The 115,343-nt window shown below is 30.9% G+C and carries 117 protein-coding genes, 2 pseudogenes and 2 riboswitches (2 of these 121 cut by a window edge); of the genes and pseudogenes, 68 read left to right on the plus strand and 51 right to left on the minus strand.

All coding sequences use genetic code 11. The features are described 5' to 3' along the window. The 7 genes from HXZ74_RS00625 to HXZ74_RS00655 all read left to right on the plus strand — a co-directional run. On the plus strand, positions 1–254 hold the final stretch of the coding sequence (locus HXZ74_RS00625; protein WP_115000757.1) for a DMT family transporter. Its footprint begins 622 nt before the window's first position; only the last 254 of its 876 coding nucleotides appear in the window; its start codon lies off the left edge, out of view; it ends in the stop codon at positions 252–254. 84 nt (positions 255–338) lie between these two features. Beyond that, a complete protein-coding gene (locus tag HXZ74_RS00630) occupies positions 339–1,352 on the plus strand; it encodes a beta-ketoacyl-ACP synthase III (protein WP_038331461.1) in 1,014 nt (337 codons plus the stop codon). 538 nt (positions 1,353–1,890) lie between these two features. After that, entirely contained in the window at positions 1,891–2,265 is a 375-nt protein-coding gene (locus tag HXZ74_RS00635; protein WP_286473391.1) for a hypothetical protein, read from the plus strand. A gap of 39 nt (positions 2,266–2,304) precedes the next feature. Then, the gene (locus HXZ74_RS00640; RefSeq protein WP_280046234.1) at positions 2,305–2,667 is read left to right on the plus strand and encodes a hypothetical protein; all 363 of its coding nucleotides are present in this window, start codon (positions 2,305–2,307) and stop codon (positions 2,665–2,667) included. Positions 2,668–2,929: 262 nt separating this feature from the next. Next, on the plus strand, positions 2,930–3,367 hold the full coding sequence (locus tag HXZ74_RS00645) for a hypothetical protein (protein ID WP_286473392.1): 438 nt from the start codon (positions 2,930–2,932) through the stop codon (positions 3,365–3,367). Between the two features lie 459 nt (positions 3,368–3,826). After that, positions 3,827–5,227: a dihydrolipoyl dehydrogenase gene (gene lpdA / locus HXZ74_RS00650; protein ID WP_038331480.1), complete on the plus strand. Its 1,401-nt coding sequence runs from the start codon at positions 3,827–3,829 to the stop codon at positions 5,225–5,227. A gap of 80 nt (positions 5,228–5,307) precedes the next feature. Further along, positions 5,308–6,222, plus strand: a complete 915-nt coding sequence (locus HXZ74_RS00655) for a tetratricopeptide repeat protein (protein ID WP_286473393.1) — start codon at positions 5,308–5,310, stop codon at positions 6,220–6,222. Positions 6,223–6,228: 6 nt separating this feature from the next. On the opposite strand, the gene HXZ74_RS00660 is transcribed toward HXZ74_RS00655, so the two are convergent. After that, positions 6,229–6,963 (minus strand): Rossmann-fold NAD(P)-binding domain-containing protein, encoded by a 735-nt coding sequence (locus HXZ74_RS00660; protein ID WP_286473394.1) that lies wholly within the window; start codon positions 6,961–6,963, stop codon positions 6,229–6,231. Between the two features lie 71 nt (positions 6,964–7,034). Here HXZ74_RS00660 and HXZ74_RS00665 point away from each other — a divergent pair, with 71 nt between their 5' ends. Together HXZ74_RS00665 and HXZ74_RS00670 are read left to right on the plus strand one after the other, a co-directional pair. Continuing rightward, complete coding sequence (locus HXZ74_RS00665) at positions 7,035–7,733, plus strand: pseudouridine synthase (RefSeq protein WP_180904559.1); 699 nt, start codon at positions 7,035–7,037, stop codon at positions 7,731–7,733. Between the two features lie 113 nt (positions 7,734–7,846). Next, a complete protein-coding gene (locus HXZ74_RS00670; protein WP_115000743.1) occupies positions 7,847–8,440 on the plus strand; it encodes a hypothetical protein in 594 nt (197 codons plus the stop codon). Positions 8,441–8,475: 35 nt separating this feature from the next. On the opposite strand, the gene HXZ74_RS00675 is transcribed toward HXZ74_RS00670, so the two are convergent. The 6 genes from HXZ74_RS00675 to HXZ74_RS00700 form a co-directional block, all read right to left on the minus strand. Next, positions 8,476–9,600: a DUF6438 domain-containing protein gene (locus tag HXZ74_RS00675; protein WP_115000741.1), complete on the minus strand. Its 1,125-nt coding sequence runs from the start codon at positions 9,598–9,600 to the stop codon at positions 8,476–8,478. A gap of 74 nt (positions 9,601–9,674) precedes the next feature. Further along, positions 9,675–10,382, minus strand: coding sequence for a ZIP family metal transporter (locus tag HXZ74_RS00680; RefSeq protein ID WP_115000739.1), 708 nt, complete (start codon positions 10,380–10,382; stop codon positions 9,675–9,677). Beyond that, positions 10,379–11,107, minus strand: a complete 729-nt coding sequence (locus HXZ74_RS00685) for a class I SAM-dependent methyltransferase (protein ID WP_286473395.1) — start codon at positions 11,105–11,107, stop codon at positions 10,379–10,381. Before HXZ74_RS00685 ends, HXZ74_RS00680 begins: the two co-directional genes overlap by 4 nt. 5 nt (positions 11,108–11,112) lie before the next feature. Continuing rightward, positions 11,113–11,493, minus strand: coding sequence for a Fur family transcriptional regulator (locus tag HXZ74_RS00690; protein ID WP_115000737.1), 381 nt, complete (start codon positions 11,491–11,493; stop codon positions 11,113–11,115). A gap of 167 nt (positions 11,494–11,660) precedes the next feature. Next, entirely contained in the window at positions 11,661–13,442 is a 1,782-nt protein-coding gene (locus HXZ74_RS00695; protein ID WP_286473396.1) for an aminopeptidase P family protein, read from the minus strand. 82 nt (positions 13,443–13,524) lie between these two features. Continuing rightward, a complete protein-coding gene (locus HXZ74_RS00700) occupies positions 13,525–13,998 on the minus strand; it encodes a DUF4265 domain-containing protein (protein ID WP_286473397.1) in 474 nt (157 codons plus the stop codon). 98 nt (positions 13,999–14,096) lie between these two features. Here HXZ74_RS00700 and HXZ74_RS00705 point away from each other — a divergent pair, with 98 nt between their 5' ends. From HXZ74_RS00705 to rimO, 4 genes are all read left to right on the plus strand, one after another. Next, positions 14,097–15,254, plus strand: a complete 1,158-nt coding sequence (locus HXZ74_RS00705) for a THUMP domain-containing class I SAM-dependent RNA methyltransferase (RefSeq protein WP_286473671.1) — start codon at positions 14,097–14,099, stop codon at positions 15,252–15,254. Positions 15,255–15,259: 5 nt separating this feature from the next. Next, entirely contained in the window at positions 15,260–15,694 is a 435-nt protein-coding gene (locus HXZ74_RS00710; protein ID WP_286473398.1) for a DUF2750 domain-containing protein, read from the plus strand. Positions 15,695–15,700: 6 nt separating this feature from the next. Continuing rightward, complete coding sequence (locus HXZ74_RS00715; protein ID WP_286473400.1) at positions 15,701–16,738, plus strand: glycosyltransferase family 2 protein; 1,038 nt, start codon at positions 15,701–15,703, stop codon at positions 16,736–16,738. 357 nt (positions 16,739–17,095) lie between these two features. After that, positions 17,096–18,400, plus strand: a complete 1,305-nt coding sequence (gene rimO, locus HXZ74_RS00720) for a 30S ribosomal protein S12 methylthiotransferase RimO (protein WP_115000726.1) — start codon at positions 17,096–17,098, stop codon at positions 18,398–18,400. Positions 18,401–18,453: 53 nt separating this feature from the next. Here the strand turns inward: rimO and HXZ74_RS00725 are convergent, their stop codons facing one another. The 4 genes from HXZ74_RS00725 to HXZ74_RS00740 form a co-directional block, all read right to left on the minus strand. Continuing rightward, a complete protein-coding gene (locus HXZ74_RS00725; RefSeq protein WP_257468234.1) occupies positions 18,454–18,585 on the minus strand; it encodes a hypothetical protein in 132 nt (43 codons plus the stop codon). Positions 18,586–18,670: 85 nt separating this feature from the next. Further along, positions 18,671–20,956: a GH92 family glycosyl hydrolase gene (locus HXZ74_RS00730; RefSeq protein ID WP_286473401.1), complete on the minus strand. Its 2,286-nt coding sequence runs from the start codon at positions 20,954–20,956 to the stop codon at positions 18,671–18,673. Between the two features lie 89 nt (positions 20,957–21,045). Continuing rightward, positions 21,046–21,702 (minus strand): 3-oxoacid CoA-transferase subunit B, encoded by a 657-nt coding sequence (locus HXZ74_RS00735; RefSeq protein ID WP_219035112.1) that lies wholly within the window; start codon positions 21,700–21,702, stop codon positions 21,046–21,048. A 6-nt stretch (positions 21,703–21,708) separates the two neighbouring features. Then, the gene (locus HXZ74_RS00740; protein WP_038331757.1) at positions 21,709–22,422 is read right to left on the minus strand and encodes a CoA transferase subunit A; all 714 of its coding nucleotides are present in this window, start codon (positions 22,420–22,422) and stop codon (positions 21,709–21,711) included. A gap of 152 nt (positions 22,423–22,574) precedes the next feature. Here HXZ74_RS00740 and HXZ74_RS00745 point away from each other — a divergent pair, with 152 nt between their 5' ends. The 7 genes from HXZ74_RS00745 (at position 22,575) to HXZ74_RS00775 (ending at position 27,762) form a co-directional block, all read left to right on the plus strand. Continuing rightward, the gene (locus HXZ74_RS00745) at positions 22,575–23,210 is read left to right on the plus strand and encodes a hypothetical protein (RefSeq protein WP_286473402.1); all 636 of its coding nucleotides are present in this window, start codon (positions 22,575–22,577) and stop codon (positions 23,208–23,210) included. A gap of 20 nt (positions 23,211–23,230) precedes the next feature. Further along, complete coding sequence (locus HXZ74_RS00750) at positions 23,231–24,019, plus strand: dioxygenase family protein (RefSeq protein ID WP_286473404.1); 789 nt, start codon at positions 23,231–23,233, stop codon at positions 24,017–24,019. Next, positions 24,006–24,518 carry a hypothetical protein gene (locus tag HXZ74_RS00755; protein WP_038331522.1) on the plus strand — a complete coding sequence of 171 codons (513 nt, stop codon included), beginning with the start codon at positions 24,006–24,008 and terminating at the stop codon, positions 24,516–24,518. The genes HXZ74_RS00750 and HXZ74_RS00755 overlap by 14 nt, the downstream gene beginning before the upstream one ends. Further along, positions 24,511–25,551, plus strand: coding sequence for a sensor histidine kinase (locus HXZ74_RS00760; protein WP_052217523.1), 1,041 nt, complete (start codon positions 24,511–24,513; stop codon positions 25,549–25,551). The genes HXZ74_RS00755 and HXZ74_RS00760 overlap by 8 nt, the downstream gene beginning before the upstream one ends. Continuing rightward, complete coding sequence (locus HXZ74_RS00765; RefSeq protein WP_038331524.1) at positions 25,544–26,230, plus strand: LytR/AlgR family response regulator transcription factor; 687 nt, start codon at positions 25,544–25,546, stop codon at positions 26,228–26,230. Before HXZ74_RS00760 ends, HXZ74_RS00765 begins: the two co-directional genes overlap by 8 nt. 87 nt (positions 26,231–26,317) lie before the next feature. Further along, entirely contained in the window at positions 26,318–27,154 is an 837-nt protein-coding gene (locus HXZ74_RS00770) for a UbiA prenyltransferase family protein (protein ID WP_286473405.1), read from the plus strand. Further along, positions 27,154–27,762 (plus strand): class I SAM-dependent methyltransferase, encoded by a 609-nt coding sequence (locus HXZ74_RS00775; RefSeq protein ID WP_280061358.1) that lies wholly within the window; start codon positions 27,154–27,156, stop codon positions 27,760–27,762. Before HXZ74_RS00770 ends, HXZ74_RS00775 begins: the two co-directional genes overlap by 1 nt. Before the next feature lie 34 nt (positions 27,763–27,796). Here the strand turns inward: HXZ74_RS00775 and HXZ74_RS00780 are convergent, their stop codons facing one another. From HXZ74_RS00780 to HXZ74_RS00795, 4 genes are all read right to left on the minus strand, one after another. After that, positions 27,797–28,552 carry an acyl-CoA desaturase gene (locus HXZ74_RS00780; protein WP_038331764.1) on the minus strand — a complete coding sequence of 252 codons (756 nt, stop codon included), beginning with the start codon at positions 28,550–28,552 and terminating at the stop codon, positions 27,797–27,799. A 203-nt stretch (positions 28,553–28,755) separates the two neighbouring features. After that, positions 28,756–29,841, minus strand: a complete 1,086-nt coding sequence (locus HXZ74_RS00785; RefSeq protein ID WP_280061359.1) for an NAD(P)-binding domain-containing protein — start codon at positions 29,839–29,841, stop codon at positions 28,756–28,758. A gap of 49 nt (positions 29,842–29,890) precedes the next feature. Continuing rightward, positions 29,891–30,754 (minus strand): hypothetical protein, encoded by an 864-nt coding sequence (locus tag HXZ74_RS00790; RefSeq protein WP_280061360.1) that lies wholly within the window; start codon positions 30,752–30,754, stop codon positions 29,891–29,893. Next, entirely contained in the window at positions 30,755–31,396 is a 642-nt protein-coding gene (locus HXZ74_RS00795) for a hypothetical protein (protein WP_347881103.1), read from the minus strand. A gap of 391 nt (positions 31,397–31,787) precedes the next feature. Between HXZ74_RS00795 and HXZ74_RS00800 the strand changes: the two genes are divergently transcribed. Continuing rightward, positions 31,788–32,243 (plus strand): DUF4442 domain-containing protein, encoded by a 456-nt coding sequence (locus HXZ74_RS00800; RefSeq protein WP_286473406.1) that lies wholly within the window; start codon positions 31,788–31,790, stop codon positions 32,241–32,243. A gap of 17 nt (positions 32,244–32,260) precedes the next feature. Here HXZ74_RS00800 and HXZ74_RS00805 read toward each other — a convergent pair whose 3' ends face one another. Beyond that, the gene (locus HXZ74_RS00805; RefSeq protein WP_286473407.1) at positions 32,261–33,742 is read right to left on the minus strand and encodes an aminotransferase-like domain-containing protein; all 1,482 of its coding nucleotides are present in this window, start codon (positions 33,740–33,742) and stop codon (positions 32,261–32,263) included. An 87-nt stretch (positions 33,743–33,829) separates the two neighbouring features. On the opposite strand from HXZ74_RS00805, the gene HXZ74_RS00810 reads away from it, so the two are divergent. Both HXZ74_RS00810 and lplA read left to right on the plus strand, forming a co-directional pair. Next, positions 33,830–35,689 carry a TonB-dependent receptor plug domain-containing protein gene (locus HXZ74_RS00810; RefSeq protein ID WP_286473408.1) on the plus strand — a complete coding sequence of 620 codons (1,860 nt, stop codon included), beginning with the start codon at positions 33,830–33,832 and terminating at the stop codon, positions 35,687–35,689. A gap of 126 nt (positions 35,690–35,815) precedes the next feature. Next, a complete protein-coding gene (gene lplA, locus HXZ74_RS00815; RefSeq protein ID WP_286473409.1) occupies positions 35,816–36,802 on the plus strand; it encodes a lipoate--protein ligase in 987 nt (328 codons plus the stop codon). Positions 36,803–36,840: 38 nt separating this feature from the next. On the opposite strand, the gene HXZ74_RS00820 is transcribed toward lplA, so the two are convergent. Then, positions 36,841–37,758 carry a hypothetical protein gene (locus HXZ74_RS00820; RefSeq protein ID WP_038331591.1) on the minus strand — a complete coding sequence of 306 codons (918 nt, stop codon included), beginning with the start codon at positions 37,756–37,758 and terminating at the stop codon, positions 36,841–36,843. A 279-nt stretch (positions 37,759–38,037) separates the two neighbouring features. On the opposite strand from HXZ74_RS00820, the gene HXZ74_RS00825 reads away from it, so the two are divergent. Together HXZ74_RS00825 and HXZ74_RS00830 are read left to right on the plus strand one after the other, a co-directional pair. Then, positions 38,038–39,069 carry a pirin family protein gene (locus HXZ74_RS00825; RefSeq protein WP_038331594.1) on the plus strand — a complete coding sequence of 344 codons (1,032 nt, stop codon included), beginning with the start codon at positions 38,038–38,040 and terminating at the stop codon, positions 39,067–39,069. A gap of 119 nt (positions 39,070–39,188) precedes the next feature. After that, a complete protein-coding gene (locus HXZ74_RS00830; RefSeq protein ID WP_280061368.1) occupies positions 39,189–39,716 on the plus strand; it encodes an SRPBCC family protein in 528 nt (175 codons plus the stop codon). 60 nt (positions 39,717–39,776) lie between these two features. Here HXZ74_RS00830 and HXZ74_RS00835 read toward each other — a convergent pair whose 3' ends face one another. The 3 genes from HXZ74_RS00835 to HXZ74_RS00845 are packed head-to-tail and all read right to left on the minus strand — an operon-like array spanning position 39,777 to position 42,037. Continuing rightward, on the minus strand, positions 39,777–40,571 hold the full coding sequence (locus HXZ74_RS00835) for a hypothetical protein (protein WP_286473412.1): 795 nt from the start codon (positions 40,569–40,571) through the stop codon (positions 39,777–39,779). A gap of 19 nt (positions 40,572–40,590) precedes the next feature. Next, the gene (locus HXZ74_RS00840) at positions 40,591–41,412 is read right to left on the minus strand and encodes a hypothetical protein (RefSeq protein ID WP_147280000.1); all 822 of its coding nucleotides are present in this window, start codon (positions 41,410–41,412) and stop codon (positions 40,591–40,593) included. 25 nt (positions 41,413–41,437) lie between these two features. After that, positions 41,438–42,037, minus strand: coding sequence for a hypothetical protein (locus HXZ74_RS00845; RefSeq protein WP_115000685.1), 600 nt, complete (start codon positions 42,035–42,037; stop codon positions 41,438–41,440). A 65-nt stretch (positions 42,038–42,102) separates the two neighbouring features. Between HXZ74_RS00845 and HXZ74_RS00850 the strand changes: the two genes are divergently transcribed. Both HXZ74_RS00850 and HXZ74_RS00855 read left to right on the plus strand, forming a co-directional pair. After that, positions 42,103–42,390, plus strand: a complete 288-nt coding sequence (locus HXZ74_RS00850) for a hypothetical protein (protein ID WP_115000681.1) — start codon at positions 42,103–42,105, stop codon at positions 42,388–42,390. 290 nt (positions 42,391–42,680) lie between these two features. Beyond that, positions 42,681–43,127 carry a hypothetical protein gene (locus HXZ74_RS00855; protein WP_038331602.1) on the plus strand — a complete coding sequence of 149 codons (447 nt, stop codon included), beginning with the start codon at positions 42,681–42,683 and terminating at the stop codon, positions 43,125–43,127. Between the two features lie 71 nt (positions 43,128–43,198). Here the strand turns inward: HXZ74_RS00855 and HXZ74_RS00860 are convergent. The 5 genes and pseudogenes from HXZ74_RS00860 to HXZ74_RS00880 form a co-directional block, all read right to left on the minus strand. Further along, positions 43,199–44,395, minus strand: a pseudogene (locus HXZ74_RS00860) (IS256 family transposase). A 128-nt stretch (positions 44,396–44,523) separates the two neighbouring features. Further along, complete coding sequence (locus tag HXZ74_RS00865; protein ID WP_353619251.1) at positions 44,524–45,435, minus strand: alpha/beta hydrolase family protein; 912 nt, start codon at positions 45,433–45,435, stop codon at positions 44,524–44,526. A gap of 10 nt (positions 45,436–45,445) precedes the next feature. Beyond that, positions 45,446–46,042: a hypothetical protein gene (locus tag HXZ74_RS00870; protein WP_286473414.1), complete on the minus strand. Its 597-nt coding sequence runs from the start codon at positions 46,040–46,042 to the stop codon at positions 45,446–45,448. Continuing rightward, on the minus strand, positions 46,023–46,502 hold the full coding sequence (locus HXZ74_RS00875; RefSeq protein ID WP_286473416.1) for a PH domain-containing protein: 480 nt from the start codon (positions 46,500–46,502) through the stop codon (positions 46,023–46,025). The genes HXZ74_RS00870 and HXZ74_RS00875 overlap by 20 nt, the downstream gene beginning before the upstream one ends. Beyond that, on the minus strand, positions 46,495–46,767 hold the full coding sequence (locus HXZ74_RS00880) for a DUF2089 family protein (protein WP_038331614.1): 273 nt from the start codon (positions 46,765–46,767) through the stop codon (positions 46,495–46,497). The genes HXZ74_RS00875 and HXZ74_RS00880 overlap by 8 nt, the downstream gene beginning before the upstream one ends. 125 nt (positions 46,768–46,892) lie before the next feature. Here HXZ74_RS00880 and HXZ74_RS00885 point away from each other — a divergent pair, with 125 nt between their 5' ends. Then, on the plus strand, positions 46,893–47,435 hold the full coding sequence (locus HXZ74_RS00885) for a lipocalin family protein (RefSeq protein WP_286473417.1): 543 nt from the start codon (positions 46,893–46,895) through the stop codon (positions 47,433–47,435). 58 nt (positions 47,436–47,493) lie between these two features. Here HXZ74_RS00885 and HXZ74_RS00890 read toward each other — a convergent pair whose 3' ends face one another. Together HXZ74_RS00890 and HXZ74_RS00895 are read right to left on the minus strand one after the other, a co-directional pair. Then, a complete protein-coding gene (locus tag HXZ74_RS00890; protein WP_244958045.1) occupies positions 47,494–48,864 on the minus strand; it encodes a peptidylprolyl isomerase in 1,371 nt (456 codons plus the stop codon). 136 nt (positions 48,865–49,000) lie between these two features. Beyond that, positions 49,001–49,867, minus strand: coding sequence for a hydroxymethylglutaryl-CoA lyase-like TIM-barrel protein (locus tag HXZ74_RS00895; protein WP_115000675.1), 867 nt, complete (start codon positions 49,865–49,867; stop codon positions 49,001–49,003). Between the two features lie 64 nt (positions 49,868–49,931). Here HXZ74_RS00895 and pepT point away from each other — a divergent pair, with 64 nt between their 5' ends. Beyond that, on the plus strand, positions 49,932–51,173 hold the full coding sequence (pepT, locus tag HXZ74_RS00900; protein ID WP_280061375.1) for a peptidase T: 1,242 nt from the start codon (positions 49,932–49,934) through the stop codon (positions 51,171–51,173). An 87-nt stretch (positions 51,174–51,260) separates the two neighbouring features. Continuing rightward, a complete protein-coding gene (locus HXZ74_RS00905; protein WP_280061376.1) occupies positions 51,261–51,929 on the plus strand; it encodes a head GIN domain-containing protein in 669 nt (222 codons plus the stop codon). A gap of 32 nt (positions 51,930–51,961) precedes the next feature. Here the strand turns inward: HXZ74_RS00905 and HXZ74_RS00910 are convergent, their stop codons facing one another. The 3 genes from HXZ74_RS00910 to HXZ74_RS00920 are packed head-to-tail and all read right to left on the minus strand — an operon-like array spanning position 51,962 to position 54,007. Continuing rightward, positions 51,962–52,498, minus strand: coding sequence for a DUF3810 family protein (locus HXZ74_RS00910; RefSeq protein WP_286473418.1), 537 nt, complete (start codon positions 52,496–52,498; stop codon positions 51,962–51,964). A 5-nt stretch (positions 52,499–52,503) separates the two neighbouring features. Next, a complete protein-coding gene (locus HXZ74_RS00915) occupies positions 52,504–53,052 on the minus strand; it encodes a DUF3810 family protein (RefSeq protein WP_286473419.1) in 549 nt (182 codons plus the stop codon). Further along, complete coding sequence (locus HXZ74_RS00920) at positions 53,033–54,007, minus strand: bile acid:sodium symporter family protein (protein ID WP_280061378.1); 975 nt, start codon at positions 54,005–54,007, stop codon at positions 53,033–53,035. Before HXZ74_RS00920 ends, HXZ74_RS00915 begins: the two co-directional genes overlap by 20 nt. A gap of 155 nt (positions 54,008–54,162) precedes the next feature. Between HXZ74_RS00920 and HXZ74_RS00925 the strand changes: the two genes are divergently transcribed. Both HXZ74_RS00925 and uvrA read left to right on the plus strand, forming a co-directional pair. After that, positions 54,163–54,501, plus strand: coding sequence for a hypothetical protein (locus tag HXZ74_RS00925; protein WP_280061379.1), 339 nt, complete (start codon positions 54,163–54,165; stop codon positions 54,499–54,501). Positions 54,502–54,653: 152 nt separating this feature from the next. Beyond that, on the plus strand, positions 54,654–57,458 hold the full coding sequence (gene uvrA / locus HXZ74_RS00930) for an excinuclease ABC subunit UvrA (RefSeq protein WP_280061380.1): 2,805 nt from the start codon (positions 54,654–54,656) through the stop codon (positions 57,456–57,458). Between the two features lie 206 nt (positions 57,459–57,664). Here uvrA and HXZ74_RS00935 read toward each other — a convergent pair whose 3' ends face one another. Beyond that, positions 57,665–58,246, minus strand: coding sequence for a DUF6642 family protein (locus HXZ74_RS00935; RefSeq protein ID WP_115000667.1), 582 nt, complete (start codon positions 58,244–58,246; stop codon positions 57,665–57,667). Between the two features lie 107 nt (positions 58,247–58,353). Here HXZ74_RS00935 and HXZ74_RS00940 point away from each other — a divergent pair, with 107 nt between their 5' ends. Together HXZ74_RS00940 and HXZ74_RS00945 are read left to right on the plus strand one after the other, a co-directional pair. Then, positions 58,354–59,007: a class I SAM-dependent methyltransferase gene (locus HXZ74_RS00940; protein WP_038331641.1), complete on the plus strand. Its 654-nt coding sequence runs from the start codon at positions 58,354–58,356 to the stop codon at positions 59,005–59,007. Positions 59,008–59,112: 105 nt separating this feature from the next. Then, positions 59,113–60,879 carry an AMP-dependent synthetase/ligase gene (locus HXZ74_RS00945; RefSeq protein ID WP_280061381.1) on the plus strand — a complete coding sequence of 589 codons (1,767 nt, stop codon included), beginning with the start codon at positions 59,113–59,115 and terminating at the stop codon, positions 60,877–60,879. A 36-nt stretch (positions 60,880–60,915) separates the two neighbouring features. On the opposite strand, the gene HXZ74_RS00950 is transcribed toward HXZ74_RS00945, so the two are convergent. After that, positions 60,916–61,302: a hypothetical protein gene (locus tag HXZ74_RS00950; RefSeq protein ID WP_286473420.1), complete on the minus strand. Its 387-nt coding sequence runs from the start codon at positions 61,300–61,302 to the stop codon at positions 60,916–60,918. A 121-nt stretch (positions 61,303–61,423) separates the two neighbouring features. On the opposite strand from HXZ74_RS00950, the gene HXZ74_RS00955 reads away from it, so the two are divergent. The 12 genes from HXZ74_RS00955 (at position 61,424) to HXZ74_RS01010 (ending at position 69,983) form a co-directional block, all read left to right on the plus strand. Then, positions 61,424–63,187, plus strand: a complete 1,764-nt coding sequence (locus tag HXZ74_RS00955) for an AMP-dependent synthetase/ligase (RefSeq protein WP_115000661.1) — start codon at positions 61,424–61,426, stop codon at positions 63,185–63,187. A 77-nt stretch (positions 63,188–63,264) separates the two neighbouring features. Then, a complete protein-coding gene (locus HXZ74_RS00960) occupies positions 63,265–63,735 on the plus strand; it encodes a hypothetical protein (RefSeq protein WP_286473421.1) in 471 nt (156 codons plus the stop codon). Between the two features lie 46 nt (positions 63,736–63,781). Then, positions 63,782–64,315 carry an STM3941 family protein gene (locus tag HXZ74_RS00965; protein WP_286473422.1) on the plus strand — a complete coding sequence of 178 codons (534 nt, stop codon included), beginning with the start codon at positions 63,782–63,784 and terminating at the stop codon, positions 64,313–64,315. A 27-nt stretch (positions 64,316–64,342) separates the two neighbouring features. Next, a complete protein-coding gene (locus HXZ74_RS00970) occupies positions 64,343–65,650 on the plus strand; it encodes a DEAD/DEAH box helicase (RefSeq protein WP_180906721.1) in 1,308 nt (435 codons plus the stop codon). Positions 65,651–65,662: 12 nt separating this feature from the next. Then, positions 65,663–65,959: a Dabb family protein gene (locus tag HXZ74_RS00975; RefSeq protein ID WP_286473424.1), complete on the plus strand. Its 297-nt coding sequence runs from the start codon at positions 65,663–65,665 to the stop codon at positions 65,957–65,959. Positions 65,960–66,080: 121 nt separating this feature from the next. After that, positions 66,081–66,335, plus strand: a complete 255-nt coding sequence (locus HXZ74_RS00980) for a type II toxin-antitoxin system Phd/YefM family antitoxin (protein ID WP_286473425.1) — start codon at positions 66,081–66,083, stop codon at positions 66,333–66,335. Continuing rightward, complete coding sequence (locus tag HXZ74_RS00985; RefSeq protein WP_286473426.1) at positions 66,336–66,593, plus strand: Txe/YoeB family addiction module toxin; 258 nt, start codon at positions 66,336–66,338, stop codon at positions 66,591–66,593. Between the two features lie 136 nt (positions 66,594–66,729). Continuing rightward, complete coding sequence (map, locus tag HXZ74_RS00990; protein ID WP_115000652.1) at positions 66,730–67,491, plus strand: type I methionyl aminopeptidase; 762 nt, start codon at positions 66,730–66,732, stop codon at positions 67,489–67,491. Positions 67,492–67,497: 6 nt separating this feature from the next. Then, complete coding sequence (locus HXZ74_RS00995; protein WP_038331664.1) at positions 67,498–67,797, plus strand: hypothetical protein; 300 nt, start codon at positions 67,498–67,500, stop codon at positions 67,795–67,797. A 212-nt stretch (positions 67,798–68,009) separates the two neighbouring features. Continuing rightward, positions 68,010–68,582 carry a YceI family protein gene (locus HXZ74_RS01000; protein ID WP_115000651.1) on the plus strand — a complete coding sequence of 191 codons (573 nt, stop codon included), beginning with the start codon at positions 68,010–68,012 and terminating at the stop codon, positions 68,580–68,582. Positions 68,583–68,608: 26 nt separating this feature from the next. Then, complete coding sequence (gene ygiD / locus HXZ74_RS01005; RefSeq protein ID WP_115000650.1) at positions 68,609–69,427, plus strand: 4,5-DOPA-extradiol-dioxygenase; 819 nt, start codon at positions 68,609–68,611, stop codon at positions 69,425–69,427. Positions 69,428–69,464: 37 nt separating this feature from the next. After that, entirely contained in the window at positions 69,465–69,983 is a 519-nt protein-coding gene (locus tag HXZ74_RS01010) for a YceI family protein (protein WP_115000649.1), read from the plus strand. A 52-nt stretch (positions 69,984–70,035) separates the two neighbouring features. Here HXZ74_RS01010 and HXZ74_RS01015 read toward each other — a convergent pair whose 3' ends face one another. Both HXZ74_RS01015 and HXZ74_RS01020 read right to left on the minus strand, forming a co-directional pair. After that, positions 70,036–71,499, minus strand: coding sequence for an alanine/glycine:cation symporter family protein (locus tag HXZ74_RS01015; protein WP_280050954.1), 1,464 nt, complete (start codon positions 71,497–71,499; stop codon positions 70,036–70,038). Between the two features lie 235 nt (positions 71,500–71,734). Further along, entirely contained in the window at positions 71,735–74,077 is a 2,343-nt protein-coding gene (locus HXZ74_RS01020; RefSeq protein ID WP_280048912.1) for an ATP-dependent helicase, read from the minus strand. Positions 74,078–74,273: 196 nt separating this feature from the next. Between HXZ74_RS01020 and HXZ74_RS01025 the strand changes: the two genes are divergently transcribed. Beyond that, positions 74,274–74,726 (plus strand): Fur family transcriptional regulator, encoded by a 453-nt coding sequence (locus HXZ74_RS01025; RefSeq protein WP_038331681.1) that lies wholly within the window; start codon positions 74,274–74,276, stop codon positions 74,724–74,726. Positions 74,727–74,786: 60 nt separating this feature from the next. Here HXZ74_RS01025 and HXZ74_RS01030 read toward each other — a convergent pair. Beyond that, positions 74,787–75,706: pseudogene (locus HXZ74_RS01030) on the minus strand (Dyp-type peroxidase). Between the two features lie 244 nt (positions 75,707–75,950). Here HXZ74_RS01030 and HXZ74_RS01035 point away from each other — a divergent pair. Genes HXZ74_RS01035 through HXZ74_RS01045 form a run of 3 tightly spaced genes read left to right on the plus strand, consistent with a single transcriptional unit; the run spans position 75,951 to position 79,410 of the window. Beyond that, positions 75,951–77,624, plus strand: coding sequence for an OstA-like protein (locus HXZ74_RS01035; RefSeq protein ID WP_286473427.1), 1,674 nt, complete (start codon positions 75,951–75,953; stop codon positions 77,622–77,624). Between the two features lie 39 nt (positions 77,625–77,663). After that, positions 77,664–78,221, plus strand: a complete 558-nt coding sequence (locus HXZ74_RS01040) for a hypothetical protein (protein WP_286473428.1) — start codon at positions 77,664–77,666, stop codon at positions 78,219–78,221. Position 78,222: 1 nt separating this feature from the next. Beyond that, entirely contained in the window at positions 78,223–79,410 is a 1,188-nt protein-coding gene (locus HXZ74_RS01045; RefSeq protein WP_280061388.1) for an aspartate aminotransferase family protein, read from the plus strand. 46 nt (positions 79,411–79,456) lie between these two features. Here the strand turns inward: HXZ74_RS01045 and HXZ74_RS01050 are convergent, their stop codons facing one another. After that, positions 79,457–80,224 (minus strand): methyltransferase domain-containing protein, encoded by a 768-nt coding sequence (locus HXZ74_RS01050; RefSeq protein WP_280048910.1) that lies wholly within the window; start codon positions 80,222–80,224, stop codon positions 79,457–79,459. 98 nt (positions 80,225–80,322) lie between these two features. Between HXZ74_RS01050 and HXZ74_RS01055 the strand changes: the two genes are divergently transcribed. The 3 genes from HXZ74_RS01055 to HXZ74_RS01065 all read left to right on the plus strand — a co-directional run bounded on the left by HXZ74_RS01055 (position 80,323) and on the right by HXZ74_RS01065 (position 83,358). Then, on the plus strand, positions 80,323–81,258 hold the full coding sequence (locus HXZ74_RS01055) for a helix-turn-helix domain-containing protein (RefSeq protein ID WP_347881104.1): 936 nt from the start codon (positions 80,323–80,325) through the stop codon (positions 81,256–81,258). Positions 81,259–81,345: 87 nt separating this feature from the next. Next, the gene (locus tag HXZ74_RS01060; protein ID WP_115000641.1) at positions 81,346–82,560 is read left to right on the plus strand and encodes an MFS transporter; all 1,215 of its coding nucleotides are present in this window, start codon (positions 81,346–81,348) and stop codon (positions 82,558–82,560) included. Positions 82,561–82,722: 162 nt separating this feature from the next. Beyond that, on the plus strand, positions 82,723–83,358 hold the full coding sequence (locus HXZ74_RS01065) for a tetratricopeptide repeat protein (protein ID WP_115000640.1): 636 nt from the start codon (positions 82,723–82,725) through the stop codon (positions 83,356–83,358). A gap of 106 nt (positions 83,359–83,464) precedes the next feature. On the opposite strand, the gene metF is transcribed toward HXZ74_RS01065, so the two are convergent. From metF to HXZ74_RS01080, 3 genes are all read right to left on the minus strand, one after another. Next, positions 83,465–84,421, minus strand: a complete 957-nt coding sequence (gene metF / locus HXZ74_RS01070; protein WP_115000637.1) for a methylenetetrahydrofolate reductase [NAD(P)H] — start codon at positions 84,419–84,421, stop codon at positions 83,465–83,467. A 359-nt stretch (positions 84,422–84,780) separates the two neighbouring features. Next, positions 84,781–87,444, minus strand: a complete 2,664-nt coding sequence (gene metH, locus HXZ74_RS01075) for a methionine synthase (protein ID WP_286473430.1) — start codon at positions 87,442–87,444, stop codon at positions 84,781–84,783. Then, complete coding sequence (locus HXZ74_RS01080) at positions 87,432–88,430, minus strand: homocysteine S-methyltransferase family protein (protein WP_286473433.1); 999 nt, start codon at positions 88,428–88,430, stop codon at positions 87,432–87,434. The genes metH and HXZ74_RS01080 overlap by 13 nt, the downstream gene beginning before the upstream one ends. A 45-nt stretch (positions 88,431–88,475) precedes the next feature. Beyond that, positions 88,476–88,574: riboswitch (SAM riboswitch) on the minus strand. Between the two features lie 445 nt (positions 88,575–89,019). Beyond that, positions 89,020–89,118: riboswitch (SAM riboswitch) on the plus strand. Positions 89,119–89,243: 125 nt separating this feature from the next. Between HXZ74_RS01080 and HXZ74_RS01085 the strand changes: the two genes are divergently transcribed. Next, a complete protein-coding gene (locus tag HXZ74_RS01085) occupies positions 89,244–90,425 on the plus strand; it encodes a homoserine dehydrogenase (RefSeq protein ID WP_038331702.1) in 1,182 nt (393 codons plus the stop codon). Between the two features lie 58 nt (positions 90,426–90,483). On the opposite strand, the gene HXZ74_RS01090 is transcribed toward HXZ74_RS01085, so the two are convergent. Together HXZ74_RS01090 and HXZ74_RS01095 are read right to left on the minus strand one after the other, a co-directional pair. Further along, entirely contained in the window at positions 90,484–90,930 is a 447-nt protein-coding gene (locus HXZ74_RS01090) for a thioredoxin fold domain-containing protein (protein ID WP_286473434.1), read from the minus strand. Next, entirely contained in the window at positions 90,930–92,984 is a 2,055-nt protein-coding gene (locus HXZ74_RS01095) for a TonB-dependent receptor plug domain-containing protein (RefSeq protein ID WP_286473436.1), read from the minus strand. Before HXZ74_RS01095 ends, HXZ74_RS01090 begins: the two co-directional genes overlap by 1 nt. A gap of 106 nt (positions 92,985–93,090) precedes the next feature. Here HXZ74_RS01095 and HXZ74_RS01100 point away from each other — a divergent pair, with 106 nt between their 5' ends. The 3 genes from HXZ74_RS01100 to HXZ74_RS01110 are packed head-to-tail and all read left to right on the plus strand — an operon-like array spanning position 93,091 to position 95,340. After that, on the plus strand, positions 93,091–93,747 hold the full coding sequence (locus HXZ74_RS01100) for a metal-dependent transcriptional regulator (RefSeq protein ID WP_286473437.1): 657 nt from the start codon (positions 93,091–93,093) through the stop codon (positions 93,745–93,747). Next, entirely contained in the window at positions 93,747–94,568 is an 822-nt protein-coding gene (locus tag HXZ74_RS01105; RefSeq protein WP_286473439.1) for an LIC_10190 family membrane protein, read from the plus strand. The genes HXZ74_RS01100 and HXZ74_RS01105 overlap by 1 nt, the downstream gene beginning before the upstream one ends. A gap of 58 nt (positions 94,569–94,626) precedes the next feature. Continuing rightward, entirely contained in the window at positions 94,627–95,340 is a 714-nt protein-coding gene (locus tag HXZ74_RS01110) for a DUF8201 family protein (RefSeq protein ID WP_286473440.1), read from the plus strand. A gap of 12 nt (positions 95,341–95,352) precedes the next feature. Here HXZ74_RS01110 and HXZ74_RS01115 read toward each other — a convergent pair whose 3' ends face one another. After that, positions 95,353–95,799 carry a DUF1573 domain-containing protein gene (locus HXZ74_RS01115; protein WP_257468262.1) on the minus strand — a complete coding sequence of 149 codons (447 nt, stop codon included), beginning with the start codon at positions 95,797–95,799 and terminating at the stop codon, positions 95,353–95,355. Positions 95,800–95,889: 90 nt separating this feature from the next. Between HXZ74_RS01115 and HXZ74_RS01120 the strand changes: the two genes are divergently transcribed. The 3 genes from HXZ74_RS01120 (at position 95,890) to HXZ74_RS01130 (ending at position 100,061) form a co-directional block, all read left to right on the plus strand. After that, positions 95,890–98,511, plus strand: a complete 2,622-nt coding sequence (locus HXZ74_RS01120; protein WP_286473442.1) for a valine--tRNA ligase — start codon at positions 95,890–95,892, stop codon at positions 98,509–98,511. A gap of 96 nt (positions 98,512–98,607) precedes the next feature. Next, positions 98,608–99,339 (plus strand): alpha/beta hydrolase, encoded by a 732-nt coding sequence (locus HXZ74_RS01125; RefSeq protein WP_115000630.1) that lies wholly within the window; start codon positions 98,608–98,610, stop codon positions 99,337–99,339. A gap of 83 nt (positions 99,340–99,422) precedes the next feature. Beyond that, a complete protein-coding gene (locus HXZ74_RS01130) occupies positions 99,423–100,061 on the plus strand; it encodes a LysE family transporter (protein ID WP_038334451.1) in 639 nt (212 codons plus the stop codon). A gap of 4 nt (positions 100,062–100,065) precedes the next feature. On the opposite strand, the gene HXZ74_RS01135 is transcribed toward HXZ74_RS01130, so the two are convergent. After that, the gene (locus tag HXZ74_RS01135) at positions 100,066–100,500 is read right to left on the minus strand and encodes a hypothetical protein (RefSeq protein WP_038334450.1); all 435 of its coding nucleotides are present in this window, start codon (positions 100,498–100,500) and stop codon (positions 100,066–100,068) included. A 63-nt stretch (positions 100,501–100,563) separates the two neighbouring features. Here HXZ74_RS01135 and HXZ74_RS01140 point away from each other — a divergent pair, with 63 nt between their 5' ends. The 4 genes from HXZ74_RS01140 to HXZ74_RS01155 all read left to right on the plus strand — a co-directional run bounded on the left by HXZ74_RS01140 (position 100,564) and on the right by HXZ74_RS01155 (position 105,937). Next, on the plus strand, positions 100,564–101,973 hold the full coding sequence (locus HXZ74_RS01140) for an aldehyde dehydrogenase family protein (protein WP_286473445.1): 1,410 nt from the start codon (positions 100,564–100,566) through the stop codon (positions 101,971–101,973). Between the two features lie 77 nt (positions 101,974–102,050). Next, positions 102,051–102,458 carry an RrF2 family transcriptional regulator gene (locus HXZ74_RS01145; protein WP_038334449.1) on the plus strand — a complete coding sequence of 136 codons (408 nt, stop codon included), beginning with the start codon at positions 102,051–102,053 and terminating at the stop codon, positions 102,456–102,458. A 111-nt stretch (positions 102,459–102,569) separates the two neighbouring features. Then, complete coding sequence (gene tilS, locus HXZ74_RS01150) at positions 102,570–103,877, plus strand: tRNA lysidine(34) synthetase TilS (RefSeq protein ID WP_115000629.1); 1,308 nt, start codon at positions 102,570–102,572, stop codon at positions 103,875–103,877. Continuing rightward, complete coding sequence (locus HXZ74_RS01155; protein WP_286473447.1) at positions 103,871–105,937, plus strand: protein-disulfide reductase DsbD family protein; 2,067 nt, start codon at positions 103,871–103,873, stop codon at positions 105,935–105,937. Before tilS ends, HXZ74_RS01155 begins: the two co-directional genes overlap by 7 nt. A gap of 241 nt (positions 105,938–106,178) precedes the next feature. Here the strand turns inward: HXZ74_RS01155 and HXZ74_RS01160 are convergent, their stop codons facing one another. The 3 genes from HXZ74_RS01160 to HXZ74_RS01170 all read right to left on the minus strand — a co-directional run bounded on the left by HXZ74_RS01160 (position 106,179) and on the right by HXZ74_RS01170 (position 108,487). Further along, positions 106,179–106,442, minus strand: a complete 264-nt coding sequence (locus HXZ74_RS01160) for a hypothetical protein (protein ID WP_280061400.1) — start codon at positions 106,440–106,442, stop codon at positions 106,179–106,181. Next, a complete protein-coding gene (locus HXZ74_RS01165; RefSeq protein WP_286473448.1) occupies positions 106,430–107,524 on the minus strand; it encodes a hypothetical protein in 1,095 nt (364 codons plus the stop codon). Before HXZ74_RS01165 ends, HXZ74_RS01160 begins: the two co-directional genes overlap by 13 nt. A 123-nt stretch (positions 107,525–107,647) precedes the next feature. Further along, positions 107,648–108,487, minus strand: coding sequence for an aldo/keto reductase (locus HXZ74_RS01170; protein WP_286473449.1), 840 nt, complete (start codon positions 108,485–108,487; stop codon positions 107,648–107,650). Positions 108,488–108,655: 168 nt separating this feature from the next. On the opposite strand from HXZ74_RS01170, the gene HXZ74_RS01175 reads away from it, so the two are divergent. The 4 genes from HXZ74_RS01175 to HXZ74_RS01185 are packed head-to-tail and all read left to right on the plus strand — an operon-like array spanning position 108,656 to position 110,362. Next, complete coding sequence (locus HXZ74_RS01175; protein ID WP_286473452.1) at positions 108,656–108,958, plus strand: hypothetical protein; 303 nt, start codon at positions 108,656–108,658, stop codon at positions 108,956–108,958. A 6-nt stretch (positions 108,959–108,964) separates the two neighbouring features. After that, positions 108,965–109,450, plus strand: a complete 486-nt coding sequence (locus HXZ74_RS01180; protein ID WP_286473454.1) for a DUF1493 family protein — start codon at positions 108,965–108,967, stop codon at positions 109,448–109,450. A 49-nt stretch (positions 109,451–109,499) separates the two neighbouring features. After that, positions 109,500–110,207 (plus strand): WYL domain-containing protein, encoded by a 708-nt coding sequence (locus HXZ74_RS17220; protein WP_502875794.1) that lies wholly within the window; start codon positions 109,500–109,502, stop codon positions 110,205–110,207. Further along, positions 110,093–110,362 (plus strand): WCX domain-containing protein, encoded by a 270-nt coding sequence (locus HXZ74_RS01185; RefSeq protein ID WP_502875796.1) that lies wholly within the window; start codon positions 110,093–110,095, stop codon positions 110,360–110,362. Before HXZ74_RS17220 ends, HXZ74_RS01185 begins: the two co-directional genes overlap by 115 nt. 2 nt (positions 110,363–110,364) lie before the next feature. Here the strand turns inward: HXZ74_RS01185 and HXZ74_RS01190 are convergent, their stop codons facing one another. From HXZ74_RS01190 to HXZ74_RS01210, 5 genes are all read right to left on the minus strand, one after another. Further along, a complete protein-coding gene (locus HXZ74_RS01190) occupies positions 110,365–110,682 on the minus strand; it encodes a hypothetical protein (RefSeq protein WP_115000617.1) in 318 nt (105 codons plus the stop codon). 12 nt (positions 110,683–110,694) lie between these two features. Next, on the minus strand, positions 110,695–111,744 hold the full coding sequence (locus tag HXZ74_RS01195; RefSeq protein ID WP_286473455.1) for a hypothetical protein: 1,050 nt from the start codon (positions 111,742–111,744) through the stop codon (positions 110,695–110,697). A 136-nt stretch (positions 111,745–111,880) separates the two neighbouring features. Beyond that, on the minus strand, positions 111,881–112,780 hold the full coding sequence (locus HXZ74_RS01200; RefSeq protein WP_115000614.1) for a hypothetical protein: 900 nt from the start codon (positions 112,778–112,780) through the stop codon (positions 111,881–111,883). 124 nt (positions 112,781–112,904) lie between these two features. Continuing rightward, positions 112,905–114,056 carry an FAD-dependent monooxygenase gene (locus HXZ74_RS01205; RefSeq protein ID WP_286473456.1) on the minus strand — a complete coding sequence of 384 codons (1,152 nt, stop codon included), beginning with the start codon at positions 114,054–114,056 and terminating at the stop codon, positions 112,905–112,907. 96 nt (positions 114,057–114,152) lie between these two features. Then, positions 114,153–115,343: the 3' portion of a dipeptidase gene (locus HXZ74_RS01210; protein WP_286473457.1), read on the minus strand. It continues 192 nt past the right edge of the window; the window shows 1,191 of its 1,383 coding nt (coding positions 193–1,383); its start codon lies beyond the right edge, outside the window; the stop codon is at positions 114,153–114,155.

Raw genomic sequence — 115,343 nt, forward strand, 5'->3', positions numbered from 1 at the left:
ACTTAGGATGGCTGACGTTGCTTGGCGTCATTTTTACAGCTTTTGCACAAATAGAATCAGTTGATTTACTGAAACATGTAAGTGCTTTTACGTTGATGCTGAACGTAAATTTAGAACCAGTTTATGGCATCATTTTGGCAAGTCTTATTTTTGGAGATTCAGAACATATGAATCCTATATTTTATATTGCTACAGGGGTAATGGTACTTTCTATCATTATGAACGGAATATTAAAAACAAGATTTTCTAAATAATTTATTGTCAAAAAGACGCATTTGTTTTAAAGAATGCTTATCATTTAATATCTTTGCTTCAATTGAAAAGTAAACCATAATCACATGATACACTCTATTATTACAGGTGTTGGGCATTATGTTCCCGAAAGAGTTGTTACAAACTTTGATTTAGCTGAGGTGATGGACACCAATGACGAATGGATTCAGGAACGTACAGGGATTGTCGAAAGAAGACATATCGAGCCAGGTTCTAAGATTTCGTCTACAGATTTGGGTGTTATTGCGGCTAAAAATGCGTTAGAAGATGCAGGAATCACTGCTCAAGATATCGATTTTATCTTATTTGCTACTTTATCTCCCGATTACTATTTCCCTGGAAATGGTGTGTTGGTACAAAAAGAGTTAGGTTGTCGTACGATTGGGGCAATGGATATTCGTAATCAATGTTCTGGTTTTGTGTATGCGTTATCAACTGCTGATGCTTTTATCAAGGCTGGTGTTTACAAAAATATTTTGGTGATTGGAGCAGAAGTTCATTCATTCGGATTGGATATGTCGGATGAAGGTCGTGGTGTTTCAGTAATTTTTGGAGATGGAGCAGGAGCGGTAATTGTTTCGGCATCGGAAGAAGAAGGACGTGGAATTTTATCGACGAATTTACATTCTGAAGGAGAATTTGCTGAAGAATTAGCAGTTACTTTCCCAGGAACAAAAACAGGTTGGTCGGATGAATTATTGAAAGAAGGAAACACTTTAACTAAAAAAGAAATTTATCCATATATGAATGGAAACTATGTTTTCAAACATGCGGTAACTCGTTTTCCTGAATCAATTATCGAAGCTTTATCGGCTGCAAATAAAAAGCCAGAAGATTTAGATTTATTTATTCCACATCAAGCGAATTTGCGTATTTCTCAATTTGTACAAAAACAATTGGGATTACCTGATGAGAAAGTCTACAACAACATTATGCGTTATGGAAATACAACAGCAGCCTCTATTCCGATTGCATTGAGTGAGGCAAAGCAAGAAGGTAAAATCAAAAAAGGAGACTTAGTAATGATGACTGCTTTTGGAGCTGGATTTACATGGGGTTCTGTGTTGATGAACTGGTAAACATAAGTTAGAAATTAGATTTACGAATTTAGAATATATGAAAAACCCTTCACTGAAAAGTGAAGGGTTTTTTGGTTATATTCATAAAGTTAGCAATAGAAACAACATCATTTACAAAAACGCCATTTTGTGTCCGCATTTGTCCGCTTCTGTCCACATTTGTCCACTTTTGTCCGGTTGTTTTTTATTCAATAATAGTATTGTAGTAAAATAAAAACCTCGCTAAACCTCTATTTATCATAGGTAGATAAGATTCGTCTTTTTGGTCGATTTTTAGCTTGTTCGACCATCGTTCGACCATTGTTCGACGAATCTTCGGAAAAACGGCATTCTCGTCGAAGAACGGTGGAAGAAAACACGAGCGAAAGTGGGAGATAATTTATAGAATTGTAGTTATTACAATAATGGGTATTGATTGTTATTTTTTGGTATATTTGATTGTTAACTATAGTTTTATGAAAGAATTGGAGGGATTTACGAAACTTTTTTGGTAGAATCTATTTCAAAAATAGATTGTAAAGAATGCATAAAGTAAAATATGAATCAGAATTTAATTAATAGATATCAAATAAGATTCGAAAATAAAGTTTTCGATTTTGAAACAGGTAAAGAAATTCATAAATCGATAAGTACCAATAATGGAGAGTTAACCACTTTTTTAAATGACTGGACGGCTCCAAAAATTAATGAATTACTATTACCAGATTTTGATGAAGCGATGGCTAATCCAGGTGAAAAAATAATAAATGGTAGTGAAACAATAAATATTCATATATATAATAATGTTGTAGAATTTTATAATTCAGATTATGATTTTGTTTCGGAGTTGCCTACCCAAGATTTCAAAGAAATCGTGATTTGTTGGAGAGATTTTTTGTTAACTTCACCACTTAATGTTACTAAAATGTCTTAGCATTATGAATAAAAATAGTCATTTTATAGCAAGATAATTATGATAAAAATAGATTTATATACAAAATATTATTTAGGTGAATTGGAAACAACACTAATAGAAAAAAATAGTTCAAATCAAATATTATTTGAAGTTATCTTATATGATTATCATTTTAATAAAATACTCTCACTAATACCTTTAGGACAATATGATTCAGATAGTGTTATGTATAATTATTTCAATAAAAGTGGATGGTATGATAAAAATTGGGAATGTGAGAGGGTACAAGAATTTTTAGATCAACTTAATACTATTAGTAATTTAGTTTCAAATGATTTTTTAGAATCATTTAATGCAGTAAAAAAAATTTGCGAATCTGTAATTAGTCACAATAATCGTCTTTATATTGAATTGTTGTAGTAATCCATAAGAGGCTGTCTTAAAAGACAGTCTCTTATGGATTATAAGTAACACCAAACTTTTTGATAATTTTATAGCTGATTCAGATTGGTTTAAATGAATTTCATCCATGTACTTTGGAGCTCAATAACTTGCTCCACTTGAAGATAAAGAAGGGTATTTCCCTCTCGGTAGATTACAACAACCTTCTAAATCAAATGAAAAATAAACTAATTTAGATGAGATAGTAGAGTATTATATATAATTTATTAAAATTATAAACATGGATAATTTATTTTTAGAAAAATTAAATGATTTAAAAAAAGAAACAGTTTTTGAAAATGAAAAATCTGTTGCTAACATACTTTTATTTAAACATTATTTGCAAACAATGTATAAATGGTATTTAGAACTTTCATTAGAATGGGACTATAAAATAACTAAAAGAAAAGAAGGTCATAATCTTATTGAAATCATTAAACCTGGACTATCAAATAAAATGATTGATATTGATTTTTTTAGAGTTAATTTACTGAATGATACTAGTTTTAATACCGACAAGTATAGGGAATTTGATTACTTATTTGTTTATTTATTTATTTATTTATTTATTTATTGGGATATTTTTGAAAATGAATATTTTTCGCAATATAAACATTTGCCAAATCCTTATTTATCAGTTATAAAGATTTTGTTAAGAGGGGGGGCATGTTTTTTATAACAATACATATTATAATGTTTCTGATATTGATATTCGGAAAAGTCCTAACACATTAAATTTTATTTTACCATCATTAGATGATGATTTCTTAGATTATATCGATTCAAAATGTAAATTAGTTGGTAGTGATGGAATTCCTAACCAAGAAAGAGTAAACGAACTTTGGGAAGAGTTTCAACAAATAAAATAAGAATAATAAACCTCAGATTTTGTCTGAGATTTTTGTTTTATAGAAAAACATGATAGAAACATCAAGGGGAATATTGAGATTTTAATTGAATAGAAAAATTTATAAGTTTTTTAAAAAAAATTAAGAACTTAAAACTATAATAATTGTATCACTACTATTCCACAATTTCCTAACAAAATTCATTACAATTTTATAACGAAAATCTATTCGATATTGGTTATATTTGTAGAGTTTAAATTAATTATAATAATAAATCAAAATAAAACTATATGAGTTCTTATGATGTAGCCGTAATTGGTGCTGGACCTGGAGGATATGTTGCAGCTATTCGCGCAGCGCAATTAGGATTTAAAACAGCAATTATCGAGAAAGAAAGTTTAGGTGGTACATGTCTTAATGTAGGATGTATTCCGTCAAAAGCTTTATTAGATTCTTCTCACCACTATTACGATGCTGTAAATCACTTTAAAGAGCACGGAATCGAAATCGATGCTCCAAAAGTAAACTTCACTCAAATGATTGCTCGCAAGGTAGGTGTTGTAGATACTAACGTAGCTGGTATCAAATACTTAATGAGTAAAAATAATATTGATGTTTTAGAAGGAACAGGTGCTTTTAAAGACGCAACTCATATCGTTGTAACTGCTAAAGACGGTTCTACTCAAGAAATTGAAGCTAAAAATACAATTATCGCAACAGGATCAGTTTCATCTGAATTACCATTTGCGCCAACAGATAAAACTCGTATTATCACTTCTACAGAAGCATTAGCTTTAACAGAAGTTCCAAAACACTTAATCGTTATCGGTGGTGGTGTTATCGGATTAGAGTTAGGATCTGTTTACTTACGTTTAGGTTCTCAAGTAACAGTTGTAGAATATGCAGACCGCGTTATTCCAGGAATGGACGGTGCTTTGTCTAAAGAATTGACAAAAGTATTGAAAAAACAAGGAATGAAATTCCACACTTCTACAGGTGTAACTTCTGTTGTAAATAACGGAAACGATGTTACATTAAAAGCAACTTCTAAAAAAGGAGAAGAAATTGAAATTAACGGAGATTACGCTTTAGTAGCTGTTGGTCGTCGTGCTTTCACAGGATCTTTAGGTTTAGAAAACGTAGGAGTAGAGGTCGACGAAAGAGGTCGTATCAAAACAAACGATCACTTACAAACGAATGTTTCTAACATTTATGCTATCGGTGACGTTGTTGCTGGTGCAATGTTAGCACACAAAGCAGAAGAAGAAGGTGTTTTAGTTGCTGAGCAATTAGCAGGTCAAAAACCTCATATCAACTATAACTTAATTCCTGGTGTTGTTTATACTTGGCCAGAAGTTGCAGGAGTTGGTAAAACAGAAGAGCAATTAAAAGAAGAAGGAGTAGAATACAAAGTTGGTTCTTTCCCATTCAAAGCTTTAGGACGTGCTCGTGCATCTATGGATACAGATGGTTTTGCTAAAATTTTAGCTGATAAAAACACAGATGAAATCTTAGGAATGCATATTATTGGTGCTCGTGCTGCAGATTTAATTGCAGAAGGAGTTGTAGCAATGGAATTCCGTGCATCTGCAGAGGATTTAACAAGAATGTCTCATGCTCACCCAACATTTTCAGAAGCGATCAAAGAAGCTGCTTTAGCTGCTACAGACAATCGCCCAATTCACGCTTAATCAATAGATTTAAGATAAATTCTAAAAAGCTGTTCGTAAGAGCAGCTTTTTTTGTTATTTTTAAGCATTAATTCCAAAAAATGAAATATTTAAAAAGTCTATTTGTTCTGATTTCTCTTACTGCTTCTACATTTTCTTTAGCTTGTTTAAATGGAGAGAGTAAAATACTTTCTACAGATTCTTATATTTATGAAGATAGAGAAGGTAATATTCCGCATGGACACACGTTTTATACAGAGAATTTGGATAATGATTTAAAGAAAATTGATAGTTTGTTTGCTGTAAAACCTGACGCTGATTTACTTAGTGATAAAGGTTTGATTTTGATTTTGCAAAGAAAATATCAACAAGCGATAGATTTGTATTTAGAAGTTGAGAAAAAATATCCAAACAGATATTCTACAGCTTCTAATATTGGAACTGCATACGAATTGATTGGTGATAATGAAAATGCTTTAAAATGGATTTCGAAAGCTTTGGTTTTAAATCCAGATTCGCATAATAAATCGGAATGGATTCATCAAAATATTCTAAAAATTAAGTTGAAACAATTACAATTATCAAGTGAAAGTTTGATTAATAGAGATTTTGGAAATGAAGATTTTCCAGTTTCAACATTAAGTAAAGAAGATTTGAATAGTCTAAAAAATCAGCTTTATTTTCAATTGAATGAAAGACGTTCCTTTATTCAACCAAAAGATGAAATAATGGCTCAATTATTATTTGATTATGGTAATATTCTTTTATTATTAGGAGAGAAGGAAGCAAAAGATGTTTATGAAATAGCCAAACAATACGGATTTTCAAACGAATTAATTGACAGAAGAATAGAGGAATCAAAATCAATAAAATCTTATTCATCATCTAATAGTAATGAAGAAAGTTCGTTAAAAAAATTCTTTCAGAAAAATTGGGATACAATATTAATTACTGTTTTATCAATAATAATTTTCTTTTTTGTGTTTAAAGCAAAAGAACGAAAGAGAAGAAATTAGTTTTCCTTAAAAATAAATAGGATTTGGATAAATGAATTCATAATTAAATTCATCTTGTATTTTTTGACTTGAAATTATTTTTCCTTCTCGATTTGTAGCGGAAATAATTTTCTTGTTTAATTGATATTCTAACACTTCTTCTTTGGTAGGATGTTCTGGTGTAACGACATTATAAATGGATGAATTTTTATTTGAATTAATCAATTTTTCAATCACTTGGCAAATATCTAGATAATGTATATGATTCACCATTTGAGATAGATTTTGACTATTTAAATCTATATATTTAGAAAGAAATCTATCGTCTCCCATTAATCCGCCTAAGCGTAAAATAATCAATTGATTAAATTTTTCTTTTAATTGATTTTCAATTGAATAAAAAGGATTATTTAAATAAATAGTTTCAATTGAATTTTCAGAAATAATTTCATTATTTTCAGGATAAATAGCTGTTGAACTAAGTAAAATAAGTTGATTGTTATAATCTCCTAAAAACTCAATCAAGTGCTGAAATTGTTGTTGTAAATCATCTAAATTATTTCTTCTTCCAAATGGAATTGTCACAATAACAAAGTCATAATCCGTTGAGATTTTCTCAGATTTATAATTATCAAAATCGATTGAAAAACAATTTTCTGCATCCGAAATTCGTTTCGTAGTTTCAATCAAAAATTGCTTTTCTAAATACTTTTCTAATCTCGATCCCAACCAGCCTTTTCCAATAATTAATCCTTTTTTCATTCAATTTTATTAAACAATAAATATAAGACTGTTCTATTTTCTAACCGAAAATAACTTTCTATTTTTGCCAAATGTTAGAAATTCTTTATCAAGACGAATATATTATTGCCATTAACAAACCGAGCGGATTGTTGGTTCACAAATCTTTTTATGCGCGTGATGCGTCTGTTTTTGCAGTTCAGGAATTACGTAATCAAATCGGTGGGCAACATGTTTATCCTATTCATCGTTTGGATCGTAAAACGTCAGGAGTTTTGCTTTTTGCTTTAGATAAAGAAAGTTTAAAAATTATGAATGATCGATTTGCAACACGCGAAGTTGAAAAAAAGTACTTGGCTATTTTGCGTGGTTGGGCTCCCGAAGAAATGACGATAGATTATGATTTGACGAATGATGATGGTGTAAAGCAAAATGCAATTACCTATTTTCATCGTTTGCAAATTGCCGAAATTGATTTAGAGTATAACAATCATCCGACTTCACGTTATTGTTTGGTGGAAGCAATTCCCGAAACTGGTCGTATGCATCAATTACGCAAGCATTTTCGTCATATTTTTCATCCAATTTTGGGAAGTCGTCCGCATGGTTGTAATAAGCAAAATAAATTGTGGTTGGAGAATTTTGGATTGAAAGGAATGATGCTTCACGCGCATCAATTGGTATTTAATCATCCAATGACAAATGAACAACTCGTTTTGAATGCTAAGATAAATGAAGAATTTTCTAAAGTTGGAGATATTCTTGGTTTGGATTTAGAAAAATATAAATAATCTTAATTAATGTTTTTCAATTTATCATTTATATAAAATTTAAAATTCAGACGTTAAATAATTGAAATTGAGAATAATATTTCGTAAAATTGTAAGACCAAAAACTCTTGCTTATGAAACATTATTTTTACTCATTTTTTACTTTATTTCTTTTATTTAATTGTTCAGAAAATAAACCTGAAATCAAAAAGCTTACTCAACAAGAATTAACAGAAACAACAGAATTTAAAGAAGCTTCACCCGAAAAAAAACAATTATTTTCTGAACTTAAAGCTTTTCAGAAAGATTTACAAAGTAAACAAGCGCAAAAAATTCCAGATTATTTGGATTGTCCAAAACGTATCGAAGAATTAGATTTGAATACCAAAAATACTGCGATTAGGACAGATGTTGAAGCAAATTCGTTTCGATTATCGACAAATTTAGTCACAGATAATTTTGATTTGATTTACAATGAATTAGATTTGAATATTATAAATGAAGCAATAAAATCTATCCCAGAAACGGATTTATTGGCAAATGATAATGTTTCAACCAATGTAAAACTTGGCGAATGCGATTATCATACTTCAATTTTGATGAAAAACAAAGAAGTTGAATTTGATATTAAATCAGCAACACCAAATTCTGAATGTAAGAAAGATCAAAAATGGAAATTTGTTTCGAATGGAGAAATTTTAGTTTTAGATCATCGAAAAATGTTATAATAAACAAAAAAGAAGTTCAATTTTGAACTTCTTTTTTATTTATATGTTAAATCATTATTTTCTAAAAAATTATATCCTAAATCATAATATTGGATAGGAGAGTCTTTAAATTTTATTTGAAATTGTTGACCATCTGTTTCAATTGTTTGTAATGATTTAGGAGAAATTTCTTCATACTTAGAATCCCAAAATTTAGATATAAATTTATTTATTTTGAACGTTTTTTGTTTAAACTGAAATGGTTTTGAAGGATGTTTCATTAATTCTGTCCATAAATAAAATGACTGGTAATCTCTAAATTCTTCTAAATTAACTTCTTTAGCATTTGTAAATGGATTTATAATAGAAAAATAATCTTTATAATGATATGGTTTTTTATCCTCAATATAATAATGCATAGCACGCAAAATGTCTAATAATTGTTTCACTTTTGGAGGACCATCATTTATATAAAATGAAATTCTTTTAGTGATTTTATTATTTTTTATAAAAACAATTTCTTCAAAATTTCCATCAGTTGTATTATTTGAATATTGATCATCTGTTTGATAAAGGTCTATCTGATTTAACTTGTTTTTAAAATAATTGAAATATTCTTTATTAATTTGTCCAGCATAAACTCCGTTTATTTGCGTAAATTTTTCTCCAGCATAAATTATATCACCATTAGATTCTAACCTATAATTATATATTGGACAAGAACCATAACAGCCACTACTTGTAACAATAATAGCATCAAAAACATTGTTGAATTGCTGCTTTACTTTGTCGCGAACTAACATAAAATGCGCAAAGTAAATGGTATCTTTTGATAATTTTTCAACTTTACCAAATTCAATATTTTTTTTACTCGCAGTATTATACCAAGAAACTACAGAATTTTTAATTTTAAAGTTAGTCTTGTAACCCAAATATTCAAAATCATTTGTTTTTTCATTATAAATTGAAAAATGATTCGAGTCATAAATAGTATCTGATGAGAATTTATATATGTTATTTATATTGAAAAAGATTGATGGTAATTCGTTTGGGTCATTATTTGTTTTGTCATAAAATTCTTTTGACCAATCGCCTTGTAAATGTTCCTTTATTTCTTTATCAAACGAATTTTTACAACTAATAATACTTATTAGAAAAATGAAGAATATAATTAATCGCATATTTTGATGTTAATTATCTAAATATAAACGATTAAAATGAAAAAAAGCAACTTTAATAAGTTGCTTTTATATTTTTAATGTGAATGTACATGCATAGAAACGGTGAGATAAGCGAGAATAAACCCTACTAAGATAGAACCGAATTTTTTCAGATTAAATTTGTGCCCTTCATTACTTTCGAACAAAATTACGGTTGAAATATGTAAAAATATTCCCGAAACAATTGCGCTCATTTCCAAAGAATAATTAGAAATAATCGTATGTTTTCCTAAGAAATATCCCATTGGAGCAGCTAATGCAAACAAAGTCATAAACAGAAAACGTTTTGCGTTAGATTCTGTATGTTGACATAATGCGCTAAATAAAATCATCGAAACTGGAATATTATGAACAAAAATTGCCCACATAAAATTGTGAGATTCTGCATTTGCAACAGGGATTCCTTCGATAATTGAATGCAAAAACAATCCGCCAAAAATTCCGAAAGGAAATTGCTCTTTTTTGTGCAAATGAATATGTCCGTGCTCAACGCCTTTACTGATCGTTTCTAAAATATATTGCACAACAACGCCTAATAAAACAAACAATCCGATCGAATGATGATTATGATTTTCAGAAGGATGTCCATAAACTTGAGGCAAAATTTCTAAAACGGTCATCGCCAAGAAATATGCACCACTAAAGGTTAGTAGCAGTTTTGAGTTGTGTTTATTTTTGAGTAATATTCGAGAAAATAAAACTCCAATTAACACACTTGAAATTAAGATTAGACTTTCTTTCATTTGTTTAAAACTATAATTAATCGGTCAGAAGTTTGTTCATCAAAAGCATCGAGATTATAATTTCCAAATACTTTATCTAAAATAAAACCTTCTGTTTCGTATATTTTTTTGAAATCGTTGAAATAAATTAAACGAACAAACTCTTCAAAATGAAATGTTTCGCCTTTATCTGTGAAATCAATTTCTTTTTTGATAAAACCATTTTCGACAGATTTTGTGATTTTGAATAAAATTCCATCAATCAGTTTTTGTTCATAAGGAATCATTGTCGAAACTACTTTTTCTGCATTCAAATAATCTAAAACAAAGATTCCGTGCGATTTGATTTGTTGTTTTACAGCTTCAAAAACTTTAAAATTATCTTCATAATTCTCAAAATAACCAAAACTTGTAAAAAGATTGAAAACTGCATCAAATTCGTTTGGATGATAGACTTCGCGCATATCATGTTTTTCAAATTTTAAATATTCATTTTCAAATTGTTTGGCGTATTTGATACTTTCTTCAGATAAATCTATACCTAAAACATCAAAACCTAATTTATTTAATGTAATAGCGTGTCGTCCCTTTCCACAAGCTAAATCTAACACTTTTGCTTGTTGTGGAAGCTGTAAATATTTCGTGATTTTTTGAATAAAATCTTCAGCTTCTGTAAGACTTCTGTTCTTGTATAAAATATGATAATATGGCGAGTTAAACCATTTTACAAACCATTGTAAATCCATTGTTGTTATTTTTGGCAATTTGGGCAAGTTCCTGTGATGACGCAATTGCAATCTTGCATCGAAAATCCTTCGGGTAAATTAATTTTTATTTCTTCTTTCAAGCAAATAAGTTGATTGCAAGTCGTGCAACGAAAATGAAAATGATCGTGGTGATGCTGTGTATGCTCACAACACGTCTTGCACATCGCAAAATAATTTACGCCATCATCTCCCACAACTTTATGCATCATTCCGTCTTCGCAAAAATTATTCAGAATACGATAAATCGTTGCTCTGTCCATTTTTCCTTGCAACTGCGTTTCAATTTGTTCCTGATTTAATGCAGTCGTACACGAATTGAACAAATCAATAACCGCTTGTTTGGTTGGTGTATTTCGTCTTTTCATTTCTTAATGCAAATATGTTGCAATAATACAAATTTTATGGGAAATAAAAAATCCTATTCGAATGTGAATAGGATTTTTTTGTAAAGCTGAATTTATTTCAGCTTCTATATTTTTATTTCTAATTCTGAAACAAGTTCAGAATGAATTTTTGTTGAAATAAAATTGATTTATTTAGAAATAGCTTCGCACTTTTCTTTCAACCAAGCTGTTTCTTTTTCGTCTAAGAATGGAGAAATTTTCTCGAAAACAAATTGATGATAGTTATTTAACCATGTAATTTCTTCGTTTGTCATTAAATTAACATCAATCAAATTTTTCTCAATTGGGAAAACTGTAATAATCTCAAACTTCAAGAAATCACCAAATTGAGTAGACATCGCAGGTTGAACAATCATTAGATTCTCAATTCTAATTCCGTATTCGCCATCACGATACAAACCAGGTTCGTTAGAAAGCACCATTCCAGCTTTTAGTGGAGTTAAATTCTCTTCTAAACGAATACTTTGTGGCCCTTCGTGTACACATAAGAAATGACCAACTCCGTGTCCAGTTCCGTGCCCATAATTGAAACCGTTTTCCCAAAGCGCTTTACGCGACAAAACATCTAACAAAGAACCACGAGAATTAACAGGAAAAATAGCTTCCGATAAACCAATATTTCCTTTAAGAACTAAGGTATAATCTGTTTTTTGTTGCGCCGTTGGTTCTCCTAACATCAATGTGCGCGTAATATCTGTTGTTCCTTCCAAAAACTGAGCTCCAGAATCGATTAACAACATTTCTTTGCGACCTAATATATAAGCAGTTTCAGGCGAAGCAGAGTAGTGGTTCATTGCGCCGTGATCAGCATATCCACAAATAGTCCCGAAACTTGCACCTTTACAATTTTCCTGTTGTAAACGGAAAAATTTTAATTGTTCATCAACTGTAACTTCATTAATATTATTGTCGATATTTTCTTCTAACCACATGAAAAACTTCGTCAACGCAACACCATCTTTTACCATTGCATTTCTGAAACCTTCTTGCTCGATTTCATTTTTAACCGATTTTAGATTTGTAACAGGAGAAGAAACTAAATTAATAGTTGAAGAAGTAGAAATTGCTTCGTATAAAGATTGATTGATTCGATTTCCATCTATCAAAACATGCGATTTTTCGTTCTGATTTTTTAAATAATCATAAATCGCTATATAAGGTTGAATTGTAATTCCTTCATTAGCTAAAGCAGTTTTTGTTTCTGTAGTTACTTTCACTTCATCTATAAATAAATACGCATTTTCTGTATCTACAGCAGCATACGAAATTGTCAATGGATTATAGTTAACATCATTTCCACGAATGTTAAATAACCACGCAATTTCGTCCAACGAATTCATGATATATACATTGGTATTTGCTTTTTTCATTTCATTGCGTACTTCCGAAATTTTTTCTGAAGCAGATTTTCCAGCAAATTTTACATCATAAATATAGAATGGATTTTCTGGTAAAGCAGGACGATCTTGCCAAGCTAAATCAATTAAATCAATATTTTTTACTGAAAGTTGATTGAATGAAAACTCATTAAAATTTTCTGCAAAAGCATTGTGCGCAAACATCTGGGGATTAAGTCCTACAACTTCTCCTTCTTTTAATTGAGAAATAATCCATTCGTTGATAGAAGGAGTTTCTGGCATTCTCATTTTCATCAATTCAAAAGTCGTGTCTTTTAATTGATCTTCTGCCTGAATAAAATATCTTGAATCTGTCCAAACAGCCGCTTTTTCTAACGTAACAACTGCAGTTCCAGCCGAACCATTGAAACCTGAAATCCAAGTACGTTCTTTCCAACGATTTGGTAAATATTCGCTTCCGTGTGGATCTGTTCCCGGAATAATTGTTGCGCTAATACCATTTTGTTTCATAACCTCTCTCAAAGCTGAAAGACGATCTGTGATTTTTTCCATTTTATATCGAATTCTAAAAAATTAAACTTTAATAGCCGAAAGGTACGAAGAATGTCGATGAAGGAAAATATTATTAAGATTATTATCTGGTTTCATCACGGTGTTTTTCTGATAAAACAGGTTCTGCAAAAGCAATAAATTCATTTTCTTGTAATTCGGTTAATTTATCAAAAACAGATTTATAATTAATTTTTAAAGGAATTTCTAGAACAAAATATTTTTCATTTAGCGCTTCACTTTCGCAACCAAAATTTCTAAAAATATTTCTGATATTATCTCTATTAATTTCATCATTCATTATTATAACTTGAACTGTCGAATTTCCAGAAAATTCAATTACTTTTCTAAAGGTTAAACATTCTTCATCGTTATCATATTCAGCAAATACTATATCGTCACTTGAAAAACATGGTCCATAAAATGGAATATTGTCTATTTTATATAATCCTTTTTCTTTGTCTATGGTTTCTGTCCAGAGTGTTTCAACTATTTCTTCTTCTAAAACATTACTATAATATCTAACCAATATTTTTTCATATTTAGTTTCATGATCCATGAAATATTTTTTGTTAAGGTATAAATTAGTTTAGAATTTCGAAAAACAATTATTCCTTTCTCAATTTCCTTTATTTCCCGTACTTTTGTAAAAATTTTATTTCCTTGGAAAATTTCAGAATGATTGCGAAAACCTTTTTTGGTTTCGAAGAAATATTAGCGCAAGAATTAAAAGCGTTGGGTGCGGCAGATGTTAAAATTCAAAACCGAATGGTTGAATTTAATGGCGATTTAGGTTTCATGTACAAAGCAAATTACAGCTTGCGTACGGCACTTCGTATACAGAAGCCAATTCTTTCGTTTTCTGCGAAAAATGATCATCAATTGTACGAGAAATTCAAGAAATTCCATTGGGAAAATTATCTGAATGTTGATAAAACTTTTATGATTGATCCAACTGTACATTCAGATTATTTTACACATTCGCATTATGCAGCGCTTAAAGTGAAAGATGCTATTGTAGATCGATTCAAAGAAAAAAATGGTCGTCGTCCAAGTATCGATAAAGATTTTCCAGATGTACGTTTCAACTTACATATTTCGCATGATAAAATTACGTTGTCGTTAGATTCTTCGGGAGAATCTTTGCACAAACGTGGTTATCGTGAAGAAACTGGTCCAGCTCCAATTAATGAGGTTTTAGCAGTAGGTTTGTTGTTGCAAGCGGGTTATGATGGAAAAGGAAATTACCTTGATCCGATGTGTGGTTCGGGAACAATGTTGATTGAAGCGGCGATGATTGCAAATAATATTCCGCCACAAATTCATCGTAAGCATTTTGCTTTTCAGAATTGGCCAGATTATGACGAAACATTGTTCACACAAATTCGTAATACGCGTCTAAATCGAATCAAAGAATCTGAATATAAGATTGTTGGATACGAAATTTCTCCAATGATGGTAAAAATTGCGCAGATGAATATAAAATCTGCGGATTTAGAAGATTTCATCGAAATTCGTCACCAAGATTTCTTTACATCTAAAAAGGAATTATTCCCAGTTTTGTTGGTGTTCAATCCTCCTTATGATGAGCGTATTGAAAACAATAACCAAGAATTTTATAAACAAATTGGAGACACGTTAAAATCGAGTTATCCAAATACATTGGTGTGGTTTATCACATCAGATTTACAAGCCAAAAAATATGTCGGTTTACGTCCTTCGAAAAAAGTAAAAGTATTTAACGGTAAGTTAGAATGCGACTTTTTACAATACGAAATGTACGAAGGAAGTAAAAAAACTAAAAATCAAAATTAAGAGAAGTGAGTCAATTTATAAAAGAAATCTGTCAAGATCAAAAAGTATATCTTTTAACTTCTGAGGAAGGTTTTGCTATTTCGTATTCGGAAGAGTTTGAGTACGAAGATGGCTCTAATTTAGAAGTAATTTGCTTTTGGTCGAATACAGATTTAGCTGAAAAAGCGAAACAAAATCAATGGGCAAATCATAAAATTGATTCGATTGATTTGAATACTTTTTTAGAAGAATGGTTATTCGGAATGATTGAAGAAGTTTCTTTGGTTGGAATTAATTTTGACGAAACTTCGAAAGGAGAAGAGCAAAGTCCATTGGATACTATTTTGGCAATTGTTCATGAATTGAATCAATCAAAATCAACTTTCAAATTGAATCATTTTAAGAGTTTAGATGAAATTCAGAAAGTGACATTAGAGTTGAAAGAATCATTCAATCAATAATATATTTTGGGAAAAGAAGATTTGCAACTTTCGATAATTATTGCCGTTTACGAACGTCAAGATGAATTGACAGAATTATTGTCAAGTTTAGCGAAACAAACGGATAAGTTATTCGAAATTATTATTGTAGACGATGGTTCTAAAAATAAATTGGATACAGTTTGTACTAAATTTGAAACTCAATTAGATCTTCATTATTATTACAAAACAAATTCAGGTCCAGGAAAATCGAGAAATTTTGGAATGAAAAAAGCGAATGGAAATTATTTCATTTTTTTAGATTCTGATACGATTATTCCTTCGACTTATATTGCATCGGTTAAAAAAGAATTAACAACCAATTTTGTTGATGCTTTTGGTGGTCCAGATGATGCAGATGATTCGTTTACAGATTTGCAAAAAGCAATTACTTTTTCGATGACTTCATTTTTGACAACAGGAGGAATCAGAGGAGGAAAAAAGCAAATTGGTAAATTTCAGCCGCGAAGTTTTAATATGGGAATTTCTCGTAAAGCGTATGAAAAAACAGGTGGTTTTGCGGATTTACGCGTTGGAGAAGATCCAGATTTATCAATGCGTTTGTGGGAAAATGGTTTTGAAACGAGATTATTTCAAGATTCTAAAGTGATTCATAAACGTAGAACTTCGTTAAAGAAATTTGCGAAACAAGTCTATCAATTTGGAGTTGCGCGCCCAATTCTTAATCAACGTCATCCAAATTATATAAAACCAACTTTTTGGTTTCCGAGTTTATTTTTTATCGGAACTTTAGTTGCGTTTTTATTTTTATTGTTGAGTTTTATTCTTCCGAAACATCAATTTATTCTACAAATTCCGTTTGTTTTGTGGCTAATTTATATGTTTTTGATTTTTATTTTCTCTACAATTCGTTTCAAATCTGCGGTTGTAGGTTTATTATCAATTCAAACAACTTTAATTCAATTTTTCAATTATGGTTACGGATTTTTAGAAAGTCAATTCAGGTTGAATATTCTCAAACAAAATCCTAAAAAGGCATTTCCGAGTCATTATCATATCGATTAAATATAAAAAATAAAGGTCAAGATTTCTCTTGACCTTCTTAATTTCAAAGCATTGCTTTGACATCTAACTTAAAATACTAATAAGCTCAAATTTAACATTTATTGTTGAAATTAAACTATAAATAATTTGTTATATTTTGTTAATCAATTAGTTAAAATTAATTTTAATAATTATTATTAATGATAATAAAGTAATAGTTGATTAATTTTCTAAAATAGTTAGTTGTAAAGAAATCTATTCTATTTAAAGTTATTTGAGTTTAAAATTTTTTATTTTAACTATTTATACTTGTTCCATTCAATCTTTTCGGTTAGTTCTCTCAAATATTTCGTAATTTTGCAGACTTAAATTAGAGTAATGCGTACAAAATCGACTGGAAAAAAGAAAATTAATGTAATTACGTTAGGATGTTCTAAAAATGTATACGATTCTGAGGTGTTAATGGGACAGCTGAAAGCCAATGGGAAAGAGGTTGTACATGAGCAATCTGGAGAAATTGTGGTGATTAATACTTGTGGTTTCATTGATAATGCAAAAGAGGAAAGTGTTGATACAATTTTAGATTACGTGCAACGTAAGGAAGATGGTTTGGTGGAAAAAGTTTTCGTGACAGGATGTTTGTCAGAGCGATACAAACCAGATTTAATTGAGCAAATTCCAAATGTTGACCAATATTTTGGTACGCGCGAGTTACCATTGTTGTTAAAAGCTTTAGGAGCAGATTATAAGCACGAATTGGTTGGAGAGCGTTTAACAACAACTCCTCGTCATTATGCTTATCTTAAAATTGCAGAAGGTTGTGATCGTCCTTGTTCTTTCTGTGCAATTCCTTTGATGCGTGGAGGAAATGTTTCTCGTCCAATCGAAGATTTAGTTACAGAAGCTACTAAATTGGCGAAAAATGGAACGAAAGAATTGATTTTGATTGCGCAAGATTTAACGTATTATGGATTAGATATTTATAAAAAACGTGAATTAGCGACTTTATTAAAAGAATTAGTGAAAATTGAAGGAATCGAATGGATTCGTTTGCATTACGCATTTCCAGCTGGTTTCCCAGAAGATGTTTTGGATGTAATTCGTGAAGAACCAAAAGTTTGTAATTATATCGATATTCCGTTACAACATATTTCAACAAAATTATTAAAATCAATGCGTCGTGGAACAACACACGAAAAAACGAATGCTTTGTTAGCTGCAATGCGTACAAAAGTTCCAGATATGGCGATTCGTACAACGTTAATTTGCGGTTATCCAGGTGAAACGGAAGAGGATTTCCAAGAAATGAAAGCGTGGGTACAAGAGCAAAAATTTGATCGTTTGGGATGTTTTACTTATTCTCATGAAGAAAATACACATGCTTATAATTTGGAAGATGATGTTCCTGAAGAAGTGAAACAACAACGTGTTGAAGAAATTATGGAAATTCAATCTCAGATTTCGTACGATTTGAATCAAGAAAAAATTGGAAAACAATTCAGAGTAATGATTGATCGCAAAGAAGGTGAGAATTTTATTGGACGTACAGAATATGACTCGCCAGACGTTGATAACGAAGTTTTGATTTCAGCAATTGATACCTATTTACCAGTTGGTGATTTTGTAAATGTAGAGATTATAGAAGCTTACGAATTCGATTTAATTGGAAAAGTAATTGATTAATCAATTTTAGATATAACAAAAAACCACTTCGCGAGAAGTGGTTTTTTTTATATTTAATTTTTTGCGTTATTGCGACGTTTTTTCTTTAAACGATTCGTTTGAACTAATTGTTTATGTTTTGGATCTTTTAATTTATCCACTAAAACTTGTAAATGATTTTCTTCTTTTTTTGCCTTTTTAGCCATTTTTCTTGGTTTTAAATTTGATTTAAATTAATCATTATTCCTCAAGTAGTCAAACTTATTTGTTTAATTATAAAATATTTAACGTTTACTTTTTAGGTTTTTCACTCATGTAGAACGTGATTTTTCCGCCATTCACAATATCAAAATGATTCAAATTAAAAGATGAATAAGTTTTTCCGTTCAATTCTATTTTTTGGATGTAAACATTCTTCTTCGATTGATTTTTAACGTCAATTTCAAATTGTTTTCCATTTTCTAAATTCAATATAGCGTGATCAATCAACGGACTTCCAATTGCGTAATCTGTCGATCCTTGCTGAACAGGATAAAAACCTAAAGCACTAAAAATATACCACGCACTCATTTGTCCTGTATCATCATTTCCGCCCAAACCATCAGGCGTTGGCTTGTATTGCATATCCAAAATCATTCTGATTTTTTCTTGAGTCTTCCACGCTTGTCCCGCCCAATTATATAAATATGCAACATGGTGTGCCGGCTCATTTCCATGAACATAACCTCCGATTATACCTTCACGCGTAATATCTTCTGTATCTGCAAAATATTCGTCAGGTAAATGCATCGTAAATAATTCGTCCAATTTCGCTCCAAATTTCTTTTTCCCACCCATTGCTTCAATTAATCCATTTGGATTTTGAGGAACAAAAAAGCTAAAATTCCACGAATTTCCTTCAATAAAACCTTGTCCATGTGTATTTAATGGATCAAATTCTTTCTTGAAACTTCCATCCGCTAAACGAGGACGCATAAATCCAACCGAAGAATCGTAATTGTTTTTCCAATTTTCAGAACGCTTCATAAATGTTTCGTATACATCCATTCGATTCAATTTTTTAGCCGCTTGCGCAATCGACCAATCATCGAAAGCATATTCTAACGTATTCGAAATTGATGTACCATTTTTTTCTGCCGGAATATAACCTTTGTCGATATAATCGCCAATTCCTTCGTAATCGCGCTTATTTGCTGTCGCAACACAAGCATTTAACGCCGCATTAGCATCTCCATTATAAATTCCTTTTACAATTGCATCTGCGATTACTGTAACCGAATGATAACCGCTCATACACCAGTTTTCGTTGGCATAATGCGACCAAATTGGCAACATTTTGATTGGATTTTGCTCATAATGTTTCATCATCGATTTTACCATATCATTGTTGCGTTTTGGCTGAATGATATTGAACAACGGATGCAATGCACGATAGGTATCCCAAAGCGAAAAAGTGGTGTAATTTGTAAAATCTTTGGCTTGATGAATTTCTTGATCCAAACCTTTGTATTGCCCATTCACATCCATATAAGTTGTCGGATTGATGAAGGTATGATACATCGCTGTGTAGAAATTTATTTTATCATTTTCTGAAGATTTAATCTGAATTCGATTTAATTCTTTGTTCCAATTTTCTTTTGCTTCATTACGCACTTGTTCAAAATTCCAATGTGGAATTTCTGTTGTCAAATTTTCTAACGCATTGGTTTGACTGACTGGAGAAATCGCAAATTTAATCTTTACTTTTTCATCTTTTTCTGTATCAAAATCAAAATACATTTTGATCTTTTTTCCTTCAATTAAAGGAAAATTCTGCGTTTCGTTCCATTTACGCCAAAAGCCTTTATAATCAACTTGTCCGTCTTCATTTTTTTGTCCATAATTTTTGAATGGTTTTGAAAAAGTCATCGCAAAATAAACTGTTCTATTTCTTGCCCAACCACGTGTTTGTCTATAACCTGTAATCAATGTATCATTCACCACGCGAACATATGTCCACGTATTTTTGTCATCGTAATTATAAATTCCAGCATTCAAATCCAAAATAATATGTGAATCAACCGATTTTGGAAAGGTATATTGATGAAAACCAACGCGCGTAGAAGCGGTCATTTCTGCCCAAATATTGTAATCATCTAATTTCACTTTGTAATATCCCGCTTCGGCAGTTTCATTTTGATGCGAAAATCGAGAACGATAACCGCTATCAGGATTTTGAGCTGTTCCGGGATTCAGTTTTAATTTTCCAACGGTAGGCATAATCAAAAAATCACCCAAATCAGAATGTCCTGTTCCATTAAAATGTGTATGACTAAATCCAGTTATTGTTTTATCTTCAAAACGGTAACCCGCACAATAATCATAAACTTTTGGATTGTATTTGTGATTGACAGCATAAGGAATAGAATCCGTTTCGGGGCTTAATTGTACAGCGCCAAAAGGAACAGTTGCGCCAGGGAAAGTGTGTCCCATTTTTTCTGTTCCAATCATGGGATTGACATATTTTACTAAATTCTGTTGCTGCGCAAAAGCAAGAGAATTGAGTGAAAGTAGAGCGATTACTAATTTTGTTTGCATCGATTTTTAAGTATTAATTTGAATAAAGTTAAACAAATCGAGCATAAAAAAAGGAAAGCTTTTTAACTTTCCTTTCGAATCTTTATTTTTTATAAAATCATTTCGGGAATTTCTCCTTCAATAATTAATTTTCCTTCAGTTGCATTTTTGATGTCTTCCACAGAAATTCCTGGTGCTCGCTCTAATAATTTGAAACCACCTTCTGGTAAAACTTCTAAAACAGCTAATTCAGTAACAATTTTTTTGACACATTTTATTCCTGTTAAAGGAAGTGTACATTCTTTTAGAAGTTTAGATTCTCCTGCTTTGTTCACATGTTGCATGGCTACAATAATATTATCAGCCGAAGCTACTAAATCCATTGCACCGCCCATTCCTTTTACCATTTTTCCAGGAATTTTCCAGTTGGCAATGTCTCCATTCTCCGAAACTTCCATTGCGCCAAGAATTGTTAAATTGATTTTTCGTGCGCGAATCATTCCGAAACTCATCGTCGAATCAAAGAAAGCTGAACCTGGTAAAGTTGTAATCGTTTGTTTACCCGCATTGATAAAATCAGGATCTTCTTCACCATCGATAGGGAAAGGTCCCATTCCTAATAATCCATTTTCTGATTGTAAAACAACATTTACATTTTCGGGAATATAATTAGCAACCAACGTTGGAATTCCGATACCTAAATTCACATAAAATCCGTCTTGTACTTCTTTTGCAATACGTTTTGCAATACCATTTTTATCTAACATTTTCTTTTATGATTTAGGTTGAACAGTTCTATTTTCGATACGTTTCTCGTATTTCGCACCTTGAATAATTCGATTGACATAAACGCCAGGCGTATGAATTTGATTTGGATCTAATTCTCCAATTTCTACCAATTCTTCCACTTCGGCAATCGTAATTTTTCCACACATAGCAGCTGGATGATTGAAATTTGCTGTTGCACCACGGAAAACTAAATTCCCCGCTGTATCACCTTTCCACGCTTTTACAATTGCAAAATCAGGCTCGAAAGCATATTCTAACAAATATTCTTTTTCGATTCCGTGAAAGGTAAATTTTCTGATTTCTTTTCCTTCAGCGACTTCAGTTCCAACTCCAGCAGGCGTAAAAATTGCAGGCATTCCATAACCAGCAGCCATTAAGCGAGTAGCTAAAGTTCCTTGCGGAATCAATTCAACCTCTAATTCACCTGAAAGCATTTGACGTTCAAATTCTGCATTTTCTCCAACATAAGAAGAAATCATTTTTTTGATTTGTCGTCCTTGTAATAATAATCCTAAACCAAAATCGTCTACACCTGCATTGTTACTAATACACGTAAGGTTATTGATTTTTTTGTCTACCAATCCTTGAATCAAGTTTTCAGGAATTCCAGAAAGTCCAAAGCCTCCAACAGCAAGCGTCATTCCGCTTTCTACGCCTTGTAGCGCTTCTTCGATGCTGTTTACTTTTTTGTTTATCATTTTTGTTGTGTTTGATCAAATATAATTCTAATGTTAAAGATAAATAAAAACCATTCATATTTCAATTAACCTACAAAAATCTTAGGTTAACCTCTTAAATTTAGATAACAAAATATCGATATATACTTTTGTTTAGAAGATTATATGAGGACATGATAAAGTTGTGCAAGGCTGAGAATCGAAATTTATTTGAAAATAAATTTATTAGGATAAATGCTTTAAATGATACAAATCCGATTTTGGATTTTGCTTTTATTGATGATGTTGCGTTAAGCGGAATGGGTACTTATCAAAAAGTAATTAAAGAAAGTGGTTATATTATTTTAATGCCTTTATTGAATAATATTCGCTTGAATATGAATGGTTTTAATTGGAAAATTGAAGTCAATCAATCATTTGTTTATTACTTAGAAAAAGGAACTATAATAGAAATAGAAGGCGATTTGAGCCACGATTTTTCTTATTTCTATGCGTTATTCATCGTAAAAGAAAAACAGCAAATTGCTAAAATGATTGTTCCAATTGATTTTGAACGAGAGAATAGATTAGAGAAAATTATTCGCCATGATTTGTTTAATGTTTTTTTAGGAAAATTTGATTTGAGAAGAGAATCAGAAATACCAATGAAAAAAGTTGAAAGAAATTGGTTAATTATTTCGTTAACAGGAATTTTTGAGATTCATAATCGTTTAATCGAATCCAGAGATTTATTGGAAATTAAGTCAGATGAACACGTAGAATTTGAATCGTTGAGCGAAAATTCTTTGTTAATGGTGATTGATTACTAATACTAAAAATACATTACAAAATGGAAAGAAAAGATTTTATAAAAAATAGTTTAGGATTATTAGGAGCAAGTTTAATTGTTCCAAAAGTGTTGATGAGTTGCAAAGACTCTAATGTTGTAAATGATTGTGAAGTATGGGCCTCTGAAACAGAAGGTCCATTTCCTACAAAAAAGCCAGAAGATTTTTTATCTAAAAATATAAAAGGCGATCGAACAGGAGTAGAGGCGACAATCAAAATTAATGTAACCAATGTTGATGAAAGCTGTCAACCTTTAATAGGCGCGATTGTTGATATTTGGCATTGTGATAAAGATGGAAATTATTCGCAATATGGCGGAATGCGTATGCAACCAACCGATTATAAATCGTATAAATTTTTGAGAGGTAGACAAGTAACCGATGAAAATGGAAATGTTGAATTCAATTCTATTTTCCCAGGTTGGTACGAAAGTCGTGCAACGCATATCCATGTGCACATTTACAATGCAAATGGCGTTTCGATAAAAGTAACGCAAATTGCTTTTCCAGAAGGTGAAAATTCTGTTGTAGAAATTGTAAATTCAGCCAAAAAATATGGTTATACAAAAGGTTTGACAGGTTATACGTACAATGCGAATGACAATGTCTTTTCGGATGATACAGACGGAAATCAATTGGCAAAAGTGAGCGGAAGTTTAGAAAAAGGATATACAATTGAAGCAAATATTGTAATTTCTACAGAAAATATAGAGGAAGCAAAAGAGCCAATGGGCGGAGGGCTAGGAATGCCACCACCTTTTGATAGAAAACCAAAAGATGAAAACAATTAAAAAAGTTCAGTTTGCTTATCGTTTAGTGATTGATGCTTCGACAACGTCAATTTGGGAGAAATATGTTTTTGATGCGACGTACAAAGAGTATTATTTGCAAGAACAACTTTTTCAGCAAGAAACGTATAAGGTAGAAACTTTTCGAGAATTGTTGCGTCAAAATAAAAAAGCAACGCAATTGCATTATTTGGTGGGAATGGCGGCGATCCCATATATCGAACAATTGGAAGGAAATTTGTATCAAATCACAGATAATTTGAACAAAATCTACCTTAATTTTGTAGATTTCGAGTTGGATGTTATAAATTCTTCTAATCAAAATCATGCAAATCACAAGGTTGCGCTTACATTTTACACCAAACAATATTTCTATTTTGGAGAAGTGAACAATCATTATTTAATTTCTTCGGATGAAGAATTAAACGTAAATATTAAAACGTTGATGATTCCAAATAGACAGCATTTTTCTATTGTTTCAATTGAATTAGAAGATGAATAAAGTAAAAATTACAAAGAGAGAAATCGTTATTTTCAGCATAGTTTCAATCATTTTTATGTTGATTCCGTTTATAGCTGCGCCAAATTTTTCGAGCGATCAATCTATTTTCAAAACTGGTTTTTTCAAGCGAATGCTTTTCGAAAATATCTTGTTGTTAGTGTTCTTTTTGGTGAATTATTTCGTGTTAATTCCAAAATTATATTTTCAGAAACGTTATTTTTTCTACATCGTTATTCTCATCATTTTCTTTTTTGTGGTGTATAAAGTTCCAGAATTTGCGTTTCATTTTAACAAAGTTCCACCAAAAATTCCGCCTTTTAATCGTTTTGAGTCTCGAAAACCGCCTCGTAATTTTATGATGTGGAGCCCGAAAATTATTATGTTTTCGATGATGGCGATTGTTTCGCTTTTTATTCGACAAAATAAACGTTTTCAGGAAATGAAAAATGAAAAACAATTGTCTGAAATTGCTTATTTAAGAGCACAAATCAATCCACATTTTTTGTTCAATACGTTGAATAATATTTATGCTTTAACGCTTCAAAAGTCAGATTCTGCTTCGGATGCGGTGATGAAATTATCCAAAATGATGCGATTTGTAGTTTCAGATTCTTCCAAAGATTTTGTGCCTTTGCAACAAGATTTAGATTATATAAAGAATTATATTGAGTTGCAAAAATTGAGATTAACGAACAAAGAATCTGTTATTTTTGAGGTCGAAGGAAATTCTGCAGATTTAAGAATTTCGCCATTAATTTTAATTAATTTTATCGAAAATGCATTTAAATATGGTGTGATTGATGAAGCTTCGGAACCTGTCATTATTTCGATAAAAGTTGAGCAACAAACACTATTTTTGAACGTAGAAAATACCATTTCGAAAGAGGTAACTCCTGAAACTGAAAAAAGTGAAATTGGTTTGAAGAATACGAAAAAGAGGTTAGATTATTTTTATACAAATCATTATAAATTAACTATTAATAATGATTTATCTAAATTTATTGTTGAACTAAAAATTTTCTTGAATGATTAAAGTAATTGCGATAGATGACGAGCCTTTAGCATTAATGGTAATCGAAAATTATTGTTCGAGAAATGAACATGTCGAGTTAGTGAAAACATTCTCAAATTTGAAAGATGCACAGAAATATATCAATCAATTTCCAATCGATTTGATGTTTTTGGATATTCAGATTTCGCGTACGAATGGAATGGAATTTTACAAAAATTTAGAAAAGAAAATTCCTGTTATTTTTACTACGGCTTTTGCAGAATATGCGGTTGATGGTTTTAATGTTGCGGCGATAGATTATTTGTTGAAACCGATAGATTACGATAGATTTGAAGAAGCAGTGAATAAAGCAGTGTTGATTTTGGTGGATAAAAAACTGAATGAAGACAAAGATTTTTTGACGATTAGAGCCGATTATAAATTGAATAAAATTGCCTACGATGAAATTGATTTTATTGAAGGTTTGGACGATTATGTAAAAATTCATCTCGCAAACGGAAAACGAATTACTGCTCGAATATCGATGAAATCTATCTTAGAAAAACTGCCCGATCAACTTTTTGTCCGAGTTCATCGATCTTATATCGTTTCGATAAAAAAAGTGAAATCAATTCAAAATAAAGTCTTATATTTGAAAGACGAAGAAATTCCGATTGGTGAAACGTATAAAAATGTCATTCTAGAATTTTTCAAAATTTAAGAGGTTAAGAAAATGGAAAAAAAAGTGATTAGTCGATTTATCGTAAACATTTTTTTTTCCAATTTTTTTTTAATTCTACTTTCTATCGTGCTCAATATAGAGACGAATATCAAAATTGGTTTACCGTTTAATTCAATTGCGTATTACGCTTTTATTAGCACCATTACCGTATTGTTTTATTTGTATGCCTACAGAATTCCAAAATCTTTAAAATCATCAAGTAATCCAAGAACTCAGTTTTACATTACTCATCGTAAATCTGTTTGTATTTATACCGCTATTTTAGCCGTAATCGCTTTAGTTTCTGGAATTATTTTAGCACTAAATTGTTTACCGAATTACGAAATATTAACTTGGAAATGGTTGGCTGTCTTATTTTTTACAGCAATTTTATCTTTTGGCTATTATGATTTCAAATTAGGTATTTCGTTGCGTAAAACGATGTTGTTAAAGCCATTTTTAATTGGCTGGACTTGGGCAATTACAACCGTTTTTTTACCTGTTTTATTTTTGATGTTGAAGAATGAAACGCATTATGTGATTGATGCAAAATTCTATTTTCTATTTTCTCAAACCTTTATGTATTGCGTTGTGAATGCGATTTTGTTTGATTTGAAAGATTATGAAGATGATAGTAACCGAAACTTAAAAACCTTTGTTGTAAAATATGGTTATCATTTTACGTTGAACCGCATTATTTTACCTTTAATATTTCTAGGATTTTTGAGTTTTGTAATCTTCGGAATATGGTATGGATTGCCGCTTCACCGCATTTTGTTTATGTTAATTCCGATTGTTTGTTTAGCTATTTTTGCCTTTAAACTCAATCGTCCAAAAGCCATTTTATATTATTTAATTGCAATCGATGGAATGATTTTATTGAAAGCAATTTGTGGAATTTTAAGCGTAATTTTATTCGAATAATGAACTACAATTTTATCGCGCCATATTATCATTCGTTGAGCCAGTTGATTTTTTTGAATCGTCAACATCAGGCTCATTTTGTGATTTTGAAACATTTGAAAGAGAATGATAAAATCTTGTGGGTTGGAGGAGGAGCAGGAAAATTTATCGCTGAAATAGAAAAATTAAATCTAAAATTGGACATAGATTATGTTGATTTTTCTTCGAAAATGATTGATTTAGCCCAAAAAGAAAAGACGTCGAATTTAAACATCAATTTTATTGTTGCAGATATTTTTGATTTCGAAACGGATAAAAAATATGATGTGGTGATGACAACTTTTTTGTTTGATCATTTTAATCAACCTAAAGCAGAAGAATTATTTAACCAATTAAATTCGTATTTGAAAATAGGAGGATTGTGGTTTTATGTTGATTTTGTACAAAATCAGAAAGGTTGGCAAAAAAGTGTAACGAATGTGATGTTGAGCTTCTTTAGAATTGTTATTGGTTTGGATATTTCTCAGTTACCTAAAATGAAACAAAGTTTTATGTTGTATTTGAAAATCGTCGAACATAAATTCTTTTTCAAGAAATATATAGAAAGTATTGTTTATCAAAAGAAATAAAAAAAGCGATTCAATAATTTGAATCGCTTTCATTTTACATATAATCGGTGTCTAATTTACCTTTTTTGAACTGAATAATATTCAGTTTATTCATTGCCCAAATGCATGGATACATTGGATCGAATTCCCATTTCTTAACCGCGAAATTAGGACGTCCACCAAATTTATGGTGATTGTTATGTAAACATTCTCCCCACATTAACCAGTCAATCGGCATTAAGTTTGTCGAAGTATCTCCAACATCGTAATTGCGATAACCTAATTTGTGTGAAAACCAGTTGATGATTACACCATGTAGAGGGCTCATTAAAACTTGCATCGGGATGAATACAAAATACGTCCATAGTGGTGCATCAACAGCAACATAAATTAATATGTAAATGATTACCCAAGCTAAACGTACAGCATTATTTCCTGCAAATCTATCCCAAGAACGCCAAGAAGGAACGCCTTTTTTGAATTTTTCTAAAACTTGTGTTTTATCGTGATCGATTTCATTGTAAACAATACGAGTTCTCCACATCATCGCAAAGAAATTTGGATCATATTGTGGCGAATGTGGATCTTTTTCTGTGTCGGCATACGCGTGGTGATGTCTGTGCATAACCCCGTATGTGTAGGGACTTAGATAAGATGAACCTTGAAAAATCCACGCTAAAACGTGAAAGATTTTTTCCCAAGCTCTTGACATCGTAAACATTGCATGTGATGCATATCGGTGATGAAAAAAAGTTTGGAAAAATAAAGAAGCATACCAATGTATAACAAAGATAATGATTACTGCTGTCATTACTAATTTTAAATTTTTACAAATATAATCGTTAGGATTGTGAATTCCACTAATTAAAATCATAGAACTCATAAAATTATTGATTATTTATAATGAAAAAAGTTAATTTTAATCTGCTCTAATCAAATAAATTATCCATTTAATATTAGATTTTTATATGTAATTATTTAATACTAAATACGTTGATTAAATAAATGTTAAAGTTATAAACCTAAATAAACAATTATTTCTCTTGCAACAGCTGCGCCGGCTCTATTTGCACCAATTGTAGAGGCAGATGGACCGTATCCCGTTAAATGAATTCTTGGATCTTTAGCAACTTGTGTAGCTAATTTTCCACTCATTTCGATTCCGCCTTTCTCATTTTGTAAATGAAGAGGATCAAGATGATCCAAACTATGTCGAAAACCAGTATTCCAGAAGATTACATCAGCATTTAATACCGTTCCGTCGTTCCATTTAACGCCTGTTTCTATAATTTCATCAAACATTGGTTTGCGATCTAAAACATCTGTATGTAACAAACTTTCGATTGCAGGCGTGATAGGTAAACCGGTAACAGACACCACCGATTGAGTAGGTAATCCTTCTCTCACGCGTTTATCTACCATTGCTACGGCTTCTCGTCCTAATTCTTCGGTGAATTTGTTATCTCTAAAATCGGGCGGTCTTCTTGTTACCCAAGTTGTTTCGGTAACTTTTGAGATTTCGCCTAATAATTGAACGGCAGAAATTCCACCTCCCACAATAATCACATGTTGCCCAATAAATTCTTTGGCATTTTTATATTGATTGGTATGCAATTGTCTTCCTTCAAACTTTTCGATTCCAGGATAATGAGGAATATTAGGAGTTTTCCAGGTTCCTGTTGCATTTACAATTCCTCTCGCACTAAATTGAACACCATTTGTTCGGATAAGAAATCGACCATTATTTTCTTCTACTTTATCAACGCGCAATGGTCTAATGATGGGAAAATCATATTCTTTTTCATACTTTTCGTAATAAGCAGGAACAGCTTTATTTGCTTGCAATTCCTTGTCTTGTATATGCACAGCTTCGGCAAAAGTCAAGCCTGGTAAATCATTAATTCCGTTCACCGTACTCAATGTCAACGAATCCCATCTATGTTGCCAAGCGCCGCCAGCATGTGGTTCGTCATCTAAAATCACAAAACCTTTTCCAGGTTTTATTCCTCTTTTTTTGAGATGATAAGCTGCAGACAAACCAGCTTGTCCAGCTCCAATCACAACGATATCAACTTTGTAAAATATTTCTGAATGATTCATTTTATAAAGCTAATTAAAACTATTTGTAAATTTATGTGAAGAAATCGTTTTATTTGGGTTTCTTCCGAATGCGATATATAAATTGCGAAACTTTACATCCCCAAAGTTTTAGGGTTTGAATTGCTTGTAAATGATTATCTTTTTCTTTTACAATTAATTGATCGGTAAACGAAGAAATAAATTGAGCCCAATAATTGTGTTTAGCATCATTCAATAAAAAATAGAAACCAGCATCGCCAAATTGTTTTCCGCTCGAATCTAAAATCAATTCATTTTCAAGACCAACAGTTGGTTTCATAATAACTGTTGCATTGCCTTTTGGTAGAGGAAAAACAGCTTTGATACAGGTTTTACCAGAAGGAAGTGTACACGTTCCGTAAATACCAGAATAAATCACTTTGCCTGAATTTTTGAATTTTCTCAACCAAATGGTATAAATAACTTTGTTGCTTTGCGGATGATTTAGCGTAATGATTTCATTTATTAAATCTTCGGATTGTGCAATATTTTTTGTTGGAATATTTAATTGATTAATCCGTTGACTAAATAAACGATTGACCAAATAACCAAAAAAAGAAAAATAAGGATTCCATTTTACATTGAATTCTAAATTATAATCTGAGGTAGCTTCATAAAAATCAATCACCTTTTTTGATAGATTTTCGAGCTGATCATCAGTTAAATTCAATTCATGAATAGAAGTTAATAAGCCTTTTGAAGTTGAATTTCGAGTAATAATAAAATTCTCTTTTTTCGCTAATTGATATATAAAATCTTCACCAATTCCGTTCAATTCACCGAAAGGAGCAATCAACCACGAATAATCGTTTTGATTAATTTTTCTTCCCCAAAGAATTACCCATTGTTGTGTAAACCAATCCTGAAATTTTTGCATTGTAAAAGCTAAATTCATCTAAATATTTTCATTATTAGGAAGAAAAGAATTGCAATTATTCCATTGTCCATGTTCAGAAATTGGTTTAAAACGAAGTGTTGTAAATTCAAAATGAAAATCCTTTCGATTACGCTCTTTCATTGCGTTAGCATGTCTTTTTGGGTCAGGCATTTTGCTATGTCCATTCACCATATACGTCATTTCTGATTGAGATTTCCAAATCGAAAATGTCGAAATAATATTGGGATATCGAATAGAAGCCAACGAAAGTGTAGTGCCTTTGTGATCTCGAACTAATTTCTCGACAGGTCTTCCCCAGCGTAGAAAACGAGGAATCTCTGTGTATTTCATTCGTGCAATTGTTACCGCAACAACAGGCTCATTTTTTCTGTTTTCCTCCATTTCTTCTGTCGGAATTTGAAAACCAGAAATATTTCCCCATTGTCTCAAAAAATCTAATCGAACATGCCATCCTTTCGCTAAAAGTTTTCCGTGAGAATTATTTTTTAAAAAGTTTTCTAAAGATTTTTCATCTTCCCATTGCGCAAATACAACAATAGTTTGATTAAAAATCCTCGTTTTTGAAAAAATAGGAGAACCTAATTTCATTGCAGACATCGTTTCAGCATATATTAATCCAATAATCTTATTTGTTTTCAAAGGAAAAAGCATCAATTTAAAGGCTTGAAAATAGCTAAGCTTTGCGATATGATAAGAGAAAACATTCATCTATGCAAAATACTATTTTAAAAATGAAAAGGATAAACTAAAACAAACTATTTTTTAGAATTGTACTATGTAAAATATAAAAAGTATTTGGTTTGAGGGGAAGTTTACAGATTAATGATTTTAGATGTGAAAAGAAAGGTAAGTCTAAGTCTGAGATTAAGCGATGTCTAAATCAAAAGAAAATTGAAATTCTCTGTTACGCTGAAAAATGAAGTTTTATACTATTTTCTATTTTAGATGAACATTCAACTATAATTATAGAAAATAAGTCAAATAAAACGTTTACATTTATTTCTATTAACCCTTTTGATCAATTAATAAGATGAACAAAGAACTTTTTAAAAATATATTGACAACTCAAATTCCGATTGCATGGATTGCGGGTGTTCGTTTGGAGTCGTGGGAAGAAAATAAAGTTTCGACACGAGTAAAATATGGATTCCTTAACCAAAATCCATTCAAAAGTATGTTTTGGGCAGTGCAAGGAATGGCGGCAGAATTTTCTTCTGGTTTTATGGCAAATGCTAAGATTTCGAAATCGGGAGAAGATGTTTCGATGTTGGTTTTGGGAATGCAATCGAAGTATTTGAAGAAAGCTGTTGGTAAAATTGTATTTACTTGCGAAGATGGAGAAAAAATAGATGAGGTTATAAAAGAAGCGATCGAAACCAAGAAAGGTGTATCGCTAAATGTGACAAGTAGAGGCGTAGACGAGGAAGGAGATGTTGTTTCAGAATTTGAATTTACGTGGACATTCAAGTTGAGAGATAAAAAATAAAATATAAAAGCTGAAATTTATTCAGCTTTTTTTGTGATTTCTTGTTTCAAAATTGAAACCACTTCATCTATTTCTTCAAAATTTAGATGTGCAAATCCAAGGCGAATTCCAGTTTGATGTTGGGTTTGATATAAAATTGTTTGCGGAATAAACAATTCATTTTTTGCGCAATTTCGTTTTAATTCCATCAAATTTATAGGTTGATTAAAATTAATCCAAACCGCTAAACCTCCATTTGGATTCGTAAAACTGATCAAATCATTTAATTCAGTTTTTAATTTTTGACAAAAATAATCGCGTCGCTCTCGATAAGTTTTACGATGTTTTTTTAGAATTCGATTAATTTCGCCTTCGCTAATCATTTCACCTAAAACTTGCTCGATAAATGGATCAACTTGCTGATCAAGAATAGACAAGTGTTTCTTCGCTTCGAGAATTAGATTTTTTGGTGCTACAATAAATCCAATTCGATAACCTGGAGCAAGATAATGGCCAAATTTTCCGGTGTAAATAACCATTCCATTTTGATCTGAACTTGCCAACGGTAAAATAGGATGATTGCTGTAATGGAAATCAAAATCGTAATCATCTTCCACAATTGCAAACCCAAATTCCTGCGAAAGTTGTAGTAATTCTACTCTCCTTTGTGAACTTAGTGTAACCGTTGTCGGATAATGATGATGTGGCGTAACATATACAATTCGTATCGGCAATTGCTCGCACAATCTTCTTAAATCATCCGTGTCAATTCCAAATTCATCCGTTTTTATTTGTTTGATTTTAGCAAATTGCGTCTGAAAAATCATGTTACTTTTATAATAACTTAAATTTGAAACTGCAACAACATCATTTTGTTTTAGCAGAATTTCAGCAATCAAAAAAAGTGAAATTTCCGAACTTCTCGTCACCAGAATATTCTCTTTAGAAATATGTAAACCTCGTGTCAAATTGAGATAATTTGCTAAATTTTTTAAAAAATAATCATTTTTAGGCTGATTTACTTTTGAAATTGAAGTTTTTCGTTTTAAAATAGCTGAATATAATTTAGCTGGAAGTTTTAGTTCTGCTAACCGATGATCGATTGTTCCATCAGTTAAATATAAGCGTTGATTGAAACTTTCGTACGGATTATCCAAAAGTATCGATTGTTCGAATTGAAAACCCGTTTTATCAGGATACAAATTGATTGAAAATTGCTTTGGAACAATGGTTTTCTGAAACTTTTGAGAAGATTGACTCAGTACATAACTTCCTTTATTTGGAACGATTTCTATCCAACCTTGGGCTTCAAGTTCTTGAAAACTATTGACAATTGTATTGCGGTGAAGCGTTAAAATCTCACTTAATTGCCTCGTTCCTAGTAGTTTTGTTCCACTTGGAATATAGCCTAATTGTATTGCTTTAGCCAGTTGATTCGCTAATTGAAGATAAATCGATGTATCCGAATTGCGTTCGATTTCGATAAAACTTTTGTATGGTATTTCAGCCGGACTATTCATTATTTATAAACTGGTATATTCTGATAGGTCGGAAAGGTACTACTTTCGCATCAGATTTAACTCAATTAATTAAATAATTAGTCAAAAATGAAGAAGATTACTATGGTATTGTGTTTAGCTGCACAAAGTATTTTTGCACAAAATGCGAATGATACCATTGCGATAGGAGAAGTATCTATATTAGATAACCGTCTGAATACGCCACTTTCTAAAGAAAATAGAAACATTTATGTGTTAAGTAAATCAGAAATAAACAAATTACCTGCACGTTCTTTACAGGATGTGTTGCAGTATGCATCTGGAATAGACTTGCGTCAACGAGGACCGTTTGGAACGCAAGCTGATATTTCAATGGATGGCGGAAGTTTTGAACAAACATTGATTTTGTTGAATGGTGTAAAAATTATGGATCATCAAACAGCTCATAATGCGCTAAATCTTCCCATTCCATTAGAAGCGATCGACAGAATTGAAGTGGTACGTGGTCCGGCTGCTCGTGTTTATGGAAATAATAGTTTGACAGGTGTCATTAATATTGTCACGCGTCAACCAAAGAAAACGGGCGTTTATGCGAATACCTATTTTGGAACAAATTTTAAGAAAGATAGCGAAGATACGGGCGATACCTACGCAAGTAGAGGTGTGCAGCTTGGTGCAAATTTGGCAAAAGAAACGCATCAACATCAGTTGTATGTGAGCCATGATTGGGGAAATGGGTACCGATACAATACGGCTTACGAGAACAATAAATTGTATTATCAAGGGAACTTTCAGTTTGATGATGCCAATAGTTTAGTTGTTTCGTATGGTTATGTGAAAAATAGTTTCGGAGCTAATGGTTTTTATGCATCTCCGGGTGATAAAAATTCGAAAGAATTGGTTGAAACAACATTAGTTAACATTCAATCAAAACATCTATTATCGGATCGAATTACCTTAGCGCCACGAGTGAGTTATCGTTACAATTTTGATGATTATCGCTATTATAAAAACGATTTGAGTAAAGCTCGTTCTCTGCATTATTCAAATTCTATTTCGGGAGAAGTTAACTCGACGTATCAATTGAATAAAGGGCAGATTGGAGTAGGAGTTGAGTATCGAAATGAGCAAATTTCATCCACAAGTATCAAAAATCATACACGCGATAATGTTGGCTTTTATGCGGAATATAAGACGGATATTACACCAAAATTGAATGTAAATGTCGGAACATATGTTAACTATAATTCGCAATATGGTTGGCAAGCTTTCCCGGGAATTGATGCGAGTTATGCAGTTAATTCGAACTTGAAATTGATGGTAAATGCAGGAACAAGTCAACGAATTCCTTCGTTTACAGATTTATATTTAGATCAGCGACCAGGAAATATTGGGAATGCAAATGTTGAATCTGAGAAGGCTTTTCAAACTGAAATTGGATTCAAATATAACAAGAGAAATTGGACGTTTAATGCCTATTATTTTTATCGTTCGATCACAGATTTTATCGATTGGGTACGTTTAACATCTAATGAGCCATGGCAAGCACAAAATTTTGGAGATTTGAAAACACACGGATTTAATACGAAGGTTTCGTACTTAGCAAATCTTTCTGCGAATCAAAATTTGAAGTTTTCTTTGAGCTATTCTTATCTTGATCCTGAGTTTAAAAATGTGGATGATCAATACAATTCTAAATATAAGATAGAAAGCTTAAAACATCAGTTAATCAATACAATAGATTTTACAATCGGAAGAACTACTTTAAGTGTTGCGAATCGTTACAATACACGTCAATCGTATAAATCTTATTGGATTACTGATGCAAGAATTAATCATTCATTCAAAAATAATTTGAGTATTTATTTTGATGCGCAAAACATTTTTAACACAACATATAACGAAGCTGGAGCAATTCCGTTACCAACAACTTGGATGAGTTTAGGAATTAAGTTTACTGGAATTTAAATGATGACAAACATTTAACATTCTCTTTAATAGTTTATATTATAAATGCGGTGAGACAACTTTTTTAGGAAAGTTGTCTCTTTTTGATTCCATAAATTTCTTCCTAACTTTGCAAAAATAATTTGTATGATTATCATCGATTCGCCATCTCACGATGCGTATTTCAATATAGCTTTAGAAGAATATTTATTGTACCATTATCCAACGGAAGATATTTTTTTGTTGTATATCAATGCGCCGTCAATTATTGTTGGGAAATTTCAGAATACATTGGCCGAAATTAACTTGGATTATGTAACTGAAAATAACATCAAAGTTGTTCGTCGTATGTCGGGTGGTGGAGCTGTTTATCACGATTTAGGGAATCTAAATTTTTCTTTCCATACTTTATTGGGACAGAATGATTTTATGGATTTTTCGACTTTTACAGAACCTGTTGTCAAATTGTTAAACGATTTGAATGTTCCTGCAAAATTGGAAGGAAGAAATGATTTGTTGGTTGATGGTAAAAAGTTTAGTGGAAATGCAAAATTGGCTCGTAATGGAAAAATGATTCAACATGGAACGATCCTTTTTAATTCGGATATGTCTGTTTTAGGCGATGCGTTAAAAATTAATCCCTTAAAATATGTGGATAAAGCCATTAAATCCAATCGTGCGCGAGTAATTAATTTGATTGAATATTTTCCAAATGAAATGACGACGGATGAGTTGAAAGCTTTGTTGATTGATGAAATGTTAGCAACAAATGAAGGAGCAACAATTTATCATTTAACAACCGAAGATTTGAATGGTGTAGCGAAATTGATTGAAGAAAAATACCAAACATGGGATTGGAATTTTGGTTTTTCACCGAAATATAATTTCAAAAATGCGAAGAAAATTCCAGCAGGTTTTATCGAAGTTCATTTGGATGTTGAGCGAGGCGGAACAATAGAAAAAGCTAAAATATTTGGCGATTTCTTTGCTTCAGAACCGATAGAAGTATTAGAAAATAAACTAATTGGTGTAAAACATAATGACGAAGAGATTGCAAAAGTTCTGAATTCTGTTGATGTAACAGATTATTTTGGAAAGGTTACAATAGACGAGATTTTAGAATTATTTCGATAAAATGATAAGCCAAATTTCTTAGGAAGTTTGGCTTTTTTTTATAGAACTTCAATCAATAATCGGGTTCTATCGTACGAAGATTCCCAAAATCGTTTAATTTTCGTTTCTAAATTATTTTTCTTCGTCAAAGCCTCATCGTAAGTGTCTTCTGTAAAGAAATTTACATCTCCAGATTGAATAGAAATGGAGAAATTTTCAATTTGTTGCTCAAAATAACCTTCATTTTTTAAGTCTTTTAGAATATCTAAAAGGAGTAAATCCATCGCTTTGGAAGGTGTTTGATTCAAATTAATTGGTTGTTGATATTTGGCTGAATTAATACTCCATAAATGATCATAATCGATGTTTTCGGTATCAATAACGCTTTTGAAATCGTTAAAACTTCCTCCATAAACCACATAATCATTATTTGGAACAGCTGAAATAATAATCGAAAATAAGCTATCGTCATTTTGTTCAGCTTCATTAATTAGTGCATTCAAACTATCTATTAATGCAGTTGTAATTTCAGTTTTATGTTCTAACAAGACTTTAAACGCAGTTTCAATGTTTTGTAGCGCATCAAAATCTGGTAAATCGAACGTTGAAATGGCTTCATGTAACATCTGTTCAAAAGTGGTTTTAAGATCAATCAAAAGGTCATCTTCTAACAAATAAAGTTGTTGAGTTTCGATATTTGCAACAATTAAATTCTCAGCATATTCATCACCAATTGCAATGAAATTAGTATGACCAAGTTCTTGAATGAGTTCATTTTGCTCCACAAATTCATCTTCCTCATTAAAAATTGCCCAAAAAACATTTTCATTAAATCCGAAATTTTTGAGATATTCTTTGAAAAAATCGGGAATTTTAGAATTCAACTGATTTTCTAATTCATTGATTTCTGATTTTTCGAGTCCTAAATCATCTTCAAAATAGCCTTGTTTTTTAATTTTTTTGATTATTTTTTTCATCGTTTATAGTGTTGCTTCTGCTTTTTTTTGAATACTTTTTTCATTAGTCTTTTTTAAAGAATGTTGAATAAATATCCGAAATAATCCAATAATATTTATCCCTGATAATAGCTAATTTTTAGATGCATGAAATAATTATTAATGCCAAATTGACATCTTATTACATTGATTTGTAGAGGATTTGCCTTTAACTTGTTTTGTAAGAACTGTCATATCAATGGGTTAATTGGTGATTTGGTTCGTATTTTGAATATGTATTTGTACATTAAATCAATACATATGAAAGTTAAAAATATAAATAAAGTTGTAGGCCCAATGCCAATTCGTGATCCATTTATATTAGGTGCATATCATTACGATTTGTATCCAAAAGGAAATGGAAAAATGGGGGTTGATGCCGAATTATTAAAAGGTAAAAACATTGGTCAAGATTTTGACAGAAATGCAGATTGGCGAATGTATCATGGTGAAACAATTCCAGGTTTTCCACATCATCCGCATAGAGGTTTTGAAATTGCAACCATTGTAGAAGAAGGTTTTGCTGATCATTTTGATTCGAAAGGTTCAAAAGGTCGTTATGGAAATGGCGATGTGCAATTGATGAGTGCTGGTTCTGGCGTTTTGCATGGCGAAATGTTTCCGTTGTTGAATGATGAAACGGATAATCCATTCCGATTATTTCAGATATGGTTGAATATGCATTCGTCAGATAAATTAACAGAACCAACATATAAAATGCTTTGGAGTGAAACGATTCCACAGAAAGATGTGAAAGACGAGGAGGGAAGAAACGTGAATGTTCGAGTGATTTTGGGTGATTATGCAGGTGTAAAATCGCAGGATCCTTTGGCACATTCGTGGGCGCGAGATCCAAAACATCATGTCGGAATTGCTTTATTGAATATGGATCCAAACTCTTCGTTTACATTGCCTGCAGTTTCTGAAACGATGAACAGATTTGTGTTTTTTTATGATGGAGTAGATGTTATCTCGATTGATAATTACAAAATTCAGCAAAGACATTTAGCAGACTTGAATGGAAATGAAGAAATTATCATTCAAAATGGAAATTCGCAAGCTAAAGTTTTGATTTTAGAAGGTGAACCAATTAATGAGTCTGTAGCGGCTTATGGTCCTTTTGTAATGAATACGGAGCAAGAAATTCGTGATGCTTTTGCAGAATATCAAAAAACACAATTCGGAGGTTGGCCTTGGGGTGACAAAGAAACCGATATCGTAAATCCGAAAGAAGCGGGACGTTTTGCAAGTTATAATTTTGGAAAAGAGTTGGATGAACCAGATTTGAAATAAGTTTTTAAAAAAATGATGAGGTCAGAAGAAATTCTGACCTTTTTTGTTGCTCGAAGTAGAGAATTTTATAGTTTCTAATCAAAATAAAATATAAATTAGTAGTAAATAAATTACACTTTATGAAACTATTAAAACGACTACTTTGGATTGTTGTGGGACTACTTGTTGTATTGACTATTACGATGTTTGCGATTGGAAAAAAATATCATTTTGAAACATCAAGAGTATTGAATGTGCCTATCGAAAAGGTGTATGAACAAGCAAGTTCTTCAAAGAAATTTAACGAATGGAATCCTTGGATGGATTTAGACCCTAATTTGAAATTAACTTATTCTGGTACGCAAGGACAGCCTGGAGATGAGTATTGCTGGGAAGGAAATGACGATGTTGGACAAGGTTGTCATGTGATTACAGATTTGGTTCCGAATCAAAAAATTGCAACTAAAATGATGTTCAAAAAGCCTTTCGAAAGTGATGCTACTTCTGATATCGTGTTAACAAAAGAAGGAAATAGAACAAAAATTACGTGGAGTATGGATTGTGAATTGGATTACCCAATGAATTTGATGAAACTGATGATGGATTCGCAAATGGAAAAATCTTATGGAAAAGGTCTTGATAAATTGAAAAAATTAGTTGAAGATTAATAATAAAAAAGCGAATTTAACTTTGTTAAATTCGCTTTTTTATATTGTTTTATTCAAATATTAGTTTGTTGGAATAGCGTATAAATAATTCTCGTAATTACGTGTTTCAAAGACATAATTTCCAGTAGTTCCATTTTTTAAACTATAGATATTTTCTATTAGTAAATAAATTGGTTCTTCTTTTGTTACTTCTATAATTGTTGAACCTGTGATAAAATTATAATAATGTGTATCTTGACTTTTTATCATATTACCACCAAAATTATTATCTACAACAGGACTTGTATATGTGAAGTAGGTGTGTGTAAGAGCAGTTTGCGAACTCGAAAGAAATAATTTTAACCAATAAGGTTTTGTATTTGCAGCTGCGTCATCATTTCTTAGTCGAATTGTTAATCCAACACTAATTAACCATTTACCAGGTTTTAGGGTAATAGATCCCTGCGAATATTTATAACCACCAGATTGATCAGAATTAATTGTTTGATTTGCTACAAATGTACCATTTTTCATGTATTGGAAAACTGGCAAATCTCTCCATGTACCAACACCATCTTTGTCACTTACTAAAACTTTGTCTTTCCCTTGTGTTCCATCTATAATTTGTATAGCACCAGCTGTAGTAGAGTTAATTTCTAATTTAGCTGAGGGTGATATAGTTCCTATTCCAACATTACCTACAGAATTAATATATACATCATCAGTATAACCAGTAGGAGAACTACTACCTAAGTTGGTGTCTTTTTTAGGGTCGATATGTAATATTTCTTTAGGAGTACTTGTTCCTATACCCACTTGTCCATATGAAGAAATACTTGTAAAAAGTATACTATATAATAAAAAATTCTTTTTCATTTGTTTAAGATTAAGTTGATTATTTAAGATCTAACGGAACTGCATAAAAATAATTCTCCCAATTATCAGCTTTGAAATTCCAATAATTATTTGGTTTATTTTCAGCAACAACCCAAATTACAACTGTTTTTGAACCATCTTTAGGTTCTAAAACTTCAATAATAGATGATCCACTTATAAGATTGGCATTTCCGACACTAGCTGTTTTGTTAGGAATCATTAAACCAGCATAACCAGTATTAATACCTCCATGTCCAAGAAAATTAAATTTTGTCATAGTTCTGCCTGTATTCGTGTCAGACAAATAAATGTGTAGCCAATGAGGAGTGTTGAAATTCATTTTGAAAGTTGCTCCAAAATTCACCATCCAAACTCCTGGTGTTAATTCTATTTTTAAGTTTAAACTCTTTACATTTGCATTGGAACCATTGTAATCAGATGATAATATGCCATCAGATTTAGACCACGTTCCTAATTCTATGGGTTTAATACTTCCTTGCACAAACCATGTCCCAACTCCATTGGCATCACTTTGCAAAAAAGCATTTGCTTGTTGGTTTCCATCTACAATTTTTATTGCATTAGGATTTATAGTATTATCAGTAGTCGTAATAATTTCTAATTTTTTACTTGGAGTTACAGTTCCAATTCCCATTTGTCCTGTAGAAGTTACAACAACGTCATCTAATATAGTTTTATTATCGTTAGTAGAAGTATTTTTTGCGGCATCCACATGAAATACCTGTTTAGGATCTGAAGTTCCTATACCAACTCTACCATCTTGTGCAAATGCCATAGTAGAAATAATTATGGAATTTAAAAAGAGTAAGATCTTTTTCATAATGTATATTTTTTAATTAGGTTGATTAATTAATTGGAATTGCATAAAAATAATTTTCTGGAGATTGTGTTTCAAAATCCCATTGCGCAATATTTTCTAAAAATAAAAAAATGTTAATTGGATTGGTTGAAGTTACTTCTATAATAGAAGTACCCGATAAGAATCCCCTTCCGTCCACACTACCATCTCCAAATACAACACCCGCATAACCTGTTGCATAACCTGCTGGGCCTAAGTTTGTAAATCCATTAGATGTAACACCAGTATTAGAACTAGATAATTTTGCATGAATCCAAAAAGCATCTGCTAATTCAACTTGAGTTTTTAGTCGAATTCCCATACTTACAATCCATTTACCTTTTGTTAAACCTGTTAGTGTAAGGTTGCTATAACTTGATCCTTTAGGTTCATAGTAACCAATATTATCACCAGTTGTTGATAATGGTATGTTATTAGAAATTTTAATATTAGTACCATCATATTTCCAAGCAATAGCAGATTTAAAAGAGTTAGGTATTTTCCATGTAGCCAAACCATTAGCATCGCTCATGAGATATTTTCCTTCACCTTGATTTCCATCTTTTATTAAAATAGCTTGGTTAGAAGTACCATCATTTACAACCAATTTAGTTTGTGGTTGATTTGTACCAATTCCTACATTTCCTGTAGTTGATTGTACAATAAAGTCATTTGCCTACAGTTTATGTACATGGTTTAAGCGATGATGTTGTACCAGCTTACAATGCACCACACAGAAGTTGTTTGGATAATCAACCAGGGTTTTTTCCTTTAAATGGTTCTGCTACTTTAGAAGATTTGAATAGAAAATATAGTCAGGCATCTTTTGCTATTTTCTCTAATTCAGGAAAACATGAATGGTCTGGATTAAGAAAACAATATTTAGACGAAGTTTTCAATTTTATTAATCAATCAATAATTGGAAATAAAAAAGTAAATAATCGAATAATTGTTGACTAATAAAAATATAAGTACATGATAAATTATTTAATGATTATAAATATAAAACAAACAAAGAGCAAAATTTCTTCTGCTCTTTGTTAAATAACCTAACCAACTTTATACTATGAAAAATCTGTATAATCTTTAAACTCCTTTGTTACGAATCACAAATAAGAATTGTAAATTTAGAAATACAATTATTGTTTTAAATTGATGTAGATCAAGAAATAACAATCAAAGAGATAATTTTTAATAAGCTAATTATGTATAAATTAATAAAATGTTTCGTTTTAATTTTTGCAATTCTAATGTTGAACTCTTGCGAGAAAAAAGAACTCAAAACTAATCTTAAAACTTCTTCAAAAAATGAAATTGTTGTTGATAAACTTTCGGTTGCCGAATCAGATTATGGAGTAGGTTGCGTGACCGAATATTATAAAAAAGGAAGTAAAATGAAAGACGAAATCTATTTACAAACAAGTTCTAAAGACGAGTTGACTTGGGTAAATTATATTTCAATCAATGGAAAAAGAGAAGTTTTTTCTTCTAAAAATGACGATACCAAATCTACTGAAAACGAAAATGGATATACGCTGCGTTTAGAAAATGATGATTACATTATCGAAATTCATGCAAAAATTGGAGAACAAAATATTGAATCTGATTCAGCTTTAGCTAATGGAACAATGAAAATTACTCGAAAATCTGATCAACAAACAAAAACAGTTGACTTTGAAGGAGGAACTGCTTGTTAATTTTTAAATAAAAAGGACTGTCTCTTAAAGTGTGTAAGTTCAAAAATTAAGCTTGGGTTAGGTTCTACTTTTTAGAGTCTAACCCTTTCTTGATATAGGATTAAAAATTGATCAATAATAACTCCCCAGTTTCTTACTGGCATAGACCATTTTTTAGTTGCTTATCTCACAGCCAAATATACGGATTTCATAACAGCTTCATCTGTAGGGAAGGATAATTTATTTTTAGTGTACTTCCTTATTTTACCGTTTAAATTCTCAATTAGATTGGTGGTGTATATGATTTTCCTAATATCTACGGGGAATTCAAAGAAAACCGTAAGGTCTTCCCAGTTGTTTTTCCAGCTTTGGATGGCATAAGAATATTTATGTTCCCACTTAGAAGCAAAATCATTTAAAGCAGCTTCAGCAGCCTGTTTAGTTGGCGCGTTGTAGATTTCTTTCATATCAGCAGTAAACTGTTTCTTATCTTTCCAAACAACGTATTTACAAGCATTTCGAATCTGATGTACTACACATATTTGTGTTTTAGATTCAGGAAAAACGGTACGTATGGTATCGGTAAAACCATTTAAGTTATCGGTTGCTGTAATCAAGATATCTTCAGTTCCTCTAGCCTTCATATCGGTTAAAACACTCATCCAAAAGGATGATGACTCATTTTTACCTAACCATAATCCTAAAACTTCTTTGCGTCCATCGCGTTTTAAGCCTACTGCGATATAAATGGTTTTATTAATTACTTTGGAACCTTCTCTAACCTTAAAAACAATTCCGTCCATCCAAACGATTAGATAAACAGGTTCTAATGGGCGATTTTGCCAAGCTACGATATCAGAAGTTATAGCATCAGTTATACGTGAAATGGTCGATTGAGAAACGTCAAAATTGTAGACTTCTCTGATCTGTTCTTCAATATCAGAAACGGACATTCCCTTGGCGTAAAGCGACACAATGACGTTTTCTAAGCCTTCAACCATGCTTTTTCGTTTAGGTATCAGCATCGGATTAAAACTAGCATCACGATCTCTAGGAACCTTTATTTCTTCTTCGCCATAACTCGTTTTTATCTTTTTACTAGAATAACCATTACGCACATTTTCTTGCTTGCGTAAATCATGCTTATCGTAATCCAGGTGAGCATCTAACTCACCTTCTAACATTTTTTCAATTCCTCGCTTTTGTAAGTCTTTGAGAAAGTTTTGGAGTTCATCGCCAGTTTTAAAATGTTTGAAAAAATCATCCGGAAATAGGTCTTTTGTTTCCATAAATATGTAAATATTAAATGTATAAAAAAAATTCTGCTCGATTTTAACCCAAGCAGAATTTTATACTTACACAGTTTTTGGTACAGTGTCAAATAAAAAGACAAAGCTAATTGCTTTGTCTTTTATGGTTATTTTTTGAAGATAAAATTAGAAATGACTTCGACTAATTCTGTATTTATTGGAAGTTCTGGGTTATTGTAAGAAGATAAATCTTCTTTTGATGTTACGTTTTTTAAAACGTGATTCATCACTTTGATAATAACAGCAGATTTAGGAGAAAGGTTTTTAGCATTGTCCGTATCAACTTGTATATCCATATCACCTTGAATCACTAAAAAAGGAATAGTTAATTTATTGATTTCATTTACAGGATTATATTTAATCCAAGAAATTAAATATGGTTGTACACTTTTACGAAATAATGCTGATAAATTAGGATTAATATTATTTACAGTATTTCCATTCTTCAAAGAATCTATAATAACATACGATTCAGTTTTTAATTTTTCAGGAAGTTGAGTTAATTGTTTCTTAAGTATTTGGTCGATAGGTTCTCCAGCGCCAGAAACTGAGATGAATTTGTCGACATTTTTTGTTGAAGCAAGCATTCCAATTAATGAACCTTCGCTATGTCCAGCTATTGAAATAGAACTAAATCTTTTATCTTTTTTTATGAAAGTTACCCAATTACTTGCGTCTTCAACGTAATCATCAAATGTAAGTTTAGATTCGTCCAAATTAGCAATAGAACTTTCTCCAATTCCTCTTTTGTCATAGCGAATAGATGCAATTCCTTTTTCAGCTAAACTATGAGCTAAATATTTCAATGAATTATTAATCATCATATTATTGTTTCCATTTCTATCCGTTGGTCCAGAGCCAGAAATTAATAAAACAATTGGTATTTTAGATTTTGCGTTTTGAGGTAAACATAATGTTCCAAATAATTTAACTTGGTTTTCATTAAGTTGAATATCTGATTCTTTGAAATCATTTTTTGATTGACCAAAAACTGTAGAACAAATAAGTATAAGACAAATAAAACTTTTTTCATATTTTTTGTGGTATTAATAATGATAATATTGAGGTTGAAATAATAATGAATAACAAGACAGCAATGAAAGCAAAAACTTGTTTGATGCTTTTCATGTTTGTAACCGTTTTGAAACCAATGTACAGGTAGTAAAACATTACGCACAAGAAAAATATCGCGATGAAAGCTACAATTACAATGACAATCATTGTAGAAGCTTCGTGCAAAACTTCGAGATTATTCGTTGTAATTCCTTTCAAAACCTTGTCCATACTTTTGTTTACAATTGGAATAAAATCGGTGATGAATACAATGTAATAAGCAATTCTTGAGATTAAAACGACGTTTACAATGTCTATAATTCGCGTTCTGTTATTGATGATTTTTCCTAAAATGTAAAATAGAAGGATTGCAATTGCTAAATTTCTTGTGTTCTGATACAACAAATCGAGATAAGAATAAGAAATTCCGTTTTTCTTGATGCTTAAAAAATCAGGGAAAAAAGATTCCGTTATTTTAGCGATGTATGTGAAAAAGAAATGCGAAAATAGCCCAATAATGAACAGTATTTTTTCATCGAAATATGCAAATGGATTAAGGAGTTTCTTTATCATTTTTTAGTGTATTTATAGTGTTAACAAATTCATCAGGTTCGTCGCAGCTTACCAAATATTTTACATTTTCTAATTCTATCGCAAAAAGTTTTGTACGATTTTTTATATTGCATCGATAATTATCCATAGATCTCCCTATCAATCCCATAAATCCTCTGCATCCAACAATTATCAAATTATTTTGAGATTTTCTTGTAATAATTTTTACTTCATTTATTGGAATAGTACTCGTTTTAATTTTTGAAATAAGATAAATATTATTCAAATCAACTTTAATTTTATTTAAAGAGATTAAATAATAATACGCAAACAATGGATAAATAATGATTGTGTAAATTACCGCAACATATACTTGTGTTTCTTTAAACAATATTCCTCCAATTAAGATTAATAATACAATTAAAATTGTAGTTGTAACCTTGAAAAAAGGTGACATCGATACTGGAAATTCTTTATTCATCAGACATTGTTTTTATTTTATTAATCAAATCATCTACTTTATTTCGCATCGTTGGATAGCTGACTTCAAATTCTTTTGCCATGTCTTTTAAACTTCCTGAGTTGACAAAGAATTGCATAATAAATGCTTGTTCTTCATTTGTAAGTTTCAGAAATAAAGGAAGTTCATAGTTTCCTACAACTTGTGTTTCGCAATGGTTGCAAATTAATTTTTCGACCGCTAATTCTTCGGCACAGCTGGGGCATATAACAGGAAGTTTTTTCATTGAATTAAATAATATTAAAATTAGTTTTAATAAATTTAAATAAAACTTTAATTAATTCAAAATGTGAAATCATATTTTTTCAACTTTAATATTATTGATACATTTGCAACCTAAGTTTTAGTAAAATGAATTTTAAGAAATTAGCCCTTGCAGCATTGGCGTTAGGGACAACAGCATATATCGTTAATCACAATAAGAAAAATGTAAAATACAAACCTGCTCAAAATTTTGATTTGGGTGGATTTTTAGGACGTTGGTACGAAATAGCACGTTTAGAAAATAAAGCGCAAAAAGGACAAACAAATGTGACGCATCGTTTTAATTTGAACGAAGAAAATGGACAATTGGAAGTGATTGTGCGTGGATATAATGCGAAGAAAAAAGGGTGGGAAAAGATTGAAGGAATTGCAACGCAAGACATCGAAAATGTTGGGTTGTTCTCAACAACGTTTTTACCAATTTTAGCAAAAAAATTATATGTAATCGATTTTGATAAAGATTACAATAATGTATTAGTCGCAAGTGAAGATTATAAAAAATTATGGATTTTATCGCGTAAGAAAGAGATTTCGGATAAGGTAAAAGATAGATTTTCTGATTCGGCAAAGAAAGTAGGGTTTGATCCAAGTAAATTAATTTGGCCTTCTCAAGTTCCGATTGCGAAATAAGATTATTTATTTTTAGACATAAAAAAACCTCGAGAAATTCTCGAGGTTTTTTGTTCTATTATTTTTGGTTTTTCTTTTCCCAATCGATCGGGAAATTACAACTTTGGTATTCTTTTCCAATTTTAATGTAAGCATCACCAACTTGACGTTTTACCCAATCCATCAACAATGTACGTTCTTTATCTTGAACTGCAAATTTTTGAATTCTATAGTAATCATCTTGGTAATTGATTTTATGCTCTGGATAAAATTTATTGATTTTTAAGATTCTTAAAGCTTTTCTGTTATCAAAATCATCTTCGAAAACTTGAGAAATATCTCCTTCATTCAATGTTGCAATCGCTGTAAACATTGGTAGAGGTAAAGCCATTTTCTCGAAACGATCGTCACCAGAATTTTGGTTCATGATATTTCCTGAGTTAAATTTTGTGTATTTATCATCAGAAAATCTTAATGCAGCATCTTTAAATGTCATTTTTCCGTCGTTAATTAAAACTCGAATCGAATCTAATTTATTATAAGCCTTTTTTATTTCTTCTTCCGTTGGTTTCAACGTAATCAAGATATGACGCAAATCTAATTCTTGTCCACGACGTTTTTCTAACTTAATAATATGATATCCAAAATCAGTTTTGAATGGATCAGAAATTTCACCTTCTTGTAAGTTAAACGCAACCGCATCAAACTCTTTTACCATTTTACCACGAGAAACTTTTTTGTATTCACCTCCGTTACTTGCGGAACCTGGATCTTCTGAATATAAAATTGCTTTCGTTGCAAAAGAGGCACCTTCTTCAATTTCTTTTTTGATTTCTTTTAATTGATCGATAATCTTTTGTTGATTTTCTTGTGAAACTTCAGGATAAGTTACAATATGGCTAATCGAAACTTCGTCTTTCACGTCTGGTAATTCACCTTGGTGTTTTTCGAAAAACATACGAACTTCTTCTGGTGTTGCATCAGCACCTTTTACAACCATTTCTCTTTTGTTACGCGCATAAATATTATCTTCAACGATATATTTAGTTTCGTTTTTCATTTCCGCCATTGTACGGAATCCGAAATAGTCTAAAATTTGTTTTTCTCCTCCAGCTTGAGCAATCCAACCTTCGATTTGGCTATTTAATTGACGAGTTACCTCATCTTGTGTCACTTTGATTAAAGTATCTTGTTTTGCACGATCAACCAACATTTTGTCTAACATAATGTCGTTTAGGAAATCACATTTATCTTCGACTTGCATCCCTTGTTGTTTTGACATTAAATAATCTCGATCTACATCAGACTCTAAAACAATCTGATCTCCGACAACAGCAGCTATACCATCTACTTTAGCAAGACGTTTTGGTGTTGGTTTTGCTGTTTGTGCAAAAGTATTTACCGTAAATAATGCTGCAATTAGCAACATCATACTCGATTTAAATTTCATATACTTTAATTTCATTTTAATATTCTAAGCTCGATAAAAAAACTTACCGATGAGCAAATTTAACTTTTTTTGTTAAAGTCCAACATATTTTAATTTCCTTTAACAAAAGAATTGATTTTTTAGTTTATTGTTAAGATTAAACTAAGCCAAATGTACGCAAAGAAACATTCCAAGCAGATTCGAAATCAAAAAGATTCAAACCATGTTTTTCTTTATGCTCATTTGCGAAACTAATTAGCTTCTCGGTTGGCATATTTCCGACCATATCACTTTTTGACATTGGACAACCGCCCAAACCTTTTATAGCACCATCAAAACGACGACAACCATTATCATAAGCAGCTTGTACTTTAGAATGCCATTCGGTATAAACGGTATGAAAATGTGCACCAAATTCAATTTCTGGATAATGAGGAATCAAATTTTGAAACAAATCAACAATTGTTTTTTCGTCTGCAACGCCAATTGTATCTGATAAATTGATTGAAGAAATTCCGATATCAGCCATTTTTTTCGACCATTCTTTTACGATTTCTTCATTCCAAGTTTCTCCATAAGGATTTCCAAACGCCATCGATAAATAAATTAACATATGTTTACCATTATCATTTGCAATTTGGTTGATTTCTTTCACCATTTCAAATGCTTCTTCACGACTTTTATTCGTGTTGAATTGCTGAAAATTCTCTGAAATAGAAAAAGGAAATCCAATAATATCAACTTTTTCGTGTTCAGCAGCTTTTATTGCGCCACTTTTATTGGCAACAACAACAGACAATTTCGATTTTGAATTGGTTTTATCAATATTATCTAAAACTTCTTTCGTATCCGCCATCTGTGGAATCGCTTTTGGCGAAACAAAACTTCCACAATCTATCGCTTCAAAACCAACAGTCAATAAACGATTTAAGTAATCAATTTTCTTGTCAGTTGGTATAAAATCTTTGCGTCCTTGCATCGCATCACGTGGACATTCAATAATTTTAAAAGTTAGCTCACTCATTTTTTTGGTTTATTTGCGCCTTAAAGGTAGATAATTTAGTAATTTTGACAAAAATTAAAACGCAATGCAAACAGAATGGAGAGAAAAGTTGGTAACACGCTTTTTGAAATATGTTAAAACTTACACTGAAAGTGAGGCTTTTTTAGATAAATTTCCAAGTACAGATCGTCAATGGGATTTAGCAAATTATTTGGTTGAGGAGTTAAAACAAATCGGTTTAGAAGACGTTTCTATTGATGAAAATGGTTATGTTTTCGGATATGTTCCTTCTACAGTTGATCATGAAGTGCCTACAATTGGGTTTGTTTCTCATATGGATACATCGCCAGATTTTTCTGGAGAAAATGTACAACCTCAAATTTGGGAAAATTATGATGGTGAAGATATCAAATTGAACGAATCAATGATTTTATCACCAAACGAATTCCCTGAATTAGCTCAATATAAAGGTCAAACTATCATTACAACTGATGGTACAACATTATTAGGTGCTGATGATAAAGCTGGTGTTGCAGAAATTGTAACAGCTGCTGAGTATTTGATTGCTCATCCAGAAATTAAACACGGACGTATCGCTATTGGATTTACACCTGACGAAGAAGTTGGTCGTGGAGCAGATTTCTTTAATGTAGAGAAATTTGGTGCAGAATGGGGTTACACAATGGATGGTTCTGAAATTGGAGAATTAGAGTACGAAAACTTTAATGCTGCATCTGGAATTGTTACAATCAAAGGTAAATCTGTTCACCCAGGTTATGCAAAAGATAAGATGATTAATGCATCTAATATTGCGATGGAGTTTGCTGCACAATTACCAAACGACGAAGTTCCTGAATTAACTGATGGTCGTGAAGGATTCTTCCATTTAGCTAAAATCACAGGAAATGTATCTGAAGCAAAAATGGTGTACATTATCCGTGATCACGATATGGAGCAATATGAAGCGCGTAAAGCTTTATTCTTACAAATTGCTGCTGATATTCAAGAGCGCTTTGATCATGAAGTAATTACAGCAGAAGTTTCTGATCAATATTTTAATATGATTGAAAAAGTAAAAGAGAAATTTCAATCAGTTGAAATCGCAGAACAAGCTTTGAAAGACTGTGGAGTTACACCAAATATCAAACCAATTCGTGGTGGTACAGACGGTGCTCGTTTATCTTTTATGGGATTACCTTGTCCTAATATCTTTGCTGGAGGTCACAATTTCCACGGACCTTACGAATATGTACCAGTAGAATCTATGGAAAAAGCAACAGAAATTATTGTACGTATTGCAGAATTAACAGCTGAAGGAGCGAAATAATTCTTACAATATATCTTAAAAATAACTTAAGTTTTCTTTTTTGGTTTAAATTTTGTGTAATTTCAAATCAAATTAGAAAACTTTTTTATGAAAAATATCGTATTGTCAGCAGCCGCTATATTTTGTTCAACTTTTGCATTTGCGCAAGAAGAGATAAATGTTGGAGATTTTAATATCTTAAAAGTTTATGATAAAATTCCGGTTGAATTAATTTCTTCAAATGAAAACTTAGTAAAAATAGATGGAGTTAATGCAAGTGATGTTCAAGTTGAGAATAATAAAGGTGAACTGAAATTGAAAATGACAGGAACCAAATTGATGCAAGGAGGAGAAGCAACGGTTAAGGTTTATTACAAATCGTTATACGAAATTCAGGCAAGTCAAGGTTCTCGCATTTATTCTGATGATGTCGTAAAATCGCAAGCATTGTATTTGACGTCTAACGAAGGTTCATCTATCAAATTACCAATCGAAACATCAAAATTAGAAGTCAAAATAAATTCTGGTGCAGAAGTAATTTTAACTGGTGATACAGAATTTCAGACTGTAATTGCAAATTCTGGAGGAAAATATTATTCGAAAACATTAAATTCTGATACAGCAAGTTTAACAACAAATGCTGGTGGTGTAATAGAAGCGAGAGCAGAGAAATCTGTAGAAGCAAAAACTAGAGCAGGTGGAGTGATTGATATTTATGGTAATCCAACGCAGCGTAATCAGAAAAAATTAGCTGGCGGAAAAATTAATTTTAAATAATTAAAACTTTAACAATAATAGAAAAGCAACGATTAATTCGTTGCTTTTTTTGTTTGATACAACAAGTAAATCAATTCGACATATTTGCTATAACTTATCGTTCCTTCTTGATTATTTGCCTTCAAAAACTGATTATTTAATTCAGAAAAAGTATCGCTCGTAGCGCCTTCATATTTCAAATAATGTTTTAATTCGGCTTTTCTGTCTTGCTTTATTTTAGAATGCATATTATCCAATTCCATTTTCACAAAATACGGATCAGATTTGTAAATAGCGCCTAACAGTGTGTAAATACTTTTGTAATAAACAGAATAATTAATTTCAGGATTTTTAGATTTTGTGCCTAAATAATAAGCCAAAAAATTAGCTTCACTTTCTGATGCAAATCCCATTTGATGCCCATATTCGTGAAAAAGCGTAGCAGGTTGTTTCAAATTTGTATTGTATCGGTTCAGATTTGCTTCTACCGTAAAAGGATTATAGTATCCCAAAATTCCCATATAATTTTGCATTTCCGAAATCCAAGATAATTTGTAATGTGTATCATTTAATAATCGATAATTTTTCAACCATTTTACTTTTTTACTTGAGATTGTAAAGCAAAAAACTCTTGGTTATACTCTTCTAAATCTGATTTGAATTTTATCGTGGTTGTCGAATCATTGTGTTCGATTAAATTTCTTGTTGATATTGCTTTATCAAGTTCGTAGCAATAGATTTCTTTCAGAATTTTAGGTTGAATAACGATTTCTTCTTTGTCAATTGTTAACGTTTCTTTTTTGTACATCACGCCCCAAGCAAATGTGTAAATAAAGTAAATACAGTTTGCAAAAATCATAATGCAATAAATTGAATGCGAGATTTTTTCTTTTGATTTAAAAAAACTTCGAATCAATTTAAAAATCAATACAAAACCGATTATTCCAATGATTAAATAAAATAATTCTCCAACAGGAAAATGAACTGAATTCGTGATTTTTGCAATAAATCCTGAAATTGGAAATGTAAGATGATTCACGATAAAATCATCAACGCTTTCTATTGAAAATAGTATCGAAAATAAAATAATTTGAAATAGAAAAATAAGAATACTTCGATAAGTTTTATTCAACTTCTTTAGCATATTGATTGGCGATATAACTGATATAAATTAACTGAAAAGTGTGGTAAAGCATAATCGGAATCAAATAAATACCGATATCTCCCGTAAAAATAACTGCTGCAATTACCGAGCCATGAACCAATGATTTTTTAGTCGAACAAAATTGAATGGTGATGTCATCTTCTCGATTAAAATTCATTTTCTTCGCAACCCATTTTGAAAGATTAAAAAAGAAAAAGAATAACGCAACTACAATTATGAAAACTGCCAACAACGGAAGAACGCCTAATTTTGAGAATAATCCATCCAAAAAAGTATGACTAAAACTGTTGTAAACAATAAGTACAATGGTTAGTTTATCCAAATTCCCGAATTGTTTTTTATATTTATTGTAAAAAAACCCTAAATAAGGTTGTAAAAGTGCGCCGACAAAAACAGGTAAAATAATTTTAAGAACCAAATCCAAAAAAGTGGCTAATAAATCAAATTCACCATTACTTTTTGATAAAAACAAACTCATCCAAAGCGGTGTAACAACAATACCTATTAGTCCAGAAATACTTGCATTAAAAATAGCGCTTGGTATGTTTCCTTTCGCAATCGAAACCATTACAACTGACGAAGAAACGGTACTTGGTAATGCGGCTAAATAAAATATTGCGACATAAAGTGTAAAATAAATTGGGTAACTTTTTACTAACGGATAAAAACACAATACTAATAATGGGAAAAATATAAATGTAATAGATTGAATCAAGACATGCATTTTCCAGTTTGCTAAATCCTTGAATACTTCTTTCCAATTAAGTTTTAATCCATAAAAAAAGAAAACTAAAATAACGCCAATATCTATTATTGTATTCAGATTGAAATCCTTGTAAGACCACAAACTAATATCAGGAAAAAAATAGGCGACAACAATGGCTACGAATAAAAATAGGATAAATGGGTCGGGTAATTTGTTTAAAATTTTCAAAATCAATAAAATTTAAACAAAAATAATAAATATGATGATAAACATTTACTAAATATTTAAGAGTTTGATTTAAAGACAAAACTACATAAGGTTAAGTATTTGTAAATTGAATAACTTTTTTTTATATTTGTACTTACAAACCTAAAATCTATCTTATGAATACATGCCTCCAATGTAACCAAACACTATTTGGTCGAAAAGACAAAAAGTTCTGTAACGATTTTTGTCGAAATTCTTATAATAATAATCTTAATCGCGATAAAGTTGAAATTGTTCGTAATATTAATAACAGATTAAGAAAGAATAATCGTATATTGAAAACCTTATTAGATGAAGGCGCTCGTTCGGTAAATAAAAACGAATTGAGTTTGAGAAACTTTGATTTTAAATACATTACAAATGTAGATGAATCAAAAAACGGCACGATTTTTTATGTGTACGATGTTGGATATCAAGAGTTAAACGAAGAAAATTATTTATTATTTCAGGAATAAATTTTTATTTTTTTATTGAAAAAAGCGCGTCAACATGTTGATGCGCTTTTATATTTACACCTAATCTATTATCTTTTATACCTTATAATTTTATGACGAATTTTTGTGGTAATTAAGTTTAACTTTCTAAAATAACTTAACTTTACGCCACGATGAAAAAAGATATCAATCAACTTGATCCGAAAGAATTTATTCTGATTAAAGGTGCAAAATTGCACAACTTAAAAAACATTGATTTAGCGATTCCAAAAAATAAATTGGTCGTGATTACTGGGATGTCTGGTTCTGGGAAATCTACTTTGGCTTTTGATACGTTGTATGCGGAAGGTCAGCGTCGTTATGTCGAAAGTTTGTCGTCTTATGCACGTCAGTTTTTAGGGAAATTAGATAAACCTCAAGTTGATTATATCAAAGGAATTGCTCCTGCAATCGCGATTCAGCAAAAAGTAAATTCAACAAATCCACGTTCTACAGTTGGGACAACAACAGAAGTTTATGATTATCTAAAGTTGTTGTACGCACGAATTGGAAAAACATATTCGCCGATTACAGGAGAATTAGTTCAAAAAGATTCGGTAACGGATGCAATTGATTATTTACAAACTTTTGCGGCTGAAACTAAATTTATTCTTCAAATAAAATTGGTTGTGCCAGAGGAACGTTCGTTTGCAGAGCATTTGAATATTCTTCAACAACAAGGGTTTACACGTTTGAGTGTGGATGGAAATCAAGTAAAAATTGAAGACTTAATTTCATTTAATTTTGAGCCTCAACCCGAAAATGACGTTCATCTTGTCATTGATCGTATCGCTTTGCCAACAGAGGATGAAGAATCTTTTTATCATCGTTTGGCAGATTCTATCGAGACGGCTTTTTTCGAAGGAAAAGGAGAAATAGCGATTGTAAATGTAGAAGATAATTCGGTAAAATATTTTTCTAATAAATTCGAATCAGATGGTCTGATTTTCAATGAACCAACGATTCATTTCTTTAGTTTCAATAATCCTTATGGAGCTTGTCCAACTTGCGAAGGTTATGGGAAAGTAATTGGAGTTGAGGAAAACCTTGTCGTTCCAAATAAATCGTTGTCAATCTATGAAGATGCAGTTGTAGCTTGGAAAGGTGAGAAAATGGGCGAGTGGAAAAATCATTTTATCAAACTTTCTCAAAAAGTAGATTTTCCAATTCATAAACCATATTTTGAATTATCAGAAGAGCAAAAAGACTATTTGTGGCACGGAGATAATGATTGGGAAGGATTGGATGGTTTCTTCAAAATGGTTGAGGAGAATACATACAAAATTCAATATCGTGTAATGTTGTCTCGTTATAGAGGAAAAACAACTTGTCCGACTTGTAAAGGAAAGCGTTTGCGTAAGGAAACTAATTACGTGAAAATTGCGGATAAATCGATTAATGATTTGGTTGATTTACCTTTGAATGAGTTGAATGATTTCTTCACAAGTATTACATTTAACGAATATGATCAGCAAATTGCGGGTCGAATTATATACGAAATTAAGTCGCGTTTAACGTTTTTGTTAGATGTTGGTTTAGAATATTTAACGCTAAATCGAGCTTCGAATACCTTATCTGGAGGAGAATCACAACGTATCAATTTAGCAACTTCTTTGGGAAGTAGTTTGGTTGGTTCGATGTATGTGTTAGACGAGCCTTCGATTGGTTTACATTCGCGAGATACAGCCAAATTTATTACGATTTTACATCGTTTACGCGATTTAGGAAATACAGTGATTGTAGTAGAACATGATGAAGACATTATGAAAGCTGCCGATTATATCATCGATATTGGTCCAGAAGCGGGAACAAATGGAGGTGAAGTAGTTTTTGAAGGAACCTATGATGAATTATTAAAAGGTGATACATTAACATCTAAATATTTGAACGGAAAATTAGAAATTGAAGTTCCTAAAAAACGTCTAAAATCTCCTAATTATCTGAAAATTATTGGAGCAAGAGAAAATAATCTAAAAAATATTGATGTTAAATTTCCTCTGAACGAATTAACTGTGATTACAGGTGTTTCAGGTTCAGGAAAATCGACGTTAATGAAAGATATTTTAGCACCAGCTGTTCAACGTCATTTCGAGATTTTTGGAAATAAAATTGGTGATTTTGATGAGTTAGTTGGAGATCTAAAACAATTGGAAGGTATTGAGTTAATCGATCAAAATCCGATTGGAAAATCTTCGCGTTCTAATCCTGTAACTTACGTAAAAGCTTACGACGATATTCGAAATTTATTTGCTAATCAAAAAGCGAGTAAAGTGATGGGATTTCAACCAAAACATTTTTCGTTTAACGTAGATGGCGGTCGTTGTGATACGTGCAAAGGAGAAGGAACGATTACCATCGAAATGCAGTTTATGGCTGATGTAGAGCTGATTTGTGAAGATTGTCACGGAGAACGTTTCAAGAAAGAAATCTTAGAAGTTAAGTTTGAAGGAAAATCGATTTCAGATGTTTTAAATCTAACAATTGATGAAGCAATTGACTTTTTTGCAACGCATCAACAAAATAAAATTGTCGAAAAACTAAAACCATTGCAAGATGTTGGTTTGGGGTATGTAAAACTTGGGCAATCGTCAAATACACTTTCTGGTGGAGAGGCGCAGCGTGTGAAGTTGGCTTTTTTCTTGACGAAAGGAGAAACAACAAACAAAACCTTGTTTATTTTCGATGAGCCTTCTACTGGTCTACATTTCCAAGATATTCAGAAATTGATTAAAGCGTTACGTGCTTTGATTGATTTGGGACATTCGGTTTTTGTAATCGAGCATAATATGGATATTATCAAAGTAGCCGATTGGGTAATTGATCTTGGTCCAGAAGGAGGAAAAAAAGGTGGTTATTTAGTTGCTGAAGGAACACCAGAAGATTTTGTCAAAGCAAAAGAATCCTATACTGCACAATTCTTGAAAGATAAATTGAAATAATAATAAAATTAAAAAAATGATATAGCATTTATCTTAAAATATATAAATGAATTGTTTAAGTTTATATTAATGTAATTTTATACATTATTTTTAAGAATTAAATCTTGCAGTTTCTATCTCTATAATTTTAAATTGTATATAAGTGCGCACTTTTCATTTTAACTATAGGATTATATCTCCAAGTTTTTTGTGTAGTTAATTTAGTTTTAATGATACAATCTAAAACCTAATTTCAGGCATATATTTGCATGTTTATCAAACAACGCATGTACAAGCTCTTCTTCGTCATCAATTTCTTTCGCTAAACAAAAATAATATTGATCCAAAATCGTACTCAAAATTGGAGAAGGATTTACATATCCAGACAAAGCTTTTGCGCCCGTCACATCAATAAAATATTGAAAACTTTCGTCTTCCAAATCCAAATTCATTGTATTCGAAAAATGAACAATTTTATCAGTTAATTTTCCTTGAAAAATCTCAGCAACTTCTTCCAAACTATAGTAATAATCATCAATTTGAATTTGATTTCCTTGTCCTTCAAAAACTAAATAAATGATTTTATAATCTCTAAAATATTTATCATGATAAAGAAGATTGGTCAAACTTTCCTCGAAACCTTCAAAGCTATCAGTCGTTTTATAAACATTCGTAATCTGAAATTCTCGCGCCAAATGTTCCAAAAATTCCAATAATTGCGAATCATTTTGCTCTTCAATATCTGCTACAGATTCCAAACAAAACAGTTTGAAATCATCTTCGTCTTCAGTTCGTATAATATCCCTCATCTATTTTACTATTTTTCAAAGGTAAGATGTAATTTTTAAATGATTAAAATCACGCGTATAATGATTAATATTTATTAATTTAGAATTATTCTATATAAATAAATTAAATGAAAAATAATATTGATTTACAAAGCCTTGCGAAACAATTGAGTTGTCCAAATGGAGACGAAGGAATTGAAATTGGTGAGCAAATGAGTGAAAGTAATTTTGGAATGACGAAAATGACAATAGATCATTTACAATTACAAAATCAAGAACAAATTTTGGAGTTAGGTCATGGAAATTGTAAGCATTTATCTTATGTATTGAATCAAGCAAATGGTTTAGAATATATTGGTTTAGAACTTTCACAGGTCATGAAAAATAGTGCTATTATGAACAATTCTGATTATTTGAATGCAAATATTAGATTTGAAATAATTACGGATGAAAGAATTCATTTTTATGAAAAACGCTTTGATAAAATTTTCACGGTAAATACAATTTATTTTTGGAAAAATCCTGAATTTTTCTTGAGTGAAATTTATAGAGTCTTGAAATTCAACGGGAAATTTGCGCTTACTTTTGCTAAAAAGGAATTTATGGAAACATTGCCTTTTACTCAATTTGGCTTCAATTTGTACACAGAAGATGAAGTGATAAAACTATTGAAATCTGCTAAATTTTCGATTGAAGATACAAAAACATTTTCGGAAAGTGTGATTAGTAAAGCTGGCGAAAAAGTTGAAAGAGAGTATAGTATAATTATTGCAAAAAAGTAAAATGATTTTTATTGATAATAAACTTAATTTTTTTGAGAAAAGAATGAGCAAATAATTTCTAAAGTAGAAAGAATTAGCAGAAATTTGTATCCTTATTTCAAGAATATGAAACAACCGCAAAGAGTATTCGATTTACCTCGATTTCAAGAAAAAAATACACCTAACATTTCGATTTTTAATTACAAAGAAAAAGGAGAATGGAAGGGAATTTCGACAACAGATTTTATCAATCGAGTAAATAATATTTCGAAAGGTTTGATTGCAAATGGCGTTCAACCAAATGATAAAGTTGCGTTGATTTGCGAAAATCGTTTGGAATGGAATTTAGTAGATTTTGCAATTCAACAAATTGGAGCTGTCGTTGTGGCAATTTATCCCAATATTTCGGACAATGATTACGAATTTATTCTAAATGATGCCGAAATCAAACTTTGTTTTGTGAGCAATGACGCGTTGTATCAACGATTATTAGGAATTAAAGATCGTATTCCAAATCTTGAACAAGTTTATACATTTAATACTTATCCGCATACACCAAATTGGATTGAATTAATTTCGAAAGGAATTTCTATTGCTGATGAGGTTTTACAAACGAAGATGGACAATGTAAAACCAACTGATTTAGCAACTCTTATTTATACTTCTGGAACAACTGGAAATCCGAAAGGTGTGATGCTTTCTCACGAAAATTTATTGGCTGATGTCAATAGTTCCGAATATTCTTTTCCTGTAAAAGCGTATGATAAAGCGTTGTCTTTTTTACCTGCTTGTCATGCGTATGAACGCGTCTTTCAATATGTGTACATCAAAATGGGCTTACCAATTTATTTTGCGCAATCAATGGATACGATTGGGCAAGATATGAAAGAAGTTCAACCGCATATTTTTTCGGCTGTTCCACGTGTTTTAGAGAAAGTTTACGATAAAATTATGGCGACTGGAGAACAATTGACAGGAATTAAAAGAGCATTATTCTTTTGGGCAATTTCGTTAGGAGAACAGTATGATTTAGATGAATCAAAGCTTTCTGCTTGGTATAAATTTCAATTAAATATTGCTCGAAAATTAATTTTTTCGAAATGGAAAGCAGCGCTTGGCGGAAATGTTAAAGGAATTGCTTCGGGAAGTGCAACTTTACAAACTCGTTTATTGAAATTGTATTTAGCTGCCGGAATTCCAATTTACGAAGGTTATGGTTTAACAGAAGCTGGACCATGTTTGTCTGTAAATTGCATCAAACGTGGAATGAAAATCGGAACTGTCGGAATTCCTTTGATTGATATTGAAATTAAATTAGCTGAAGACGGAGAAATCTTAGCAAAAGGAAAAAATATCATGCAAGGATATTATAAAAATCCTGTAGCGACTGCTGAAGTTTTGAAAGATGGTTGGTTATATACGGGCGATATTGGCGAATGGGTTGATAATAAATTCTTAAAAATTATCGATCGTAAAAAAGAAATGTTCAAAACTTCTGGAGGAAAATATGTTGTTCCGCAACAAATTGAGAAAATTCTTTCAGAATCTAATTATATCGAACAAATTATGGTGGTTGGAGAAGGACGAAAATTCCCTGCTGCTTTGGTTATTCCTTCGTATGAAAACTGCATTGATTGGGCAAAAACAAATGAATCTTCATTGATTAATTTACCTCTTGAAGAATTTTTAACGCATCCAAAAATTTATGAATTGATAGGAAATGAAATCAACAAATTAAATGTCAATTTTGGAAATTGGGAAAAGATTAAAAAATTTCATTTATTACCTTATGAATTCACAATTGAAGCGGGAGAATTAACGCCAACTTTGAAAATGAAACGTAAAGTTATTCTAAAAAAATACCAGAAAGAATTCGAAGAAATTTATAAATAAAAAAATCCCTCAACTCATCATGAATTGAGGGATTTTTTATGGATTCATTCTTCCATTAGAATATCCTCGAATCACAGTATAATTTACTTTTCTTATACTATCCATAAAAGAAGCGTTATCGGTATATAGAATAAAATCTACTTTTTCTTTGATATTTCCATGAGTTTCAAATTCATTATAAAGTGAATTAACTTGAAGTTTTCCTTTATTCTCCTTTAAGAATAATTCAAAAAATGAATCATTTCCACCTTTTGGAATAAAATAATTAGTTGGTAAATATTTACAATCACAATTATCAGTGCTCAAATAATAGTGTCCAGAACATTGTAATTCATATAATTTAATATCTCCAATTTTATAAGACTTTTTAAAATCAGAGCTACAAGAGTAAAATAATAGTAGAAATAGAATTAGATATTTCATAATTGTAATATTTATGACGAAAATAATTCTTTTTAAGTTGAAGATAAAATTTTTGAAAAACTCATCATTTTATGCTATTTTCGACGAATTCTTTTCAAAATTACAAAACTATAAGTGCGCTATGGAAGCAACCAGAATTTTTGATTTACCAAAACGTCAGCTGGAGAAGTTTCCTGATTTATCCATGTTTGTATCCAAACAAAATGGAGAATGGAAACCGATGAAAACCACAACTTTTTTAGAACATGTTAATGCAATCTCAAAAGGATTGATCGCTTGTGGAGTTCAGCCAGGTGAAAAAGTGGGATTAATCTCAGAAAATCGTGTCGAATGGAATATAATAGATTATGCGATACAACAAATCGGAGCTGTTGTGGTAGCGATTTATCCGAATATTTCTGACAACGATTACGAATATATTTTTAGCGATTCGGCTATAAAATTGTGTTTTACAAGTAATCTCGATTTGTACACGCGAATCAATCAACTAAAAACAAAATTGCCTTCATTAGAGCAATTGTACTCGATTGATGAGTTTGAAAATACCGAAAGTTGGAATGTTTTAATCGAAAAAGGAAAAACAATTCAACAAGAAGAAATAGATAAACGTGCCGCAAATGTAAAGCACGAAGATTTAGCTTTTTTAATCTATACGTCAGGAACAACAGGAAATCCGAAAGGTGTGATGTTGTCGCATAAAAACATTATTGCAGATGTTATTGCTTGCGAATATTCAACACCACTTGATCCTTACGATCGTGCTTTGACCTTTCTTCCAGCTTGTCATGCGTATGAGCGAACAATTCAGTACTTGTATGTGTACATGGGAATTTCGATATATTTTGCAGAATCGATGGAGAAGATTGGCGATAATTTAAAAGAAATCAAACCGCATATGATTACGGCTGTTCCTCGTGTGATTGAAAAAGTGTATGAAAAAATCATGCAAACGGGAGCGCAATTATCAGGTTTTAAGAAATCTATTTTTGATTGGGCTGTAAAAGTTGGCGATGAGTTTGTGTTAGAAGACGATCAGCGTTCGGCAATTTATAATTTGAAATTAGCAATTGCTAGAAAATTAGTTTTACACAAATGGTACGAAGGACTTGGAGGCGAATTAAAAGCAATTGTAACGGGAAGTGCAGCGATTCAACAACGAATTGTTCGCGTATTTTTAGCCGCTGAAATCCCAATTTATGAAGGTTATGGATTGACAGAAGCTTCACCAGTAATTGCGGTGAATTGTTTTCGTCGAGGAAAAAAGATTGGAACTGTTGGACCTCCGCTGAAAGGTGTTGAAGTAAAATTGGCCGATGATGGCGAAATTTTAGTAAAAGGTGATATTGTGATGATGGGTTATCATAATTTGCCAGAAAAAACTGCCGAAGAAATCAGAGATGGTTGGTTATATACGGGGGATATTGGCGAATGGGTTGACAATAAATTCTTGAAAATTGTTGACCGTAAAAAAGAAATGTACAAAACTTCGGGAGGAAAATATATTGTTCCACAACAAATCGAAATGAAAATGGTAGAATCGCCATTCATCGAGCAATTGATGGTTGTTGGAGAAGGCGAGAAGTTTCCTGGTGCTTTTGTGGTTCCGAGTTATACAAATCTCAAAAAATGGGCGCAGTCAAATGCTTCGGAAATTGTAAATCTTCCTCATGATGAATTTCAGAAAAGTGATGTTGTCAAAAAGAAATTAGAAGAAGAAATCAATCAACTGAATAATCATTTCGGACATTGGGAGCAAATCAAAAAGATTGCAACTATTCCAAATGAAATGACTGTAGAAGGAGGAGAGTTGACGCCAACGTTAAAGTTTAAACGTAAAATCATTTTAGAAAAATACAAGAAACAATACCAAGAAATTTTTGGATAATTAGAAAGAGTCTCAGTTTTTGAGGCTCTTTTTTTGTATATTTATTGAAAACAAATTTATATATCTTATTTTGAATTATGGGAAAAGTAGATTTAAGACAACTAATAGTAGGTATTGTTATAATTGTTTTTTTAGCAATAACAATTAATCAATTTTCTTTTTTAACAAATATCGAATTATTAAGAAATGTATCTAATTTAGGGACAGATGAAACTTTTACTAAACTTTCTTCGAAACAGAGTTTTCCTAGAGATATCTTCTATTATTTGTTATGGATTAAATTATCAACTTATTTAGGTTTATTTTTGGGTTTTCTTTTATTTGGCTTATTATTAATAAAGAAAAAAATAAGTTTAATAAATTTTGTTTTAATTATTCTATTGTCGTTTATTTTATTGAAAATTTTAAAAACTTTTAATGGATATAATTTATTGTCATTTTTGAATTTTTCACATTTTAGTAATTTCTATTTTTTTCTAATAACTTTTATGTGTTTTGGTATTTTTACATTTTTAATATTTTATAGACTCAAAAGAGTTTATTCTTAAAAATAACTTAAATATTAAATCTATATTTTTGTAAAAACAAAATCAGTTGAATTCAGTTAAAGTTTACGCAAAACAGACAAGCAATTGGGGATTATTATTCGGTAGTCTTTTATTTTTTGCTTGTTCAATTTATTTATTTTTAAACGCCAATCAAGTTAACTCTCCGCAAACTGCAAAAATTTTAAGCGGAATTTTATTTGTTCCAAGTTTACTATTCATCATCATTTCAATCAAAAAGTTGATGAAAAAACAATTGATTTTATTGATCGATAAAAAAGGAATTGTTTACAAACCTACGGATCAATTGAATTATATTGAATGGGGAAAGATTCTAGAAATTGAAGAGCTGAAATTACCTCGTCAACGTGTTATTAATATAAAAGTTGTTGATGCTGATAAGTTTATCAATAATGAATCTCAAAAATTCCTACAAGTGCGCATGAGATTTTGGAATAAAATGTATGGTGCTGTTGTTTCGTTTGACGCAAATACATTAGATAAAAATCACTTCGAAATCATGAATCTTTTTGATGAATTTATGGAAGATTATAAGATTTCTACAGTGTCAAAAAATGATTAATTCGAAAGAATAGACTATTTTTGCAGCATGCAAATCGATTTACTTTATAAAAATTTGGGCATCAAAGATATGAATGCAATGCAACGTTCAGCATTCAAAATGTCCGAAAATCAACGAGATTTAATTCTATTATCACCAACAGGTTCTGGTAAAACATTGGCGTTTTTATTTCCGACTTTAAGAGATTTAAATCCAGATGTAAAAGGTGTTCAAACCTTAATTTTAGTTCCTGCGCGTGAGTTAGCTTTACAAATCGAAACAGTTTTCAAATCGATGAAATCTGATTATAAAGTAACGTGTTGTTATGGTGGACACAATACAAAAGTTGAGCAAAATACTTTGTTAGAAGCTCCGGCTGTATTAATCGGAACTCCAGGACGTATTGCGTATCATTTGCGTAACGAAAATTTTGATCCTTCAACTGTTCAGACTTTAATTTTAGACGAGTTTGATAAAGCGTTAGAATTAGGTTTTCAAGAAGATATGAGCTTTATTGTTGAGCAACTTTCTGGATTGAAACAACGTATTTTAACCTCTGCTACAGAAATGGAAAATATTCCAGAATTTGTTGGATTGAATGACGAAAAAATCGTGAGTTATCTAAAACAAATCGAGGTAAAACCAGATTTACACATGAAAGTGGTGAATACCATTTCAGAAGAAAAATTGGATACATTATTCAATTTGATTTGTAAAATTGGAAGCAAACGTATGTTGATTTTCTGTAATCACCGCGATGCAGTTGATCGTATTAGCAATTTGTTGCATGAAAAAGGAATTGCGCGCGAAAGTTTTCATGGAGGAATGGAACAAGATGAGCGTGAACGTGCATTACTGAAATTCAGAAATGATTCGGTTAGAGTTTTAATTACAACAGATTTGGCTGCGCGTGGTTTGGATATTCCAGAAGTAGATTCGATTATTCATTATCAATTACCTGCAAAAGAAGCTGCTTTTATCCACAGAAATGGACGTACAGCTCGTATGAATGCGAAAGGTTTTGTATATTTAATTATCAGTAATGAAGAGCATTTTCCGTTTGTAAATGAAAATTTACCTGTCGAAAATTTAGGAGGAACATATAAAATTCCAGAACGTACACCTTACCAAACGATTTATATTTCTGCAGGGAAAAAAGACAAAGTAAACAAAGTTGATATTGTAGGATTCTTGTTCAAAAAAGGAGGTTTGGAGAAAAACGATGTCGGAATTATTGAAGTGAAAGATACAACTTCGTATGTTGCGATTAATCGTAAAAAAGTTCCTGATTTATTGAAAAAATTGAACGGTCAAAAAGTAAAAAATAAGAAAGTAAAAATGCAAATTGCATACTAAAAATAGAATTTTATGTTAGCACACCACGTATTATTTTGGTTAAAAGATGACGCTACAGAAGCTGAAGTGAATACATTTCACCAAGCTTTGAAAGATTTAGAACCAATTGCTCCTTCAGTATTTTTTCATGTTGGAACGCCCGCAAATATCGTAAGAGATGTTATCGATGCTTCGTATTCGTTTTCTTTGTTTGCCGCTTTCGAAACGATGGAACAATTTGAAACATATCAAAAACATCCACAACATATCGAGTTTTTGAATGGTCCAAATAAATTAGCAAAACGAGTATTAATCTATGATGCAGATTAATCATTATAAAAAATATAAGTTTAAAATCCGTCATTTGACGGATTTTTTTATTTTCTAAAAAATTGTAAATCAAGTTTATTTATAATTAATTGTACTTATATTTGTACAAAATATTGTACATATGTTGATAACAAGTATTTCTGAATTTAGAAAAGATATCAAAGAATATTTTGATCGTGTGACGAATAATTTTGAAACATTGATTATTAATCGTGGAAAAAATTCTGGTGTAGTTATTATGTCTTTAGAAGAGTATAACTCGCTAATGGCTACGAATCACGAGCTTTCTTCTCGTAAAAATGAAGAGCGTTTGGATGCTGCAATTGAGAAATTAAAAACTCAGAAAACGTTTACAAAAGAGTTAATTGAAGAATAGATGAAAATCGTTTTTGTTGATGAATCTTGGGAAGATTATTTGTATTGGCAAAAAACAGATAAATCTAAATTGAAAAAGATCAATGAATTGATTAAAGATATTGCTCGAAATCCTTTTGATGGTCTGGGGAAACCAGAAGCTTTGAAACACAAATATGCAGGTTTTTGGTCAAGAAGAATAGATCATGAACATCGGTTAATATATCGTGTTGTAGAAGATGAAATTCAAATCGCAAAATGTCGTTTTCATTATGATTGATATACTTCTTTATCAATCAACAATATAATCTATTATACAATAATCACGAATTTCTATCAAAATAAGCGAATAATCGTTACAAATACCCGTAAATTTGCAAATGATTTCTGAAAAGGAAATCAATAGAATTTAAGCAATGATTATAGAGACAGAAGAAGAGTTAATCGGAATGAAAAAAGTCAGCGAAGCTGTAGCCGTTACTCTTAAAGAGATGAAAGATTATGTAAAACCTGGAATGTCAACAAAAGAATTGGACGATTTTGGTGCGAAGATTATGCACAAATTTGGTTGTAAATCAGCTCCTTTCGAGACGTATCAATTTCCTGGTTATACTTGCTTAAGCGTGAATGAAGAAATTTGTCACGGAATTCCAAGAGCCGATAAAATTTTGAAAGACGGAGATGTTATTAATATTGATGTTTCTGGAGAATTAGGTGGTTTTTGGGCTGATAATGGAGGTTCTATTGTTGTTGGAGAAGATGTAAATGGTTATCAAAAAATTGTTGATGCATCGATTTCTGCACTTCAAAAAGCAATTGCAGCTGTAAAATCTGGCGTTAAAATCGCTGATATTGGTGGAATTATTGAGAAAGAAGCAAAAAAACATCATTATCATGTGATCGAGAATTTAACTGGTCATGGTGTTGGACGTTCATTGCACGAAGAACCGTTGGATTTGATGAATTTCAGAGATCCAGATGATAAACGTCGATTCCGTAAAAATTCAGTTATTGCGTTAGAAACTTTTATTTCAGAAAATTCTTACGAAGCAATTGAACAAGCTGATGGTTGGACGATGATAGGAAATGCACCTGGCGTTTTTGCACAACACGAGCATACTGTTTTGGTTACTTCTGAAGGTCCTATGATTTTGACGCACATGAATGGTAATTGGTAAAATTATATGAAGAGAAACGAATATATTAAAGTAGACCGCGAAGTGGTCAAAAAAATGAGCGAAGATATTCAGGCTTATTTAACAGAAAATAAGTTGGAACGTGTAAAGACGAAGGATATGATGCCTTTCTTAATTGAAAAAGGATATTTTCCTCACGATCGTAAAAAAGGATATCCTTTGCGTCAGATTCTAACAGATTTGAAAAAATCGGAAGAATTACATTTATTACCACAAGCATTTCCAGAATATTTGGAAGTCGAGAATAAAAAAACATCTACCTACTGGTATTTTAGTCCAGTAAAATAATATTAAACACTTCTATTGAAGTGTTTTTTTATTGTTAACGAATTCAAAATCTTTACTTTTTGGAATATTAATTGATACAATCTGATTGTTTTTTAGTTGAAAAAATCAAGTTTTTTAATTTCTTATCTTATGTCAATGAAATCTCATTGAGGTCTGAGCTAAATTTGTCCTATCAAAATAATTAATTAAAAACAATCAAATAATCATTCGTTATGAAAAAATTATTATTCACGTTAATGTTATCAGCAGCTTCAATGTCTGCATTCGCTCAAAATTATACAAATGATAAAGCACACTCAAAATTAGGTTTTTCTGTTTCGCACATGACAATTTCTGATGTTGAAGGACAATTCCAAAATTTTGATGTTCATTTAAACTTTACAAAAGAAGATTTAAGCGATGCAAAATTTCATGTAGTTGCAGATATCAACTCTATCAATACAGGAGTTGAAGCACGTGATAATCATTTGAAATCAGCAGATTTTTTCAATGCAGCAAAAAATTCAAAATTAGAATTCTCTTCAAAAGGAATCACACGTGTTAAAGGAAATCAATTTAAAATGATTGGTGATTTAACATTAAACGGAGTAACTAAACCAGTTGCGTTAAAATTAGTTTACAACGGAAGTATCAATAATAACGGAGTTAAAACGTACGGATTTACAGTAAAAGGAAATGTAAAAAGAAGTGATTTTAACATCGGTGGTAATTTCCCAGAAGCTGTTGTAGGTGATGTTGTTACCTTAACATCTAACTTAGAATTTGCAGCTCCAAAAGCAAAATAATAATAAATAAAATATGTCATAAAATCGTGGATTTCAATACGTTAAAATCAATTACTTCAAGTTTTTCTACAACTGATAAAATGCCAGTTTTATTTTTAGGACATGGCTCTCCGATGAATGCAATCGAAGAAAATATTTTTGTAGAAGGTTGGAAGAATATTGGAAAAACAATCCCAAAACCAAATGCGATTATTTGTATTTCGGCACATTGGGAAACGAAAGGGACTAAAGTTACGGCTTTAGAACAACCGAAAACGATTCACGATTTTTATGGTTTTCCGCAAGCTTTATTCGATGTTGAATATCCAGCACCAGGAAGTCCAGAATTGGCTACAGAGGTCAAAAATTTAATTAAAACAACAGATGTCGATTTAGACAAAATGTGGGGATTTGACCACGGTTCTTGGAGTGTGATTAAATTTTTGTATCCAGAAGCAGATGTTCCGATGATAGAACTGAGTTTGGATGTTTATAAAATGCCAAAAGAGCATTACGAATTAGCAAAGGAATTAGACGCTTTGCGTAGTAAGGGTGTATTAATAGTAGGAAGTGGGAATGTTGTACACAATTTGAGAGCGTTAAATTGGAACGAGCCAAATGCTGGTTACGATTGGGCTTATGAGGTGAATGATACATTCAAGAATATTGTTCAAACAGGTAATCACGACGAATTGTTCAATTTTGTACAAAAAGGTAGCGCATTTAATCTCGCCGTACCATCTATGGAACATTATTTGCCATCTATTTACGCATTAGCATTACAAGGAAAAGAAGAGGAAGTAACACTTTTTAATGACAAATTAATTTACGGATCATTAGGAATGTTATCATTCAAAATAGGATAAATAAATCAATTTAAATAACAAATAAAAACAAAACATTATGGCAACAAAATGGAATTTAGACCCTTCTCATTCAGAAGTTCAATTTAAAGTAAAACACATGGTAATTTCTACAGTAACAGGAAATTTTGATCATTTCAATGCTGGTGTAGAAAGTAATAGTAACGATTTTTCTGATGCAAAATTTGAATTTGATGCAAAAGTAGATTCAATCAATACAAAAAATTCAGATCGTGATGGACATTTAAAATCAGCTGATTTTTTCGCTGCTGAACAATTTCCAGAAATGAAATTTGAAAGTACTTCAGGTATTCAAAACGGAAAAATTGAGGGAACTTTAGAAATCCGTGGAGAGAAAAAACCAATCACTTTAAATGCAGATTTTGGTGGAGTTATTACTGATCCTTGGGGATTAGAAAGAGCTGGTTTCGAATTCTCAGGCGAAATCAATCGTAAAGATTACGGATTAGGATGGAGCCAAGTAACAGAAGCAGGAGGATTAGTTGTTTCGGATAAAGTAAAATTATTGGTGAATTTAGAGTTTACTCAAGCCCAATAATCATAATTTTTAATAGCAAAAAAGCCACTTCCAACGAAGTGGCTTTTTTGTATTATTTATTTTTGTTCTCCCAAAAAGTAGCATTTTTAATTCCGATTTCTAACGGATTGAAATCAGGATTTTTAATTCCTTTTTTACGTTTGTCTTTATAATCTTTCCAGACTTTAAGCCCAACTCCGCTCAATAATAAAATAGCGATAACATTTACCCATGCCATTAAACCTACACCAATATCACCAATTGCCCAAGCAGTTTCAGCAGTTTTGATTGTTCCGTAATACGTAGCGCCCAAGAAACAAAAACGTAAAATCCATACATAAACTTTTGTATTTTTTCCTTTGAAAATGTATGTAATATTCGTTTCCGCATAATAGTAATAAGCCATAATTGTTGTAAAAGCAAAGAAAAACAAAGCAATTGCAACAAAACTATTTCCGAATGAAGGAAAATGACTCGAAACAGCTGCTTGTGTAAAACCTGTATAATCTACACCAGGAAGATTTTGAGTAATGAAACTTCCCGCTTTTTCTGGGTGATTTACATTGTATTTTCCCGTAAATAAAATCATAAAAGCAGTTGCTGTACACACGAATAATGTATCGATGTAAACAGAAAAAGCTTGTACTAAACCTTGTTGTGCAGGATGGTTTACTTCGGCTGCTGCTGCTGCGTGAGGAGCAGTTCCTTGACCAGCTTCGTTAGAATAAATTCCACGTTTTATTCCCCAAGCAATTGCAGATCCAAAAACACCACTATAAAGAGATTCTTGATTGAAAGCTGACGAAAAAATTAATCGTAAAACTGATGGAACTTGATGAATATTCATTCCAATAATAATGATTGCCATCAAGATGTAAGCACCTGCCATAAAGGGAACGATGAATTCAGAAGCTTGTCCTAAACGTTTTACACCTCCAAAAATAATTAAAGCTAATAATCCAATAATGATGAATCCTACAATGTTGATTGGAATTCCGACAAAATTGTAAATAGGAATATCAAACGCATTGTTTAAAGCTGATGAAATACTATTCGATTGTACGCCTGGTAATAACAATCCGCAGCTCATAATTGTAATGATTGCAAACAAAACTGCGTACCATTTGATTCCTAAACCTTTTTCGATGTAGTATGATGGTCCACCACGATATTCTCCATCGATTTCTTGCTTATAGACTTGTCCCAATGCAGATTCGATAAAGGCAGATGCACTTCCTAAAAATGCGATAAACCACATCCAGAAAATTGCTCCAGGTCCTCCCATTGCGATTGCGGTAGCAACTCCAACAATATTTCCTGTCCCTACACGACCAGAGATAGCTAAAGAAAATGCTTGGAAAGGAGTGATTCCTTTGTCCGATTTTTCGCCACTAAATAGCAAGCGAACCATGTCTTTTATGTAAACGATTTGTAAAAATCCGGTGCGAATAGAGAAGTAAATTCCTGTTAAAGCGCAAAGTCCAATTAATGCATATGACCAAACATATCCACTTATGATATTGACGATATCATCCATTTGAGTATAAAATTTTTGTTCTTGTGTTTATTTGTGGTGCTAAAATGCTAAAAAAATCTTAATATATGATATTTATTATTTCTTTTTTTCAACAAAAGATTTAAACAATTTATACTGATGAAGTTGAATGAATGATTATTTTATAATTAAAGTTATAGTTTAAATTATATAATTTAAATAGTTGTTTATAACTGAAAAAGGTTACAAATTATTGTAACCTTTTTTCAGTTTTATATTATGATCGAATAATTTTTAGTTTAGCAAAATTTAAGAGTAATTTTTTCTCTCCAGCATTATCAAAATGAATAATTGCTTTCATATCTGATGGTTCTCCTTGCAAATCTTTCACAATTCCACGTCCAAAACGATCGTGAACGACAACTTGACCAACTTGCAGACCTTGAGCATTCGCTGTTGATGAAGCATTACTTTTTGTTTGATTTACTGGTTTGAAATTTGACCTTGGTTGAGCTGGTTCTACACGAGCTCTTGGATTAGGCCGTGCAACTGATTTCTCTCGTTGTTGATACTGTTGCGGCGTTGGTTCATCTCCAAATAAATCAGCCGATAATCCACTATTATTAGAAGCTCTTGCAGAAATATTAAGATTTTTCCAATCCAAGAAACTATCATCAATTTCTTCTAAGAAACGAGATGGTTCGCAATCGATAATTTTTCCCCAACGAAAACGTGAAACAGAGTAGGTCATATAAGCCACTTTCTCGGCACGTGTCAAGGCAACATAAAATAAACGACGCTCTTCTTCTAACTCAGCGCGCGTGTTAACGCTCATCATAGAAGGGAAAAGATTTTCTTCTAAACCAGCAATAAATACAACAGGGAATTCTAAACCTTTTGCTAAGTGAACAGTCATCAAATTTACCTTGTTATCGTCATCTTCCTCGTTATCCGCATCAGTTGCTAAAGCAATATTTTCTAAGAAACCACCTAAAGAAGCATCCCCTTCGTCTAATTGTTGTTGTTCTTCGACATAACCTTGAATCGAGTTCAACAACTCTTGAACGTTTTCTAAACGAGAAACACCTTCTGGTGTAGAATCTTCTTTTAACGCATTCAATAATTGTGTCGTTTTAGCCATTTCCATCGTTACTTCGTATACATCATGCGATTTTAACATCACTTGGAAACGCTTAATCATCAACACAAAATCATTCAGTTTGTTTGCTGTTCCTGCATTTATACCAATTGTTGGCGCATACATCGCAATATTTTCAATTAAAGAAAATAAACTAATTTGATGTTGATCTGCTGCGACCAAAAGTTTAGAAATTGTTGTTTGACCAATTCCACGTGCTGGATAATTGATTGTTCGCAATAAAGCTTCTTCATCATTTTGATTAATCAATAACCTCATATAGCTAACCATATCCTTAATCTCTTTGCGCTGATAGAAAGAAGTTCCGCCATAAACACGGTACTGAATTCCTCTTTTTCTCAAGGCTTCTTCTAAAGCACGAGATTGCGCATTGGTACGATAAAGAATAGCAAAATCTTTTGGTTGAAGATGTTTATTGATCTGTCTTTCCCAAATCTGAGTTGCAATATAACGTGCTTCATCAGCATCAGAAAGTCCACGATAAACGGCTATTTTCTCACCAGTTTCATTTGCTGTCCAAACATTTTTTTCTAATTGATCTTGATTTTGTTTGATAATCTGATTCGCAGCTTCCACAATCATTTGTGTCGAACGATAATTTTGTTCTAATGGATACAATTTCGCGTCAGGATAATCAGATTTGAATGATAAAATATTTCGAATATTTGCACCACGGAAAGCATAGATAGATTGCGCATCATCACCAACTACACAAAGATTTTCGTAACGAGAAGCCAATGCTTTTACAATCAAATATTGCGAATGATTGGTATCTTGGTACTCATCTACCATAATGTATTTGAAACGTTCTTGATATTTTGCTAAAACTTCAGGAAAACGCGTCAAAATTTCGTTGGTACGCAACAATAAATCATCAAAATCCATTGCACCAGATTTGAAACAACGATCTACATAAGCTCTATAAATATCGCCCATTCGAGGTCGCATTGCTTCATTATCTGCTTCAATTAAAGCTTGATTGTTATGATAAGCTCTAACTGTAATCAAGTTATTTTTGTATTGAGAAATTCTTCCCAAAACTTGTTTTGCTTTGTAAATATCTTTATCCAAATGCATTTCGTTAATAATCTTTGTCATTACCGAAACTGCATCTTGTTGATCGTAGATTGTAAAATCTGATGGATAACCTAAAAGCGGTGCTTCAACACGTAGAATGCGCGCAAAAACAGAGTGGAAGGTACCCATCCAAAGAGCTTTTGCATTCGCTTCACCAACCACATGTCCGATACGTTCTTTCATTTCTCGGGCAGCTTTATTGGTAAATGTTAAAGACAATATATTGAAAGCATCAACTCCTTTATTTAGTAAATGAGCAATGCGATAAGTTAACACTCTCGTCTTTCCAGAACCCGCACCTGCAATCACCATTACTGGACCTTCGGTAGCTTCTACAGCCAAACGCTGTGGTTCGTTCAGTTTTTCTAAATAATTTTCTTCCATCGTGTGCAAAGTTAACCTTTGTGGTGTAAAGGATAAAATAATTTTGAAAGATTATATATTTTCTTATATAGATGTATTGTTAATTATATGCTGCTATAAAGATTTATTATCAAGAGATAGAAAAAAACGTACGAATTGAAAGCTGTTTCGTTACATTGATAAGGAAATATTCTGTATATTTACACAAATTTTTTATATGACAGACGAATCAGTAAAATCAAGTAATTACGAAATAGTAAAGCAAGTGTTTACGAATTTCTTGGAAGACAATGGACATCGTAAGACACCTGAACGTTATGCTATTTTAGAGGAAATTTATTTTACAGATGATCATTTTGATATTGATATGTTGTATATCAAAATGAAAAATAAGAAATACCGCGTTAGTCGTGCTACTTTATACAATACTATCGAGCTTTTGATGGAAGCTAAATTGGTGCGTAAACATCAGTTTGGAGATCAACAAGCGCATTACGAAAAATCATATTTCGACAAAAATCATGACCATATTATTTTGTCTGATACAGGAGAAGTATTGGAGTTTTGTGATCCAAGAATTCAATCTATTAAACAAACGATAGAAGATATTTTTGATATCAAAATTGATAATCATTCATTGTATTTTTACGGAACTCGTAAAAATAAATAACCTTGATTTTATAAAATCAAAAGACCTTTTACGATTTCGTAAAAGGTCTTTTTTGTTATTTTAATTAGAAAATTGGTCTAACAAATCAAAAGAAGGAACAAAAAATAGAGTTCCAGTTTTGGCTTTACTAAAATCTAATATTCGATCATAGTTTCCGGCAGGTTCACCAACAAACATGCGTTCTAACATTTCTTCTACAATGCTAAATTTTCTGGCATAAGCAATAAAATAGGTTCCCATTTCATTTGTCGACATATTTCCAAAAGGCATATTATCACGAACAATTTTTTTGTCATCTCCAACATTTGCTAATGCAGAATGCGAATTCGAAGGTTTTTCATCATCATTCATTTCGATATCATCAACTTTAGATCGTCCAATTACTTTTTCTTGTTCAGAGATTGGTAAATTTTTCCAAGCTTGCATATCATGAATGTATTTTTGCACAAATAAGTAACTTCCATTTGTATAAGCAGAATCTTCATTGCCAATCAAACCAAAATTTGTTCTCTCGTCACCTTGAGGATTTTCAGTTCCATCGACAAAACCTAAAATACTACGTCCATCCCAATATCTAAATCCATGAATTTCTTCTTGACAAGTCGCAACATCATTTAATAAATCAGTTAGATTAGAAACAATATCAATGCAATAACTTTGTTGCGTAGAACGGATATGAAAATGAATATCAGCTTTTGTAGAAACGGCTTCATGCTTTTCTCCCTTAATGGCAACAAATGGTTTTAATTCTTTCGGTAAAGGTTTTGTAAATTTAATTTTATCCAAGCATCGTAGCTAATTCCTAAAATAACGCTCGATTGTGTTTTCGGAAAACGTGTATTTGCTGAATGGTTAAGATTGATAACCAAAGCACAAAGCTTTTTGAAAGCATTTTTGTAAACAGTATTTTCCTTGAAATTCCAAACCATAAAAATAGTATTGGTATTTGGACTATCTAATACATTTTGATATTGAGGCATTTAATAGATTTAAAAAATTGAATATGAAGTTAAGAATTTTAAAATTGAATTTTATGAATAATAGTTATTTTTTTAATCAAATTAAGACTTAAAAATCTATCATAGTGATTAAAACATTATGAAAATTTTAAGTATTCAAGCACGTTTTAACGTAATAATTAATTTTTAGGACTAAAAAAATAATACTAATTTTGGCTAACACTTTTTTGAAGTGAAATAGAGATTAAATAAAAACATTAAGTAATTGTTAATTAATTATATAAATAAAAATAAAACAGGTTTGAAAGTTGCTTTTTTACTTTCATGTTTTATGACGATAAGTGCTTTTGCGCAACAGAAACCTAAAAAAGAAAAAGTTGTGTTGAAGAATGCTGATTTAGTTGAGCGTTATCCAGATCGTTTTGAAGGGAATCAGATTTTAACAGGTAATGTTGTTATTGAATATAAAGGTGATGTAATTACAGCTGATAGTGCGGTTTTATATCGTGATAAAAACTTGGCTGTTGTTTGGTCGAATGCACGTTTGGTGAGTAAAGACAAAACAATTACGGCGCATAAAATGGAGTATGACGGAAACACAACAATTGCAAAAGCTTTCAAAGATGTGGTGTTGACTGATCCAAGTTCTCGTATTACGGCAGATTATATGGATTATAATCGTACAACCGAGATTGCGACTGGTATTGGGAAAGTAGAAGTGAAGACGCCTACGCAACAAATCAGTTCTGAGAAAATGATTTACGAGCGATTGACAGGAAATATTATTGTAAATGATACTTACAAAACAATCGGTTCTGATGGTGCTTTGGTTGAAGGACGAAATGTTGTGTATAATGTAAAGTCTAAATCGGCAAATTTTGGATCGGAAGTTTTTATTACGAATAAAGATTATACGATTTATTCAAGAAAAATGACGACCAATGATATTACGGGAATTACAACTTTCCGCGATTATTCTAAAATTACACGTCGAAATGATCCATCACAATATATCATTACTTCTGATGGAGATTTTAACAAAAAAACGGGTGAAGCTTGGTTAAGAGGAAATTCAAAAGTATATTATCAAAACAAAACGTTGACGGCTAAAAAACTTTATTTCAACGACAAAACAGGTTTTGGTAAAGGTGAAGGTGATGTTTTTTTAGATGATCCTTTAGAAAAAAGATTTTTGAAGGGAGATTACGGAGAAGCTTTTAAATACTTAGATTCGGCTTTTGTAACAAAGAATGCGTATGCTGTGAAAGCGTTTGATAAAGATTCGCTTTACATTAGTGCAGATACGTTGTTGGCGGTAAAACGTCACAATGTTGATTCGACTTCATTGGTAAAAGCGTTTCATAAAGCGCGTTTTTACAAATCGAATGCGAATGGAAAAGCTGATTCTTTGGTGTACAATCAAACTAAAGGATTGATGCAATTTTATAAAGATCCAATTCTATTTTCTGGAGATAATCAAGTGACGGGAGATTATATCGAAGCGTATACAAATGCGAAAACAGAAAAATTAGACTCGATGAAAGTGTTCAATAATGCTTTTGTGATTGCTAAAGTGGATTCGCTTGTGGAAAATGAATATCATCAAATCAAAGGAAAATATTTAACTGTTCTTTTTCAGGATGATAAAATTGATTTTATTAATGTAGAAGAAAACGCTGTTGCGTTGACGTACATGGATGATACGGATCAAAAAACGAAAGTGAAAGAACGTTACGGAGTTAATATTTCGTATTGTGGAATTATAGAAGTTGATGTTGTAGGAAAAGATGTTGAATTGGTTGCATGTCGTATAAAATCGGACGGAAAAATGTATCCATTGTCAAAATTTCCAGAAGAAATGCGTTATTTGCCCGATTTTAAATGGCGAATTTCTGAACGATTAAACACTTGGCGAGATATTTTTATCGATTCGAAATAATCTTTTCATAAATTAATCGTTTAATTTCTAAAACTATAAATGAAAACTACATCTATCATATTATCTATTCTATTATTATCAAGTTGTTATACATACAAAGCTTTTGATCCTGAGGAGTATGCATTGGAAATATCTAAAGGTAATAATCAAAATCAAACGACTAACTCTAATGAAAGAAGTCGTTCCAGAGCTGATATTGCTGAATTGAGAAGAGAACGCAAAAGTCCGAATGAAAATGCAATTAGTTCATCTCTTTCAGAAAGTCAAGAAGAATTAGCTGCACTAAAAGCTAAAAAACAAGAGAATAAAGAAGAGAAAGTAGCGATAGATCCTTCTACAATTAAAATTTCGGATGTTATCAAACCCGATCAATTTTATAAAGTAGATGCGCAAGGAAAAGAATATACAATAGAGGCGAAGCAATGGAAAGCTGATACTTTATATGCTGTTGTAAAAGGAACAGAAAAAGAATTAAAGTTTCATAAAAACGATATTTCATCGTTCAAAATAAGAAAATTTTCGAAAGGTAAATCAGATGCTCTTACTGTTGCAGCATATGCAATGGGCGGTGCAGCTGTACTTTTTTTATTAAAATAAAATGGGAAGATTAAAGGAAGGATTTTTCAAATATCAGGCGCAAACAACAAATTTTGCATCTGGTTTTGAAGTCGATTACGCAAAGGGCTCTTATATCTATGGAAAGGATGGAAGAGCCTATCTTGATTTTGTAGCTGGCGTTTCGGTGAATACACTTGGACATAGCCATCCGCGCATCAATCAAGCGATTATAGATCAGGTAAACAAATATATGCATGTCGCTGTTTATGGTGAATATGCGCAAGAAAAACCAGTTGAATTATGTAAGCGACTGGTTGATTTAACACCAGAAGGATTGGATCAAGTTTATTTGGTGAATTCTGGGACAGAAGCGATCGAAGTTTCGCTTAAATTAGCGAAACGTTTTACAGGTCGTCGTCAATTAATTTCTTTTCGTAATGCCTATCATGGAAATACACATGGTTCGTTGAGTGTTTCGGGTGATGAACGTAAAAAGGCTGCTTTCCGACCATTGTTACCAGAAGTTTATTTCATCGATTTTAATAACGAAGAAGATTTACAAAAAATTACCAAAGAAACAGCTGGTGTTATTGTTGAATCTATTCGTGGTGCTTCTGGTTTTAGATTGCCAGAAAATGATTTCTTTATCAAGTTGAAAAAACGTTGTGAAGAAGTTGGTGCATTATTGATTATGGACGAAATTCAGCCAGGTTTTGGACGTACTGGAAAATTGTTTGGTTTCGAACATTTTGGAGTTGTGCCAGATATTGTGGCAATGGGAAAAGGCATGGCGAGCGGTTTGCCTGTTGGTGCGTTTATGACTTCTGATAAAATTATGAGTTCGTTGAAACAAAATCCTCAATTGGGACATATTACGACTTTTGGAGGAAATCCTGTGATTGCAGCAGCGGCTTTGGAGTTACTAAATGTTATAGAAGATGAAAAATTAATGGATGATATTGATCGAAAAGAGCAATTATTCAGAGAAAATCTTCAGCATCCAAAAATTAAGAAAATTCATGGTAAAGGTTTGATGTTAGCTCCTGAGTTATCATCGCCAGAATATACGTTGCGCGTTCAGCAAGAATGTATGAACAGAGGTTTGATTATTTTCTTTTTGATGTATAGCATCGAGAATTTACGAATTACACCACCGATTAATATTTCGGATGAAGATATTATAAAAGGTTGTAATATCTTAAAATCTGTATTAGACGATTTAGATTAAATTTTAATAAATAAAAAAGAGAATCAGTTATGATTCTCTTTTTTATTTAGCTCTTTCTCCCATACAACAACATTCTCTTAAAGGAATAAATTGCAGGAAAAGTCTTATAATATTTCTTCATTCTCGTTTTGAATTCTGTAGTAAATAATTCTTGTTGTTCAGTCGTTAAGTGCTCCATATAAGGAATCAAAGCAGAACCAGAAATGAAATTATAAAATTCTGTTTCGTCATTTCCGTAAATTGGATAAACTTTCATGCTGATGTTTAAATCCTTCAATCCATTATCAAACATGATTTTCGCATAATCATCTATCGCTAACAAAGGCGAGTCTCGATGAAAATTATTCAAATAATCTGCAAAAGGTTTTTCTCGTGCTAAATCACTCAAAATAACATTCAATACATTATCTTTTTGACAAGGCATTTGTACCGCAAATTGTCCATTAATATTCAGTTTTGAGATTAATTTAGGAAATAATTTTTCGTGATTATCTGACCATTGCAATGCGGCATTACTAAAAATTAAATCCCAATTTGAATCAGAATTTGAAAATTCTTCAATCGTTTGTTGTTTAAAGGAAAGGTTTGCTAAATCAAATTCTTTTGACTTTTCGAGCATTTCTTTTGAAGAATCAATTCCTAAAAAGTTAGCGTGTTCAAATTTATTGGCAAGAATAGCTGTTTGTTCACCAGTTCCACAACCAACATCGACGCAATTTTTCAAATTATCAGCAGAAATCAAAACCGCTAAATCATAAAAAGGTTGATAACGAATATTTTTGAATTGATTATAAATTTCGGGATTCCAAGGCATTTTTATTGAATTTTGAATGTGATTAAAGTTAATGAAATTTTATAATATTTATGATTAATATAGATTTTAACATGTAATTATTCTAAAATGTTGTTTATTTGAATTTTGTAAGAATAGAGATGAGCCAAGAATTAGAAACTATTGCAGATTATTATAATAAAATTAGTTTAGAGCAAGCCGAATTGATGAATTCTGCTAATTTTGAACACGATAAAGCGCATTTTAATATTTCTTTGCGCAAGTATTGTAGTTTTAAAAGTCCATATAGTCGACGAGATTATTACAAAATTAGTCTGTTGATTGGTGAAGGAATTTTTAAATATGGAAATAATGAACGGTATATTTCTAAACCGGTTTTATTTCTTCCATCTCCGCATATTTCTTACACTTGGGAATGTAAATCGAGTTTACAAGAAGGTTATTTTTGTTTGTTCAATCAACAATTTTTTTCTGAAAATAAAGAGTTTGATGTATTCAAAAAAACATCTTTGTTTAAAGATTGGAGTTCTCCTTTCATTGAGATTTCTGAAGAGCAATTGCCTTTGATTTTGTCTTATTTTCAGGAAATGTATCGTCTTAATCAATCCAATTACCAATTGAGATATTTTAGTATTCGTAATCATTTATCTGCTATTTTTCATTATGTTTTAGAACAAAAAGTTGATGAAATACATGCGGTTGAATTGCCTTCGAATGTGAGATTGTATAAGAAGTTTGATGAATTATTAAATAAACAATTTCCGTTAGATTCTCCTGCTCATCCACTTGTTTTGAAAACACCAGCTGATTTCGCAACGAAATTAAATATTCATGTAAATCATCTAAATTCATCGGTGAAATCTGTGACGAAACAAACAACGACGCAGATTATTAAACAGAAAATTGTTGAAGAAGCTAAAAATTTGCTGTTGTATACTGATTGGGATATTGCGCAAGTTGGTTATACATTAGGCTTTGAAGAACCTGCTCATTTTAATAATTTTTTTAAAAAACATACTTTAACTTCTCCATTAAAATTTAAACAAGAAAATTAATTTATTTGATTTTTGTAATTTTTTATTTGTCTTTTTTAATTCATCAATTTGACATTCATTTTACTTTTGCATGGTAAAAAATGATTTATGTTGAGAGAAGCATCAGAAAAAAGAAAAAAAATTGTAAGTATACTTGGTTTCTTTTCGATTCCAATTTCGGGATTTGTAACAGATATCTATTTGCCATCATTTCCGTCGATGGCAAAATCGTTGATGGTTCCAGAAAGTAGTATTCAATTAACTTTGACTTGTTTTTTATTGAGTTACGGTTTGTCTCAATTGTTTATTGGAAGTATTTTGGATGCAATTGGACGATATTATCCAAAAATTGTAGCATTATTTGTCGTATTAATCACAAGTTTGGTTATCGCGAGTACAGATAGTATTTTGTTGATTTGTTTGCTGCGTGTTATTCAAGGAATTTCAGTTGCGATTATTGTCATTGCAACTCGAGCACTTTTTATCGATATTCATACACCAGAAAAGGCGAAACATTATTTAGGTTATTTTACAATTGTTTGGTCATGCGGACCTATTTTAGCACCTTTTTTAGGTGGATATTTAGAAAAATTGTTCAATTGGCATGCAAATTTCTATTTTTTAGCTATTTATGCTGCTTTAATTTTAATTTTTGAATTGATTTTTAGTGGAGAAAGCATTATTGAAAAGACTAAATTAAATCTTAAGAACGTCATCGATACGTATAGAATGATGCTTAAAAATCAATTATTTATAGTTGGTATAATGATACAAGCTGTTGCTTATTCTATTGTGATGATTTTCAATATTATTGGTCCGTTTTTAATTGAAAATACCTATCATTTTAATTCTGTTGTGATTGGTTATTCAACTTTAATTTTAGGTTTTTCGTGGATGATTGGAGGATTTGTCGGAAAGAAAAGAATGCATCTTGACTTTAAAGAAAGTATAGCTTTACCTATTATTGTTCAATTAATTTTGATTTTACTTTTGATAATCACAGGTTTCTTTGTTCAAAATCTATTTGTTTTATTATTCTTTGCGTTTTTCATTCATATTTGTTCAGGAATTTTATTCACATCATTTTTTACTTCAAATATGATGGCTTTTCCTAAAAATGCTGGTGTTGCTGGCGGTTTGATGGGAGGAATGACGTATATTATTACTTCGCTTACAAGTTTTATAATCTCAAGCACTGGTAAAGTTGATACTCAAAATGGATTAGCAATCAGATACTTTATATTTTCATTTCTATTGTCTCTAATTATTTACCTTATGTATCGAATGAAAAAATCAACTCGAAAAAAGGCTATAATCGTATAATTAAATCCGAGCAAATGCTCGGATTTTTTGTGAATAGAGTTTTATATTGTTTTTTTCTTTAAATTAGAATTGTTGAAAAAGTATTGGATTTCTTGATTTAATTTATTCGTAATTGCGATATTTTTTCAGTTAATTTCAATTGTAAAAGTAAACTTATCTCAAATGAGACAAATCAAAAACATTGAAGATTGGAATGATTTATTATCCAAAAAAGATAAGTCTGAGGATGATATTTTATTAATTGCACAAGTTTATGAAGATGGGATAAAATTTGAAAATAGTCTTGAAATTAAACAAGAATATAAAAAAGCTTTTGAATATTATTTAACTGGACTAAATTTCAAATATTGTAAAATAAGAGTTGCTGATTATTTATCAGAAGGATTAGGTTGTAAAAAGGATATTGAAAAAGCAATTAAGCTATACAACGAATTAATTTCTGAAAATAATAGTATTGCAGCATTTAATTTATCAACTGTATATCGTGATCTTGGTGATTATAAAAAAGTAGTTGAATTACTTTATAAAGTTTATGAAATAGATAAAGCGTATCCTATCGAATTAGCATTTCATTATTTGTACGGTTTAGGAATTCCGAAAAATTTAGAAATTGCTAAAAATATCTTTTTAACGATAAAATCTCAAGTCGAAAAATATTCCGTATATGAAATCGAACAAGTCAATTATCAATTAGCTTTACTTTCACTAGAAAATAATGAAATTAAAAATGCAAGACACCTACTATTGCAAAATGATAATGAAATATCTAATGATTTATTAAATATAATTGGAAAATAGAAATTACAACTGTAGTTAACATCGTATTATTAAAATATAAAATAAATAAACCCAAAAAAATCCGAGCGATAGATGACTCGGATTTTTGATAGCATATTTTTACTATTTAATAAACCGCCTCAGCGATTCTTTTTGTATTTATTGAATTACTCATTGTGTAAAAATGTAATCCAGGAACACCAAAATCAATCAATTCTTTACATTGTTGAATGCACCATTCAATCCCGATTTCCTTAATTCGTTCCTTATCTTTCGACTTCAAAACTTCCATTGCCAAAGCTTCTGGTAAATCCAAATAGAAATTCTGCGGAATCGACGTTAGTTGATTGAAAGTTGTCAAAGGTTTTATACCTGGAATAATTGGAATATTAATATCCATTTCGCGACATTTCTTCACAAAATCAAAATATTTCTGATTATCAAAAAACATTTGCGTCACGATATAATCCGCTCCTAATTCCACTTTCTTTTTCAAATAATACAAATCCATTGCAAGATTCGGCGATTCGAAATGCTTCTCAGGATAACCCGCCACACCAATACAAAAATCCATTGCGTGAGACTCTTGTAGTTCGTCATCCAAATAATTTCCAGTATTTAAAGCCGTAATTTGCTCAATCAATTCCGATGCATGCGCATGTCCTCCAACTTCTGGCACAAAAGATTTTTCCGATTTAATAGGATCTCCACGCAAAACCAAAAGATTATCAATTCCCAAGAAATTCAAATCGATTAACGCATCTTCTGTATCCTCTTTTGTAAATCCACCACAAATCAAATGCGGAATTGCATCTATCTTATAATGATTCTGTATCGCAGCACAAATCGCAACTGTACCAGGACGTTTTCGTACCTGATAGCGCTTCAACAACCCGTTTTCTTTCTGTTTGTAAATATACTCTTGACGATGATAAGTTACATCGATAAAAGCTGGATTTAATTCAACTAATGGATCTAAAGTTTTGAACGTTGCATTGACATCTTGTCCTTTCAAAGGTGGTAAAATTTCCACAGAAAACAACGGTTTTCCGTTTGCGCGTTCTATATGTTCGGTAACTTTCATTCTTTATTTTATCGTTTAGCGAAGTTCGAATCTCGAATTTCGATTATATAATTTCTTTTATAATGGCGTTCCCTTCGGGCGGGCTTTTCGTTGCAATCTTTTTTGTTGATTAAGCGAAGTCGAAATCAACAAAAAAGGATTTTCACTGCAATCCCTAACGCATTTTTTTGTTTTGTTCTACGTTCGTTATCATTCTAAATTTATTTCAGCATCTCATCCAAACTTGTGTGATTCTGAAAACGAGTTCAGAATGACTTTGTGTTTCTGTCATTCCGAGCTTGTCGAGGAATCTAAGATTCTTTATTTCGCAAAGCTTCATTAAGAAACACAAATTTATTTTTTCATAACGCATAACGCTTTTACGCCAAATTAGGACTCAACCAACGCTCAGCTTTATCAAGTTCTATATTTTTACGTTTAGCAAAATCTTCAACCTGATCCATTTTTATTTTTCCAACTCCAAAATATTTTGCTTCTGGATTTCCAAAATAATAACCTGAAACAGACGAAACGGGATACATCGCCAACGAACTTGTTAACTCAATTCCTGCATTTTTCTCCACATCCAAAATTTTGAAAATCGTTTCTTTTTCTAAATGGTCAGGACACGCAGGATAACCAGGAGCAGGGCGAATTCCTTTATATTTTTCTGAAATTAATTCATCATTCGATAAAGTTTCATCTTTTCCATAACCCCAAATTTCTGTACGAACATATTTGTGTAAATATTCAGCATAAGCTTCAGCCAAACGATCGGCAATTGCTTTCACCATAATCGAATTGTAATCATCTAAATTCGTTTCGTAAGCTTTGGCAACTTCTTCAATTTCTTGACCAGCCGTCACAGCAAATGCACCGATATAATCTTGAATAGCTGAATCTTTTGGCGCAATAAAATCAGCAATCGAAATATTTGGTTGCTCTTTCGATTTTTTTGCTTGTTGACGAAGTGTGTAGAATTCTTCGATTTTGTTATCATTTTCATCAAACAATTCAATCGTGTCATCGTTTACCGTATTCGCTTTGAAAAGCCCAAAAACAGCTTTTGGTTTTGCTAAATTTTCAGTTTCGATTTTATTTAACATCGACAATGCATCAACATATAATTCTTTCGCATTTGTTCCGACAATTTCATCATCTAAAATCGCTGGAAACTTTCCGTGTAAATCCCACGTTTTGAAAAATGGAGTCCAATCTATAAAATCTCTTAATTCAGAAACTGTTGTTCGATGCGTGAAAACACCTAATTTATTTGGTTTAAAAGGTTTATTTTCTTCAAAATCAACTTTTAATTTATTTTTTCGAGCATCTTCAATTGATAGATATTCCTTTGATACAGCACGATTTAAGAAACCTTCTCTAATTTTTGTATAATCAGTAGTTGTTTCTGTAAGTAATTCTGCTTGTTGATTTCCAATCAATTTTTGACAAATTGTAACCGAACGAGAAGCATCTAAAACATGAATTGCTTTATCATATTCTGGTGCAATTTTAACGGCTGTATGCGCTTTAGAAGTCGTTGCACCACCAATCATTAACGGAATATCAAGATTAAGACGTTTCATTTCTTTGGCAACATGTACCATTTCATCTAACGAAGGGGTAATCAACCCAGAAAGACCAATTACATCGACATTATTTTTTTGCGCTTCATCTAAAATAGTCTCAGAAGAAACCATTACGCCTAAATCTATTATTTCGAAACCATTACAACTCAAAACAACAGAAACAATATTTTTCCCAATATCGTGAACATCGCCTTTAACAGTCGCCATTAAGATTTTAGAAGGTTCTTTGTCTGTTTTATTTCTAAGTTTTTCTTCCTCTAAAAAAGGCGTTAGATAAGCAACCGACTTTTTCATTACACGCGCTGATTTCACAACCTGAGGTAAGAACATTTTTCCGCTTCCAAAAAGATCTCCAACGACGTTCATTCCATCCATCAAAGGACCTTCGATAACGCGTAAAGGTGAACCAATTTTTTCTAAAGCTTCGGCAGTATCTTCATCAATAAATTCTGTTATTCCTTTTACTAAAGAAATTTCAATACGTTTTTCTAATGGTAACTCACGCCAAGCGTCATCTTTCTTTTTCTCTTTTGTAACACCTTTTAGATGTTCGGCAAAATCAATCAAACGCTCTGTCGCATCATCACGTCGATCCAATAAAACATCTTCAACGTGTTCTAATAAATCTTTTGGAATATCATCATAAATCTCAATCATTTCTGGATTGACGATTCCCATATCCATTCCGTGTTTGATGGCGTGATATAAAAACGCTGTGTGCATCGCTTCACGAACTGCATTATTTCCACGGAACGAAAACGAAACATTCGAAACTCCACCCGAAACTAATGCATGTGGAAGATTTTCTTTGATCCATTTAGTTGCATCAAAAAAATCGATTGCATTTCGGCGATGTTCGTCCATTCCTGTTGCAACTGGGAAAATGTTCACATCAAAAATGATATCTCTTGGATTGAAATTTACTTCATTCACCAAAATATCATAAGAGCGTTTTACAATTTCGATTCGGCGTTCATAATTATCTGCTTGACCTTTTTCATCAAACGCCATAACCACTGTTGCAGCGCCATAACGTTTAATTTTCTTAGCATGTTCGATAAATAATTCTTCACCTTCTTTTAAAGAAATTGAGTTCACAATTGCTTTACCTTGCACATTTTTCAGACCAGCTTCGATAATTTCCCATTTCGAAGAATCAATCATAATTGGAACTTTCGAAATATCAGGTTCAGAAGCAATCAAACGTAAATATTTCACCATAGAAGCCACACCATCAAGCATACCTTCATCCATATTGATGTCGATAATTTGCGCGCCACCATCTACTTGATCACGTGCAATTTGAAGTGCTTCTTCAAATTTTTCTTCTTTGATTAATCGCAAGAATTTTTTAGAACCAGTAACATTTGTACGTTCACCAACGTTGACAAAGTTTGAATTTTCACGTACAATTAAAGGTTCTAATCCAGAAAGTTGAATTTTTACGCCTGACATTCTACATTAATTTTTCGAGGTTCGTATTCTTTTGCTAAATCTGCCATCAATTTGATATGATCTGGTGTAGTTCCACAACATCCACCTAAAATATTTACCAATTTTTTATCCAAGAAGGGTTTGATAAAATCTCGCATCATTTCAGGAGTTTCATCGTATCCACCGAAAGCATTTGGTAAACCGGCATTTGGATATGCGCTCACATAAAATGGAGCTTTTTCGGCTAAAACCTCCAAATACGGAATCAAATCTGTTGCACCTAAAGCACAATTTAATCCAACTGAAATTAAATCAATATGTTCTAATGAAATCAAGAAAGCTTCGGTTGTTTGCCCAGAAAGTGTACGTCCAGATTTATCTGTAATTGTACCAGAAGCCATCAATGGAACATTAATTCCTGTTTTTTCTATTGCATCTTGAATTCCATAAAATGCTGCTTTTGCATTTAAAGTATCAAAAATAGTTTCGACAAGTAAAATATCGGCACCAGCTTCTAACATTGTTTTTGCTTGACGATAATAAACATTTGCCAATAAATCAAAATCCACATCGCGATAACTCGGATCATTTACTTGTGGCGAAATAGAGGCTGTCTTGTTTGTAGGGCCTAAAGAACCAACAACAAAACGAGGCTTATCTGGCGTAGAAAACTCTTCACAAGCTTCTTTCGCTAAACGAACGGCTTCGTAGTTTAATTCATCAACCAAATCAACCATATCATAATCAACCATCGAAATAATATTGGCATTGAACGTATTTGTTTCGATCAAATCCGCGCCAGCAGCCAAATATTCTCGGTGAATATTTTTGATAATTTGCGGTTGCGTTAAAACCAATAAATCGTTATTTCCTTTTAAAGACGTATGAAAATCCTTGAATCGTTCTCCACGATAATCTTCTTCTTGTAAATTATGCTTTTGGATCATTGTTCCCATCGCACCATCTAAAATTACAATACGCTCTTTTAGTATATCGTTTAATTTCATTCTAAATATTTTAAAAGCCTTATGGGAAGAAGTGTGAGGTGAGTGTCCTTATCTTTCTCTATTTGAGTAGGATTTAGCACCCAACTATACTTTGGGTTGCTAAGATTTCAACGGGCCTATTCCCTCCATCTTTCTTTATAAAGCTATGTGCAAAATTATTTAAAGTATTGAGAATAAAAAAATCAAGATTGAAAAAAACGAGTTTAGAATTTGGTTCATAGAAATAATTTTTGTTTGAAATAGTTCAAAATCTCTAATAGGTCATTTTTGAAATTTATTTTAGAAAAATATTCTTTAAAATGATATTTTTAAAGAAATAATATTTTAATCAATTGTTAAAACTAATTGTTTTTAGAATATTTTTAATAAAAACCTATTTTTATTAAAAAATATTAAGATTTGTTTTTTCTTTTAATTGTGTTTTTTAGAAAATTATTTTTACATATTTATATTTATAGAATAAAATTCATGATTTGTGTGTTTTTATTACTAATTACGGAAAATATTAAATTACAACAATGAAATTAATTTGGAAATATAGAATTCTTTCGCCTAAATTTGTCCTCAGAAATAGTTCATTAAAATTTACATTTTATCAAGAAAAGTGGAGGGAAATGGCCCAAAGAAACTTTAGCAACCTGATTAACGAATCAAGGTGCTAAATCCATCCTTATAGGAAAGATGAATAAAAACTACTGTAAACCAATCATTCAATAATATTCTTTATTCAAAATGGTTCAATTGTTTTTATGCGATTGAACCATTTTTTTCTTCACTCTTCTCTGATAAAAAATTATTAAAACAAAAGAATACATGAAAAAAATAAATATCGGATTGTTCGGATTTGGAGTTGTAGGAGAAGGAATTTACAAGGTATTGGAAGAAAAACCACAGTTGAATGCTGCAATTAAAAAAATTGTGATTAAAGATAATTCTAAACCTAGAAATGCTCCGTCTGAATTATTTTCGACTAATGCGGATGATATTTTAAATGATGATGAAATAAATGTTGTTGTTGAGTTAATTTCGGATGCTGATGCGGCGCATGATATCATTATAAAAGCGTTCAATAAAGGAAAACATGTGGTAAGTGCAAATAAAAAATTGATTGCCGATCATCACAAAGAATTATTGGATTTGCAAGCAAAAAATAATGTTTCTTTTCTTTATGAAGCATCTGTTTGTGGATCAGTTCCGATTATTAGAAATTTAGAAGAATATTTTGATAACGATTTATTGAATTATGTTTCAGGAATTGTAAATGGCACAACAAATTACATTTTGACGAAAATGGCAAATGAAAATGAGTCGTATCAAGATGCCTTAAAAGCAGCGCAAGAAAGTGGTTTTGCAGAAGCTGATCCAACGGCTGATGTGGAGGGTTTTGATGCGTCGAGTAAATTAGCAATTATTACCTTGCATGCTTTTGGTAAAAAGATTGATGTTGAGCAAGTTATTCGAAAAGGAATTACCTCATTGAAAGTGGAAGATTTTAAATACGCGAAAGAAAAAAATTATACAATAAAGTTGATTGCGAATTCTAAAATTAATCATCAAACAGGTGAAATTACATCAACAGTTTTACCAACTTTTGTTGAATTAAATAAAACAATTGCGCTTGTAAACAACGAATATAATGGTGTTTTGATTGGAAGTTCGCTTTCGGATGAACAATTTTTATACGGAAAAGGAGCAGGACGTTTCCCAACTTCTTCGGCTGTTTTGAGTGATATTTCTGCGTTAAAATATGATTATCAATATTCGATTCGAAAATATGAAAACAAAGAAGAAGGAGTTTTTAATCAAACAGGAAAAAAGAGAATTTATATCGGTTTTGAGAATCAAGCAGATGATGTTTCAAACATTTTTGATGAAATAGAAGAGCGTTATCAAAGTAAAAATTACAATCACATTGTTGGTGTGATTGATATAGAAAAGCTCAAACAAAAAGAGATTATTGAAAATCCAAAACTTTCGATAATTGCGTTTGAGTAAATTTTTGTGATTAAAAAGCCTCAATTAACATTGAGGCTTTTTTTTGTAAATCTAAAAATTAAGGTTTTTGTAAATACTTTTTCAATAAAAGTTTTAGTGGTTTATTTTTAATTAATCCAGCATAAGTCATTTCAATTTTAAAATCTTTTGAGATTAAAACCCAATATGGATAACTAATTTGTTCGTTTTTATCAATAAATTCTTCCAAAAATGGATGAGTTTTTTTATTCGATTTAGGTTCATATTTTTTGTTTAAAAAAATAATAGATTCATTTGTTTCTGCATCAAATTCAATAAAATAAATGTCATTATTTAGAATTTGAAGTAATTCATTATCTTTTTCTAATTGTTTCTTTTGAATCATACAGTAACTACACCAATTGGTTGAAAAATAAAGCAGAATTGGTTTAGGATTTTCATTAAAAATTGAATTAAATTTTTCTAATGAAATCTGTGCTTGGAGATTCAATGATGATAAAATGAATATGAAGTACCAGATTTTCATTAACGTAAATTGTATCGGACACCTATAAAACCTCTTGTTCCCTGCATAGGTGTATAGCTGTAATCATTTGGCTCAAAAATAACATCGTTTCTTCCTTTAGGAGGAGTAATGCCATTTCCTGGTTCTCCGAATGGATCCCACCAACGAGCAATAACATCGCCTTTTGGTAAAACATTAAAAATATTTTTTACTCCACCATAGATTTCAATATTATTTTTGAATGATTTACTCAATTGAATATTGGCAATAAAAGTTGGCTTTGAATATTCAGGTCGATAATCATTTTCTACGCGAGGTAATTTCATTTTGTCATTATAATTGGCGGTTAAATCAATAGTAAAACCTTTTTTGAATGCATAACTTGCTAAGAAATTTCCAGACCATTTCGGTGCGTGATATTGAACTTCTTTTTCGCCATTTTCTTTTTTGTAAACATCCATATAGGTTGCGCCAAGCATTATTTTTAGAGGAAAGTCAAATGTTGCATCTATATTTAAAGAAACTCCTTGAGATATTGCGTGTCCATCTAAATTGTCATAGATAATCTTTGTTTCGTCAGTATCTGTATCAGCAATAATTTTGTTTGTGAAATAAGAATAGAATGTTGTGAAATCAAAATTTAGAGCTGCAAAAGAAGTTGGTAGTTTGAACACATAATTAATATTTCCATTATATGATTTTTCAGGTTTTAATTCATTTTCAAAAACTACTTGTCTAGCTCCAGTTAATGCACGATGATCTTCTGTGAAAACATTTACAACACGAAATCCTGTACCAAAACTTGCTCTTAAAGTATGATGAGATGAAGGTGAAAATTTATAAGCTACTCTTGGAGAATGTATTCCTTTATGTGTTTTATCATAATCAAATCGATAACCAAGTAATAATTTATTTTCAGAGTTTAATGTCCATTCGTCTTGTACAAAAATACCAGGAATTGGTGTATTCATAGGGTTATTCTTAATTAGATTATTATCTTCATCATATTCTCCAGTCCCTCTTGTGTTATCATCGTAATAAGTATACTTGAATGAAGATCCTAAAAGTAAACTATGTTGTCCAATTATTTTATCCCAATAAGCTTGAGCAAAAACAACTTGTTGTTTTCCTTGATACGATTCTGGACCATAAAATGAATTCTGTTGATGAAAATTGTAAGAAAATTGTGTCATTATTTTTTCTTTTACAGGTAATTGATACATTCCTATCGCTTCAAAACGATTTGTCATAATGCTTTCTGCATAAACTTCGTCACTTCCTCTGTGTAGTTTTCTTTTCCAATTCATTTGACCTCCCCATCTATCTTCGTATAAATAACGTAAAGCAACGGAAGCTGTTCTATTTTCTTGACGTTCAAAATCAAATTTATTGAATAATGTAATACGATCTTGTAACGTTACATCTGTAAAACCGTCATTATTTTTATCTTTTTTATTGTCATATTTAAAGTAATTAAAGCCAAATAAACCATTTACCTTTTCTCCTAAATTATATTTGTATCCTCCATCAAGATTGGTTTCCAACCAAGAAGTAGTAAAGGCGTCTAAAGATAATTTTGGAGCAGATTTTGGAGATTTCGTAATTACGTTAATTATACCTCCCATAGCTTCTGTTCCATAAAGGGAAGATGCTGGCCCTTTTACGACTTCTATTCGTTCAACCAAAGAATTCGGAATTCCGCTCAAACCATAAACTGTAGATAGAGAAGAAACAATTGGCATTCCATCAATTAAAATCATGGTATAAGGACCTTCCATTCCGTTAATATGAATATCACCTGTGTTGCAAACGTTACAATTTAGTTGCGGTTGAACACCATTTATTAATTGTACAGCGTCAAATAATGAAGGTGTTGGATTTTTTTGAAAAAACTTTGGTGTATAGATTTCAATTGGAACTGGACTATCAGATTTTCTTACAGCTTTCATTGTTCCTGTAACTACAATCTCATCTAAATTTTCTGAAGGATCTTTCACGAAAATAGAATCTTTTTGTTCCTGAGCATTTGATAGAATGGAGGTTAAAGCAATGAATAAATAAAATGTTGTTTTCATATCAAGTAAAAATTATAATCAAATTAAAAAGTTAGACAAATCTAACAAAAATATTATTAAAAATGAATTATTAAATTTTACTTAATTTTCAACTATATTTGTTTTTATGAATTCATTGGTCGAAGAAAATTACCTAAAAGCATTATTTCATCTTTCTGAAAATGGAAAAGGAGAAGTGAATGTGAAGGATTTGAGTAAGCATTTGGAAATTAAAATGCCTACTGTAAATAGTATGATGAAAAAATTAGCTGAAAAAGAATTGGTGATTTATGAATCGTATAAACCACTTCGGTTATCTGATAAAGGAATTTTAAAAGCTTCTTTGATTGTAAGAAAACACCGATTGACAGAGATGTTTTTGGTAGATAAAATGGGATTTGGTTGGGAACAAGTTCATGAGATTGCAGAGCAAATAGAACATATTCAAAGTTCAAATTTTTTCGATAAAATGGACGAATTATTAAATTTTCCTAAATTAGATCCGCATGGTTCTCCAATTCCTGATAAAAATGGAAAAATAGAAATTATTAATTACAAAAAGTTGGCAGAATTTAAAGAAGGTGAGAAAGTGGAAATTTGTGCTGTCATTGGTTCTTCAGATGAATTTTTGAAATATTTGAATTCTAAAAATATTCATTTGAATGATGAAATTGAAATCATTTCAGTAGAAGATTTTGACGGAACAATGAAAGTTAAATTTCTAAAATCAAATGAAATTGAATCATTTAGCAATCATGTAACTTCAAGATTGTTAGGTAAATAATGGTTTTTCAGTTTTTTTTATCAATCGCCTTATTTTTCTATTTTTTAGGCTTTGGATTTTTATTTCAGAAAATTTTTCCTCGAATTAATTCAACTATTTCGTTTACAGTCATAAATGGAATGATAGGAGTTGGACTGATAAGTTTTTTCGTCGCATTTTTTCTTCCATTAAATTTTACATACGAAGTAGTATTAATTTTAATTGCGATTCTATCATTAATTTATCATAGAAACGAAGTGAAGCGAAGTTTGTTGAAACTTAAAAATATATCACGATATTTTTATGCTTTTACTTTTGTTGGATTGTTGGTCGCCGTTACGTATCCTTTTATTTTAGATCATTTTGGTTATTATATTCCGACAATAAAATGGTTAGATTTTGCTGGTTTTGTAAAAGGGCTTTCTAATTTTGAATGGGTTTTGGCGCAAAATAGTTTTTGGCATATTTTGCAAGCTTCTATTAACGAAACATTGGATATTTATTATCGATTAAATTTTTGTTTATTTTTAATCTTCAATCTCTATGTTTTCGAATTGAAGCAGAAAAAACTTCTCATTTTTAATCTCCTTTTTATATTTTTTTTAAATACTCCTTCACCAGATCTTCCTGTTTTTGTTCTTACGATTCTATTAATCAATGAATATTTACGTTATAAAAATAAAGCGTCTGATTACCTTTTTTACGCTGCTATTTTATTTGTAATTAAACCAATAAGTATTGTATTAATTTTATTTTTTGGAATTGAATATTTAAGAAATAAAGAATACAAAAATTTAAAAGACAAGAATTTATTTTTACTTATTTTTATTGCTTTATTGTAAAGGAATTATTGTTTCAGCAAATCCTTTATTTCCTTTAGAATTTTCTTCAATAAAAGGTTTGGAATGGGCTTCACCACAGCATTTATATGAATTATCTGCACAGAACGGTAAATTTATTCCACTTAAAGATTCGTTTACGTTTGAAGAAGTAGCTAGAATGAATACAACTGAATATTTTCAAGCTATTTTTTTTCAATCATCTTCTCGAACAATAATTTTTCTTTTAATTATTTGTTTAACAATTTTCAATTTGTTAATAGGCTTCTATAAAAAGAATTATTTTATAAAATCGTTAATATTCTGTTGTATAGTGAAATTATTAATAATATTAATTTTTTCTAATCAATTTAGATTTTTATTAGATGTATTAATTATTGATTTATTAATTATTTTTAAATTAGTTAACTTAAAAATATTTAATAAATATTCAGAATTATTAAGTTTAATATTTGTATATATTACTTCATTTATTTTAATATTTTCTATTTTTAAAGGTGATTATTTCAAAAATATTAAATCATTTTCTTATATAAGAAGTATAAATTTTGATCAAATTTTAATTCCAGGAAATTATAAAGAAAATGAATTGAACATTAATAATTTAAATATAAGTAAAACCAAATTAGAAAAATTTCTACAATATCAAATTTATCTACAACAAATTGATTCTACTGATGTAAAAAAAGGCTTTTATTTTGAAAAAATGGACAGAAAAAAAAGAGAGAAGATTTTAAACATTTTGAAAGAAGAACAAAAAAAGCAAGTTAAATAACTTGCTTTACTATTATTCTGCTTTTCCTTTTATTCTGAAAATTTTTCGAGAAGAAACTGGATCGTTAGATGTAATTGTTACAGATTTATTAAAATCTCCAGTCACAGAACCACTTGAATATTTAACAGTAATATCCGCAGATTTTCCTGGTTCGATAGGTGTTGTAGGATATTCAGGAACTGTACATCCACAAGATCCAACAACGCTTTTAAGAATTAAAGGTTTATCACCAGAATTGGTTACTTTCATCTTAGCTGTTACTTCAGTATTCAACTTTATATTTCCAAATTGAATTTCTTCTTTTTCTAAACTAAGTGTTTGAGCAAATAAACTTGTAACGCCTAAAGCAAAAGCACCTAAAAACATTAATTTTTTCATGACGATAATTAATTTATAATCAAATGTACAAAAGAATTTTACTTTAAATAAAATTACTTTCGAATTTATTACAAATAACATTCCAATTTTATAATATATATTTAATATACTAGGCAGTTTAAGGCAGATTGTGTAAATTTGCCCAAATTTATTTTAAGTCATATATAAATAATGGAAATCGCATCTAAATATACGCCAACGGAAGTTGAAGGAAAATGGTATGAATACTGGATGGAGAAGAAGTATTTTAAATCTACTCCAGATGAAAGAAAAGCTTACACAATCGTCATTCCACCACCAAATGTAACAGGAGTCTTACACATGGGACATATGTTAAATAATACGATTCAGGACGTTTTAATTCGTCGTGCGCGTATGCGTGGATTCAATGCTTGTTGGGTACCAGGGACAGACCATGCTTCGATTGCTACTGAAGCGAAAGTTGTTGCGAAATTAAAAGAGGAAGGTGTTTCTAAATTTGATATTGGTCGTGAAGAATTTCTTAATCATGCTTGGGATTGGACGCATAAGCATGGTGGAATTATTTTAGATCAATTGAAAAAGTTAGGAGCTTCTTGCGATTGGGATCGTACAAAATTTACGATGGATCCAGATTTATCTGAATCTGTTCAACGTGTTTTTGTTGATTTATATAACAAAGGATTAATTTACCGTGGATACCGTATGGTAAACTGGGACCCGGAAGCGAAGACAAATATTTCTGACGAAGAAGTTATCCATGTTGATAAAAATGGAAAATTATATCATTTAAAATATCAAGTTGATGGAACTGATCAATATATTGTTGTGGCGACAACTCGTCCTGAAACAATTTTTGGTGACTCTGCGGTTTGTATCAATCCAAATGACGAGCGCTACGAATGGTTGAAAGGAAAACAAGTTATTGTTCCAATCGTTGGTCGTAAAGTAAATATTATTGAAGACGAATATGTTGACATCGAATTTGGTACAGGATGTCTTAAAGTTACGCCTGCACACGATGTGAATGATTATGAATTAGGTAAAAAACATAACTTAGATTTCATTGATATTTTTACAGATGATGCGAAATTGAATGATTTAGGATTAAATTATGCTGGATTAGATCGTTTCAAAGCGCGTAAAGAAATCGAGAAAGAATTAGAAGAAAAAGATTTACTTGAAAAAGTAGAAAATTATAATAATAAAGTTGGTACATCTGAAAGAACAGGAGCGGTGATTGAGCCTAAAATCTCTAATCAATGGTTCTTGAAAATGACAGATTTAGCTAAACCAGCTTTAGATAATGTAATGAATGATACGATTAAATTTCATCCTGCGAAATTTAAAAATACGTATCGTAATTGGATGGAAAATGTAACAGATTGGAACATTTCTCGTCAATTATGGTGGGGACACCAAATTCCTGCATTTTTCTATGGTGATGGAAACGAAGATTTCGTTGTGGCTTTAACAAAAGAAGAAGCTTTACCATTAGCACAAGAAAAAACAGGAAATGCAGCATTAACAATCGAAGATTTACGTCAAGACGAAGATGCGTTAGATACTTGGTTTTCTTCTTGGTTATGGCCAATTTCTGTTTTCAATGGAATCAATGAGCCAGAAAACGAAGAAATCAATTATTATTATCCAACACAAGATTTAGTAACTGGTCCAGATATTATTTTCTTCTGGGTAGCACGTATGATTGTGGCTGGATATGAGTATCGCAACGAATTACCTTTCGAAAATGTATATTTTACAGGAATTGTTCGTGATAAACAAGGTCGTAAAATGTCAAAATCGTTAGGGAATTCACCAGATCCAATCGAATTGATGAATGAATACGGTGCAGATGCAACACGTATGGGAATGTTGTTAACGGCTCCTGCTGGGAATGATTTACCTTTCGATGTTGATTTGTGTTTACAAGGACGTAATTTCGCTAATAAAATTTGGAATGCGTTCCGTTTGATCAAAGGTTGGGAAGTGAAAGAAGATTTAGAACAAACTTCTGCTCAAGCAAAAGCGGTTGAATGGTTCGAAAATAAATTCCAACAAACATTAGCAGATATCGAACATAATTACGATCAATATCGTTTATCTGATTCATTGATGGCAATTTATAAATTGATTTGGGATGATTTCTGTTCATGGTATTTAGAAGCGATTAAACCTACTTTTGGTGAGCCAATTGATGCAAAAACTTATGCAGCAACCATTTCTTATCTAGAAAATGTATTGAAAGTTTTACATCCATTTATGCCTTTCTTAACAGAAGAAATTTGGCATTTAATTGCTGAAAGAACGGATGATGAAGCACTGATTGTTTCTAAATATCCAGAAGTAACATCTTTCAACGAAGAAATTATCAAGAATTTCGAAAATACAAAAGAAGCAACAACAGCAATTCGTGGTTTACGTTCAGAAAAAGGAATGTCACCAAAAGAAGCTTTAGAAGTTTTTGCTGATGCTCAAGCTGCGAACGAAATATATGTAGATGTTTTCTCTAAATTAGGAAATGTTTCTAATTTCAATACAGGAGATAAACCAGAAAAAGGTTTTGTTTTCCGCGTTGGGACATTAGAATTTATGGTTCCGATGTCTGATAATATCGATATTGAAGCTGAACGCGAGAAATTACAAAAAGAGTTGGATTACAACAAAGGTTTCTTAAATTCTGTTCGTAAAAAATTATCAAACGAAAAATTTGTTGCTGGTGCGCCAGAACAAGTAATTAATGCAGAACGCAAAAAAGAGGCAGATGCTTTAGAAAAAATTGCACAAATTGAAGAACAATTAGCTTCATTGTAATTTTTATCAAAATAAAATTTAAAAACCACTTCATTTGAAGTGGTTTTTTTATTGATTTTTTTCAATTAACTTTAATAAAGTCTCAAAAAAGTAGATATGTCAAGCGAATTAAATTACAAAAAGGAAAAGTTATATTCTGAATTTTTAAATCAAGAAAGAAATATTTTTGTTTGGATTCCAGAACGTTTTAAAAATGAAAGTTTGCCTGTTTTGTATTTATTGGATGGCGGCATTAATGAGAAATTTAAACAAATAACAAAGCTTATTGATGAGTTAATTAAATCAAATCGTATTCAACCATTGATGATTGTGGGAATCGAAAATATCAATCGAAATTTTGATTTTACAAGAAATACAAATGTTGTAAAAGACAAAAAATGGGTTCCAGAATATGGAAATGCAGAGAATTTTGAAAAATTTATTGTGTTAGAATTGCTTCCTCATATTTCGAAAAATTACAAGACAAATAACTCGAAAATCATTGTAGGTGAGTCTTTAGGCGGATTGTTGGTAATGGATATATTGTTTTATTTTCCACATTATTTTGATTCTTTTATTGCAATTGATCCTTCGCTTTGGTGGAATAATCACGAATTGTTTGATTCTTATTTTGAAAAATTTGATTTTAATCTGTTAGTAAATAAAAAGATTTGGATTTCAAGTTCTAAAACAGTTTCAATTTCAAAGTTTACTGATCAATTTGTAGAAAAATTGCAAGAAAAAGATAACTTGAAATCAAATTGGAATTATTTACATGATCCTTCTCAAAATCATTTTACAATTTTCAATTCATCAATAGAATCAGCGTTAATATGGACGTTTAAGTAATATTTTTTTGAATGATTCATATTACTTCAATAGGTTTCTCCAACAAGTTTGTCTAAATTTGCAAACCTTTTTAAAAAGAATTAATGCAGTATTTAGAACTACTTTTAATCGGAATTTTCACAGCTTTTATTGGATCGTCCATTCCTGGATTGTTGAATATGACGGTGGTAAAAATTGGGAAACAAGAAGGAGTAAAAAGTGCATATACTTTTATGTCTGGAACTGCGGTTACGATTGCAATTCAGGTTTATTTAGCAATTTTTCTAGCAAAATTTATTGATTTTAATGAAGAAGTTACCAAAATTTTTAGGGAAGTTGGATTAGCTGTTTTTGTAATTATTACAATTTATTTTCTCTTTTTTGCGAAGAAACAAGATCAAAAAAAGAAGAATAAAAAGCTAAAACAACAAGGTGATGTAAAACAAAAAAATAAATTCATTTACGGATTATTGTTATCCGCTGTAAATGTTTTTCCTATACCTTTTTATGTGTTTTTAAGCGCAACGTTGGTTTCGTATAATGTTAATGTTTTTGGACAACCAAATAGCTCAGTTTTTGCTTTAGGAGTTGTAGTTGGTTCGATGATTATTTTTGGTCTGTATCTGAAATTTTTTAACTCAAAATCGGAAGAAGATTCATTTATTTTGAAGAATATCAACTATGTAATTGGAGGAGTGACGAGTGTGATTTCTTTGTTAACGATTTATCAGCTTTTTCAATAAAAATTTAATTCAAATTTTGCTTTGGATGGGAGTATTTAACCAAATATTCCATCACTTCATCGCATTCTTTTCCTTCTAAAATATAACTCAAAATATCCTCAATTAATTCATCAATAATTTGAGGATTAAACTCAAATTTTTTAGCCAAATCAATGCAAATTGCCTTTTCATTTTGATGAATATTCAAATCCACAACCATTAACAAAACAGCGTCGTACAACAAAGAAAGTCGATCTGTAAATGTTTTAGGCAACGTAAAATCAAACTTCGTGTTTTCGTTCAGAATATAACTTACATCTTTAGCAGAAAGTTCATGGTATTTGGCAATATCAGAGATAATTTGAATCTCTTTTTCATTCAAATTTCCATCACTTTTACCAATAATAAATAAATTTTTGATGTGATTTAATTTATCAACCAAAGTAAGATTATTTTTCATTTGTCGCTTTTTGGGATTAAAAATACTCAAAATAGTAGTAAATTAACGTTCAAATTTTTTCATGTGTCAGATTTTAAAACGAAAATAGATGAGATTTATGATAAGCAATGTGAGAATAAAGCAAATATTCGTCATCTTACTGTTTATCAGCGGAAAGAAAGTTTGAAAAACTTAGAAAATTCAATTCTAAATCATCGTGCTGAAATAGAAGAAGCATTGTTTTTGGATTTAAGAAAATCTAAAATTGAAGCTGATTCTACCGAAATATTTCCAGTTTTAGCTGAAATTCGATTATTTCGAAAGAATTTGAATTGTTGGACAAAAACGAAATCAGTTTCAAGTAATCTACTTTTTTTCGGTTCAAAAGCGCAAATTCAACCGGAAGCTTTGGGAAATTGTTTGATTATTTCGCCTTGGAATTATCCTTTTCAATTGTGTTTAGTGCATTTGGTTGCTTGTATTTCGGCTGGAAATACAGCAATTCTTAAACCTTCGGAGTTTTGTCCAAATGTTTCAAAAGTTCTTAATAAAATTATTTCTGAAGTTTTTGAAGAAAATCATGTCGCTCTAGTTGAAGGAGAAATTGAGGAAACAACTTATTTGTTAACCAAAAAATTTAATCATATTCATTTTACAGGTTCGCCAAAAGTGGGTAAAATTGTGATGCAAGCAGGAGCAAAGCATCTTTCTTCGGTAACGTTGGAGTTAGGAGGAAAGTCGCCTTTGATTATTGATGGAACAATTCCGATGCAAGAAATTGTAGAAAAAGCAATTTGGGGAAAGTTGATAAATTTTGGTCAAACATGTATTGCGCCAGATTATATTTTGATAAAGGAAGAATTTCAAACTCAATTTATAAAAACGTTTATTGAACACATAGAAAAAGTCTTTGGAAAAGATCCTTCTCAATCGAAAGATTTGGCGAGAATTTTAAATCTTCAAAATTATAATCGATTAAAAAGCTTGATTGAAAATGCAATAGAAAATGGTGCAAATTGTCCTTTCGGAAATGAATACATCGAAGCTGAATTGTACATTAAACCAAGTTTATTGACAGATGTTCCAATAAATGTAATAATCAATGAAGAAGAAATATTTGGACCAATTTTTCCGATTTATACATTTAAAGAAATAAATGAAGTAATTGAATTTATCAATCAGAAAGAAAAGCCTTTAGCTTTATATATTTTTTCGAAAGATTCTATTTTTATTGATAAAATTAAGAATGAAACTTCATCTGGTTCTGTGGTAATTAACGAAACATTAGTACACGTTTTACATCCAAATTTGCCTTTTGGTGGAGTTAATAATTCTGGAATTGGAGCTTCAACAGGTTATGCAGGTTTCAAAGATTTTTCGCATATGAAACCGATCTTAAAAGTCAATCGGTTTTTGTCACCATCAAAATTTCTCAATTATCCCTATAATTCTACAACTCAAAAGGTAATTGATTTTTTGATGAAATATTTTTAAATCTCGGTTCAACGATTTAATTTTATATTTGTTTTATACAACAATCAACGTTATTTTTGTAGTTAAATCTTATAGAATTGTTATCAAAAAAGACAAAATACGGACTAAAAGCGATGGCTCATTTGGCCAGACAAGAAAGTAACAAACCAGTTTTAATCGGACAAATTTCTGAAACAGAAGTTATTCCAAAAAAATTCTTGGAGGCTATTTTATTGGATTTAAAAAAGTTAGGTTTCGTTAATTCGAAACAAGGAAAAGGAGGCGGATATTATTTGGCGCGCGATGCGAAAGATATCAGTTTAGCTTCTTTGATTCGTGTTTTAGAAGGACCAATCGCGCTTTTGCCTTGTGTAAGTAAAAATTACTATGAAAAATGTGATGATTGCCCTAACGAAGGCGTTTGTACATTGAATAAAGTGATGGTTGAATTGAGAGATTCGACTTTAGAAATTCTTGAAAATAAATCTTTAGAAAGTTTAAAATAAATCTTTAGCCTGAGTTTTTCAGGCTTTTTTATTGGAAAATTTTATAAGAACGAAGAAAAAAAGTATAACTCTTTTTCGAGAATTCTTCCTAATTTCGAACATTTATATTTCATGAAAAATAAATCTATACAACAAGAGTTTAAAGAACTTTTAGATCAACATTTTTTTTCTACGCATCGCTATTTATTGGCGATTAGTGGCGGAATTGATAGCATGGTTTTGTTAGATTTATTTCGTCAAACTGCTGCAAATTTTCAGGTTGCACATTGTAATTTTCAGTTGCGTGAAGAAGACGCAAATGGTGATGAAATGTTTGTGAGAGAATATTGCGGAAAATATAATATTCCATTTCATTCAGTTCGTTTTGATGTTGCGGCTTATCAGAAAACAGGAAATTATTCGGTCGAAATGGCTTGTCGAAATTTGCGTTATGAGTGGTTTGAGCAAGTTCAACAACAAAATCGTTTGGATGTTTTGGTGACAGCACATCATTTGGATGATAATATCGAAACATTTTTGATTAATCTTTCTCGTGGAACAGGTTTGAAAGGTTTGGTCGGAATGCAAATTGATAATGGTAAAATCTTTCGTCCACTTTTGAGTTTCACGAAAAATGATTTGTTGGAATATGCAAAATCAAATGAAATCAATTGGCGAGAAGATTATACGAATGCGACGGATGATTATACCAGAAATAAGATTCGTCATTACATTACACCAATCCTAAAAGAGCTTCATCCGCAATTTGATGAGAATTTTTTGTCAAGTTTAAATCATATCAACGATAATTATCAAATTGTACAAAATAAAGTTGAAGAAATTAGAAGTAATTTATTTTCAGGAGATAATCCGATTGAAATTGAAATTTCAGCATTAAAAAAACTTCAACCATTAGAAACTTTTTTGCATTATTTGTTCGAAAAATATGGATTTTCGTCAAGCAAAGAAATTTTGAAATTTTTGGATGCAGAAACGGGAAGTGAAATAAAATCAGCAACTTATCGATTAATTAAAAATCGAGAAAATTTATTGTTGCAAAAAATAGAAAAAGAAAATGAAGATGAATTAACGATTTTTGATGAGTTAATTGAAATCAATTCGTTAAATTTGAAGTTCGTGAAATCGATAAATCCACACGAAAACGCTACTGAAATAGTAGACTTTACATCAATTTTGTTTCCGCTTAAACTTAGAAAAGTGAAAGAGGGAGATTTCTTTTATCCAATTGGAATGAAAGGTCAAAAAAAATTGTTGAGTAAGTTTATGAAAGATTTGAAACTTTCTAAGTTAGAAAAAGAGAAGGTTTGGTTGCTTTGTGACCAAAAAGATCAGATTATTTGGGTAGTAAATCATCGTTTGGATGAACGTTTCAAAACGACAGAAACAAGTAAAAACTTTTTAAACATTACAGTATGTTAAAGAAACTTTGGATACTTTTTTTGTTTCCAATTTTAGTCAACGCACAATTATTTAGTCCTGCAAAATGGTCGAGTTCGGTGAAGGAGGTTGGACAAAATGAGTTTGAAATCGAGGTAACAGGAAAAATTGATAAAGGTTGGCACCTTTATTCAATGAAACATCCTGATGGAGGAATTGGAATTCCAGCAAGTGCATCATTTAAACCAGCTGCAAATGCAAAATTGGTTGGAGGTGCGCGAGAAATTGGAAAACGTATAGATAAATACAGCCAAATTTTTGAACAAGATGAAAAATATTACGAAAATCAAGTAAAATTTGTTCAAAAAGTGAAAGTTTCGGGTGATAAACCTGTAAATGTATCGTACACAATCGAATTTCAGATGTGTGATGCCGAACGTTGTTTGCCACCAGATGAAACAAGCGGAACGATAAAATTAACGCCTTCTGCAAAAGTTGAAGAGACGAAAGAAGAGGCAAAGCCAGTAGATGCTACAGAAGCAAAAGATACAGTTGCCGTAACTGAAATTACGCAAGATTCTGTTCAAGATGATTCTACAGCAGTTGTTGCTGCAACACAAGATACGATCAAAAAAGTTGATGATTCTTTATTAGCAGATAACGAAAAGAAAGATAATGGTTTATTGAAAATCTTTTCTTTAGGATTTTTAGGAGGATTAGCGGCGTTATTAATGCCTTGTATTTTCCCAATGATTCCTTTGACAGTAAGTATGTTTACAAAACAAAGTAAATCGAAAGGAGAAGGAGTTGGAAAGGCTTTTATTTATGGATTATCAATTATTGTTATTTATGTTGCATTAGGTTTATTGGCGACAGTTATTTTTGGACCATCTGTCCTAAATGAAATGTCAACAAATCCGTGGGTAAATTTAGCTTTCTTTGCAATTTTTATTGTATTTGCAATTTCATTCTTCGGAGCTTTCGAATTGACATTACCAAGTAAATGGGTAAATGCAGCTGATAAAGGTGCTGATAAAGGTGGATTAATTGGTATCTTCTTTATGGCATTCACATTAGCATTAGTTTCATTTTCTTGTACAGGACCAATTATCGGTTCGTTATTAGTTCAAGCGACGCAAGGAGGAAACTATTATTCGTTAATCGTAGGAATGTTCGGATTCTCTTTAGCATTAGCTATTCCATTTACATTATTTGCGATGTTCCCAGGATGGTTAAATTCAATGCCAAAATCAGGAGGATGGTTAAATACAATCAAAGTTTCTTTAGGATTTATTGAATTAGCTTTTGCCTTAAAATTCTTATCAAATGCTGATTTAGTTTGGCAAATGAACTGGTTACCAAGAGAAATTTTCTTAGCATTTTGGATTGCAATTTTTATCTTCTTAGGATTATATCTTTTAGGAAAATTTAGATTAGAATTAGATTCACCAGTACAAACTATAGGTGTTCCGAGAATGTTATTTGCATTGGTTTCAGTATCATTTGCGATTTACATGATTCCTGGTTTATGGGGTGGACCATTAAAATTATTAAGTGGTTTAACACCTCCAATGACTTATTCTGAAGCGACTCGAGGTTTTCACGAAGGTGTAGGCGGTGGACAAGCGACAGCTAAATTTGATGATCCTAATATGGTTGCTGGACCTCATGGAATTCCTGCATTCAAAGATTTCGATCAGGCTGCGGCTTATGCAACGAAAGTTGGAAAACCAATGTTGTTAGATTTCACTGGGCATGCGTGTGCAAACTGTCGTAAAGTTGAAGAACGTGTTTGGAGCGATGAGCGTGTGAAAAAGATTCTGGCTGAAGATGTTGTTTTAGTTTCGTTATATGTTGATGAAGCAAAAGAATTACCAGAAGATCAAAAAGTATTTTCGAAAGCGTTAGGTCGTAATTTGAAAACAGTAGGTAATAAATGGACTTCTTTCGAGATTGAACATTTTAATGCAAATGCGCAACCTTATTATATTTTGGTTGATAAAGATTTGAATCGTTTCTCAAAACCTTTAGAAGCTGAACTTGATGTAGAAGTTTACTTAAAATGGTTACGAGATGGAATCGCGAAGTATAAAGCGAAATAATTATTTTGTCCCGTCCTGAAAAATATATACAATTTTTCAGAGATTAAATACATAAATTAAACAGTAGTAGCTAACAAGTTGCTACTGTTTTTATTTTATATTCATTTAAGTAAAATTGAAATTCATCTTCAACCAAAATCAGAAGCTGAGCAAGCTATTTTTATCAGCAAAACGCAGATTAATAGTTGGATGGATTGGATGAATAGATAAAAAAAATCTCACATTTGTGAGATTTTTTAGTTTATAAATTTTCCAACATCAAGATAATTTCACTTTCGATGCGTTTTATCATTTCAGGCGAAATTTCGATTTGATGTTTTACATTTTCGATGGTATTGTACGTCAATTCTCCCGTTTTCAAATTCAAATTATATTCAATTTGTCCTTCCCAAGAATTACTCGATTCGTAAAATGAAACTATTTCAAAAGGTAATCTTGGCAAAAGTTCACCAAAATGTTCTTCTAAATTGATTCTATTTTCTTGATTAATTGTTAGTTTTTCCATGATTTAATAATCATTGCATTAGCAGAAGTTTCGTAGAAAATAATCGCTAATAATTGTAAAAATTCAGCATGATTTAGCTTTCCAGCAACCACTTCATCAATATCTGCCTCGTAATATTCTTCAATTGTTTTAGTCATCAAGGCTTTAAAATTCTCTAACGGAATATTTTGATCTTTCAATTCATTTAATAAATAATTATCCGAAGCTAAAAAGTCTGCACGTGTCCCGAAAATTGGAGATTTACGAATATTTAATGCATTATGAAAAGTTTGCGAAATCAAAACGCCACGTTCCAATTCTTCAAATTCCCAACCTTTACGAACTCTTCTCGGGTTATTTTCATAAAAAATATGGTTGTGAAAAGCGTGAATATGTTTAGCAATATCCGTGTTGGTATGTAAATAAAGGAACTGCAAAATCGAACTAAACAAATGGTTTGCGTTCAGATTTGTTGGATAATATGTGTACAATAATGGATAATGAAACAATGTTGTGTACAACGGTGAAAAACTATCAATAATATTTAAATTCAATACATTTATTCCTTCAAAATCTACTTTCTGATTCGTTTGATAATAATTAATTCCAGCCAAATAAATATCCTCATAACTCAATTCAAACTGATTAAGATACGCTCCAATCTGTTTGAAAAAAGAGGTATTTAAGTTATGATTTGTAATTAATTTATATTGTTTATTTTCAAATTCTCCAATAAAATCTAACTTAAACTCAGACTTTAAATTATCATTGATAACTTTATCAAAATCAAATGATTTCTTTCTAATTACATTAACGTAAATTTCTTTGTATGTATAAATAATTTGCTTGATTGGTGCTGTGTCTAAAGCTTCAAAAGGGTTGATGTCAGCATTTGGCGTAGCATACAACGTAATCAAACGACGAAATTCTTGCTGAATCTTTTCTTCTTCCGCAAACATATTCATCAATTGATTGGTGTTCGCAGCAATAATACTTTCACCTAAAAAAAATAAAATACCAGCTTTCAAATCTTCATCAAAACCACATCTTTCAAGGGTTTGATCAAAATAAGTTTTGAATGGATTTTCAGGATTTTGGCTCATATCGAATAATTTTATTATATCATTTAAAAAAGTAAAAGTATTGATTTTTTGAAGATTTAAAACGAAAAAACCTCTGTAAAACAGAGGTTTTTAAAATTTATTTTAGTGAATTCGTTTAACTTGTTAAAATTCAACCATTGAAGGATTCAATCCAGAAAAACCATCTGCAGGCATTTCATCAATCGCTTTTACATCTTCAGCACTCAATTTAAAATTATTTGAAGTTAAATTTGCTTCAATATTTTTTTCTGAAGAGGAGCGAGGAAGCGGTAAAATTTCTTTCGCCAAACAATAATTAATACAAATTTGACCAACCGAAACATTGTATTTATCCGACAAAGAAACAATTAATTCGTTCTCTAAAATTCTTCCTGAACCTAGTGGACTCCATGCTTCAACCAACAAATCGTGTTGTTTACAAAAATCGACCAATTCTGGCTGTGAATGCCCTGGATGAATCTCAATTTGATTAACCATTGGTTTGATTTCAGCCGTTTCAAATAAAGCTTCCAAATGATTGATATTAAAATTACTTACACCAATTGACTTTGCTTTTCCAGATTTGTAAATTTCCTCGAAAGCTCGCCAAGTTCCAGCATTCAATTCTGCCCAAGTATCAGGAAATTGCGTTTCATTTGCAGGCCAATGAATCAAATATAAATCCAAATAATCGGTTTGTAAATCAGCTAAAGTTTGCTCAAATGCAGCCATTGCTTTTTCGTATCCACGCTCAGAATTCCAACATTTAGACGTTATAAATAATTTGCTACGATCTACATTTTCAGCTTTGAGAACAGCGCCAATTTCTTTTTCATTTTTGTAGATTGCTGCTGTGTCAATATGAGTATATCCTTTTTCTAACGCTATTTTTAGAGGTACTGTAACTTTTTCACCTTCTAATAACCATGTTCCAAATCCAATTGCAGGAATTTCGATTCCGTTTGATAGTTTAAAGTTTTCCATTTTTTCAATATTTATATATTCAAATTTATCTTAAAACAACCAATTTCAATAATTAGTAGACGTTAATTCTTATGTTAAAACTCATTTATAGAAATCTTAAATTTAATTGTTTGTTAATAAAATAGTTCTATATTTATTCTCGAAATGTGAATGGAAAAAATATAAAAAATGACACAATTTACAGGTACGATTGAGGATTTTATGAATACGCATGAAGAATTTATTAATGCTTTGATTCTGAAAAAAATCAATCAACAAGTTGTATTAGATAAAAAAGAAGAGGAAGAAATTCAGCAAAATGAATTTATTCAACAAAAATTAGAAGATTTGAAAGAACATATGACTGATTTGTTCGAAAATGAATTTGGTGATTGGGAAATTACAATGGATTTGGAATCTTTTGAGCAAGAATTTGACAAACATTTTCAAATTTCGAAGCAAGAATTAGAAGATAATGTGCTGTTGAAGTAGGCGATTATGGAAGAAAAACAGATTTTATATATAGATTTCGCAACTTTGAAACAATCGTATATAGAAGTTAAAAATTTTCTAGAAAAAACCACAAAAGAAAAAGTTGAAAATGTTGATGTTCTGATTGAGAAAGATTTATTTTTATCAGGATTAGATAATGAATCACTTTTGATAGAGTTTATAGAAAAATATGATATTGATTTTTCTAAATTTGATTATTCAAAACATTTTTTGTCAGAAGGAGAATTAGCAAATGGATTCCAAGTTCTATTCAATATGGTTTTACTTCCGTTATATTTTCTGTTTTGGTTAGTAAAAGAACTTACTTTTGATTTGATTAACTTAAATAAATATTTGATTAAGATTGTGAAATTATTTTCAACTAATCAAAGAGAAACTCTTGATATGAGTTTTGGAGATTTGTTAACTTCTTATCTCAATAAAAAATATACGTTAAGAAGTAATGTGAAATTTGTTTTACAAGATTCTTAGTGTAAAGATTGTGAGAAAAACAATACCTATAATCCGTATAATTCGATTGGTGCAATACATTAACGAATGCAATGTTAAGGAAATATTACCTCTTAAAAATGATATTATATCTCATATACAAAATCAGTTTCCTGATGAAATTTATAATGTACAGCTGTTTAATCGAGATAAGAAGAAAATACGTGAAGAGTTAGGGATTGATTTAAAATGTGATAAAGAAAATAAATATTATATTGATAATTCAGATCAAGTTGGTTTGCTTGAATCTTCTTTAGATTATTATGAGATGTTTTCTATTTTAACTCAAGCGAATGCTTTACCCGGTATTTTTTTGATTTCGGATAGAAAACCATTGGGATTAAATCAAATTAACGATGTTGTTTCTCATATCAATAATAAACATGTTATTCAGTTTAGTTACTCAAAATATGATACAAATGAGACAGAAGTTCGTATTATTGAGCCTTTAGCAATAAAAGAAAGCAAAGAACGCTGGTATATTATTGGAATGATCATCAGTCGAATAAAGGTTTACGAGCTTTTGGTTTTGACCGAATTTCTGCTGTTACTTATTTTGGAATCAATTTCTCTCCGAAATATTCAATTGATGAAATTAAGGCTAAATATGACTCTTTATTTGCGATGTTTGTCGCCGAAGATAAAGAAGCAGAGGAGATTGTATTGGAGTTTGATCAACGAGATGGAAATTATATCAATAGTTTTCCTATTCATCATTCTCAAGTTATTGAAACTATAGAAAATGGTGTTCGTGTAACTTTAAAATTAAAAACCACGCCCGATTTTATCATGGAAATCATATCACGAGCATGGAGTTTAAAAGTAATTAAGCCAGTTGGTTTACGTCTAGAAGTTGCTAAAATTTTGAAAGATGCTCTTTTGAGAAATCAATAGAATTATTTAATCTTTTCATATTCAAACAAAATGAATTCTGAAACAGGTTTCCATAAAACAACTTTCCCATTGATGATATGGAATACTTTTGCATGATTTTTTTCACCGAAATTTACCATTTGATTGAAATTTCCATCAAAATTCACAAATTCTTCACATTCATATTTCAATCGATTTCTCGAAATAGGTTTTCCTTCCTTGTGTAATTCTAAATATTTAAAAAGGATTAAACTATTGATTTGAGTTTCTCCTTCTCGAAACCATTTTGGAACTCTTCTTTTTACCTTTTTTATTTCTTGTTCAATTTTATCTATTAACATACTCTTATCTTTTTAGAAGTTTTGATTTAAATAAATTAATATTTCGTTTATGTCAGTTATACATTCTCTGTAACCATTTTCGCGATAATATAATTTGGTCGGAATTTTAGACAAAAAATGATCTTTTGGTTTGTAATGATCTACCAACAAACACAAGAATAATTCACCTTTTTTATTTTTACAATTAATCAATTTATACTCAATGTTTTTTAAAGATTTATGAAAATACATATTTGTAAAAAACGTATTAAATTCAGTTAAAAGTTGTGTCGTTTCTTTCTCATCATTTAACGAATCAATTTTTAGAGCAAGCAAACCACCAGAAGTATAAAATAGTGAAGAAGTATCTTTAAAAACTTCCTTAAAATCGAAATTCTCTAATTTGATAAAATCATCTTCATAATATCCAGAATAATATTCTTTAATTAGTTTATAAGGAAATATTTTTTTTGAATTAAAAACAGAAAATAATTTACCCCAATAAGAAGAATCAAAATGAATAGGAGTTTTTAGAATAGAAATAATTCGAGATTCTAATGATTCTTTGTTAATGAAATACCAAAAAGCAGAAATATCAATTTCTTCTGTATTTCGATGAATGCAAGTATCAACTATCGAATGAATGTAAACTTCTTTCACCAAACCGTTCAACATATCATCTAAAGATTGTTTCGAATAATTACCCAATTGATAAATTAATAATCGTTCATCATTTTTGATGTTTTCATGATTAGATTTATCAATAACAAGATAAATTTTAAGTCCATTATTTAATCTTTGATCTTTAAAAATCAAATGGCTAACAAAATAGGCTTGTAGATTATGCTCGAAGTTTGGTGTACGAGAATCATATCGAAATTGAGCATGATTTCTTACGCTTGATTCTTTCGTATTAACTACAACTTGTCCTTCTTGTTTTAGTATATTGATATAATTTCTTAAAAAAGAAAATGCATCTTTTCGGGCAACTAAAGGATCTTCGTTCTCAAACGAATTGATCGTTATTTCTTCTTTGTTTTGATCGAAAACTGTTTCGACTTCGTAATGAAATTTTAACTTCATAATATGTTTGTTTATTATTATGAAGCAAACTTATAACCTATGTACTATCAGATAATGATAGTGGTCGAAAAATAGTTTATAAAAAATAGAAAACCCCAGCTAAGCTGGGGTTTATTTATAGATTTTTATTTAACGTTTAATTAAAAAAATATCCTAAAAACTCTTTGGTTGAATTAGAGTTACTCATAATGTTTGCTATTTCAGTACAATCATTACAATATTTAATAGCTTCATTTTTAGGCATTTTTTCAGTTCCAGGATATAGAAAAGCTATATAAGAAACATTTTCATCTTTTAATAATGCAATTCTAGAAACAAATTTTTTAGCAATACTATCTGCTCGATGAGGATCAAGCTCAATAACAATACTTTTATTTTCATTATGATTGAATCCATAGATATCAATACTATCTTTTCTTAGACTAGAAGGCATATATTCTTTTTTCCAATTGTAACTTGGTAATTTAGATGATATAAATTGAAATAATTCTTCTTGTAAATTATTCACGATTAATTTTAATTCTGAACTGTTATTTTGTGGACGATTAAAGTCAAATATAAATTCATTTAAGATTTTTTCTAATTGAATATCTTCTTTGGTATCATCTAATTTAGCTTCAGTATGAATTCGAATTTTATTTTGATTTACTTTTTGAAAAGAATATTTTGTTTTAAAGAATAATTTTTTAGTATCATTTCCTCCTTTAGCACCAGGTTTTTGTCCTTTCAAACTAACAGCTTCATTTAATTTTTTTTCAAATTCTTCAATATCAATCTTATTAAAATCAAATTTAGTTGTATTGTTGATACAAATTAGACGCTCTGATAGGTTTTTATACGTTGAATTTCTTGAAGCAATATATATTTCTACTTCTGTTTCATTAGTTTGTTGTAATATATTTAGAATGTATCGACGTAATAATTTATAATCTGGATTACGATAATTATCTGAGTTTTTAGATCCTCCTCTCGATTCTAAAACAATACCTTCCATTCCCTCGTATTGTTCATTATATATAAACTGATTTTTTTCCATAATTCTATAAAAATTAAATTAATATTTAATAACGATTAAATATAGTTGTATTAATTATATAAACATAGAATTGTACACGATATTTTTTGAGAATGAAATAGAATTTATTTTAATATTAATAACTCTAAACCCTCATGAAATCTTCTTCCAATAAGTCTTCTAAAGGACTTTGCATCAAAGATTGTGGTAAATTTCGGAAAGCAAAATTTCGGAGATTCATTAAGAACTTATTGTCAACTTGAGCAACTTTTCCAGCCAATCGAGAAGTGTCAATAATATAATGTGTACGTTTCAAACGGCGTAAATTGTAATGTTCAAAAGCTAACAAAACATCAGTATCTTTTTTGATTAATTCATCATACAAAACACAAACATCTTCCACTGCCATGCATGCGCCTTGTCCCATGTTTGGTGTGGTTGCGTGTGCTGCATCTCCAATTAACAATACACGATTAAATGCATAATTATTAATCGGTTTTATGTCCATAATTGGCGTAGCAATTATACTTTCTGGATTTGTTTTTTGTAAAGTATTTCTGATTTGTCCCGAATAATCTTTGAATTGATTTTTAATATCACTCAACGTATAGTTGTAAACTTCAGAATTTAGTTTTGTATTGACACAAGCATACCAATAAATTTGATGATTGATAAGAGGTGTCAAACCAAAACGACCATTTGGACCCCATGTTTCGATACTTTTCTTTGAGTTGTATGATTTATCTTCTACAATAGCACGCCAACAAATATAACCCGCATAACGAGGCGTCGACTGTTTTAACAATTGTTGACGAATTATAGAATTTATTCCATCAGCACCAATCAAATAATCGCCTTCGGTAGAAGTTCCATCTTCAAAATGAAGCACAACTTTTTCAAAAGATTGTTCAAAGAATTTTATTTTTTTTGAAGTTTTAATTTTATTCGAATCAATTTTAGAAACTAAAAAATGATGTAAATCTGCACGATGAATGGCAAAATTTTCGTTGTTATAGTTTTTTCTCAATCGTTCGGTATCGGCTTTTAGAATTGTTTTTTCTTTCCAATCTTGAATTTCAAAATCTTCTAACATATGTCCCAAAGGCGCAACTTCTTCTGCTAAACCAAGAATTTCAAACGCTTTCATTGCATTAGAAGCCAAACCAAAACCAGCGCCAATTCCACGAACTTCTGACGAAGCCTCGAAAATTTCGTAGTCATAATTTAAGTCTTGCAAAGCTTTTGCTAAAGTTAAACCTGCAATTCCTGCACCAGCGATTAAGAATTTTTTACTCATTGATAAAAATAAAGTTCAAAATTAATCATTCTACTATAAACCAAAAAGAAAAGCGAATCAAATTGATTCGCTTTTCAGAAGTTATTTTGTCGAAAATTATTGTTCGTTAAAATATTTGTAGAAATATGGAATAGTTTCGATTCCTTTATAGAAATTGAATAAACCATAATGTTCGTTAGGAGAGTGGATAACGTCAGAGTTTAACCCGAATCCCATTAAAACAGATTTTGTTCCTAATTCTTCTTCGAATAAAGCAACAATTGGAATAGATCCACCAGCTCTTTCAGCTAATGCTTCTTTTTCAAAAGTTTCAGCTAAGGCTTTTTTAGCAGCGATAAAACCTGGATGATTTGTTGGTAAAATATAAGGTTTACCTCCGTGATGTGGTTTTACTTTAACTTCTACAGAAGATGGCGCTAATGTTGGGAAATAATCTGCAAATTGTTTTGTTACAACTTCTGGATCTTGTCCTGGAACCAAACGCATTGAGATTTTAGCATATGCATGAGAAGGAATAACAGTTTTAGCACCTTCGCCAATGTATCCTCCCCAAATTCCGTTTACATCTAAAGTAGGACGAATAGACGCTCGCTCGATTGTAGAAAAACCTTCTTCTCCTTGGATATCAGAGATACCGATAGATTTTTTGTATTCTTCAACATCAAATGGAATTTTTGCTAAATCAGCTCTTTCATCTTCAGTTAATTCAAGAATTGGCTCGTAGAAACCTGGAATTGTAATGTGACCTTTTTCATTGATTAATTTTCCAATCATTGTTGCTAAAACATTAATCGGATTTGGAACAGCCCCACCATAAACACCAGAGTGCATATCGCGATTAGCTCCTTTTACCTCAACTTCTACATAAGATAAGCCACGTAAACCAACTGAAATAGAAGGTTGTTCGTTTGAAATCATAGAAGTATCAGAAATCAAAATCACATCATTTTTTAATTTCTCTTTATTGTTTTTAACGAAATTTACTAATGAAGGAGAACCAACTTCTTCTTCACCTTCGATCATAAATTTAACGTTACAAGGTAATTCGTTTGATTTGTTTAAAGCCTCAAAAGCTTTAACGTGCATAAACATTTGACCTTTATCATCAGCAGAACCACGAGCAAAAATTGCTCCGTCAGGATGAATTTCTGTCTTTTTGATTACTGGCTCGTATGGTCCAGATTCCCATAATTCTAAAGGATCAGCTGGTTGTACATCGTAATGTCCGTAAACTAAAACAGTTGGTTTTGAAGCATCAACTATTTTTTCTCCGTAAACAACAGGAAA

The sequence above is a fragment of the Empedobacter sp. R750 genome (assembly GCF_030324345.1).
Taxonomy (GTDB): domain Bacteria; phylum Bacteroidota; class Bacteroidia; order Flavobacteriales; family Weeksellaceae; genus Empedobacter; species Empedobacter falsenii_C.

Bases quoted from the DNA above. Each gene is read 5' to 3' on its own strand.
- HXZ74_RS00630 (WP_038331461.1), top strand. From the start codon at position 339: ATGATACACTCTATTATTACAGGTGTTGGGCATTATGTTCCCGAAAGA.
- HXZ74_RS00635 (WP_286473391.1), top strand. From the start codon at position 1,891: ATGAATCAGAATTTAATTAATAGATATCAAATAAGATTCGAAAATAAA.
- HXZ74_RS00640 (WP_280046234.1), top strand. From the start codon at position 2,305: ATGATAAAAATAGATTTATATACAAAATATTATTTAGGTGAATTGGAA.
- HXZ74_RS00645 (WP_286473392.1), top strand. From the start codon at position 2,930: ATGGATAATTTATTTTTAGAAAAATTAAATGATTTAAAAAAAGAAACA.
- lpdA (WP_038331480.1), top strand. From the start codon at position 3,827: ATGAGTTCTTATGATGTAGCCGTAATTGGTGCTGGACCTGGAGGATAT.
- HXZ74_RS00655 (WP_286473393.1), top strand. From the start codon at position 5,308: ATGAAATATTTAAAAAGTCTATTTGTTCTGATTTCTCTTACTGCTTCT.
- HXZ74_RS00660 (WP_286473394.1), bottom strand. From the start codon at position 6,963: ATGAAAAAAGGATTAATTATTGGAAAAGGCTGGTTGGGATCGAGATTA.
- HXZ74_RS00665 (WP_180904559.1), top strand. From the start codon at position 7,035: ATGTTAGAAATTCTTTATCAAGACGAATATATTATTGCCATTAACAAA.
- HXZ74_RS00670 (WP_115000743.1), top strand. From the start codon at position 7,847: ATGAAACATTATTTTTACTCATTTTTTACTTTATTTCTTTTATTTAAT.
- HXZ74_RS00675 (WP_115000741.1), bottom strand. From the start codon at position 9,600: ATGCGATTAATTATATTCTTCATTTTTCTAATAAGTATTATTAGTTGT.
- HXZ74_RS00680 (WP_115000739.1), bottom strand. From the start codon at position 10,382: ATGAAAGAAAGTCTAATCTTAATTTCAAGTGTGTTAATTGGAGTTTTA.
- HXZ74_RS00685 (WP_286473395.1), bottom strand. From the start codon at position 11,107: ATGGATTTACAATGGTTTGTAAAATGGTTTAACTCGCCATATTATCAT.
- HXZ74_RS00690 (WP_115000737.1), bottom strand. From the start codon at position 11,493: ATGAAAAGACGAAATACACCAACCAAACAAGCGGTTATTGATTTGTTC.
- HXZ74_RS00695 (WP_286473396.1), bottom strand. From the start codon at position 13,442: ATGGAAAAAATCACAGATCGTCTTTCAGCTTTGAGAGAGGTTATGAAA.
- HXZ74_RS00700 (WP_286473397.1), bottom strand. From the start codon at position 13,998: ATGGATCATGAAACTAAATATGAAAAAATATTGGTTAGATATTATAGT.
- rimO (WP_115000726.1), top strand. From the start codon at position 17,096: ATGCGTACAAAATCGACTGGAAAAAAGAAAATTAATGTAATTACGTTA.
- HXZ74_RS00725 (WP_257468234.1), bottom strand. From the start codon at position 18,585: ATGGCTAAAAAGGCAAAAAAAGAAGAAAATCATTTACAAGTTTTAGTG.
- HXZ74_RS00730 (WP_286473401.1), bottom strand. From the start codon at position 20,956: ATGCAAACAAAATTAGTAATCGCTCTACTTTCACTCAATTCTCTTGCT.
- HXZ74_RS00735 (WP_219035112.1), bottom strand. From the start codon at position 21,702: ATGTTAGATAAAAATGGTATTGCAAAACGTATTGCAAAAGAAGTACAA.
- HXZ74_RS00740 (WP_038331757.1), bottom strand. From the start codon at position 22,422: ATGATAAACAAAAAAGTAAACAGCATCGAAGAAGCGCTACAAGGCGTA.
- HXZ74_RS00745 (WP_286473402.1), top strand. From the start codon at position 22,575: ATGATAAAGTTGTGCAAGGCTGAGAATCGAAATTTATTTGAAAATAAA.
- HXZ74_RS00750 (WP_286473404.1), top strand. From the start codon at position 23,231: ATGGAAAGAAAAGATTTTATAAAAAATAGTTTAGGATTATTAGGAGCA.
- HXZ74_RS00755 (WP_038331522.1), top strand. From the start codon at position 24,006: ATGAAAACAATTAAAAAAGTTCAGTTTGCTTATCGTTTAGTGATTGAT.
- HXZ74_RS00760 (WP_052217523.1), top strand. From the start codon at position 24,511: ATGAATAAAGTAAAAATTACAAAGAGAGAAATCGTTATTTTCAGCATA.
- HXZ74_RS00765 (WP_038331524.1), top strand. From the start codon at position 25,544: ATGATTAAAGTAATTGCGATAGATGACGAGCCTTTAGCATTAATGGTA.
- HXZ74_RS00775 (WP_280061358.1), top strand. From the start codon at position 27,154: ATGAACTACAATTTTATCGCGCCATATTATCATTCGTTGAGCCAGTTG.
- HXZ74_RS00780 (WP_038331764.1), bottom strand. From the start codon at position 28,552: ATGACAGCAGTAATCATTATCTTTGTTATACATTGGTATGCTTCTTTA.
- HXZ74_RS00785 (WP_280061359.1), bottom strand. From the start codon at position 29,841: ATGAATCATTCAGAAATATTTTACAAAGTTGATATCGTTGTGATTGGA.
- HXZ74_RS00790 (WP_280061360.1), bottom strand. From the start codon at position 30,754: ATGAATTTAGCTTTTACAATGCAAAAATTTCAGGATTGGTTTACACAA.
- HXZ74_RS00800 (WP_286473406.1), top strand. From the start codon at position 31,788: ATGAACAAAGAACTTTTTAAAAATATATTGACAACTCAAATTCCGATT.
- HXZ74_RS00805 (WP_286473407.1), bottom strand. From the start codon at position 33,742: ATGAATAGTCCGGCTGAAATACCATACAAAAGTTTTATCGAAATCGAA.
- HXZ74_RS00810 (WP_286473408.1), top strand. From the start codon at position 33,830: ATGAAGAAGATTACTATGGTATTGTGTTTAGCTGCACAAAGTATTTTT.
- lplA (WP_286473409.1), top strand. From the start codon at position 35,816: ATGATTATCATCGATTCGCCATCTCACGATGCGTATTTCAATATAGCT.
- HXZ74_RS00820 (WP_038331591.1), bottom strand. From the start codon at position 37,758: ATGAAAAAAATAATCAAAAAAATTAAAAAACAAGGCTATTTTGAAGAT.
- HXZ74_RS00825 (WP_038331594.1), top strand. From the start codon at position 38,038: ATGAAAGTTAAAAATATAAATAAAGTTGTAGGCCCAATGCCAATTCGT.
- HXZ74_RS00830 (WP_280061368.1), top strand. From the start codon at position 39,189: ATGAAACTATTAAAACGACTACTTTGGATTGTTGTGGGACTACTTGTT.
- HXZ74_RS00835 (WP_286473412.1), bottom strand. From the start codon at position 40,571: ATGAAAAAGAATTTTTTATTATATAGTATACTTTTTACAAGTATTTCT.
- HXZ74_RS00840 (WP_147280000.1), bottom strand. From the start codon at position 41,412: ATGAAAAAGATCTTACTCTTTTTAAATTCCATAATTATTTCTACTATG.
- HXZ74_RS00855 (WP_038331602.1), top strand. From the start codon at position 42,681: ATGTTGAACTCTTGCGAGAAAAAAGAACTCAAAACTAATCTTAAAACT.
- HXZ74_RS00870 (WP_286473414.1), bottom strand. From the start codon at position 46,042: ATGATAAAGAAACTCCTTAATCCATTTGCATATTTCGATGAAAAAATA.
- HXZ74_RS00875 (WP_286473416.1), bottom strand. From the start codon at position 46,502: ATGAATAAAGAATTTCCAGTATCGATGTCACCTTTTTTCAAGGTTACA.
- HXZ74_RS00880 (WP_038331614.1), bottom strand. From the start codon at position 46,767: ATGAAAAAACTTCCTGTTATATGCCCCAGCTGTGCCGAAGAATTAGCG.
- HXZ74_RS00885 (WP_286473417.1), top strand. From the start codon at position 46,893: ATGAATTTTAAGAAATTAGCCCTTGCAGCATTGGCGTTAGGGACAACA.
- HXZ74_RS00890 (WP_244958045.1), bottom strand. From the start codon at position 48,864: ATGAAATTTAAATCGAGTATGATGTTGCTAATTGCAGCATTATTTACG.
- HXZ74_RS00895 (WP_115000675.1), bottom strand. From the start codon at position 49,867: ATGAGTGAGCTAACTTTTAAAATTATTGAATGTCCACGTGATGCGATG.
- pepT (WP_280061375.1), top strand. From the start codon at position 49,932: ATGCAAACAGAATGGAGAGAAAAGTTGGTAACACGCTTTTTGAAATAT.
- HXZ74_RS00905 (WP_280061376.1), top strand. From the start codon at position 51,261: ATGAAAAATATCGTATTGTCAGCAGCCGCTATATTTTGTTCAACTTTT.
- HXZ74_RS00915 (WP_286473419.1), bottom strand. From the start codon at position 53,052: ATGCTAAAGAAGTTGAATAAAACTTATCGAAGTATTCTTATTTTTCTA.
- HXZ74_RS00925 (WP_280061379.1), top strand. From the start codon at position 54,163: ATGAATACATGCCTCCAATGTAACCAAACACTATTTGGTCGAAAAGAC.
- uvrA (WP_280061380.1), top strand. From the start codon at position 54,654: ATGAAAAAAGATATCAATCAACTTGATCCGAAAGAATTTATTCTGATT.
- HXZ74_RS00935 (WP_115000667.1), bottom strand. From the start codon at position 58,246: ATGAGGGATATTATACGAACTGAAGACGAAGATGATTTCAAACTGTTT.
- HXZ74_RS00940 (WP_038331641.1), top strand. From the start codon at position 58,354: ATGAAAAATAATATTGATTTACAAAGCCTTGCGAAACAATTGAGTTGT.
- HXZ74_RS00945 (WP_280061381.1), top strand. From the start codon at position 59,113: ATGAAACAACCGCAAAGAGTATTCGATTTACCTCGATTTCAAGAAAAA.
- HXZ74_RS00950 (WP_286473420.1), bottom strand. From the start codon at position 61,302: ATGAAATATCTAATTCTATTTCTACTATTATTTTACTCTTGTAGCTCT.
- HXZ74_RS00955 (WP_115000661.1), top strand. From the start codon at position 61,424: ATGGAAGCAACCAGAATTTTTGATTTACCAAAACGTCAGCTGGAGAAG.
- HXZ74_RS00960 (WP_286473421.1), top strand. From the start codon at position 63,265: ATGGGAAAAGTAGATTTAAGACAACTAATAGTAGGTATTGTTATAATT.
- HXZ74_RS00970 (WP_180906721.1), top strand. From the start codon at position 64,343: ATGCAAATCGATTTACTTTATAAAAATTTGGGCATCAAAGATATGAAT.
- HXZ74_RS00975 (WP_286473424.1), top strand. From the start codon at position 65,663: ATGTTAGCACACCACGTATTATTTTGGTTAAAAGATGACGCTACAGAA.
- HXZ74_RS00980 (WP_286473425.1), top strand. From the start codon at position 66,081: ATGTTGATAACAAGTATTTCTGAATTTAGAAAAGATATCAAAGAATAT.
- HXZ74_RS00985 (WP_286473426.1), top strand. From the start codon at position 66,336: ATGAAAATCGTTTTTGTTGATGAATCTTGGGAAGATTATTTGTATTGG.
- map (WP_115000652.1), top strand. From the start codon at position 66,730: ATGATTATAGAGACAGAAGAAGAGTTAATCGGAATGAAAAAAGTCAGC.
- HXZ74_RS00995 (WP_038331664.1), top strand. From the start codon at position 67,498: ATGAAGAGAAACGAATATATTAAAGTAGACCGCGAAGTGGTCAAAAAA.
- HXZ74_RS01000 (WP_115000651.1), top strand. From the start codon at position 68,010: ATGAAAAAATTATTATTCACGTTAATGTTATCAGCAGCTTCAATGTCT.
- HXZ74_RS01010 (WP_115000649.1), top strand. From the start codon at position 69,465: ATGGCAACAAAATGGAATTTAGACCCTTCTCATTCAGAAGTTCAATTT.
- HXZ74_RS01015 (WP_280050954.1), bottom strand. From the start codon at position 71,499: ATGGATGATATCGTCAATATCATAAGTGGATATGTTTGGTCATATGCA.
- HXZ74_RS01020 (WP_280048912.1), bottom strand. From the start codon at position 74,077: ATGGAAGAAAATTATTTAGAAAAACTGAACGAACCACAGCGTTTGGCT.
- HXZ74_RS01025 (WP_038331681.1), top strand. From the start codon at position 74,274: ATGACAGACGAATCAGTAAAATCAAGTAATTACGAAATAGTAAAGCAA.
- HXZ74_RS01040 (WP_286473428.1), top strand. From the start codon at position 77,664: ATGAAAACTACATCTATCATATTATCTATTCTATTATTATCAAGTTGT.
- HXZ74_RS01045 (WP_280061388.1), top strand. From the start codon at position 78,223: ATGGGAAGATTAAAGGAAGGATTTTTCAAATATCAGGCGCAAACAACA.
- HXZ74_RS01050 (WP_280048910.1), bottom strand. From the start codon at position 80,224: ATGCCTTGGAATCCCGAAATTTATAATCAATTCAAAAATATTCGTTAT.
- HXZ74_RS01060 (WP_115000641.1), top strand. From the start codon at position 81,346: ATGTTGAGAGAAGCATCAGAAAAAAGAAAAAAAATTGTAAGTATACTT.
- HXZ74_RS01065 (WP_115000640.1), top strand. From the start codon at position 82,723: ATGAGACAAATCAAAAACATTGAAGATTGGAATGATTTATTATCCAAA.
- metF (WP_115000637.1), bottom strand. From the start codon at position 84,421: ATGAAAGTTACCGAACATATAGAACGCGCAAACGGAAAACCGTTGTTT.
- metH (WP_286473430.1), bottom strand. From the start codon at position 87,444: ATGTCAGGCGTAAAAATTCAACTTTCTGGATTAGAACCTTTAATTGTA.
- HXZ74_RS01080 (WP_286473433.1), bottom strand. From the start codon at position 88,430: ATGAAATTAAACGATATACTAAAAGAGCGTATTGTAATTTTAGATGGT.
- HXZ74_RS01085 (WP_038331702.1), top strand. From the start codon at position 89,244: ATGAAAAAAATAAATATCGGATTGTTCGGATTTGGAGTTGTAGGAGAA.
- HXZ74_RS01090 (WP_286473434.1), bottom strand. From the start codon at position 90,930: ATGAAAATCTGGTACTTCATATTCATTTTATCATCATTGAATCTCCAA.
- HXZ74_RS01095 (WP_286473436.1), bottom strand. From the start codon at position 92,984: ATGAAAACAACATTTTATTTATTCATTGCTTTAACCTCCATTCTATCA.
- HXZ74_RS01100 (WP_286473437.1), top strand. From the start codon at position 93,091: ATGAATTCATTGGTCGAAGAAAATTACCTAAAAGCATTATTTCATCTT.
- HXZ74_RS01105 (WP_286473439.1), top strand. From the start codon at position 93,747: ATGGTTTTTCAGTTTTTTTTATCAATCGCCTTATTTTTCTATTTTTTA.
- HXZ74_RS01115 (WP_257468262.1), bottom strand. From the start codon at position 95,799: ATGTTATTTGTAATAAATTCGAAAGTAATTTTATTTAAAGTAAAATTC.
- HXZ74_RS01120 (WP_286473442.1), top strand. From the start codon at position 95,890: ATGGAAATCGCATCTAAATATACGCCAACGGAAGTTGAAGGAAAATGG.
- HXZ74_RS01125 (WP_115000630.1), top strand. From the start codon at position 98,608: ATGTCAAGCGAATTAAATTACAAAAAGGAAAAGTTATATTCTGAATTT.
- HXZ74_RS01130 (WP_038334451.1), top strand. From the start codon at position 99,423: ATGCAGTATTTAGAACTACTTTTAATCGGAATTTTCACAGCTTTTATT.
- HXZ74_RS01135 (WP_038334450.1), bottom strand. From the start codon at position 100,500: ATGAAAAATAATCTTACTTTGGTTGATAAATTAAATCACATCAAAAAT.
- tilS (WP_115000629.1), top strand. From the start codon at position 102,570: ATGAAAAATAAATCTATACAACAAGAGTTTAAAGAACTTTTAGATCAA.
- HXZ74_RS01155 (WP_286473447.1), top strand. From the start codon at position 103,871: ATGTTAAAGAAACTTTGGATACTTTTTTTGTTTCCAATTTTAGTCAAC.
- HXZ74_RS01160 (WP_280061400.1), bottom strand. From the start codon at position 106,442: ATGGAAAAACTAACAATTAATCAAGAAAATAGAATCAATTTAGAAGAA.
- HXZ74_RS01165 (WP_286473448.1), bottom strand. From the start codon at position 107,524: ATGAGCCAAAATCCTGAAAATCCATTCAAAACTTATTTTGATCAAACC.
- HXZ74_RS01170 (WP_286473449.1), bottom strand. From the start codon at position 108,487: ATGGAAAACTTTAAACTATCAAACGGAATCGAAATTCCTGCAATTGGA.
- HXZ74_RS01175 (WP_286473452.1), top strand. From the start codon at position 108,656: ATGACACAATTTACAGGTACGATTGAGGATTTTATGAATACGCATGAA.
- HXZ74_RS01180 (WP_286473454.1), top strand. From the start codon at position 108,965: ATGGAAGAAAAACAGATTTTATATATAGATTTCGCAACTTTGAAACAA.
- HXZ74_RS01185 (WP_502875796.1), top strand. From the start codon at position 110,093: ATGTTTGTCGCCGAAGATAAAGAAGCAGAGGAGATTGTATTGGAGTTT.
- HXZ74_RS01190 (WP_115000617.1), bottom strand. From the start codon at position 110,682: ATGTTAATAGATAAAATTGAACAAGAAATAAAAAAGGTAAAAAGAAGA.
- HXZ74_RS01195 (WP_286473455.1), bottom strand. From the start codon at position 111,744: ATGAAGTTAAAATTTCATTACGAAGTCGAAACAGTTTTCGATCAAAAC.
- HXZ74_RS01200 (WP_115000614.1), bottom strand. From the start codon at position 112,780: ATGGAAAAAAATCAGTTTATATATAATGAACAATACGAGGGAATGGAA.
- HXZ74_RS01205 (WP_286473456.1), bottom strand. From the start codon at position 114,056: ATGAGTAAAAAATTCTTAATCGCTGGTGCAGGAATTGCAGGTTTAACT.